Here is a 115,343-nt window from a genome sequence, read left to right as displayed (position 1 = left end):
GCGCCGTTTCGAATGAGCGCCCAGGAACGAAGTGCCCTGCATGCCGCCAACGAGAGAATATCGCTGGATACGCTGGCCGAAGGAGTGCGGTTCTACCGAACCTTGTTGGGCAAGCTTGGTTAGTGGAAACTCACATAGACTGAGGCGGTGCGCAGAACCGTCACTTCCCATTTGCTCTTCAGTACGCAACCACAAACCTCTTTTGTCTTAGCGATTGCGGTAGCTGATCGCGGCTATCGCTCGGTGCAGGAAGAAATCAGCATCGAGGGCGCAGGTTCTCAGCTGAGCTATCGGGAACTACCAGATCAGCACGGTGGTCGATTATTTGCCGCTGAGGTTACCGAGCCCACTGAGGTCCTGGTCAGCTACCGGGCTGTGGTGGAGGGCGTCGCCGCAGCCGAAGAAACCAGCGAAACCGACTTGATTCGCTATGTTCGACCAAGCCGTTATTGCGAATCAGACCGCTTGCTGCCCACCTCTTACGCCGAGTTTCCCGGCTTGCGAGGGCTCGCCTTGGTCGACGCGGTGCGGCTTTGGGTGGCGAGAGAACTGCGTTATGTCAGCGGATCATCGAGCCCCACCGATAGTGCCGTACAGGCGCTACTTGCACGACGCGGGGTCTGCCGGGACTTCGCTCACCTTGCGGTTTCCCTGCTCCGGGCCAAGGACGTGCCGGCCCGGCTTGCCGCTGTCTACGCGCCCGGGCTCACCCCGATGGACTTCCATGCGGTGGCCGAAGCTTGGGTGGACGGACAGTGGCTGGTTGTCGATGCCACCGGCTTAGCGCCACGTGAATCCATGCTGCGGATCTCGACCGGCCGGGATGCCGCTGACACCGCGTTTCTCTCTACGGTCGGTGGTTCGCTCACGCTCAAGGAAATTAAGGTAGGCGCGGTGATCGAGGGGGAACTGCCGCCGGAGGATGCCACCGCCTTAGTTAGCCTGCGTTAGGGCTTTGCTTGCTTAACTTTCATTGCTTAGGCTCAGCCGATCCAAGAATTTTTTGAAACAGCACGAGCTCAGTTCCGCCGTCCTCAGTCAGCCGATCAAATTCCGCGAATCCCGATCGGACCGCAACCGCGAGGGAGGCAAGATTTTCCGGTTCAACCTTAATGATCGCCGTTGTCGCACCGAGTCGGCCGGCGTAAGCGCAGGCGAGGCACACGGCCCTACTAGCTAGTCCCCGGCCCCGGAATCCGGGGTAGAGCCCATAACTGATGTTTACCGCGTGCTCAGGCAGCCCAGCTTGCTCGAACTGAATCTCCAGGGTGCCAGCTAATACGGAGTCCTCACGAATACCGAAAGCTAGTATTGGGCCGCCCCGTTCCCAGTGCTGGAGACTTCTTCGGATGAATGCCTCAACGGTGACCGAGGTACCCACCCCACCATTGAGCCAGCGCACCAACTCAGCATCCTCGCCCGCTAGATGGGCGGCCGCATCCTGCAAGCTGAGCGCCGAGAGCACTAGCTCACGATCTTGCAGGACGGCCGGTTCCACTGATTACTTCCGCTGTTTGGCGGTGGCTTTGAGCTTATTGCTGAGCCGGATCAGCTCACGCATTTCGGCTTCGGTCAAACTGGAGCTGAACAGGCAGTGGATATCGCGGGCGTGCTCACGTCCCACTGTCTTCTGTAACTCGAGGCCCTGTTTGGTGAGCCCAACTTCTACACCACGCCGATCATCCTCAGCCACTCTGCGCTGAATCAGGCCGCGGGCTTCCAAACGCTCCACCAGCCGGGAGATACTCGGCTGAGTCAGCAGGCTGTGTTTATTCAGCTCATTGAGCCTGACCCAGCCGGTGGGGCAATTGGAGAGTGTGTAGAGCACATCGTATTCACGCACGCTGAGCTTCTTGAACACTGGGTCGGTCTGCAATTGCCGCAGCACCGTAACCTGGGCTCGGAAGAAGGACTCCCAGCTCTGCACACTCAATTTCACGTCGTTCATGACTCCACTGTAACTTTCTGGGCCGCAGCTTTGCGTGCGGCGAAGGTTGGCCCATCGGGGACGTGAGCCGGTTTCTTAGCGGCAAATTCCTTGCGCAAGGTGGGAAGCACCTCAGAGCCGAACAGATCCAGCTGCTCGAGCACTGTTTTGAGCGGCAGGCCGGCATGGTCCACCAGGAACAACTGCCGCTGATAATCGCCGAAGAATTCCCGGAAGGTCAAGGTCTTCTCAATCATCTCCTGCGGGCTGCCGACCGTGAGCGGTGTCTGCGAGGTGAAATCCTCCATCGAGGGGCCATGGCCGTAGACCGGGGCATTATCGAAGTAGGGCCGGAACTCCTTGATTGCATCCTGCGAGTTCTTGCGGATGAAGAACTGTCCGCCCAGTCCGACAATTGCCTGATCAGCGGCGCCGTGTCCATAGTGTTCGTAACGCTCACGGTAGAGACCGATCAGCTGTTGGTAATGCTCTTTGGGCCAGAAGATGTTGTTCGCGAAGAACCCATCGCCGTGATAGGCGGCGATCTCCGCGACCTGAGGAGTGCGGATGGAGCCGTGCCAGACAAAGGGGGCGACGCCGTCGAGCGGTCGAGGGGTGGAGGTGAAGCCGTTCAGCGGGGTGCGGAATTTGCCCTGCCAATTCACTACCTCCTCGTCCCAGAGCTTGCGCAGCAGCGCGTAGTTTTCCACGGTTAGTTCGACGCTGTCCTGCATACTCTTGCCGAACCACGGATAGACCGGGGCAGTGTTGCCGCGACCTAGCACCAAATCAACCCGGCCGTCAGCCAGATGCTGCAGCATGGCAAAGTCTTCGGCGATTTTCACCGGGTCGTTAGTGGTGATCAATGTTGTTGTGGTGGAAAGGATGATGCGTTCAGTTTGCGCGGCGATATAGCCGAGCATCGTGGTGGGTGAGCTAGGCACGAACGGGTGGTTGTGATGTTCCCCAGTGGCAAAGACATCCAGCCCTACTTCTTCGGCGTGCTTAGCAATGGTGGTCATCGCCTTGATGCGTTCGAACTCGCTGGGGGTGGTGTTATCCGTGGGGTCTGTTGTAACGTCTCCCACAGTGAAGATGCCGATTTGCACGATTCGGTCCTCTTTCCGATAGCTAAAAATAAATACGTTTGCATCTATTATCCATGAGAACCGGACTCGCAGCGGTTGTATTCCCGCGGCCCAAGCTGGCGTTGGAAACGATGAGGGGATCGCAATGAAGATGCGGTTGGCAGGGAAAACGGGCTTGCTCGGGGGAGCGGGCGCGATCGTCGGTTTTTTGTTTTTGGTCGAGATGACTTCGGGCATCTTGCAGGGGTACTACACGCCCCTGCTCACCGATATTGCCCGGCACCTGGGCATCCATGATGCCGACGTGAACTGGTTTGAAGCAGCACAATTACTGGTCAGCGCGCTAGTTGTTCCAGCGCTAGCAAAGCTTGGCGATATGATTGGGCACCGCCGAATCCTGCTCATTTCCACTGCGCTGACCGCGCTGGCTTCCTGGGGTGTTGCGCTCGCACCGGATTTCTGGACCTTTTTGATTGCTTGGGCCTTCCAAGGGTTCTATGTGGTCTGGCTGCCCTTGGAGATCGCGCTGATCTATTCGCGCAGTCAGCGTAGTGAGGACCCAGCTGGATTGACCCGTCGGGCCGCCGGAATTCTGGTTGCCGGGCTTGAGCTAGGCGTTATCCTCGGTGCGCTCAGCAGTGGCATGCTGGGCGAGGTGTTGGCCGGCAAGTTGTGGCTGACACTGATGATTCCGGCGATCTGTGTAAGCCTATGCTTCGTGGTGATTTGGCGAGGCGTTCCGGAATCGCCGACGCGGGCTGGCGGTCGGCTCGATGGTAATGGTTTACTGCTGATTAGCTTCGCGCTCCTGCTGATCACCGCTGGTCTTACCTTTATGCGAATCAATGGCCCTGGCACCTGGTGGGCGTGGCTGGCGATCCTGCTGGGAATGGTTGTGTTGTATGTTTTCACTCGTTATGAACTGCACCAGGATGACCCGCTGGTCGATATTAGGCTGCTCCGTCAGCCCAGCATGTGGCCGGTGCAGCTAACCGCCTTCCTCTTTGGCGTTTCGGTACTGGGCGCTCAAGCTCCGTTATCAACGTTTGCCAGAACCAAGCCGGAGGAGGTGGGCTACGGTCTTGGCCTGGGTTCAGGACTGGTCTCGATACTTATCGGGGTCTATGTGCTCTCACTCTTGGTCGGAGCTTTGATCTTTCCTTTGGCCGTGCGTCGGAGCACGCCGCGGATCACCCTGATCGGAGCGGCGCTATTAGTAGGTCTTGGCTATCTGCTTTTCCTACCCTTGCATGCCACGCTATGGCAGCTGATGTTGAATATGTTGATCGCCGGCTTGGGTTCCGGTGCGCTGGTTGCGGCGTTGCCCTCGGCAGCAGCTGCGGCTGCCCCCTTGACTCAAACCGGGATGGCTACCGGGCTAACCAATGCCACCAAAACCCTCGGTGGCTCCTTCGCCTCCTGCGTTTTCGGCATTGCGCTAGCTAGCCAAGCCTTGCAGGCTGTTGAAGGTCAAAGCCAGACCGCAGGATCGTTGAGCGGTTATCTGCTGGTCTGGGCCGTGTGCGGCGTGACCGGAATTCTATCCGCAATTGTACTATTTTTTGTGCCAAAATTGGCGTTTAGCGGCACGATTCAACTTCATGAAAAAGTCTAGTGCGGACCGCTTTCTGCTGCGTATGATTGGCATCCTAAGAGAATAAAATCGCCTTGGGGGGAGGGCTTACCCTTGGAGGTCGTGCCATGTTTGCGGGAATTAAGCTTTTTATCCGTGATTTTAAGCCCAGTATCCTGATCGGCCTCACCGCGCTGCTGCTGTTGGCTTCGAACCTGCCGATCGTCATCAGCCAGGCCTCGGCCACCACTCTTCCACAAGGCGTCGGCTACCTGCAGGGAGCCCGTCAGGAGCAGATGCTCTGCCCAGGTGGCGCTCTGCAAGGCAAGCTCAAGGAAGCCATTATTGAGCCCTTCGCGGTCAAGGTGGCGCTGACCGGGGATTGCAACCTAGCTGATATGAAGGCGGCCAATCCTAATACCAAATTTTTGGCGTATCTGAATATTGCTGTGGCGCGTCCTAAAGACGAAAATCTAGGCGCCTGGAGTGATTTTCAAACTACCTGTGTCAGTACGCCAAAATATTCAACCGATCCGGAGAATAAGTATTTTATTGAGTCAAATTCTCAAAAGCTCAAAGATGTCGGGGCAATAGTCACCGTAGCCGGTAAAAACTACGTCAGATACCCTGACTTTGGTGGTCAACTGCTGGTTTCTAATATCGCTTCGACGGCCTTCCTCAGTGCCTGCCAAGCCAGGATCACCGCCATTCTCAACAATCCGTCCCAGCCAGGCGTCACCGGTGCACCGGCGGTGCGTTTCGACGGGGTGATGTTCGATGATGCCAATATGTCCCCGCAACACGGCATCGATCTGGAACAGGTAGGCAGTTATGGCCCTTGGACGAATAGCGCCCAATACGGCGACGATATGGTTCGAACCTTGGGAGTGCTTAGCAGGCAGACAAAGAGCTCGGCGGGGCGACCGGTGCAAATGTGGGTAAATCTGGGGGTCGATATTTTCAATTCGTTACGCCAGCAAGGCACCGCAATTAATGCCAGCGGGGCGAAGATCTACAGCGTGCAGAGTGAACGTGCCGTTAGCCTCGGTGCTTTGCGAATGCAGCCTGAGGTGGCAAGTTCTGCGCCGGTCATCGACGGCGTGCTACGCGAATTTACCACCCAGTGGGGCAATGGCGCCTGGTTGAATGATAATGAGATCACCGCACAAGCAGGCTTTTCGGCGCAATTCTCCAGAATGCAAGTCAGAGTGATTATGCATGACTACAACGTTGACTTGCGGAACGTGCCAAGCACTAGCTACAACCAAAGCAAGCAAGTTCCGGTGGCGCCTTGCCTCAAGAGCACTGACTACAACGCGGCAAACATCGCTGCGGCAGCGAAGAATCGACGCACCGCCGAGCAGCGGCTCAATTTGGGCTGGGCACTTCTTTCCAAGTCAGCGACAAGCAACCTGATCGAGGGAAGCCTGACCCAGGCCACCCCCAGTTGCCAACAGCAATATCCGACCACGGGTAGCCAAATGTACGAGTCGGTCACCACCGCGAGCGTCAATCTCAACGATTCGACATTCAACACTCTCAAGGACCTGCAACGCTCAAGTGTCTACGGTTCCGGTCCAATCACATCAGTGGCAGGTAGCCAGGTAAAAACCAGACTGCTCAATAATGGCTGGACGGTAGTGGTGAACACCGGCGCCAGCGCCGCAATTTACAGCTATAAAGGGCTGCTCTACTCGATCGCGGCCCGGGATGCCAGGGTGATGTTCTAGCTGCTTGCCCGCCGTCCTCGAACTTTCGGGATGGCGCCCGTGGTCCAATCTTGTGAGGCTTCGGAAACCACTGCGTGGTCCTGCTCCTTAGGTACTTGTTGCAAATCCTTCAGCAACTTGCGGCGTTCTCGTCGACCTTCCACGAGTCGATACAGCACGGGGACCAGGATTAGGGTCAGCACGGTCGAGGAGATCAAGCCGCCGATCACCACGATAGCGAGTGGTTGTGAAATGAATCCACCCCCGCCGGTCAGGCCAAGTGCCATCGGAGTGAGCGCAAAAATTGTCGCCAGCGCGGTCATCAGAATCGGCCGCAAGCGGTGACGCGCGCCGTACTCAATAGCGTCGGCAACCGAGAGCCCAGCCTTGGTCGGGGTATCTCGCCTTGACTGATTGATCAGATCAATCAGCACGATCGCATTGGTCACCACGATACCGACCAGCATCAACATACCAATCAGCGAGGGCAGACCTAGCGGGATACCGGTGATCAAGAGTAAGCCAATCGCACCGGTGGCGGCGAACGGAATAGAGACCAGGAGCAACAGTGGTTGAATCAGTGACTTGAAAGCGGCCACCATAATGACATAGACAATGGCGATGGCGGCAATCAGCGCCAGGCCGAGTTGGCCGAATGACTCTCGCTGCTGGGTACTGGCGCCGCCCAGGGTTGCGGTGGCACCTGCCGGCAGACTCAGGCTGTCAAGCTTCTTTTGCACCTCGGTGCTGAGCGCACCGAGATCGTTCCCGCTCGGAGTCAAGGAGACTTTAGCGCTGCGCTGTCCATTGGAAGAGGTGATCGATGAGGGGATATTCACCTGCTTGACGCTGGCGATAGTGGAGAGCGGAACCGAGCCGGAAGCGGTTGGCAACGGAGCTTGCCCGAGCGCTTCAATTGAACTGAACTGCGTGCCCTTACCAATCTGAACCTTGTAATCAGTGGTGTCGATCCGCACAGTACCACCCGGGATGGGGCTTACCGTCGCGGCCAGGATACCGGCCACCTGCTGCTCGTTGAGGCCTGCCGCGACAGCTTTAGCGCGGTCAATACTGATCTGTACCACCGGATTGGAAGCCGAGAGATTGCTGGTGATGTTGGTGCTGTTCGGAGTGTTCTGTAAGGCTGACAGCACGGCGTCATTAGCTTTTTGCAGATCGTCACTGCTACTGGCTTTGACGTTCACATCAACTGTGCTTGAGGTGCCCAGTCCGCCGCCGCTGGCGCTCAACCTAATCGTGCCGGCATCCTTGACACCATCGATGGCTTCTTGAACCTTGTCCTTCAGCTTGTCCTGGTTAACCTTTTCATCGGTCACCACCTGGAAATTTGCACTGGATGCGCCAGAGGACAGTAATGAGGAGAAGCCGCCGCTAGCATTGCCCACGGTCACCTGAATATCCTGCACACCCTCGACACCGCGCAGCGCATCCTCGACTTTTTGGGCGGCTTTAGAGGTGGTGTCCAGGCTGCTGCCTAGCGGCATGGTCTGGGTGATTGAGAGCGAGTTCTGCCCCGAATTGCCGAGCAGGTTCTGCGGAAGCAGTGGCGTCATCGCTAGGGTGCCGATCAGAATGACCAGACCTGCCGCCAAAGTCCAGACCGGGTGTTTCTGAGTGCCGTGCAGAATCGGCAGATAGCCGCGCTGCAACCAGCCTTTGCGTTCTTTCTCCTCGACCGCCGCGAGCATCTCCGGGGTGGGCTGTTTGGCGTCTTTGGGGGAGCGCAGGAACCAATAGGCGAGTACCGGCACGATCGTGAGTGATACCAACAAGGAAGCAATCAGGGCAATGGTGACGGTGAGCGCGAAGGGGCGGAAGAGCTCGCCAGCAATATCGCCGACAAAGGCAATCGGCGCAAAGACCGCGACCGTGGTGAGGGTGGAGGCGGTGACCGCGCCAGCAACTTCCTTGATCGCTGAGGTGATCGCGGTGAGTTTATCCTCGCCATAGCTGAGGTGTCGTTTGATGTTTTCGATCACCACAATCGAGTCATCGACCACCCGGCCAATCGCGATTGTCAAGGCACCTAGGGTCAGAATATTGAGCGAATAGTGAGTCGCCCACAACCCGATCAAGGTGACCAAAAGTGAAAGCGGAATCGAAATCGCGGTCACCAGCGTGGAACGCACCGAGAGCAAGAAGATCAAGATCACGATCACGGCGAAGCCCAGGCCGAGCAGGCCTTCGGTGCCGAGGTCTTCAATTGATTTCTCAATGAAAGGGGCCTGATCAAGGACCGTGGTGAAGGTGGCATTCGAACCGAGCTCTTCCTTGAGCTCGGGAAGCAACTTGTTGATGGCGTGTGAGACCGTGACGGTATCTGCATCCGGGGTCTTGGTTACCGAGAGCGCCAGAGTAGGTTTGCCATTTGTACGGGTGATCGAGGTGGTTTGGTCGTCCTGCAAGGAAACGGACGCTACCGATCCGATGGTCGGCGCGGACTGCCCCCCCTTGGCCCCGGCTAGAGGCAGAGCCTTGACCGCATCGAGCGAATCTACTGGACTGCCGATTTGCACCGAAAGGGACTTGCCCGAGTCGGTGATGGTACCGGCCGGCACCAGTGCGCCGTTGTTCTTGAGCGCATCGGCGATTGCGCTCACGGCAACACCGGAAGCGGCAAGTTTTGCAGGGTCTGGCTGGATCTCGATGTGCTGCCCATTGGCACCGGTCACATCGGCACCACGAACGCCATCGACCTTCAAGATCTTGGGCACCGCAATGCGCTGCAGATCTGAATTGAGTTCGGAGAGTGACTTGTCCGAGGCCACCGCGAGGTAGAGGATCGGGAAGTCACTAATATTGCCGGCCACGGCCTGGGGCTGAGTATCGTCGGGTAGTTGCGCGCGGGCATTAGCAATCGCGCGGTCTATCTGGTTCCGTGCCCGGTCGAGATTTGTGCCGTAGGGGAAGCTCAGATTAATTGTCGATACCCCGCTGCGCGAGGTAGAGGTGGAGGAACTGAGGTTCTCCACTGCGTTCAGCGCGGTCTCCAGTGGCCGACTGACTTGGGCGTCTATCACCTCAGCTGATGCTCCCGGCATCGAGGTGACCACGGTGATCTGCGGCAATTCGAGGGAAGGGATCAGCTCCTGCTTGAGCGAGCCCATCGAAATAACACCAAAGACGGCGACGAAGACCGTCACCAAGGCGATCAGCGCACGATTACGCAGGGACAGGGTGGCCAGACGAAACATCGGTCATCTCCGAGGTAGGCGGTAACTGGTGGAGTCAAGCAGGTGGTGGAACGCTAGCTCAGTTGCAAGGTCGCCGCAGTCTTGGCCATGGTCTCCGCCGCCAGATCCGGATTGTCATTGAGCTTGACGCCGAAGGTGGGGATCATTTCCTTGATTTTGTCTTGCCACTGAAGTTTGAATTCACGCGGGAAGCAGCGCTGCAAGAGTTCCAACATAATCGGCACCGCAGTGGAAGCTCCGGGAGAAGCGCCAAGTAGCGCTCCGATGGAACCATCAGAGGAGGTGATCACCTCGGTGCCGAATTGCAGGATGCCGCCTTGCTTGCGATCCTTCTTCATGATTTGCACACGCTGCCCGGCAGTAATTAGTTCCCAATCATTGCCATTGGCTTCGGGGAAGTACTCCTGCATGGTGGTGACCTTCGAAGAGCGGGATTTCAGCACTTCAGAAACCAGGTATTTGGTCAGCCCAAGGTTATGCAGACCGGCGGCGAGCATCGGGTAGATATTCGACGGCCGGATTGACAGTGGCAGGTCCCATAGCGAGCCTGCTTTGAGAAAGTTAGTTGAGAAGCCAGCATAAGGGCCGAAGAGTAGCGATTTCCGACCACCGACATACCGGGTATCCAGGTGCGGTACCGACATCGGCGGAGCGCCGACCGAGGCCTGACCGTAAACCTTGGCGCTGTGCTGAGCGGCAATTTCGTCGTTAGTGCAGCGGAAGAACTGCCCGGAGACCGGAAAGCCGCCGTAGCCTTTGCCCTCAGGAATGCCTGAGCGTTGCAGCAAGTGCAGGGCTCCGCCGCCGCTTCCGATGAAAACGAAGCGAGCTTTGATGCTGCTGGTCTCGCCCGAGCCCTTGTGCTTGAGTTTGAGCTCCCACTTGCGGTCGCTGCCGCGCTTCACATCGACGACGTCGGTGCTGTAGTTAATCTCACCGCCCTGGGCGCTGAGGAACTTCACTAGGTCTTTGGTGAGTGCGCCGAAGTCCACATCGGTGCCTTCGGCTGCTTGAGTGGCGGCCAGCCGACCATTGCCTTGACGTCCGTTGATGACTAGAGGTGCCCATTGTGCGATCTGATCGCGGTCCTCGGAGTACTCCATTGAGGAGAAAAGTGCGTGTGGCTTGAGCGCTTCGAACCGAGTCTTCAGATAATTCGAATGCTCCTCGCCCATCACGAAGGACATGTGCGGCACGGTGTTGATGAACCCTTTGGGCGAGCCGATATGTCCTTCGGTGACCAGATGGGACCAGAACTGCCGGGAGAGCTGGAATTGCTCATTAATACCGATCGCCTTATCCGGATTGACCGAACCGTCTTTTGCCGCCGGGGTGTAGTTCAATTCGCACAGTGCTGAGTGGCCCGTGCCGGCGTTGTTCCACGGCCCAGAGGACTCCAAGCCCAACTCGTCTAGCCGTTCAAACAAGGCAATCGACCAATTCGGCTCGATCTTGCTGATCATCGCGCCCAGGGTGGCGCTCATGATGCCGCCACCGATCAAGACGACGTCGGCTTCTTTGGTTTGTGAGATGAAGGTCACTGGTGTTTCTCCGGTAGCTGCTAACGATGCAAAGCGCCTTAGAAGCGTATCGCGCGCGAGGCAGGTTCCCTAAATTTGGACCAGGTGATTTGGCTCGCTCAGGAGTTCAGCGTGATCTTATTAAACACCTCGTTCAGCACTGGGCTGACCGGGTAACTGCTAACCCGAGAGGACAAGGCCAAAGCCGAGATCGGAAAGGCTATCGGGATCGCCGGGATAGTGCTGGCAATATCTGCGTTGATCGATTGATAGGCCTGGCTGCGCTCTGCGCCGTCGGGAAGCGTCTTAGCCCTTTCGATCTTCGAGATCAGCTGGCTGTCGGCGGGGCCAAATTCAGCATTGGGCGCACCGAACAACGGCCCGACGAAATTGTCGGGATCCGAGTACGAGCCGTTCAAGCCCAAAAGGTGGAGGGCATGATCGCCAGAGCTGCTGACTTTTTCCAGGTAGTTATCTGACCAGTCCACCGGTACTGGCTTGATGTTCAGCCCAATAGCCGTTAGCTCTGCGGCGATTTCGGCATAGATTTTTTCCGGCGTCGGGAGATACGGCCGGGTGACATTCAAGGGGTAGTAGAACTTTAACGGTGCACCCCGGTAGCTCGACTCTTTAATGAGTTTCCGAGCTTTCTCTCGATCGTAACCAGCACCCGGTACTTGATTGTTGAAACCACTGAGTTTGGGTGGAATGAACTGGTTGGTCGAGGTGCTGCCGTCGATGAAGAACTTCTTGACGAGAGCATCCTTATCAATGGCTATCGAGATAGCTTGGCGCACCTTGATATCGGCAAGCGCTGGAATTTGCTGATTGAGGCCGAGATAGAACACCGAGAACGGGTCCCGCTGCTGAACTTGCAGACCACGCTTCACCAGCGCGTCGAAGTTATCCGGCGTGACGAAGTCGTAACCATCAATTTTTCCGGTCAGCAGGGCCTGGCTCCTGGCTTGAGATTGCTGATAGGTGATGAACTTTATGGTGTTGATCTGACCCTTATCACCCCAGTAGTCGGGGTTTTGCTGCAAAGTGACCACACCGTCTTGCCAGCTGGTGAGTTGGTAGGGGCCGGTGCCCACCGGGTGTAGCGCAAATTTAGAGAGTTGATAGGAGTCCCGGCGCTGATCAAGCACATCGGCGGTTCCCGACTTCAGAGCGGCAGGCGACGCGATGCCGAAGGCTGCCTGGGTGAGCGCATCGAGGAATCCAGTGCGCACCAGGTTGAGCGAGACAGTGAGTTTGTACTCACTGTCCACTGTGCAACTCTTATAAACCGAATTCTTGGCGTCGTTAGCGAAGGTGCGGAACAGGTCTTTAAAGGCTGAGGGGATCGCGGCCGGATTCTTTTGCACCGGGTAGTTAAACCACCGATTGAAGTTCATACACACCGCGGCGGCGTTAAACGGCTGACCATCCTGGAATTTCACTTTTTCGCGCAGGGTGAATTCATAACCCAGACCATTGTTGATGGAGTTCCAACTGGTGGCAAGGGCTGGTGCGGGCTCTCCAGTGGTTGGATCGGCGGTTACCAGTCCTTCAAAAATCTGGCGACTGACCCGGTTCGAATCAACATCGGAGACCAGCGCCGGATCTAAACCCGCCGGATCAGCTGCGGTACCGAAAGAAAAGGTCTTCAGCTGCATGGTACTCGTGGTCGTTGGTGGCGGAGCCGGTTCATTGGTGCAGGCGGACAGCAGCAACGCCAAGAGGGCTGCGCAAATAGCGGAAGCCCTCGATCTTGCAGGCCTCAGTCGTCGTTGCACGCAAACTCCCATATCGCAGCTCAAGAAGATGAATTACCTTATTGTAATCAGCGAGACTATGAACCGCGAGCAGCGAAGAGCGGGCATCCCCCAAGCAGGACGCCCGCTCTTGACCTTAGTTAGCTGATGCGCTTCTACTTGGGCATCAACACCGAATCGATCAGGTAGACGGTGGCGTTAGCGGTCTTGACGCCGCCGCAGATTACCTTCGCGCTGCCATCCACGGTGAGGTTATCCCCGCTGCCCGCGACGGTCACGCTGCCACCTTCTACGGTCTTGTGGCTGCCGACGATCTGCTCCGGGCTGAGCTGACCGGGGATCACGTGATAAGTCAGAATCTTCGAAAGCGTTTTATCGTCAGTTTTCAGGCCGTTGATGGTCGCCGCCGGGATCTTCGCGAAGGCGTCATCGACCGGAGCAAAGACAGTGAACTCGCTGCCGTTCAGGGTGCTGACCAGATTGACCTTGGGATTCAGTTTTCCGGATACCGCCGCGACCAGGGTCTTCAGCAATGGGTTGTTCGACGCCGCCACTGCAACCGGGTCCGCTGCCATACCGCTCACCGAACCGGGCCCGCTCGGTACTTGGCTAGCGTAGGCTGAGCAACCCGGGCCGACCATGCCGCTAGCCGCCATCGAGGGAGTCTCGGTCGCCATCGACGGCGAGGACGATGAGCTACTCGGTGCCGCGCTGGAGCTACCGCTGGTGGAGGATCCACCACCGCAAGCGGAAAGCGTGAGAGTCGCGGCTGCTGCTACAGCGAACACGGCAATAGATGTGTGTTTTGCCAGTTTCATCGGAAAGCTCCTTCAAATATGTCCATCGGCCCTCTGGTCGATGTCTCACAGCAAGTTCGTTGACTCGGCTAGACCGGATGGGTCGAAGTGGCAGAAAATTTTTATTGGCCCCGATCACTGTGAATTTGCCTAATTCCTGGCGCGCATTTCTTTCCAGCTATCGGCAGGCCTGGGAGCTGGGTTAGCGTGGGACTATGAAGCGAGCTGGCCAAAGAACTCGGCGGAACCGCTCACTGCTCGTGTTTGGCACAGCAGTGGTGGTGCTGATGTTGGCGGCGTGCGTGAGCGATGCTACCGGCGATGTTGCTGGCACCCTAGCGCCGAGCGAGTTTGCCGCCAACGCGAGCAATGGACCAACCGTCGTGGTGATCGGGGATTCCATCAGCACCGGCTTTCAGACCTCGGCTGCGGACGCCTGGCCTACTCGCCTAGAACAAAAACTGGCTGCTGAAGGAACCCCGATCGTGTTGGTCAATGCGGCTGAAAACGGCGCGGGTTATCTGGTTGAAGGGGATGGCGGAAAGACTTTCGAGCAACAGGCGGCAACCCAGGTACCAAGTCAAACGCAGTTAGTGGTGGTCTACGGCTCGGAAAACGACCTGGGATCTGAGCTCGGAGATATCAGCTCTCAGGTGGCTAACACCGCAGCAACAGTGAAAGCTCACGCGCCGCAAGCTACCTTGCTTTTCGTCGGCCCGGCGTCCTACAGCCCCGAGGTCGATCCAGATTTACTGATGATTCGCGACCAAATAAAGAGCGGAGCGCAGAGCGCCGGCGCCAAGTTTGCTGACCCCATTGAGGATCATTGGATTATGGACGATAAATCCGAACTTATCGGCCCGGATGGTGACCATCCCACGGTGGCAGGTCATGTTTATCTTGAACAGAAATTCGAGGCTTTGATCAAGCCATTGTTGTAAGTGATTTCATGTTTTCCACCAGCAACGGAAGGTCGCTGTGAACCCGCTTGATCAGATTGAGACACCGGTCGTGCTGATCGACGAGAAGGTGCTCGACGCTAATATTGCCGGACTGGCGGCTTCGTCAGCGAGTCGCGGGATCAGCCTGCGACCGCATGTTAAGACACATAAGGTGGCGCAGATCGCGGCTAAACAGTTAGCCGCGGGCGCGAGTGGCATCACCGTGGCGACGGTCGGTGAAGCTGAGGTGTTTGCGGACCACGGTGTGGCTGATATTTTCATTGCCTATCCATTGTGGCCGGACGAACTTTTGCTGCGCAGGATCATTGCCCTCGGCGAGCGGATTCAGCTACGGATAGGTACGGATTCAGTTGAAGCCGTGAGCAAACTTGCGTCATTCAGTGCGGTGGGTGGCCGGGTGTCGATAGAGCTTGATAGCGGGCACCATCGAAGTGGTGCCTTGACCGGAGAAGTGCTGAGCATCGCTCGTGCTGGCCGCAGCGCCGGCGTGCTTATTGATGGTCTGTTCACTTTTCCCGGGCACAGCTATGCGCCGGGAGCCAGCGTCAGTGCCGCGGCAGGGGAGAGTGCGGCGCTCGGGCAAGCTGCGGCGCTGTTGGAGGCAGATGGGTTCACCGTGCGACACCTCAGCGGAGGCTCCACGCCAACAGCTCAGGAGACCACCATTGCGCAGGAAATCCGCTCCGGCGTCTATGTGTTCGGCGACGCCCAACAATGGGAGCTTGGCCGAGCCGAGCCCGCCGATATCTCCTTGACCGTGTTGGGCACCGTGGTGAGCAGGCACGATGGAGATCCGGCGCTACGTCGGGTGGTGGTCAACGCCGGGTCAAAAGTGCTCGGTAGCGACCGGCCGAACTGGGCCTCCGGGTTTGCGCGTCTGCTTGACCATCCAGCAGCTCGGGTGAGCGTGCTCTCGGAGCATCATGCCACCGTGCTTTTCCCACCGCAGACCCCGTTACCAGCCTTAGGGGAGCGGCTGCGCTTAGTGCCTAATCACGTCTGCCTGACGATGAATCTGGTCGACCGGGTCTTAGTGCGCAAAACGGACGGCACACTCACTGACTGGACCGTGGTTGCTCGGGGACGAAATAGCTAAGCTGGCCATCAGGACTGGCTAGCAGTGATCGAGCTGTCCAGGGCGGCTCGCTGTCCGGAGCTCGGATGCTCGTGCTGAACCTTCAGATGAAGCATTGAGCAGCCTGAGGCGAACATGGCGCTACTGATAACCAGAAATAGCGAGATCTTTTTCACAAACCACGAGGTTAGGGATCACAGATCACAAATCGGCCTCGCGAAGATCACGAACGCGTTGAGGCCTTTCGGCATTTCGATGTCAGCTATGCGAAGGCCGATGTCAGTGACATCGCGCAGAATACATTCTTCTGACGTTTCGGGGGGGGGGGGAGAGCTAATTGTGGCTAATAGTTTGGTGCGCGAGGCGGGACTTGAACCCGCACGTCCGAAGACACCAGAACCTAAATCTGGCGTGTATACCAATTTCACCACTCGCGCATCGGCCGCTTAGCGGGCCGAATACCTATCCTAGTCTAAACCGAGGTCCCGGCGCAGCTTGGCGACGTGCCCGGTGGCTCGAACGTTGTATTGCGCCACCTCGATGAGGCCTTTTTCGTCCACCACGAAGGTTGATCGAATGAGCCCTTGATAAGTCCGGCCATAGTTTTTCTTCTCACCCCAGGCCCGGTAGGCCTCAGCTACCCGGTGATCAGGGTCTGCCAGCAGCGGGAAATTAAGCGAGTCTTCAGCGGCGAACTTGGCGAGTGCTTTCGGCTCATCTGGCGAAATGCCGAGAACCTGGTAGCCAGCTGCGGCAAAAGTGTTGAGATTGTCTCGAAAATCGCAGGCTTGCTTGGCGCAGGCTGGAGTTGAAGCGGCCGGGTAGAAGTAGATCACCGTCTTGCGGCCCGCAAAGTCTTTCAAAGACACTTGCTGTTCGTTGGCATCGGACAGGGTAAAAAGTGGTGCGGGCTCACCAGCTACTAATCTGTTTTCAGGCATGTTTTGAGCATATCGCGATCGCTATCTCGGCCGCTCGACTCGTAGGCCCATGCCGTAACGTACTAACTCCTGAGTAGCGGACACCAGGTTTTCCAACGATTGCTGCTGAGGATCCCACCATTCGCTGGCCCAATTCATCGCGCCGAGGATTAGCATTTGGGTCGTCCGTAGATCGATGTCGGCACGCAACTCACCGGACCCCTGGGCCGCTTTCAGCAATTCATGCCAGATCTGCTGATAACGGGCTTCCTCGGCTAGCGATCGGGTCCTTAGTTGCTCGGGTACCTGCCCGACAATCCGGATTGCTGCGGTTGCGTAATGTGAGATGTGTAAGCCAAACCAGAGGTGCGATTCGACTGCGCACATAATCCGCTGCATCGCGGTAGTCTCTGCCGGGAGTTTTGCCAGCATGCTTTCCAGATTTGTCCGCACGCGGTAGGCGCCGACCCAGACTACTTCTTCAACCAAATCATCCCGAGATTCAAAGTAATAGTAAATCGCCGGTGCTTGCACCTCGGCAACAACGGCGACATCGCCCAGGCGCATTCCGGCGTAGCCTTTTTTGCTCAATACTTGGGCGGCCGCATGAAGTATCCGCTCGCGAGTGCGTTCGGATTTTGAGTTTGTTTCCTCGGACGGAGCGCTTCCGGCCGATACAGTCGTCATTATTCGACTATATCTACACTCCTTGGCACTCAAGTCGCGATAACCGCTGAGATTAGCTCACCCGTTATGCCGAAACTAGTTAGCTTTTGGATCGCTTTCCACAAAATGCGTCGTCAGTATCGGCCAGCCGGTGGCCGCTGAGCGCTCAAGTAGCCAATCCCGAGTCTCTCTGGCCTGTTTGGCTGATTCATCCCCGGCTTGGGATAACTCGGGATATCTCAGTTGCACGGGGTGATGAATGATATCGCCGGAGATCAACGCTCCGCTGCCGTCGGCGGCAGAAACTTCGACAGCGAGATGGCCGGCTGTGTGTCCCGGCGTCGGAATCACTCGTACCTCGGTGCTACCGTCCCGCAGCAGAATCTGGTCTTCGTCCACGATCTTAGCCAGGCCACTATCAAGCACGGGTTTGATGCTGTCGTCGAATAACCGAAGGAAATCTTCTTCGATCGCGCTCAGCTCGGATTTGTGCGTCAACGCGGTCAGCTCGGTCAGGCCGATCCGTCCAAAAAGATACTGAGCCTGAGGAAAAGTCGGCTGCCAATCACCTGTAACCAGCTGGGTATTGCCACCACAATGATCTGGATGAAGATGAGTTGAAATCACCAGGTCGATCTTCTCCGGCGAATAACCGGCGGCCCTGAGCGTGCCCGGAAAATCTGTCTCAAGCTGATGATGGGCCAGCAAGGCCGGACGCTCTTTTGCGCTGCCATTGCCAGGATCAACTAATAGCCGGGTGTCTGCCAGTTCGATCAGGTAACTGTGAATCGCCAGAATTAGCTCGCCGCTGTCCTGGTCGAACAGTGCAGGGTTCTTGATACTGGCCAACTGATCAGCACTGATGTCAGGGAAGAGTAGCTTGGCGGGAAAAGGCCAGTGCGCGATTTCCGTGATTCTGCTGATCAATGCATTGCCGACCCGAATTTGAGAATCCTGCAGGAAGATCGGTGTTCGTGGGGGAGTCATGCTCGAGGGGGACTGGCTTTCTGGCATAGCAGAATCTTTCTTTGAGGATCCTTCAGCGAGAGCTCATAGCGGTGGGAATGAGCACGTGCCTTGACATTCTCAGGACCGGAACCAAGACTCAAGGAATGAGTCCCGTTCATCGGAACACGTCGGAAATTAGTTCCCTCGGCAGAGCCACCGTGCTGCTCCGCGAGTTCCTCCGACCCGTTCCCTATATGACCGTCGAGCACCTGGTGAGAAGCACAGATCTGCCGAAAACCACAGTGCACCGGATGGTGGATGAAATGCTGCGACTCGGCTGGCTGAGCCGTGGCGAGTGCGGGCTCCAGCTAGGGACGGTGTTCTTCGAACTTGGCCAAATGGTGCCCGCCGAGCGCACCTTACGCGAGGCCGCGAAGCCTTCTATGCAAGACCTCCAGCAAGCCACCCAACAAAACGTCGGTCTTGCTGTGCTTGACGGTGCCGAGGTGGTCTATCTGGAAGCGCTGCCGGGGCGGGATGCACCGAGGCTGCCTCAGCGGGTTGGCGGTCGATGGCCAGCACATGCCAGTTGCTCGGGCAAGGCGATGTTGGCTTTCGCTGCTGAGCCGGTATTGCAGGCGGTGCAACAGGCTGGACTTCGACAATTGACGCCGAAAACCATCACTAGCATGGAGGGGCTGCTGGCTGAGCTGGCAAAGATCCGCCTCCGCGGGTTGGCCTTTGACCGCCAGGAGTCCTTTGAGACGGTGAACGGCATTGCCGCTCCCTTGCGGAATTCGGCGGGCCAGGTGATTGCCGCCCTGGCGATTTCAGGAAGGGCTGGCAGGATCAATTTGGAGCGTTGTGAGGCCGCGCTAGCTGCCTGCGCTTCGTCGATCAGCCGGACGATCGCAGCAGCGGTGCCAGGGAAGTTCGTTTAAGCAGCTGTGTTGATCTCCGGTGGGTGCCACGGTTTAGCGCGAGGCAGGCTCATTGACTGGTGGGGTCGTCTGCTCTCAGGTCAGACGACCCCACCTAGTAGCGATTGTTAGGAGATCTCTTGCAGCGTTGGGTAATCGGTGTAGCCTTGCTGTCCACCGCCGTAGAAGGTGCTTGCGTCGGCTTCGTTTAAGGCTGCGGAGCTTTGCAGCCGTTCCTGGAGGTCCGGATTGGCCAGGACAGGTTGACCTACCGATTCAATGTCTGCGAGTCCGGCTTGGATATCAGCACCGATCTGGCTGACCGGGCGGCCGGCTCGATTGAGAATCAGACGGCTGGGCCAATTCTCTCGGATCCAGCCCAGCAGTCCTTCGTCGCCGATGTGCAGCAAGTGCAGATACGCTAAGCCGAGCGGGGCGAGTTGCTGGACCAGGTACTGGTAGGTCTCACGATAGTTCTCACCCTCCACGGTGCCGCCAGCACCGTTGTTTGGCGAGAGCCGGATGCCGACCCGATCGGCCCCGATCTCCTCCACCGCGGCCCGGACAACCTCGAGCACGATCCGGGCTCTGGCTGCGATGTCTCCGCCATAGCCGTCAGCGCGGAGGTTGGTGTTGGGGGAGAGGAATTGGTGGAGCAAATAGCCATTGGCTGAATGAATTTCGATGCCATCGGCTCCTGCCGCAATTGCCGAACGGGCGGCAGTGCGGAACTCTTCTACGACGCCCGCAATTTCCTCGGTGGCGAGCTCGCGAGGGGTGGGGATGTCTTTGGCACCGTCAAGGGTATAAATATGCGTTTCTGGATTGACCGCTGAAGGCGCGACCGGAAGTGTGCCGCCCAGCGTATTGTCGGGGTGACTGATCCGGCCGGCGTGCATCACCTGGATGAAGAGGGCGCTGCCCTCAGCATGCACGGCATCCGCTACCTTCGCCCAGCCCTCAATCTGGGCCTGGTTGTAAATTCCGGGAGTTAACAGATATCCCTGGCCCTCAGCCGAAGGCTGGGTCCCTTCGGTGATAATGAGGCCCAGGCCGGAGCGTTGCCGGTAGTACTCAACGGTCAGCTCGGTTGGCACGCCTTCAACCGTGGTCCTATTGCGAGTCATTGGAGCCATTGCCAACCTATTCTTCAAGACGGTGTTTCCCAAGCTGATGGGATCCCAGAGATTGCTCATTTGATTGTCGCTCCTTTGTCAAAGTAAATGCGTTTGCATGCAGTTGAACCTCGACGACCCCGAGACTATTCCCGGCGTCCGAAAGACCTGCGATCATCGAGTAAATAACTTCGAGCAAAGCACTTGCCTTGGAGTGCACTCCAAGTTTTAGGCTGATTGCATGATTGAACAGAGAATATTAGGACGCACGGGCATTTCGGTGAGCAAGTTCGCACTGGGTACGATGCACCTGGGGACTTGGGGTAATCCGGACCACGAAGACGCTGCCAGACTTATCAATCGTGCTATCGACGCCGGTATCAATCTGATTGACACCGCCGATATGTATTCAAATGGAGAGTCAGAAGAGATCCTGGCTAAGGCGCTGCGTGGTCGACGCGATGATGTGGTGTTGGCCACCAAGGGGCATTTCCCGGTGGGCTACCCCGAGGTGAGAACCAATAGACATGGAAATTCAAGGCTCTGGATCACCAAGGCTGTCGAGGACAGCCTCCGCAGGCTCGGTACTGACTATATTGATCTTTATCAAATTCATCGGCCGGACCCGAACACGGATATTGATGAGACACTTTCGGTACTTTCAGATCTGGTCAGGGCCGGGAAGATCATGGCGATTGGTTCTTCAGGGTTTTCAGCCGAACAGTTGGTGGAAGCACGGTGGGTCGCTCAGCAACGCCATCACATCTACTTCAGTACTGAACAGTCCCCGTACTCTCTTTTCGTGCGGGGGATTGAGGGGCACCTACTGCCGACAGCGCAACGATATGGCTTGGGAGTTCTCACCTGGAGTCCGTTGAACAGCGGCTGGTTGACCGGGCGAATTCGTCAAGGGCAGACCATTGATAACCAGGGGTTCCGGCGGATGATCAGTCACAAATTCGACCTGTCATTGCCAGGCAACCAGCGCAAGCTCGACGCCGTTGAGAGCCTGATCGCGCTCGCCGACCAGGCTGGCAGTTCACTGACGCACTTAGCACTGGCCTTCGTCGCCAATCATCCGGTCGTCTCATCGGTCATCCTTGGCCCGAGAACGATTGAACAGCTCGATGACCAATTAGCGGCGGCTGATTTACAACTCTCGGCAGATGTGCTCGACGAGATCGATCGGATCGTCACTCCAGGCATTGATCTGAACCCGATCGACACTGATTATCAGCAGCCAGCATTGGCCGATGCAGCATTACGACGCCGCTGAGCCTGCTCTAAAAACGGGTTGGCACAGGGTGACGTTTTATTACTCTTAGCTCAAAACTCACTGGAGTTTAACCGAGGATTTCTTGTTTCTCGATAGATTCGGCGCGGCCTTGACTAAGGTATAACCGCATTCCATCCATCGAGAACGGATTTCGACAATGAAAGTTTTAGTAAAGAAAGCTACCGGAGCGATTGCTATTGCGGCACTTTCAATGGGGGTGTTGGGGGTGACCGCAGGTATTTCGTCGGCCGCGCCCGGCACGGCTCTCTCCTCCGTGGTGAGCTCCACTGAGGGGCTGCAGGCCTTCAAAGGGATTCAGCCCAAGGACTGGCTGGCTGATGTGGACACCGTACTGGACGGATCCCTCGACTATCTGCAGGAGCGCGTCGACAAGCAACAGGACGGCGAGAAACTAGCCATTGTTTTCGATATTGATGACACTAGCCTGGCGACAGATTTCGCTCAGGACCGTAGCAATATTCCCGCGATTGATGCCACCTTGGCACTGGCGAAAAAGGCTGACTCCCTCGGGGTGAGGGTCTTCTTCATTAGCAACCGGCTTTACCAAGGTGACCGCACCAGCAATTCGTCTACGAAGCAGGCACTAACTAACGCGGGGTATCCGGTTTTTGAAATTTATCATCAAACAGGCGACCATCGGATTCCGGTGCAGGAGTTCAAAACCGCAAGTCGAGCCGATATCGTGGACCGCGGTTATTCGATCATTGCGAATGTCGGTAACCGGCCAACTGACTTGGCCGGAGGCTATGCTGAGAAAACCTATAAGCTTCCCGATTACGATGGCACACTGCAGTAACCGCCGCTAACTCAAGGAGATGCCGCCGGGGGCTGCCGCCCCGGCGGCATCTCTATTTGGTGGCATTTTTGTTCGGCTGTTCGACAGCACGCTGGCCGAGGATCTTCGCCAAGGTTTCAACAGATCATGGCGGAGTAACCAGACTTCCTGAGCAAGGCTGAACTACGATTAACGCCGGGGCTGCCGCCCGGCCAAAAGTGGAGTGGTACAGAGCTGCGCAGGGAAAGACTTGGATGCCTTAGGAAGGCTTGGAAGGACAGAGATGGAATGGGAGGTTTGGCAGCCAACTCCTGGGTTGCCCGAGATCTATCTTGTCGACATTGACGGTACCGTGGCGCTGCTGGCTGGTCGTAACCCTTACGACGAACGGAAAGTCGGTAGCGATCGTTTGAATCAGCCAATCGCGGATATCCTCTTTGATTTGATGCGCAGCGGGCGTGAGCTGATCTTCGTCACTGGACGAACCGAGGGATGTGCGGTGGAGACCCGAGCCTGGTTGCAGGACCAAGGGTTTCAGTTCGTCGATGTTTTCCACCGAGCCAAGGCGGACGGCAGGGTCGATGCCACGGTCAAATATGAACTTTTCAACAGGCATATTCGTGGAAAATACAATGTCCGTGCGGTCTTCGACGACAGGCAGCAGGTTGTCGATATGTGGCGGGCGATTGGCTTACCAGTGCTGCAGGTAGCACCCGGGGACTTCTAGCGGATCACTTTTAGGCATCGTCATGCCGAGAAATTTCACGAAACGGGAATCGGATGTCTCGTCATAGGCGTTAACCCTTCCGTCATCAAAGTTAACGCAGTATGCTTTTTATTGGAACAATTGGTACGAAAAGATTTTGGGGGTAGTGTGCGAAGCATTGGTTTCGACAAAGTCGAGGTGCTCGACTCTGCAATGAAGGTGTTTTGGCGGCTGGGTTACGCGGATACTTCGATTGAAGATCTGACCAAGGCTACGGGACTGACCAGAAGTAGCCTGTACAACACCTTCATCAATAAGCGTGAGCTGTACCTAGCCGCGCTTAAGCGTTACGACGAATTGCAGTCAGATGTCTATTTGGAGCTGCAAACCTCCTCGGATCCGCGAGCTGCCTTGGCGGCGTTCCTGAGCGGAATCAAAGACGAAGAACTGAGTGATACCCAGGGATATGGCTGTATGGTTGCGAATGCCGCCTTGGAGATCGCGGGTCGAGATGAGTCCATCACCAAGCTGACCGCATTCAATCTAGAGATGTTGAAACACTCTCTAGCGGTACTTTTTCGTAACGCCCAGTTAAGGAATCTCGCCGTCGGCAGAGATTCGGAGACCGCCGCGATTACAGTAGTGACTTTAGTGCAAGGAATGCGAGTGATTGCCAAGGGGATGGGGTCGGAGGCGCGGGAGGCCTGGCTGCAGGCGGCGATAGATACCGCCCTCGCGCTGATTGATGAATGAACATTTTTTAACATTCATTACAGCCCTCTAGCCAAGGTGTTCTGGAACGATTATCCTCTTAACTGGACTGAACAGTACAGAAAGGTTAATGATGCAGGACACGGAAAACCCGAGGAAGATCGCAGTTCTCGGCACTGGTATTATCGGCGCTCCGATTGCCCGGAATTTACAGAAAGCGGGATACCAAGTTTCGGTGTGGAACCGCACCATAGCAAAGGCCGAAGGGCTTAAAGCTGACGGAATCACTGTTCATTCGGATCCTGCCGCGGCCGTTGAGGGAGCGGATTTTGTGCTGACCGTTCTGAAAGACGGGAATGCGGTGCTCGAGGCTTTGCAATCAGCCGAGGCGAAGCTCAAGGCCGAGGCGATTCTGGTGCAGATCAGCACCGTCGGACTGAAGGAAATAGCTCGCATTCAGGACTGGGCTGCTGAGCGAAAAATTGCCTTGGTGGATGCGCCGATTCTGGGCTCCAAGGCTCCGGCTGAAAATGCCCAATTGGTGGTGCTCGCGGCGGCGGAGGAATCACTGCACGACGCGGTCACACCGGTTTTCGAGGCGATAGCTAAAAAGACGCTCTGGGTGGGCGATCAACCAGGTGGGGCCAGCGCGTTGAAAGTCGTGGTGAACTCCTTCATTGGCGCGCTGACTCACGGCGTTGCCGAGGCAGCGAAATTAGCGGCAGCCCTCAACTTACCGCTTCAGCAACTTCAAGAGGCGATCAGTGGCGGACCGCTGGACTCACCATTTGTCAGCTCTAAGCTAGGCGCCATTGTGAATGACGACTTCGGCACCACCTTCAGCATTGATAATGCGCTCAAGGATGCTGGATTGGTCGAGGAAGCTGCTCAGCAGTCCGGAGCCTGGCTACCGGTGGCTGAAGCCAGCCAAGAACGTTACCGAGCGGCGAGCCAGTCCGGCTTGGGATCGCAAGACATGATTGCTAGCTACCTGGCCGAGCAGCTGTCACCGGCTAGTGGTATCTGATGCAGAACATTCGCGCCACTATCGGCTATGTGGTTCCCTCCACAAATACCACCGCCCAGCCTGAGATCGATGATTTGCGTCCACACAGGGTGACCAACCACATCTCGCGGATGACGATCAGAAACTCGTCAATGGTCAAGCAACCCGGCTTCGATCAAGTGCTCTCCGATATCCGAGCCTCGGCTACCCCTGCGATTGAATCGCTCAGTACCGCCAGCCCGGACATCATTGCGGTCGGAGTGTCCCCCGAAGGGTTCTGGGCGGGTAAGGAAAATCAGGACCGGGTGGTCGCTGAATTCGTGCAGGACGCGAAAGGCACTCCGGTACTCACCAGTGCAGATGCCTTCACCGCTGCCTTTAAAGCTCTGGATATCAGCCGAATTGCCGTGCTGACACCATACCTTGCGATTGGCGATACCACGGTTCAGCGTTACTTCGACGATATGGAGTACCAGGTGGTTGGCATCAGGGGGCTCGGCGCACAAACGCCTGCCTCGATTGGAGACATTAACTTCGATCAGCTCCGAGAGGCTACCTTGGCGGTCAATAGCGACGAGGTGCAAGCCATTGTGCAGGTCGGTACAAACATGCCGATGGCTCGTTTTGCTGCGGCGGCCGAAATCTTCCTCGGCAAGCCCGTGCTGTCTAATAACGTCGTGCTCTACTGGCACGCATTGCGGTCCCTAGGTATAAAGGACCAATTTTCATATTGGGGTTCACTTTTCGAAAAGCACTGATCGCTCATCCTGAGCGACCAGGTACTGAGCAATAATCACCATCCCCTTCTCACACTGGACGGCTTCCAATGTTGTGCTCTGAATTGACTCCTTCTTCGTCACCTCTTATTAATTCCTTTCTCAGCCGCCTCTCCGGGCAACCAAACGCGACCGCAGTGGTCACCGCATCATCGCAGTGGAGCTATCACGAGCTCGGACGCGCGGTCTCGGCGCTTCAGCTTGAACTGGCTGCGGCTGGCGCCCATACGGTGGGACTTTACGCCACACCTTCAGCTGAGCTGGTTGCCAGCGCTTGGGCGTGCCTGAGCAGCGGAGTACCCTACGTTCCGCTGGCTCCTACTTATCCCGATGAACGACTCAGGTACATGGTGGAGGACGCGGGGGTGGACGCCGTGCTGGTCCCCGAACAATTGGCCGATGAAGCCACCGCTATCCTGGGCGACCTAGGCTTGAGCATTCTCAGGGTGCCTGATTCGCATCAGCTTGCCGAAATTGCCGTTGACCGACCAGTGCAGAACCTGGCTGTTATCGACTCCTTGGCATATGTGCTTTACACCTCGGGTTCGACCGGTCATCCCAAAGGGGTGGAAGTCTCTCATCGGGCGCTGGCTCACCAAATGGCCTGGATCAACACCGAGTTGGAGCTGAACTCTCAGGCCAGAATTATTCATAAGACCCCGATCAGTTTCGATGCCGCGCAGTGGGAATTGCTAGCGAACGCCACCGGCGCGACGCTGGTCGCAGCGGGCGCCGAGGCATATCGTGATCCCTTCGAACTGCTGGCCACCATCAAGGAACATGGGGTAAGCCACCTGCAGGCCGTACCAACCTTGCTGCAGGCTTTGAGCGAAGATGAAGATTTCGCTCAAAGCGGGCTGAGTTACCTTTGCAGCGGGGGAGAGGCGCTACCGGTCAAGCTGGCGGCTACCTTGCAGAGCCAGCTACCGCAAGCTGCCATTGTCAACCTTTACGGCCCGACCGAAGCCACTATCAATGCCGCCTTCCATCGTTTTGACGCTGAGCGCGATACCGCGACAAAGAGTTCAACCGTAGCGATCGGCCAGCCGGTGCCAGGCTTGCGATTCGTCTTGCTTGATGAAAATGCTGGTCTCAGCGATCAGCTCACGGGGGAATTGGCCATCGCCGGGCCGCAGCTCGCCGAAGGGTACCGAAATCGACCAGAACAGACTGAGCAGCGCTTCGTTGAACTCGAGTTTGAAGGGGAGTCGGTGCGGTTTTACCGAACCGGTGACCTGGTCGGTCGGCGCGGCTCAGAATATTTCTTCAAAGGCCGCAATGACGACCAGGTGAAAGTTCGCGGGCATCGCATTGAACTGGGAGAGATCGCTGAAACTGTACGGCATCATGACTGGGTTCGGCACGCCGAAGTAATGGTGGCGAAGAACCCAGAAAGCGGTGATCCCCGTTTGGTTGCTTATGTGGAATTGAATCCGCATGAAGCTGCCCTGATGGACCAGGGTGTGCACGGCGATCATCACCAGTCCAAATCCAGTCGAGTGCAGGTCAAAGCCCAGCTTTCCGGGCTCGGCGTGAGAAAAGATTTCAACGATCCCGGGCTGGCTTTGCCGGTCAGTGTGAAAGCGGAGCAAGAACTCCGTCAACTGGCTTTTGCCAGAAAAACCTATCGGCATTACCAAGCGGAGCGAGCTGATCGGCAGCAGCTTCAGGCCCTTGCGGAACTGGTCCGGAAGCCGCGAGAACTGGTTGAAGAGTTCCCAGCAGGATGGAATCGGCAGACCCTGGGGTTCCTTTGCCGCTCGCTAACTCGTTTTGAAAGCGATACTCGGCTGTTGCCCAAATACGCCTACGCCTCTCCGGGGGCACTGTACGGCGTCCAGGTCTTCCTGGGGATTTCCGGACTCGAAGACATCGCTGATGGTACTTACTACCTCAACCCCTCCAGCGACCGCTTGCAACGCGTCGCAGACCATTACGGACCGCGCTCTGGAGTGGAAGTGATCTTAATCGGGCAGCGTTCGGTGATCACCTCCGTCTATAGTACGAATGTCGACGAGGTGCTCAACTTCGAGGCCGGTCATCTGCTCGGTTTATTGGACACCGTGGCACCGGCCACCGGGCACCGACTGACGGCTCGCGAAAACATTGCGGTTGATCTTGAGCAACTGCTGATCCCCGATCAGCAGGACTACATAGCAATTGGCAGCTGGTTCTTAACCAACACCGAACAGCTCGCTGATCGGCTGCTGGCGGTGGAAGTGAAGGTCGAGGTGCTGGGCGATGCTGAAGCTGAAAAGGGCGTCTATCAGCCCAGCGGAAATGGTCTGGTTCAGCTCACTGGCAGTCAGCTGATTCGGCGAAAAGATGTCATCGCGATTAACCAGAGCATTTACCAGCAAGCCAGTTTCGGGTTGATTCTGCATGCCGGACAAGAACCAGAGCACTATGTCTCATTGGGCCGTGCCCTGCAACGAGCGGAAATGAATAAGCTCAACCTTGGACTGATGTCCTCTGGTTACTCTTCGCTGAGCGGTAGGGATCTAGCCACCGCGCGGCGGATCAAAGCATTTATGCAGAACGATGCGATCTCTTCCTACTTCGCGGTCGGTGGGGTGATTTCTGATCATCAGATAGCTCATCAGGGCATGGATGAAGATGCCGTACATATGCGAGGGCCGGCCGAGATCATTGCCGCAGATATTGCCAATATGTTGCCGCACTACATGGTGCCGGACGCGATTCGGATCAGACGGGAACTGCCCAGGCTGCCCAACGGAAAGATCGACCGGAAGAAAATTGAAGCCGAAGAGAAGGAGCAGAGCGCTAGCTGGCAGGCTAGCGAATTCATCGCACCGAGATCGTCCGGTGAAGAGGAGATCGCCCAGATCTGGGCTGAATTACTCGGTCGTGAGCAGGTCTCGGTAGAAGAGTCATTCTTCTCGCTGGGAGGCAGTTCGCTGACCGCCGCTCAACTAGTCCAGGCGTTCAAGAAGCGGCTGGGGTTCAGCATGCCGATCCAGAACGTGTTTGAGGATGACACAGTGGCCAAGCAGGCTGCCGCCCGGGCTAAGCATGGCGCCCAGGCTAAGAGCGCCAGGGTTGTTTCATTGGCTCCCAGCTCGGGGCAGCGTGTTCACCTCTGGCCCGGCCTGGGTGGCTACCCGATGAACCTTCGTCGGCTGGCCTTGCTACTGGCCGAAAAAGGCTTTGACTGCTTCGGCGTTCAGGCAACAGGGCTTAATGAGGGCGAACTTGTCGATACCTCGATTCAGCAGATGGCGGCCCAGGACATTGCCGAGATAAAACGTCGACAGCATGAAGGCCCCTACACCCTGATTGGCTACTCCTTCGGGGCGCGGGTCGCCTTTGAAGTGGCTTATCAGCTTGAGCAAGCCGGTGATCGGGTGGCTGCCCTGATATTGCTGGCTCCCGGCCAGCCTGATACTGGCGCGGTGGCGTTGAATCCGGAGGCCGAAGGACCCTACCAAGACGCCCGATTTATCCGCTTGCTGTACTCGGTGTTCTTCTCTCGCGCCGATGGAGAGGAAGTGGAAGAGGTGGTGGCAAATACCACCGATAAGCACAGTTTCCTCGCCGCGATCAGCGCTTCGCTGACCCTTGATCATGAACTGGCTTACCGAATCATCGATCTGGTCGAAAAGTCCTACTCCTTCGAGTACACCTTCAAAGAACTCTCCGAACGCAAGGTCGAAGTGCCGGTGACCTTGTTCAGGGCGGTTGAAGACGACGATTCGTTCTTAGAAGGACTGGTCACCGAAGTGAAGCTCAAGAGTAAGAAACTTCACGATAACCACTATCAGATCCTGCAAGAACCCTATGTCCAAGCCACTGCCGACTCAGTACTCCAAGAACTGAGCGGCCAGCCAGCAGAGTCTCCCACCAAGAAAGCAAAGAGTATGCCGCATATCACCGTGCAACATTTTCCCACCGCGTTCTCTCAAGATAGCCGGAAGGAATTCATCGACAAGCTCACCATCCTGATTGAGGAAACCTTCACCGTAGAGAGCGGCGCGGTGTCAATCACCATGGAATCGGTGGAGCAAAGCCGGTGGATGTTAGAGGTTTATGGACCAAATATTCAGGCAGCCAAGGGCGACTTGGTGAAACAGCCGGAATACGGTCCCTTGGCCCATCAGCCGGAGGGGGCAAAATAATGACCACCACGGTTACGCGCGCGGCAACCTTTCCGCTACTGGGCCTTCTATCGTTCACGGTCAGTGGCTTCCTGACCATTATGACCGAGAATATGCCCTCCGGTTTGTTGCCGGAGATCAGCAGGGATCTCGGTGTTTCTGAAGGTCTGGCCGGGCAATTACTGACACTTTATGCACTTGGCTCGGTGCTGGCGGCAATTCCGGTGGTGACAGCAACACGTCGCTGGGACCGTCGCCCGCTACTCTTAGGCACCATTGCCGCGCTCTTCATTTTCAACTCAATTACGGCTTTCTCAGGCAGCTACCTACTGACCATGGGAGCCCGATTTATCGCTGGTATGGCCGCAGGGGTGATCTGGGGTGTGCTGGCAGGCTACGCCCGACGCATGGTGCCGGTTGAGCAACAGGGCAAGGCGATGGCGGTCGTCGGCGTTGGTCAGCCGATCGCGCTATGTCTTGGGGTGCCGATTGGTGCCTGGCTCGGCAGTTTCCTCGACTGGCGAGGCGTGTTCTGGGTGATGTCAGGCATTGCCGCATTGCTATTCATCTGGATATTGGCGGTGGTTCCTAATGTGCCCGGTCAGCAAGGGGAGGGGCAGCGCTCGGTGCTCCAGGTGCTCCGGATTCCTGGTCTGGTTCCAGTGCTCAGCGTGATCTTTTTGTGGATCTTGGCTCATAACGTGCTCTATACCTACATCGCGCCCTTTGCAGAAGCAACCGGAATCGGAGCCAAAAATACCGGAATACTTCTCGCCGTCTTCGGCATCTCATCGGTGATCGGGGTTTGGCTGGTGGGTTGGAAAGTGGACGCCGCGCTGCGTCTGCTGTCAATTATTTCGCTGGCGGGCTTCACAGTGGCGGCACTCGTGCTGGCCTTCGCGGTGCACTCCGCGCCAGTGGCTTTTATTAGCATCGCTCTGTGGGGACTGACCTTCGGTGGTGCCCCCACTATTTTGCAGACCGCTACGGCCGATATTGGCGGTGCCGACGCGGATGTGGCGTTGTCAATGTTGGTTACCGTCTTTAATCTTGCGGTTGCCGGTGGCGGCTTGCTCGGTGGTCTACTGCTTGAACCGCTCGGTGTGCTCAGCTTCCCGTGGATATTGACGGGTCTGGCCATTCTCGCCCTGCTCGTCGTGCTCGCGAGTAAGAAGGGCTTCCGGCCGGGGCATCGGAATCAGCACACCGCAGTGATCGAGGTGCCAGTTGACGTCGGCTAGCTAGTTATTTCGGGTGGGGTGGGTCAGCTGTGTCAAGGCTGGCCCACCCTAGCTGTTTAACTTCTCTCGTAGGAAGCTGAGAGGCCGGTTCTGGGGCCCCCGCCGAGCCGAGGACTGGGTGGTTCGTTTGCAGGTGACCGGATAATTATTCGACTCACAAATTCGCGTCTTAAACAAAAGGTCCTCACCGCCTGCAGGCGGTGAGGACCTTCTTCTGTGCACCCCCCGGGACTCGAACCCGGAACCCATTGATTAAGAGTCAATTGCTCTGCCAGTTGAGCTAGAGGTGCAACTACTTTGCGCTTCTTTCATCACCTTCAGGAAGATAAATCTGCGATTCGCGACGACATGTAATGCTACATGGTTTTGTGGTGACTGTGAAATTGAGTGGTGAGCATCACGGCGCGCCGGGAACTGCTAGGTGGAACCTGCCCGGATATATGCTCATTCCGGCATGCTCAGAACCCTTGATGACTAATGCTCGTCATGAACGCGCCTTGGTTCGCTCGTCGCCGGGCGCAGTCTTAGACTCTGCTTATGAGCGTGGAAACAGCCAAGACAGAATCCAAAACAGATCAGCCAGATATCAAGCCCCGCAGCCGCGTCGTCACCGACGGCATCGCTGCTGCCCCGGCACGAGGGATGCTTCGCGCCGTTGGCTTCGGGGATGAAGACTTTGCGAAACCTCAAATTGGCGTGGCCAGCTCCTGGAACGAAATTACCCCCTGCAACCTCTCGCTCAACCGACTCGCTCAGGGCGCCAAAGAGGGCGTGCACTCCGGCGGCGGTTTCCCGATGCAGTTCGGTACTATTTCGGTCTCCGATGGCATCTCGATGGGGCACGAAGGCATGCACTTCTCTCTGGTCTCGCGGGAAGTTATTGCCGACTCAGTAGAGACGGTGATGATGGCGGAGCGGATCGACGGCTCCGTGCTGCTCGCGGGTTGCGATAAGTCGCTCCCGGGCATGTTGATGGCCGCGGCTCGGCTCGACCTGGCCAGTGTTTTCCTTTACGCCGGCTCGATTATGCCCGGCTGGGTAAAGCTTGAGGACGGCACTGAGAAGGACGTCACCTTGATCGACGCCTTTGAAGCGGTTGGCGCTTGTGCTGCCGGAAAGATGTCGCTGGGCGACTTGGACCGGATTGAACGCGCGATCTGTCCGGGCGAAGGCGCCTGCGGCGGCATGTACACCGCGAACACGATGGCAGCAATTGGCGAAGCGCTTGGCATGTCCTTGCCCGGCTCAGCCGCACCGCCCAGCGCCGACCGACGTCGCGATTCCTATGCGCACAAGTCCGGCGAAGCGGTAGTGAACCTGCTGCGACTCGGCATCACCGCCCGCGACATTATGACCAAAAAGGCTTTCGAGAACGCCATCGCGGTCACGATGGCTTTTGGTGGCTCCACCAACGCGGTGCTTCACCTGCTAGCAATTGCTCGCGAGGCTGAGGTTGATTTACAGCTTGAAGACTTCAACCGGATCGGCGACAAGATCCCGCACCTGGGTGATTTGAAACCCTTCGGACGGTACGTGATGAACGATGTCGATCGGGTGGGCGGCGTGCCGGTGATCATGAAAGCGCTGCTCGACGCTGGCTTACTGCACGGGGATGCGCTCACCGTGACCGGTAAGACGCTGGCCGAGAACCTGGCCGAGATCAACCCGCCGGACCTAGACGGCAAGATTTTGCGGGCGCTGGATAACCCGATCCATAAGACCGGCGGTTTGAGCGTGCTGAAGGGCTCGCTGGCTCCCGACGGTGCGGTGGTGAAAACTGCCGGCTTCGACGCCGAGGTCTTTGAAGGACCGGCGCGCGTCTTCGAACGTGAGCAGGGTGCCCTGGAGGCGCTCAAAGCGGGGGAGATCCAAGCGGGCGACGTGGTGGTAATCCGCTATGAGGGGCCAAAGGGTGGTCCCGGGATGCGCGAAATGCTCGCCATTACCGGCGCGATCAAGGGTGCCGGTCTGGGCAAGGACGTTTTGCTTTTGACCGATGGACGTTTTTCTGGGGGAACCACCGGTCTGTGCATCGGGCACGTTGCCCCGGAAGCGGTCGACGGCGGACCTATCGCGTTCGTCCAGGACGGTGACCGGATTCGGGTGGATATTCCGAATAAGAGCTTTGACCTGCTGGTTGACCAGGCCGAACTGGATGCCCGCAAGGAGGGCTGGCAGCCGCTGCCAGCGAAGTTCAGCAAGGGTGTGCTGGCCAAGTACGCCAAGCTGGTGCATTCGGCTTCCGAAGGCGCGGTCTGCGGCTAAACGCTTAAACAGCAGCACTAGATTGAGGCGGCAAAGTGGTGCGGAGATACTCCAGCACCACTTTGCCAGCTAAAAGTAGTGCCGCTGTTTAAGGAGCGGCCCAGGCCGCCGGAGTTCCCGGGGAGTGCTGGGGCATAAATGGGTGGCTCGAGGGTGATCTTGCAAGGTGACTCGAGGGTGATCTTGCTGAGGTGAAATCGGTGAACGTCCACTAACTGGACCCTCTGTCCATATAATGAGACGGAGGGGTGTCCAGTTGACACCTTTCTGGGGAGACGGAAAACTACAGGTATGCAGATCGGAATTCTTGTAGTCCTTACCAAGCGCGTGACGGCTTAGCCCACAAGGCCCACCGTCCCGACTGGTAACAGTCCGAGCTGCATAGCACGCGCAAACCCCTCGCAGAGCCCACCGGCTTGAGGGGTTTTTTCATTTTCATAGATTGTAGACGGAGCACCCTCCACCTGATGCGACACCGGATCACCGCCAAGCCAGCGGCGGTGAAAACGAAAGAAGAGTCTCATGAGTAAAAGCACGACCACCGGTCCGGCGGCGAAAGCCAGTCCGGCACTGATGGCCAATACGCACCAACCGGCGAAGTCAGGCGGTGCCACTGTCGCTGCCACTGTCAGCGAGAAGGCGGCAGTTACCAAGCTCAGCCCGGTCGCGTCCTCCTTGGTACAAGGGCCGAATAGGGTCATTGCTCCGGTTCAGATGATTGGCTCGCAGGCCATCGTGCGCTCCCTTGAGGAACTCGGCGTCGACGATATCTTCGGCCTGCCTGGCGGCGCTATCCTGCCGACTTACGATCCGTTAATGGCCTCGGAAATGAACCACGTACTGGTGCGTCATGAGCAGGGTGCCGGGCATGCCGCCGAAGGCTATGCCATGGTGACCGGCCGAGTCGGCGTCTGTATTGCAACGTCGGGTCCCGGTGCCACCAATTTGGTCACCGCCATTATGGATGCCCATATGGACTCGGTGCCCTTGGTTGCGATCACCGGTCAGGTGGCTTCTGGAGTGATCGGCACCGACGCCTTCCAGGAAGCTGACATTGTCGGTATCACCATGCCGATCACTAAGCACTCCTACTTAGTCACTGATCCCAATGACATTCCCCGGGTGCTGGCGGAAGCTTTTCACTTAGCATCCACCGGGCGCCCTGGTCCCGTGCTGGTGGATATCGCTAAGGATGCCCAGCAAGGGCCGATGACTTTCTCCTGGCCGCCCACCATTGACCTGCCTGGCTATCACCCGGTGTTCCGCGGCCACTCAAAGCAGTTGCGTGAAGCCGCCCGACTGATCGCCTCGTCGAAGAAGCCCGTGCTCTATGTTGGCGGCGGTGTGATCAAGGGGCACGCCTCCGCTGAACTGCTGGACCTGGCTGAGCTCACCAACGCACCCGTGGTCACCACGCTGATGGCTCGCGGTGCTTTCCCTGATTCGCATCAACAGCATGTCGGGATGCCGGGCATGCACGGGGCGGTGTCGGCAGTCACGGCGCTACAGCAGGCCGATCTGCTGATTACTCTAGGTGCTCGTTTCGATGACCGGGTGACCGGGATTCTGGCCAGCTTTGCTCCCGGCGCGAAGGTCATTCACGCAGACATCGATCCGGCCGAGATTTCCAAGAATCGCACCGCCGATGTGCCGATTGTCGGCTCTGTGAAGGAGATCATTCCTGATCTCTCCGAGGCGGTGCGCGCTGAGTTTGCCGAGGCCGGCAGCCCCGACCTCACCGAGTGGTGGGCCTTCCTGAATAACCTGCGGGAAACCTACCCGCTGGGCTGGACCGAACCCGACGATGGCCTGACCTCTCCGCAGAAGGTGATCCAGCGAATTGGCGCACTGACCGGGCCCGAGGGAGTCTACGTTGCTGGCGTTGGTCAGCATCAAATGTGGGCTGCCCAGTTCATTAACTACGAGCGTCCGCATTCCTGGCTGAACTCCGGTGGCGCTGGCACCATGGGCTATTCGGTGCCAGCCGCAATGGGTGCCAAGGTCGGCAACCCTGACCGAGTGGTCTGGGCGATTGACGGCGATGGTTGCTTCCAGATGACCAATCAGGAACTCGCTACCTGCCGGATCAATAACATCCCGATCAAGGTCGCGGTGATCAATAACTCTTCACTCGGCATGGTGCGGCAATGGCAGACCCTGTTCTATGAGGGCCGCTATTCCAATACCGATCTGAATACGGGTCACGCCACTATTCGAGTACCCGATTTCGTCAAACTGGCCGAAGCTTATGACTGTGTTGGCTTGCGTTGCGAACGCGAAGAAGATATCGACGCCACCATTCAGAAAGCTCTGGAGATCAATGATCGGCCGGTGGTGATTGACTTCGTAGTCAGCCCGAACTCGATGGTCTGGCCGATGGTGCCTTCCGGAGTCAGCAACGATCAGATTCAGGTTGCTCGCAATCTGACCCCGCAGTGGGAAGAGGAGGACTAAACATGTCGCGCCATACCCTTTCCGTTTTGGTTGAAGACAAGCCCGGCGTGCTGACCAGGGTTTCCAGCCTGTTCGCCCGCCGCGCCTTCAACATCAACTCGCTCGCCGTCGGCCCCACCGAGGTCACCGGGGTCTCCCGGATCACCGTGGTGGTGGAAGCCGAAGGAGATTTGATCGAACAGGTCACCAAACAACTGAACAAACTAGTCAATGTGATCAAAATCGTTGAACTGGTTTCGGATTCCTCCGTGCAACGCGACCACATCCTGGTCAAAGTACGCGCGGATGCGGCAACCCGGCTGCAGGTCACCCAAGCTGCAGATTTGTTCCGCGCCGCGGTAGTGGATGTATCCCAGGATTCACTTATTATCGAGGCCACCGGCCACCCCGAAAAGCTCACAGCACTGCTCAATGTGCTGGAGCCCTTCGGCGTCCGGGAAATCGTGCAATCCGGCACGCTGGCGATTGGTCGAGGCGCTCGTTCGATGAGCGAACGCGCCCTCCGCAGCGCCTAACCCCGTAATCTGAGAAATATCAACGACATTCTTTTGATGTCTATACCAAGGAGTATCTAACGTGACTGAGTTGTTCTATGACGACGACGCCGATCTGTCCATCATCCAGGGTCGCACCGTCGCCGTCATCGGCTACGGAAGCCAAGGCCACGCCCACGCGCTCAGCTTGCGCGATTCCGGCGTGGACGTGCGAGTCGGCCTGGCCGAGGGATCAAAGTCCCGGGCAAAGGCCGAAGCCGAAGGTCTGCGGGTACTCAATGTGGCTGAGGCAGTAGCCGAGGCTGATCTGATTATGGTGCTCACCCCGGATCAGGTGCAGCGACACGTTTACGCGGAGTCGATTGAAGCCAATCTGCAGGCCGGAGACGCGCTGTTCTTCGGACATGGCTTCAATATCCGTTATGGCTACATCAAACCTCCGGCCGACGTCGATGTCGCTCTGGTCGCGCCCAAGGGTCCGGGGCACATTGTGCGCCGCGAGTTCGAAGCTGGCCGTGGCGTGCCGGATCTGATTGCGGTCGAGCAGGACCCCTCAGGCAACGCTAGGGCGTTGGCGCTTTCCTACGCCAAGGCCATTGGTGGCACCCGTGCCGGCGTGATTGAGACCACCTTTACCGAGGAGACCGAAACCGATCTCTTTGGCGAGCAGGCGGTGCTCTGTGGTGGTGCTTCGCAGCTCATCCAGTACGGTTTCGAAACCCTGACCGAAGCGGGTTACAAGCCCGAGGTCGCCTACTTCGAGGTGCTGCACGAGCTCAAGCTGATCGTCGACCTAATGGTCGAGGGCGGCATCGCCAAGCAGCGTTGGAGCGTCTCCGACACCGCCGAATACGGTGACTACGTTTCCGGGCCGCGGGTGATCGATCCGCACGTCAAGGAAAACATGAAGGCAGTGCTCAAAGACATCCAGGACGGCACCTTCGCGAAGCGTTTCATCGACGATCAGGATGCCGGTGCCCCCGAGTTCAAGGCGCTGCGGCTCAAGGGCGAACAACACCCGATCGAGACCACCGGTCGCGAGCTGCGCAAGCTGTTCTCCTGGATCAAGAACGAGGACGACTACACCGAAGGCTCGGTAGCCCGCTGACGAGTGGGACGCTCCCACAGTGTCGACTACGTCGCCACGGTGGGGCCCTCGCGTCCCACTCTGTTCGCGAACCGCCCCTTCCGGTGAATTCGTGGGTGGTTCTCGGATTCGCCTGTAAAAACACGCGAATCCGCGAGGCACCCCGAACTCGCGAAGAAGTGAATGTACGACGGCGATGAGGCCGAGCTCACGTAATAGTGTGGGCTCGGCCTTCGCTGTATCAATAGACTGCTGATATCCCGACCGACTGATCCCGAGGAATCCCCGTGACTGCTAAGCCCGTAGTGTTGCTCGCCGAAGAACTTTCCCCCGCGACCGTCGAAGCCCTCGGCCCGGATTTTGAGATCCGTCAGACCGACGGTGCGGACCGTGCGCAATTGCTTTCCGCGATTACCGACGTCGACGCTATTCTGGTGCGCTCCGCCACCCAGGTCGATGCTGAAGCCATCGCTGCCGCTAAGAAGCTCAGGGTGATCGCCCGGGCCGGCGTCGGCCTCGACAATGTCGACATCAAAGCCGCCACTCAGGCTGGGGTGATGGTGGTCAATGCACCGACCTCTAATATCGTTTCCGCTGCCGAACTCACGGTGGGGCACATCCTGAGCTTGGCTCGGCATATCCCGGCGGCCAGCTCGGCGCTCAAAGCGGGGGAGTGGAAACGCTCCAAATACACCGGCACCGAGCTGTATGAGAAGAAGATCGGCATTATCGGCCTGGGCCGGATCGGTGCCCTGATTGCTGCCCGATTGCAAGCCTTTGAGACCCAGATTCTGGCTTACGATCCCTATGTCACCAGTGCCCGGGCAGCTCAGCTCGGCGTGCAGCTAGTCACCCTCGACGAGTTGCTCGAACAGTCGGACTTCATCACCATCCACATGCCAAAGACGCCAGAGACCGTGGGGATGATTGGACCCGAGGCCTTCAAGAAGATGAAGAACAGCGCCTATGTGGTGAACGTGGCGCGTGGCGGTCTGATCGACGAATCTGCGCTCTATGATGCGCTGCAAACAGGCGAGATCGCGGGCGCGGGCATCGACGTTTTCGTGAAAGAACCGTCCACTGATCTGCCCTTCTTCGGCCTGGATAATGTCGTTGTCACCCCCCACCTGGGAGCTTCCACCGATGAAGCTCAGGAGAAGGCGGGTGTTTCGGTGGCGAAATCCGTGCGTCTGGCCTTAGCAGGCGAGTTGGTGCCGGACGCCGTGAACGTGGCGGGTGGCGTGATCGATAAAGACGTCCGTCCGGGCATCCCACTGATCGAAAAGCTCGGTCGAGTCTTTACCGCCCTGACCCATGCTTCGGTAACCCAGATCGACGTCGAGGTGGCCGGTGAAATCGCTGTTAAGGACGTCAAGGCGCTCGAATTGGCGGCGCTCAAGGGCGTTTTCACCGATGTGGTGAGCGAACAAGTCTCCTATGTGAACGCTCCGGTACTGGCCGAGCAGCGTGGCATCAACGTGAGGCTGATCACCACCGAAGAAGCCACCGATTACCGCAATGTGCTGACCCTGCGCGGCGCTCTTTCGGACGGTTCGCAAATCTCGGTTTCCGGCACGCTGACCGGGCCCAAGCAAATCGAGAAACTGGTCGGCGTGAATGGTTACGACGTCGAAATCCCGATCAGCGATCATTTGATCGTGCTGATCTACCAGGACCGCCCCGGTGTGGTCGGCACGGTCGGTGGCATTCTTGCTGAGAACGGTATCAACATCGCCGGGATGCAGGTGTCCCGGGCCGCTGACGCCAATTCAACGAGTTCGATTAGTTCGACGGGATCTGCTGCGGGCCGTCAGGTGCTCTGCCTGCTCACCGTGGATAGCGCGGTTCCGCAAGCTGTGCTTGACACCGTGCGGGCCTCGATTGAGGCCAGTACCGCACGCGAGGTTGACCTGGAAGGGTAGGTAGACAGTCCCAGCTCTCTAACTGCCCGGTGTACCGCCAGAAGATAGCGGTCCGCCGGGCAGTTGTTTGTTTTGGTGGATTTTTGCCATCCCGCGGCTAAGACATAATAGTTCGACCGTGAGCGAATCATTCCGGTTGCAGACTTGACTGAGAAGCAATCAGCAAGGAGAGCTAATGCACCCCACCGGGCCCACGCCGCAAGGACAATCAAGTCCAATAGACACGTCAAATCTGACAAATACCGCAGCTACGGCGCGGCAAAATTGGTTCGCGTTGATTGCGCTCTCGCTGGCCTTTGCGCTGATTCAGTTGGACGCCTCTATTGTCACCATTGCGCTGAGCGCCATCCGGCATGATCTGGGTGGGGATGTGAGTGCGATGCAGTGGGTGGTTGATGGTTACACAGTGCCCTTTGCCGCCTTTATGCTGACCGCTGGCTCCTTGGGCGACCGAATCGGACACCGAAAACTTTGCCTGAGCGGCATAGTGCTCTTCACCCTAGCCTCGGTGCTTTGCGCACTTGCTCCGCAACTCGGTTGGCTGATCGCCGGCAGAGTGTTCCAGGGCCTCGGGGCAGCGGTGTTGCTACCTTCGTCGCTGGCCCTAGTAAGTCGGCTCTTTCCGGAGCCAGCCGCACGAGCCAGGGCCCTGGGCGTCTGGGGTGGGGTGGCGAGCGTGGGATTCGCGGCCGGCCCGCTGCTCGGCGGACTGCTGCTGAGTAGCTTCTCTTGGCAGTCGATTTTCTGGCTGAATATCCCGATTGCGCTGCTGATTGGGCTGGTTATTCGCTTGCTCGCGGCAGAGTCACCGGCACAGCAACGCCCCTTAGATCTGTTAGGTGCATTATTGGGCGTGCTGATGCTGGCGGCGCTGACTGCAGGCATCATCGAAACCAGCCACGGCGACTTGCTTTACTATTTGCTCCCGCTACTTGTCGCGGTCGTACTGGGGTATTTCTTCATCCAACGCGAGCGACGCCCAGCAGCGATGTTGCCACTGAAGATCTTTTCGTCTGCAACGTTTAGTTGGGCTATTGGCGTCGGCTTCTTATTCAACTTCTGTATTTACGGCACTCTGCTTTGTGCCACTTTGGTCTTACAGAGCGTGCTCGGGCTAACCGGGATAGCTAGCGGTTTGGCTGTTTTCCCGCTCGCCGTGGTGGTCTGTTTCGGGGCTCCGGCTAGCGGCTTCCTGGCCGCTCGCTTCGGCCCGCGGATCCCGATGCTCTTAGGTTTCTGTTCCGGAATTATCGGCGCTCTCATCGTGTTGCTGGCCGGACTGAACGGATCGATTCCGCTCCTTATGGTCGGCATGGGTGTGCTGGGATTGTGTTCCTTGGCGATGCCCGCGATGACTTCGGTGGCGCTCTACTCGGCTCCCCACCAGCACCGTGGTTTGGCCAGCGGGGTGTTGAACACTTCCCGTCAGATGGGCGGCGCCATCGGTATTGCGGTGCTGGGTGCCGTGCTAGGCAGCCGTCCGGACAGTACGGCGATTCTGGTGCCGCTAATGATCATTGTTGCGGGTTGTTATCTGCTCGCAGTGGTGGGCACCTGGTTCGCCACCGCCGCGCGGCCCAGCACCTTCCGGCCCGGCTTGGCTGGACCGGAAGGACCGGATCATCACGGTGCCGCCAGTGTGGTCGCGGAGCTAAAGTGAGGACATGACGGTGCGAGGAGAAGTCAATCTGTCCCGGGTCGGCGAGCTTTTCGCCGATCGAGCGCGCAGCCGTATCTTGATGGCGCTGCACTCCGGTAAGGAGCTGCCCGCCAGCACTCTGGCCAGCGAAGCTGGGATCAGCCGTTCCACAGCGAGCAGCCACCTGCGCAAGCTGCATGAAGGCGGCATGATTGCGGTCACCGAGTACGGCAGGAACCGCTACTACCGGCTGGCCAGTGCGCAGGTCGCCGAGGTAATAGAAAAGCTCTCTGAGCTCGCCTCTGAGGAACCAATCCGTTCGCTGCGAGAAGGAACTAAGGCCGCGCAATTGAGTTTGGCTCGTACTTGCTATGACCATCTCGCTGGCAGGTTGGGGGTTTCGGTGATGCAAAGCATGCTGCGTCAGGAGCTGCTCTGTGGAGGGGATGGTACCTATCATCGGCTGAAAAGCCAGGCGGATCGACCGGCTAGTGCGGGACGGGATCATGATTACCGGCTGACTCCGGCCGGGGATGATTTTATCGGTAGCTTAGGGGTCAAACTGGTGCCGGGCAACCGGCCACTGATTCGCTATTGCATCGACTGGACCGAGCAAAATCATCACCTGGCCGGAAAGCTCGGGCGCGGCTTGTTTGAGTGCTTCCTGGAGCAGGGCTGGGTGGCCCAGCGGCAGAGCAGTCGGGCACTCAAAATAACGCCACGGGGGAGTGAAGCGCTGCTGCAGCACTTCGGCATTGACCTGCTTGCTTAGCTGAGTCAGCGATCGGTCAACGTCGTAACGATTTCTTAAGCCGCCGGGCTGACGGTATTTTCAAGGGGTGACTGTGTCTACTACGTCTTCTGATAAACCTCCGTTCTACCTCACCACGGCGATTACCTACCCCAATGGTGTGCCGCATATTGGCCATGCCTATGAGTACATTTCCGCCGACGCCTTGGCTCGTTTCAAGCGCCTGGATGGTTTCGACGTTTTTTATATGACCGGCACTGACGAGCACGGCCTGAAAGTTCAGCAGACCGCCGAAAAAGAAGGGATTAGCCCAAAGCAACTCGTCGACCGAAACTCTGCTGCGATCCGGGAGGTGCATCACCTGGTGAACAGCAGCTTTGACCGCTTCATTCGCACCACCGACGCTGATCATAAGGTCGCCGCTCAGGAGCTATGGCGTCGGATGGAAGCCAATGGCGATATCTACCTGGATAAATACGCTGGCTGGTACTCGGTACGGGATGAGGCCTTCTACAACGACGACGAGACCGAGCTGCGCGAAGACGGTCTGCGCTACTCCAAGGAGACCGATACCGAGGTCACCTGGACCGAGGAAGAATCCTATTTTTTCCGGCTCTCGCAGTATCAGGAGAAGCTGCTCGAGCTCTATCAGAGCCAGCCTGAGTTCGCCGCGCCGCGCTACCGCTTCAATGAAGTGATCAGCTTCGTGAAATCGGGACTGCAAGATCTCTCGATCAGTCGCACTTCCTTCGACTGGGGCATTCCGGTGCCCGGCAACGACAAGCACGTAATGTACGTCTGGGTGGACGCGCTGACTAACTACCTGACCGGCGCAGGCTTCCCAGACACCGACTCAGCGCAGTGGCGGTTCTGGCCCGCCGATGTGCACATTATTGGCAAAGATATCTCCCGGTTCCATGCAGTGTTCTGGCCAGCCTTCCTGATGAGCGCCGGGATCGAATTGCCGAAACGGGTAATGATCCACGGCTTCCTGTTCAATAACGGCGTTAAGATGTCCAAGTCGATTGGCAATGTGGTGGCTCCCGCTGACTGGGTAGCCAGTTACGGCCGTGACGCGGTGCGCTTCTTCATGCTCCGTGAGTTTTCCTACGGTCAGGATGGCAACTACAGCCATGACGCCATCGTTGGCCGGATGAACTCCGATCTGGCCAATAATCTCGGAAACCTGGCACAGCGTTCACTGTCGATGGTGGCAAAAAACTGCGAGGCACAGGTTCCGCAGCCGGGCGAACTCACTGAGGCGGATCAAGCTATTCTGGCTCAGGCGCGCGCCTTGCTTGAAACTAACCGGGCGGCCTATCAGGTACAGGAGTTCCACCGTGCGCTGGAGGCAATTTGGACGGTGCTGGGGGAGACCAACGCCTACTTTGCCGAGCAAGCTCCCTGGGTGCTGCGTAAAACCGATCCTGCCCGGATGGCCACCGTGCTCTACGTCACGCTCGAGGTGCTCCGGATCGTTGCGCTACTGATTCAGCCGGTGATGCCGGAGTCGGCGGCGAAGCTCTTGGACGTGCTGGGAGTTTCAGCGCAGCACGGGGCGAGGGACTTCAGTGCGATTGACTCAGCGCTGCAGCCCGGCACCGCCTTGCCCGCCCCGCAGCCGATTTTCCCACGCTACGAGGAACCTACCGGGAGCTGAATTTTTCGGACTTCATAGACTCGCGATGAGTGGAGATGACTGAGGGCGGATATCTCGGGCCGGTCTGGCCCAGGATATCCGCCCTCAGTTTTGCTGTGCTTAATCGGTGGCTAAGCCTTCAACCGGCGAGAGTCGAGCGGCCCGTCGGGCTGGGATCACCGAAGCGGCCAGACCAGCTACCGCTGCGATCAACACAATCACCAGCAGCTGCAACCAAGGGATGTTCGGCATCACGGCAGTGAGACTGCCCAGGCCGGACTGCGCACCGAGCCAGCCGTACAAGCTGCCCAGCACCACGCCGATCAGGGCAGCGACTCCGGCGACCAGCACGGCTTCCAGGGCAAGCATGCCGCGTAGGGCTCGTTTGGTCAGTCCGAGCGCTCGAAGCAGCGCGTTCTCCCGGGTTCGTTCGAGGACCGAGAGCGAAAGGGTATTCGCGACGCCGATCAACGCAATCAGGATCGCTATGGCGAGCAACCCGGTGACCACCATTAGTAGGATGTCGATCACCTGATTAAAGGAGGCCTTGATCAATGCGCCGCCGGCTACTTGATAGTCCTGAACGCCGAGGGCTTTGGCAATTTTGCCCTGTAGTTCAAGCAGCTGACCGTTGTCCTGTCCCGGGGCCAGCTTGATCCAGACCTGCTGTTCCGCTCCGTCCGGCGCCGAGACAGTCTCCAAGTTGACCATCACCGGTAAATAGTCGACGGTGGCTTGGGCAATGGGCAGCTCTTTCGCGGCACTACCCTTGGCAAGCATCGGCAGCGAAGTGGCTTTGGTGCCCTTAGGCATCAGCAGTTGGCCCGGTTGCACTCGGTTCTGCGGGGTACTCAGCAGCAGATTCGCATCTGCTGTCGAGATACCGTAGACCGGAGTGCCGGCCGAGTTGCCAGCCAATTCGCCAACTTTGGGAACGCCGACGGTTTGAGTTACGCCTGGCAGGTTCTTCACCGCGTTGAGCTGTTGCGGCGTATATTTACCATCGTTGACTAAAACGTCGACCGGATAGCGGTCTTCGAGGGTGGAGTCGAAAGCGCTCCGCGCGGTAGCCGCGCCGGTGACCATCATGGAGACTAAGGTGACACCGATTAGCAAAGCTGCTGCCGTCGCTGTGGTCCGTCCGGGGTTTCGCACCGCATTCAGGGCTGCCAGTTTGCCTGGCACTCCGGCCGGGGCAGCGAGTTTGCCGACTCCGGAAACCAGCCGTGGTACAAAGAGGTTGGCGCACAGTAGCAAACCGATGAAACTGGCGGCACCGCCGGGTACCGCGATCATTAGATTCGCGGAAACCGCTCCGGCGGCCAAGGCAAGGCCACCAATCACGATGAGCAAGCCGCCGATCACCAGCCGGAGCCGACCGCTTCGATTGCTCAGCGTGGCGTCCTCGGCGGGGCGCATCGCGGCGAGCGGAGCGACTGCGGTGGCTGCCCGGGCCGGGACTAGTGCGGCCACCAGGGTGAGTAGTACACCGATGATCAATCCGACGGTGGGTGCGAGCCAATTCGCCTCGAAGGTGGCGAATTCGTAGCCGGGGACGGTGCTCAGCACTGCGACCAGTGCGGCCATCCCGCCAATTGCTAGGGCAATGCCGACGAGCGAGGAAATCACTCCGACCACGAGGGCTTCAAGTAATACTGAATTGCGGATTTGGCTGCGGTTTGCCCCCACGCAACGCAGTAGCGCCAGCTCCTTGGTCCGCTGAGCCACCAAGACCGCAAAGGTATTGGCGACCACTAGCGCGGCAACTATCAGTGCGATTGCGGCGAAAGCCAACAGCACAATGGTGAGCACATCCTGGCCGCCGGTCATTTGCTTCATCACCGCGGTGGTCTGCTCGTCGGAATTTAGCACTGTGTACTCGGTCAGGCCGGTTGATTGGAGCGCCTTTTCGATCGCGGTCTTGCTGCTCTGGCTGAGCGGGGAGTCAAGCTTCAGCTGGATGGTATCGAAGGATAAGGGCAAGGTGGCCAGCGGTGTCACGGTCTGTGAACTGGCCAGCATTTGAGCCATGCCTGAGGCTTTAGGGTCATTACTCGGCTTGATCAAAGCGGTCACGGTGGCCTGAGCCTGCTCGCCTTTGGCATTGCTCAATGTCACTGTCGAGCCGACATTGAGTTGTTGACGCTCGGCCGATTGCTGATCGATTGCCACTTGGTTCGGAGCACTGGGCAGGTTGCCCTTGATCAGCGATCCGGATTGCAGTGCGGCGCTCGGCGCGGTGTTTTGGAGTTGCGCGTTGAAGCTGCCCTCCTTTGCGCTGACCTGGATTTGAGCCGAAAGCTGAGCGTAGCTCTCTTTGACCCCGGAGACCTTTTTCACGGCCTCGAAATTCGCCGAGCTGAGCGGTTTAGTGTAATCAGTGCTCGAAATAACGGCATCAGCTTTGTTGAAAGACTGACCAATGCTGGCTTTCAGGGTGGCTTGAGTGGAGCTGCCAACCAGGAGCGTGGCGACCAGGAAACCAACCGCGAGCATCACTGCAAGGCCGATGGCAATGAATCGTCTGGCATGGGTTTTGACTTGGGCGAGAGCGACTTGCAGCATTTCAGGCCCCCAACTGGGCCAGCGCTGCGAGCACGGTCTGTGGCGTGGGGTTGCTGAGTTCGCCCGCCAACTGGCCGTCGCTAAGCAGTACCACCCGATCTGCATAAGAAGCTGCGATCGGATCGTGAGTTACCATAATGATGCTCTGGCCCATCTCTTGAGAGGAGCGACGCAGCATGCCAAGGACTTCAGCCCCGACCCGGGAATCTAGGTTGCCGGTGGGCTCGTCGGCGAAAATCACCTCCGGGCGAGTCAGCAGCGCTCGGGCCACCGCAACACGTTGCTGCTGTCCGCCGGAGAGCTGATGCGGTCGGTGCCCGAGCCGATCAGTGAGGCCGAGAGTTGAGGTGACGAAGCCGAACCACTCCGGATCTACTTTGCCATTAGCCAGTGCCACCGGCAGGGTGATGTTTTGCTCAGCGGTCAGGGTGGGGACCAGATTGAAGGCTTGGAAAATGAAACCGATCCGATCGCGACGTAGCGCGGTGAGCTGAGAATCGTTGAGCTTGGTGATGTCGGTTCCACCCAGCATAATGTTTCCCGAATCGACCGTGTCGAGTCCGGCCAGGCAGTGCATCAGGGTAGATTTTCCGCTACCGGAGGGACCCATAATGGCGGTGAACCGGCCGGCATCGAAATCAATATCGACATTGCGCAGCGCGGCCACCGTGGTCTCGCCGCGGCCGTAGTTCTTCTGCAAGCCGCGCGCCGAGACGGCGGTGCCTTGCTGGCCGTTTCCCGGCCCGGACAGATGATCAGTCAAAGTGGTCATATCTCCAAGCTACGGGGCGCTCACGGCTATCGAATCGGGCTAGGGAATGATTATCAGTATCTTCGTGATGGAAGAACTCCGACCCAGGTATGAGGGCGCTCACCAAACCGGGGGAGCCTGAGATGGTTCGTGAGTGGTTCAGCTCACCGAAACGGAGCCGGTTTCGTAGGCGATCACCACTATCTGGACGCGGTCCCGGGCGCCGAGCTTGCTCAGAATATGTCCCACATGGGTCTTCACGGTCGCTTCCGAAAGGAAAAGCGAGGAAGCGATTTCCGGGTTCGAGTAGCCTTGGGCAATCAGCAAGAATACTTCGTGCTCTCGGGTGGTCAGCGAGTTCACCGCTTCCTGGTGCACATCGTTCGCCGGGCTTGGGGCGCTCAACATCGGGGCAACGTGGTCGAGCAAACGCCTGGTGGTGGAGGGTGCGATCACTGCGTCCCCGCGGTAAACCGTGCGGATCGCTTCAAGAAGTTCTTCGGGCGGCGCGTCTTTGAGCAGGAAGCCGCTGGCGCCAGCTTGAATTGCCGCCAGGGCGTACTCGTCGAGATCGAAGGTGGTCAGTACCACGATCTTGAGCCCGGCCAGCCGCGAGCCCGGGGTGGCTTGGCGGACTCGTTCCATTAATTTGCGGGTGGTTTCGATGCCGTCCATGCCTGGCATCCGGACATCCATCAGCACCACATCGGGCACGGTGGCGGCTAGCGCGCCCAAGGCCTCACGACCATCACCAGCCTGAACCACGACCTCAAGGTCCGGTTGGGAGTTGATGAGCATGGTGAATCCTGATCGAACCAGTTGCTGGTCGTCGACCAGGGCCACCTTGATCACGGCCTCGGGTGAGTTCTCGGTTACCTCGGTCATCTGATCCTCTGATTTCAATGTGCGGCGATTTCGATAGCTGGTCAGGCTTCGGTGTAGGGGATGAAGGCGTCTACCTGGAAGCCACCACCGGTTTGCGGTTTGGCGTCCAGGGTTCCATCGTAAAGCCTGACCCGCTCGCTCATCCCACGTAAGCCGTTGCCGCCGCCACCGCTCGGCGGGTCAGCAGCGGCACCGCGGCCATCATCGAGCACCACGATCTGCAGTCCGCGGGATTGCCAGAGCAAGCTGACGCGACTATGCGCTTTGGGGCCGGCATGTTTGAGCACATTAGTGAGTGCCTCTTGAATCACTCGGTAAGCGGTCAGCTCGGCACCGGCTGGTAACTGACGCCGCGGTTGTCCTTCGGTGACGAACTCCGTGGTGAGGCCCGCAGAGCGGAAACCCAGTAATAGTTCATCCAGGTCGGCTAGGCCGGGTAGCGGTCGAGTTGAAGCCTCTTCGTCGCCACGCAGCACACCGAGCAGCCGACGCATTTCGCGTAATGAATTCCGTCCGGTGTCGGCGATGGTTTGTAAGGTGCTGGTAGCAATCTTCGGATCTTGCTCCGCGGCATAGCGGCCGCCGTCGGCTTGGGTGATGATTACCGAGAGCGAATGCGCGACGATATCGTGCATTTCTCGGGCGATATGCGCGCGTTCGTCATTGGCGGCCAGTGCGCGTTCCTGTTGTTGCTCAATCTCCAAGCGTTGTGCCCGATCCTCCAGCGCCTGTTCACGAAGCCTGCGGGTTCGGGTCAGGTCGCCGAAGGTCCAGGAGAAGAGCACAAGGAACCAGACCAGCATCACCAGAATCACGGCATAGGGCAGGCTGGCCACGCTGAAGGTCGATTCGTCTAAGCCAAGATAGAGATAGTAGCGAGTGACCAGCAGGATGCCGCCGATGAGCGCAAGCCCTAAGCCACTTAGGCTCGCCCAACGTGGCCCGAAAGCGGCTAGGGCGTACACCACCAAGATCACCGCTAGGTCGGCTGGCATCGGAGTGACTGCGAATGCCCATTGCAAGATCGCGGTGGCGGCGATAATGCTGCCCGCGAGTACCGGTCGGGTGCGTCGCCAGGCAAGCGGCGCGATGAGCAGGGTGGCGAAGACCACCGTGACTCCCATTTCGGTGCTCGGAAAAAAGGCCAGTCCGAGCCACAGCAGGCAGGCAACGGTAAGGTCCACCACAAAGCGATGTGTGCGGAACCACTCGTAGATCCGGTGCATGACCATAGTCTGACTTTACGGCCATCCCAAGGCGTCAAGCATCCTGCCAAGGGTTGATATCCCCATCTTTCAGCCCTCGAGTGTCGAGATCTGGGGCCTAAACAGCGATTTTAAGCCCCAGATCTCGACACTCGACGAGGGCGGCTGGGCTGGTGCAGTGGGTCGAGGATGATTAGTCTCAATAAATGAGACGGTTTGTCCAGTATCTGGATGCTTCTTTAGGCTGGAAGCATGAGTTCCTCAATTGATGTGGCAGTCATTCCCGGCGACGGCATTGGGCCGGAGGTGGTGGCCGAGGCGGTCAAGGTGCTGCAAAAAGTTGCCGATGATGCCGGGCTCGGCGTGAGCCTGACCGAGTACACGCTGGGCGCCGAGCACTGGTTGACAACGGGAGAGACGCTTCCGGATGAAACCCTTGCGGCCCTGCGGCAGCACGACGCCATCCTTTTCGGCGCGGTCGGTGCTGCCCCGGGCGACACCAGGATCCCCTCCGGACTGATTGAGCGAGAACTGCTGCTCAAACTGCGTTTCAGCCTTGATCACTATGTGAACCTGAGGCCATCGAAGCTCTATCCTGGTGTGCCGAGCCCCTTGGCTGCACCGGGCGTGGTTGATTTTGTCGTGGTCCGAGAAGGCACCGAAGGTCCCTATGTTGGCAACGGTGGTGCGCTGCGCACCGGAACAGATCAAGAGATCGCCACCGAGGTTTCGGTCAATACCGCCTTCGGCGTTCAGCGGGTGGTGAAAGACGCCTTCCGGCGCGCCGCACAAACTGAGCGGAAGAAGCTCAGCTATGTCCACAAACACAATGTCTTGGTGCACGCCGGTCACCTCTGGAAGCGAACGGTTGAGGCGGTAGCCGCCGACTTCCCGGAAGTGACAGTCGATTACCTGCACGTTGACGCTGCTACCATCTTCCTGGTCACCGATCCGGCTCGGTTCGACATCATCGTCACCGATAATCTGTTCGGCGATATTCTGACTGATCTAGCGGCAGCAATCACGGGCGGCATCGGCTTGGCTGCTTCTGGGAATATTAATATGGACCGCAGTGCGCCCAGCATGTTTGAGCCGGTGCACGGCTCGGCGCCGGATATTGCGGGCCAGCAGAAAGCAGATCCCACCGCTGCCGTGCTTTCGGCGGCACTCTTGCTGGACCATCTAGGTCACCCGGAATTAGCTGCCCGGATCGGGCGAGCCGTTGAGCAGGATATCGCTGGCCGCAGTGAGCTCGGCCCGCGCACCACCTCGCAAATCGGTGAGGCAATTATTGCCGCTTTGAGCTAGGGCCACAGATAGACCGGTGGCCATCGATGTACCTCCCTTAAGCGAGGTACAGTTAACGCACCATAACCGAGTTCAGTTATTGAAATACCGCACCTTTGGAGGACGACGATGACTCAAGTGTCGAGTGAATTGGCTTTCGCGCAGCGATTGTCAGAAACCCCGAAGAGCGCGGCCGAACGGGAAGCGATTCTGGCTAATCCCGGTTTTGGCGACCACTTTACCGATCACACCGCCGTCGTCGACTATAAGGTGGACGCCCAGGGTGAGGGTGGTTGGTTTGATGCCCGGATTGAGCCCTATGGTCCGATCGCGCTGGATCCGGCCGCTTGCGTCCTGCATTATGGCCAGGAGATTTTTGAAGGTTTGAAGGCTTACCGGCACGCCGATGGTTCGGTTTGGACTTTCCGTCCGGAAGCCAATGCTGCCCGGCTGAACCGTTCGGCGCAGCGCCTAGCGCTGCCACAATTGCCCGAGCAGACCTTCTTGGACGCCATCACGTCTTTGGTGCAGGCAGATCAGCAATGGGTTCCCTCAGGCGATGGCGAGAGCCTCTACCTGCGTCCCTTCATGATCGCCACCGAAGCGTTCTTAGGAGTTCGGGCTGCCCGCGAAGTGTCTTTCAGGGTGATTGCTTCGCCAGCCGGAAACTACTTCGGCGGCGAACTCAAGCCGGTCTCAATCTGGATTTCCCGCAGCTATGCTCGGGCTGGTCGCGGTGGCACCGGTGCGGCCAAGTGCGGCGGCAATTATGCGGCCTCCTTGCTGCCACAGCTTGAGGCGGAAGCCCATGGGTGTAAGCAGGTGCTGTTCCTGGACCAAGAGAATGACAATGCCATTGAAGAGCTCGGCGGAATGAACGTGTTCTTCGTTTTCAAGGACGGTTCCCTGGTTACTCCTGCGCTCTCCGGCAGCATCCTGGAAGGTGTCACCCGCTCGTCGGTGCTGCAATTAGGACGTGACCGTGGGCTGAACGTGCAGGAGCGGAAGATCACGCTCGACGAATGGCGCTCGGGCGTCGCCTCCGGCGAAATCACCGAGATCTTTGCCTGTGGTACCGCTGCGGTGATCACTCCGATCGGTCTGCTGAAGGATGAGAACGAGGAAATCGGATCTGCGGAGGCGCAAGCTGGCGAGGTGACGATGAGTATCCGGGAGGAATTGCTGGGGATCCAGACCGGCACCGTGCCGGATAAGCACGGCTGGTTGCGCCGCTTAGTCTAAAACAAGGCCGAACCACTTAGTTGCCGGTGGCGAACTCAAAGAGTTCGCCACCGGCTTTTTCGTCTCACCGGAGAGGCCGCGGCGGGGTGCTGGCGGCTTGAGTCGCCGCGCTGACCGAAGCCGTGAAATAGTTGGACTATGCGTATAGCCCGATTTGTCCTGGACGCCGAACCTCTTTACGGCGTGGTTGATGAAGCCGCCGAAACCGTGCACGTAATTAAAGGCGACCCGTTCTTCAACGGCGTCGAGCCCACTGGGCAAAGCCATGCTTTGGAGGATGTGCGGCTGCTCGCGCCGATTATTCCACGCTCCAAGGTGATTGGCATCGGTCGTAATTACGCTGATCACGCCAAGGAACTGGGCAATGAGGTACCGACCAGCCCGCTGATGTTCCTGAAGCCGAACACTTCGGTATTAGGTCCCGGTGACCCGATCAGCCTGCCCGAATTCTCCGAGGAGGTCTCCTATGAGGCCGAGCTCTGCGTGGTGATCGGACGGATCTGCAAGGATGTGCCTGAGGAGCGGGTGGACGAAGTGATCTTCGGCTACACCTGCGGCAATGACTTGACCGCGCGGGACGTACAGCGCACTGATAATCAATGGGCCAGGGCTAAGGGCTTCGATGGTTCGGCCCCGCTGGGTCCGTGGATTGAGACCGAACTCGACGTGGAGGACCTTTCGGTGCAGGGCCGACTGAACGGCGATGTGGTGCAGGACGGTCGGACCAGCCAGATGATTTTCGGCGTCCGGCAATTGGTTTCTTATGTTTCGCAGGCCTTTACCTTGCTACCGGGCGACGTCATTATGACCGGCACGCCGGCCGGTGTCGGACTGCTCAGCGAGGGCGATCGCTTTGAGGTGGAGATCGAAGGCATTGGCACTCTTTCCAATCCGATCGCTCGCCGCTAGCGGCAGAGCAGTTCTAGGGATGCCAGGAGCACCCGGAATTTTGCGGCGAGAGCCAAACTAACCGCAACAACAGCACCGTTTTCAGGCCACAATGTGGTGCTGAGACACCCCTGCATCACATTGCACACGGCAAAGTAGTGCGGGTTCAATTGTGAGATCTCGTTTAAGATGGATGCATCATGACTATTCCTGAAGTTGATTCCAGCACCCCTGTCCGAGTGCGGTTTTGCCCCTCGCCGACCGGTACCCCACACGTTGGCCTGATTCGCACCGCGCTGTTCAACTGGGCTTACGCTCGACACACCGGCGGCAAGCTGATTTTCCGGGTCGAGGACACCGACGCGGCCCGCGATAGCGAGGAAAGCTACCACCAGCTGCTCGACGGGCTGCGCTGGCTAGGTATTGACTGGGACGAGGGCGTGGAGACCGGTGGGCCGCACGAACCTTACCGACAGTCCCAGCGCGGTGAAATCTACCAGGACGTGATCGCGAAACTGCGCGACGGCGGCTTCATCTACGAGTCCTACTCGACGCCGGAGGAGATTGAAGCACGTCATAGGGCAGCCGGACGTGATCCCAAACTGGGGTATGACGGTTTCGACCGGGAGCTCAGCGAGGAGCAGATCGCGGCTTTCAAGGCCGAGGGCCGTCAGCCAGCATTGCGACTGCGGATGCCGGACGAAGACTTGACCTTCAATGACCTGGTGCGCGGCGAGATAACCTTCAAGGCGGGTTCGGTTCCCGACTTCGCTGTAGTGCGTCCGAACGGTGCGCCGCTATACACCTTGGTGAACCCGGTGGATGACGCGTTAATGGGCATCACTCATGTGTTGCGTGGTGAAGATTTACTTTCTTCGACACCGCGACAGATCGCGCTTTACCGAGCGCTTTACGCTGTCGGCGTGGCCAAGTACCAGCCGCTCTTCGGCCATCTGCCCTATGTGATGGGGCAGGGCAATAAAAAGCTCTCCAAGCGCGACCCGGAGTCGAGCCTGTTCCTGTTGCGGGACTGGGGCTACATCAAGGAGGGATTGCTGAACTACTTGGCGCTGTTGGGCTGGTCGTTGAGCGCCGACGAGGATATTTTCAGCGTTGATCAGTTGGTTGCCGCCTTCGATGTGCACGATGTGCTGGGCAACCCGGCTCGCTTCGACCTGAAGAAGGCCGAGGCAATCAACGGCACCCACATTCGGATGCTCTCAGCTGAGGATTTCCGTTCGCGCTTAGTGCCTTATTTGCAGAACGCGGGTTTGTTGACAGAGCGCCTGACTGAGCGTCAGGAAGCGACTCTCAACGAGGCTGCCCCGCTGATTCAGGAGCGCGTCCAGCTGCTGGGCGAAGCGCCGGAGATGCTGCGCTTCCTGTTCGTCGCGGACGATGATGTTGCGCCCACCGAGGACGCTCTCAAAGGGTTGCCGGAAAACCTGGATGAAGTACTCGGGGCGGCGATTGCTGCCCTTGAACCGCTGGAGGAATGGTCCGCGGAGTCGATCCAGGGGGCGTTGCGCGCAGCGTTAGTCGAGGAGCTGGGAGTGAAGCCCCGGCTGGCCTTCGGCCCGGTGCGCACCGCCATCTCCGGCCGCCGCATCTCTCCACCGCTCTTTGAATCAATGGTGATTTTGGGCAAGGACTCTTCGCTGGCACGGTTGCGCGGCTTTTCAGCGAGCTGAAAACGTGGTGAATGCTGGGTTTGAGGGGCAGATTCGGGCTGTACTGTTCGATATCGATGACACTCTGGTCGACCTGCGTACCGCAATGGAAATTGCGGTACGTAGTGTCAGCGCCGAATACTTGCCAGCGCTCTCAGAGCAAGGCTGGGCCGAACTGCATCGTGAGTTCCGTGAGGATCCAGGTGGCCACTATGACGCCTTCCTGCGCGGCGAACTAGGGTTTGTCGAACAGCGGATTGCCAGGGCGCAAAAAGCTTTCAGCTTGGCCGGGGGAGCGCTACCGGAGCACAGGGTGACGCAATGGAATGCCGACTACGAGCGGGAAGCTCAACGGAACTGGCTGGCTTATTCGGATGTGGCTGAAGCTCTGGACGCCCTCGACGCGGCCGGTGTGGTTTACGGAGCGGTCAGCAATAATGTTGAGGCGTACCAGCGCCGCAAGCTCGATTTGGCTGGCCTGGACAGGATTTCGGTGCTGATCGGCACGGATACCGTTGGTGTACCCAAACCTGAGCCAGAAATTTTCCTGGAGGGCGTTCGGCAACTGGGTTTCCGGGCCGAGCAGACGCTGTACGTCGGCGACAATCTGCTGGTGGATGCCGTTGGAGCCAGCGCGGCGGGCCTGCCAGCACTCTGGCTCAATCGGGACGGGAAGTCCGGCAGTTTGCCCGACGGCGGTAGCTGGCAGGGGCCGCAAGTTGCTGATTTGGGCGGATTGCTCAGCTTGCTCTAATTTCTGCTTCTCTAGCTGGAAACGCACTGAGGGTGCTGGACCGTCTCAACGGTCCAGCACCCTCAGTGCGTTTAGCAGGTTTTAGTGCTTAGGAGATCACACCTCGCCGTCGCAAGATGATGGAGAGAATGCAGCCGATCAGAATGATCGCGCAAACGATGATGCCGATAATGCCTACCGGGCCCATGGGGCTGATCATGGTTGATTCGCTTTGCAGCTGTTTTGCGCCGTTATCAAGTTTGGTGCTACCGGCGATCATGCCCTCTTCGGGGACCGGATTGGTCATGCCGTCTTGCATCTTGGCCATGCCATCCTTGAGTAACTGGGTTCCGAGAACCAGGCCAGGGGCTTTCGGATCATCGCTATTGACCTTCTGAGTCAAGGTACCAACGCCTGTCACCAACTTTTGTCCGCCAGCTTTGAGCTGATTGGTGCCATCGAGTAACTTATTCGAGCCGGCGAGCAGACCGTTGTTCGGATCAGGGTTCGTGAGTCCTTGAAGTAGCTGCAGGGCTCCGTTAGCTAGCTTCGTGGAACCTGGTGCGAGGCCATCCTGGCTTGGGTCGGCCGGGTCGTGGTACATGCCGTTGAGCAGTTGATTGGTGCCATCGGCAAGTTGCTGAGTCCCCTCGGCCAGACCATAAGGAGATTCATTCAAGGGGTCCTTGTACATGCCCTGTAACGCTTGGTCGATGCCGGATGACAGTTCCTTCGAGCCGTTAAGAAGGTTCTTTTGGCCGCCATTTGCTCCATTGATGCCGCTCTTGAGTTGAGCAACTCCGTCGACGAGGCTTGGTTTTGCTTTGGTTCCGGGGCCGACGATACCGGCTTTGAGCTGCGCGAAGCCAGGCTGTAGTGCGGGAGAGCCGTCGGGACGCGGGCCAATGACACCTGACTTTAGTTTGGTAATTCCTTCAACCAGGCTTGGTTTTGCTTTGGTTCCGGGGCCGACAATGCCGGCTTTGAGCTGCGCGAAGCCAGGCTGCAATGCGGGGGAGCCGTCGGGACGCGGGCCAATCACACCCGATTTTAGCTTCGCAACGCCTTCGACCAAGCTAGGTTCACTTGCTGTGCCCGGACCAATGACACCGGCTTTGAGTTGGTTGATGCCGTTGACGAGGTTCGGTTTGGTAGGTGAATCTGGTCCTTGCGTTCCCTGAACTAGCGCTTGGGTTCCTTGATCTGCGAGAGTGGCGCCGTCATAGAGTTGTTTGATCTGGTCCTTCACCAAAGCGAGCGTCGCTACCAAACCCAGGGGGGAGTTAGCTGTGTCGTACAACTTCTTGATGCCTTCTTGAAGTTGCGCCATTCCGCATGCCTGGGTGTAATCGGCATTTCCCGGACTATGCACGCCTGCAAGGTAATTGATCCCATCAACAAGAGTTGAGTTTGGATCGACCGACGTCACATGGAGAGTCTCGCACGTGTCTCCTAGCTTGGTCTTGATAGGTAAGACCCCAGCTGCTGCCTGCTTAACGCCGGGCACAAGCTTGCCGTTCACTCCCTGGTCAAGCTGCTGAATCCCGGGGACTAATTCTTTGTTGATTCCGTCGCTGATCTTGTTCAAGCCAGGAACTAGATCGCCGTTCACTCCCTGGTCAAGCTGCTGAATCCCGGGGACTAATTCTTTGTTGATTCCGTCGCTGATCTTGTTCAAGCCAGGAACTAAGTCCTGGTTAACACCCGTGCTCAACTGATCAATCCCGGGGGACAGCTTGCCACTGACAGCGCCTGATAGTTCCTTTCCGCCGTCGCTTAGCTGAACGAGGCCTGGGGTCAGGATTTTATTGACCCGGTTGGAAATGATTCGGGCGCCATCTTGCAACTGAATCGCGCCGGGCAATCCCACGTTGTTGATGCCGCTAGCCAACTTGCTGGCCCCGTCGCTAATTTGCTGTGCACCGGGTACAACTTGAGTGCCAATAGCGGTATTGAGCTTTGAAGCGCCCGCCTGTAACTGATTTGAGCCGTCCGAAATCTGCGAAGCGCCGTCGGCGAGGTTGTTCTCCTCTTTTCCGGTCTTGCTAGGGGTCACAGCCTGGGAGAGCTGCTGCGCGCCAGCCGCGAGCTTATCGGTTCCATCTTTGGCTTGCTGGACGCCGGGCGCGAGCTCGTTCACCACCTTACTTCTGAGCAGCTTCGTGCCATCCGCCAACTGATTGCCGCCATCCGCGACCTTGAGTGTGACGACCGCGAAAAGCACGAGCAATAGCAGGACCAGAAGCCCCAGTATTGCGATCACGATATTGTGCCGACGTGGATTCGGTGTGGGTCTAGCGACTCTGCTAGTTGACACGAGTTTTTCCCATCAGAAGAACGAATTTTGACTGTGATGTAGCTAACACTCTCTGCTACTAATGAGTAACCTACCGCAGATTCACATCCTGCTGTCAAGAGCGGCGCGATAATTTCGAGTGATATTTCGACGTTTTTGGGCCTCGTTCGCGGTTCGCTCTGGAGTCCTTAAAAACCGGAAAACATGCAGTCAAGGGATGCTGGTTTGGAGCGTCAGCGATTCTCGGGTAAAGTTATATCCCGGCGCTTGAGCCATTCGGGGAGTCTTTTGGTGAACCGAAGATGTCAGGCAAGAGCCATTGGGATATGGTGTAATTGGCAACACAACGGTTTCTGGTACCGTCATTCTAGGTTCGAGTCCTGGTATCCCAGCGCTGTCAGCGGTTGCTGAAAGCAAGCACGGCCCCATCGTATAGCGGCCTAGTACGTCGCCCTCTCACGGCGGTAACACGGGTTCAAATCCCGTTGGGGTCACAGTGGAAGGCCCCTGATCTGCGGAAACGCAGATCAGGGGCCTTTTTCTATGCCGCTATTAGCACCTCCGGGGCCGCCTGCTTCTTCTGTGTTAAGGGTCACAAAAGTTGGCGAGTCGTTGTAAAAGTGCTTCGATAAAAATATGACCAATGAGCAAAAGACGCCTCTTGCCCTGAAGCTGGCCGGGACAGCACTTAGCCTGACAATCGTCTACTTCATCGGCGAGTTGATCACCGCCGCGGCGTGGAGCAAAGCGCCCTATGACTGGAACAACAACTACATTAGCGACCTAGGTGTGCCCGAGTGCCTCACCCTGGACCGGATCGTCTGTTCGCCCGCTCATGGCGTGATGAACACCGCTTTTATCAGTGTCGGGGTGCTCACCCTGCTGGCCTTACTGTTGCTGATTCGGCTGCTTGCCGGTTGGCGTCGAATCCTACTCGCCGTCCCCACCGCGCTCTTCGGTATTGGCATCATTATTGTCGGCAGCTTCCCAGGCTCAACGGCAGAAGCAATTGGTGGGGAGGCCCGGATGATGATGCACGGGATCGGTGCCTTACTGGCGATTGGCGTGGGAAACCTGATGCTGCTCGCGGCCGCCATAGTGTTCTGGCGAAGCTTCCGCGGTTATGCAGTTAGCTCGCTCGTGCTCGCGGTGATCGGGCTATCCGCTATAGCCGGCACTAAATTGGGCGGCTTCGGGCTCGGTGTTGGCGGCATTGAGCGGCTGGCGGTCTATCCGGTGCTACTTTGGCTCATTCTCAGTGGCGTTCTGATCCTGAGCAGTGCCGGATCGTTGCTCAGGCTGACAGCGCAGCGCCAGCATCCCTGATCTTGATCAGGGTGCGCAGATTCCGCGTTGTGGTAGTGGATTTATAACTTGCCTTCGCGGTGAGCTTGCTTATCGCCGATTCCAGCGTGCCACCTACTGGCGCCAGCCAGGCGACCGCTTCGGGCCCGAGTTCCACCATTTCCTCTGATAACTTGGCGGCTTCATCGAGCAATCGTTTAATCGCTGCGGGATCGGAGGCCAGCGTGACGTAGCTGTGTTGGTCGGTGGAGTCCGCAGGATAGGGGCAGCTTGCGATTAGCTCGGAAATCCGGGTTATCGTCAGCACCACGACCCAGGCTTGATAGCCAAATCGTGCGGCCAGAGCTTCCTCGACTTGCGATTTCAACTGGCTCGCCGATAGCTCAGTGCTCAGCACCACATTGCCGCTGGCCAATAAGGTTTTGACCTGCTGGACCGGTAGCTCGGCTAGGCAAGTTTTGAGCTCGGCCATCTTAATATTGATGCCGCCGACGTTGACGCCGCGCAATAGCACCACGAAGTGTTCCATGCCACGAGCCTACTTCCTGGTGAGGACAGTGGGAACCGATCAGCAGCGTACTTTGCTGCAGCCGGCGAGGGTAGGCAGAGGGGCAAGCCTGAACGCTATTGGTTGCTCTTCTTCAGTGCTTCGGTCAGATTCTTCGCCGCTGCCCCGACGACCTCTGCGTGCAGTCTGCCGGGCTGCCTGGTGAGCCGTTCTATCGGTCCGGAGATGGAAACTGCGGCGATCACCCGCCCGGACGGGCCACGCACCGGGGCGGAGACCGAAGCCACCCCCATCTCACGTTCGCCGAGGCTCTGCGCCCAGCCCCGGCGTCGTACACCGGCGAGGACGGTCGGCGTGAAGCGAGCATTCTGCAAGCCATCCAACAGCCGTTCGTGATCCTCCCAGGCCAGCAGCACTTGTGCCGCCGAGCCTGCTTTCATGCTGAGCTTGGTGCCAACCGGGATGGTGTCGCGTAATCCGATCGGCCGCTCGGCCGAGGCGACGCAGACTCGCCAGTCTCCTTGCCTGCGGAAGATTTGCGCGGATTCGCCGGTGCTGTCCCGTAACTGAAGCAACACCGGACCGGCCGCGGCGATGAGTCGGTCCTCGCCCGCAGCCGAGGCAAGTTCGACCAGCCTGCTGCCGAGTACGAAGCGGCCATGAATGTCGCGACTAACCAGTCGATGATGCACCAGGGCCTGAGCCAGCCGATGCACGGTGGGCCGGGCAAGCCCGGTGGCGGTGACGAGTTGGGCCAGGGTGGTCGGCCCGGCCTCTAAGGCATCGAGTACCTGAGCAGCCTTATCAATGACGCCGACTCCACTTGAAGTGTCCATAAGGTGATACTAGCGTCTCATTATTTGAGATGCACATCGAATCGCTGGCGCCTCCAGAGACGCGCTGTCAGAGTAGATGGTAGGCAATCACCGCCTTCAGTACAGGAGTCGATCGTGAGTAACAGCGTTCCCAAAACTTTGGCCGAGAAGGTCTGGGCCGACCATCTGGTGCGAAAAGGTCAGGACAATGAGCCTGATCTGCTATTCATCGACCTTCATTTGCTCCACGAAGTCACTTCGCCGCAAGCCTTCGAGGGCTTGCGCCTGGCGGGTCGCGGTCTACGCCGAGTCGATTTGACCATCGCCACTGAAGACCACAACACTCCAACGCTTGATATCGACAAGCCGATTGCCGATCCAACTAGCCGAACTCAGATTGAGACACTGCGGAAAAACTGTCAGGAATTCGGTGTCAGGCTGCACTCGCTGGGCGACGCAGAACAAGGCATTGTGCACATTGTCGGTCCGCAGCTGGGGCTGACCCAGCCCGGTATGACGGTGGTCTGCGGCGACTCTCATACCTCAACTCATGGCGCTTTTGGGGCACTGGCTTTTGGCATTGGCACCTCCGAAGTCGAACACGTAATGGCGACCCAGACCTTGCCGCTTAAGCCCTTTAAGACAATGGCGATCAATGTCGAGGGCACGCTTCGACCCGGGGTGAGTTCGAAGGACATTATCTTGGCGGTAATCGCCAAAATTGGTACCGGTGGCGGCCAAGGTTATGTACTGGAATATCGCGGTTCAGCGATTCGAAACTTGTCAATGGACGCCAGAATGACAATTTGCAATATGTCGATCGAGGCTGGCGCCAGGGCCGGGATGATCGCCCCAGATGATGTCACCTTTGACTATCTCAAGGGTCGCCCGCACGCTCCACAGGGCGAGGAATGGGATGCAGCCGTACAGTACTGGCGTTCCCTGCATACCGAGCAAGATGCGGTCTTTGACGCTGAAGTGGAGTTGAACGCCGATGAGCTTGAGCCTTTCGTCACCTGGGGGACCAACCCAGGACAGGGTGTTCCGCTCAATGATCGAGTGCCCGGCCCTGAGGACTTCGCCGACGAGAACGCCAAAGCCGCTTGCGAGCGTGCCCTGAACTACATGGGCTTGCAGGCGGGGACCGCGATGAAGGAGATCCGGGTTGATACCGTGTTCCTGGGTTCCTGCACCAATTCCAGAATTGAAGATTTACGGGCTGCGGCTCAGGTGATCCAGGGCAGGCAGAAGGATCCGGCGGTGCGCATGCTGGTCGTTCCCGGTTCGGCTCGGGTACGGCTGGAAGCGGAGGCCGAGGGCCTGGACCAGGTGTTCAAAAACTTCGGTGCCGAGTGGCGCTTTGCCGGTTGTTCAATGTGTCTGGGCATGAATCCTGATCAGCTGCAACCGGGGGAGCGGTGCGCCTCGACGTCGAACCGAAACTTCGAGGGACGGCAGGGCAAAGGGGGCCGAACTCACTTGGTCTCACCGGTAGTCGCCGCCGCCACTGCGGTGCGCGGCACACTCAGCTCACCCTCTGATTTGGCCCCGGTCGATTTAGCCCCGGTCACCGGGGCAGTCAACGCTGCGTAACGAAGGAAAAGACGATGGAAAAGTTCAGCACACACACCGGCGTTGGGGTGCCGTTACGCGAATCTGACGTAGACACCGACCAGATCATTCCGGCGGTCTACCTGAAACGGATCACCAAAACCGGTTTTGACGACGCGCTTTTCGCCTCCTGGCGTAAGAATGAAGACTTCATCCTCAACCAGGAGCCCTTCAAGCACGGCTCGGTACTGGTGGCAGGGCCTGATTTCGGCACCGGCTCCTCCCGCGAACATGCGGTGTGGGCCTTACGCGACTACGGTTTCAAGGCGGTATTGTCCTCGCGGTTCGGCGATATCTTCCGAGGTAACTCAGGCAAGCAAGGTTTGCTCACCGCCCAGCTGGATCAAGCCGATATCGAACTGATCTGGAAGGTGTTGGAGAACGCGCCCGGCACCGAGATCACCGTCGATCTGGAGAGTCGAACAGTGAGCTGCGGATCGGTGGTGGCCCGATTCAGCATTGATGATTACATTCGTTGGCGGCTCCTGGAAGGACTCGACGATATTGCGCTGACCATGGTTCACGAGCAGGAGATCACCGATTACGAGGCGAAGCGGCCAAGCTTCAAGCCAACCACCTTGCCAGCCCGAGTGGAGTCCACTCTGAGCTAGTATTCTCGCTGAACACGCTGCACGAACGGCGATTTCCAGCTTTAGTCGCGTCAAGAAACTATGCTTGGTTGCTGGAGTATGAGAAATCTAGACATAGTGTTGTCAGCGAGTAAGTTGGTGTAATGAGCAGCGTTTTAACGGTTCGTGGTGGGGTGCCCTTAGCTGGGCGGATCTCGGTGCGGGGGGCAAAAAACCTGGTGCCTAAGGCTATGGTCGCCGCGCTGCTGGGTAATTCTCCCTCAGTGCTACGGAACGTTCCGGAAATCAAAGACGTCGAGGTGGTCACCTCGCTTTTGCAACTACACGGCGTTTCGGTAGTCAAGGACGCCGACACCGGTGATCTGACCCTCGATCCGCAGCACGCCACGACGGCTTCGAGCAGCGAAATCGACGCGCACGCTGGTGATTCCAGGATTCCGATCCTGCTCTGCGGCCCACTGATCCACGCCATTGGGGAGGCTTTTATCCCCGACCTTGGCGGTTGCAAAATTGGCGACCGGCCGATCGATTTCCATCTGAATGTGCTCCGGCAGTTCGGCGCCGTAGTGGAAAAACGTCCGGGCGGGATTCATATCTCGGCGCCCAGAGGCTTGCAAGGAGCGAAAATCTCGCTGCCCTACCCTAGCGTCGGAGCGACCGAGCAGGTGCTGCTGTCAGCTACTCGAGCCGAGGGAATCACCGAACTCATTGGCGCCGCCGTTGAACCGGAGATCATTGATTTGATCGCGGTACTGCAGAAGATGGGCGCAATTATTAATGTGCAATCCGAGCGGACTATTCGGATTGAAGGGGTCAAGAGCCTGGGCGGTTACGTCCACCGGGCGCTGCCCGATCGTAATGAAGCAGCCTCCTGGGCTTCGGCAGCGCTGGTCACTCGGGGTGACATTTTCGTTCAGGGCGCGGCGCAACGCGACATGATGACTTTTATCAATACTTTCCGCAAGATCGGTGGCGGGATGGACATTGAGGAAGACGGTATTCGGTTCTATCATCCGGGCGGCAAGCTGAGCCCGTTAGTACTGGAAACTGACGTGCACCCCGGATTCATGACAGATTGGCAGCAACCACTAGTAGTGGCCCTCAGCCAAGCTGACGGGGTCTCCATCGTGCACGAAACCGTCTATGAGAATCGTTTCGGCTTCACCGAGGCGCTCAGCCGGATGGGCGCGAACATCCAAGTGCATCGGGAATGCTTGGGCAGCACGCCCTGCCGCTTCGGGCAGCGTAACTTTAGACACTCCGCGGTGATCTCAGGGCCGGCACCGCTGCGTGGTACCGAAATTGATGTGCCCGATCTGCGCGGTGGTTTCAGTCACCTGATCGCAGCGTTGGCGGCCACCGGGACTTCAAGGGTGACCGGCATAGATGTGATTAACCGTGGCTATGAACGTTTCACCGACAAACTGGCCGCACTCGGTGCCGACGTCGACCTGAGCACGAGTTCAGGAGTCTGAGCATGCAGGAAAAACTTCCCTTCGGAATGCGGGTGATGTTCCATATTCTGGCAGACACTCTGCGCCCGGCAATGAACCTCATGATGGGCAAGCAATGGATTGATCTGGAGAAGCTTCCGAAGGATTCCGGCTTCATTGTCTGCCCGAACCACTGCACTGAGATTGACCCGGTGCTGGTCGGCCACATGCTCTACAGCAATGGCTATCCGCCGCACTTCCTCACTAAGGCATCGCTTTTCAAGGTGCCGGTGGTGGGTAAGGTGTTGGCTGGTTCCTTGCAAATCCCGGTTGATCGGGCTGGCCCTACCGCTCGCCGTTCTCTCGAAGTCGCCCAGCAAGTGCTTGATAAAAACGGTGCCATCGTGATCTACCCCGAGGGGACCCTGACCCGTGATCCGGACTTGTGGCCGATGAAGGGACACACCGGCGCGGCTCGACTTGCCCTGCAAACCGGTGCCCCGGTAATTCCGGTGGCGCATTGGGGAGCGCAGGAGGTCTTCCCGCGATATGCCAAGATGGTCAAACTGTTTCCACGCAAGAAGGTGCGGATGATCGTTGGTGACCCGGTAGATCTTGACGAGTTCAGAGGCCGGCCTATCGATAAATTTCTGCTTGACGCTGCCACCGAAAAAATACTGGATCAGATCACCATCCTGCTCGCGGGTCTGCGCAATGAGGTTCCGCCGAAAGAGCGTTGGGACCCGAGCCAACACAACCAAACCGTCCGAGGACGTCAGATCGACAAGGATCCCGAGGTTGGCTCATGAGTGATCAGCAGCCGCTCGCGGTACTTGGTGCGGGCAGCTGGGGGACGACTTTCGCCAAGATTCTCGCTGATGCCAATCCCGGTCGCACCGTGAAGCTGTGGGGCAGACGCCAGCAGATTGTCGATCAGATCAACGCTTCGCACCGGAACCAGGACTACCTGCCGGACATTGAACTGCCAACTAATATTGTCGCTAGCTCAGACGTCGCCGAGGTGTTGCGTGAGGCCAGCCTGGTTACCCTGGCGGTGCCAGCCCAGTCGCTTCGAGCTCAGCTCGCGCACTGGCGTGGGCTGCTCGCTCCCGGGGCTATTGTGGTGTCCCTGATGAAGGGACTTGAGCTAGACACCGATGCCAGAATGAGCGAAGTCATTGCTGAAGAACTTGGCCTCGCCGCCAATCGGATTGTGGTGGTCTCCGGGCCGAACCTGGCTATGGAGATCGCCCGGCGCGAACCAACCGCCTCCGTGGTGGCTTGTGTAGATGAAGCGGTGGCTGGCCAAGTCGCCGCGCTGTGCACCCCGAGTTACTTCCGCCCCTACACCAATACCGATGTGGTGGGTGTCGAAATCGGTGGCATCGTGAAGAACGTGATCGCCCTTGCGGTCGGCATTTGCGAAGGCAAGCAAATGGGCGATAACACCAAGGCCTCGGTGATTACTCGGGGTTTGGCAGAAACCACCAGACTGGCGCTTGCGCTGGGCGGTGAGGCGGATACTATGGCAGGATTGGCCGGCCTAGGCGACTTAGTTGCCACCTGCTCCTCGCCGCTGAGCCGCAATCACAGCGCCGGGCGGTTGCTCGGTGAGGGGCTCAGCCTGGCTGAAGTCAATGCTCGGATGACGCAGACCGCCGAAGGTATTAAATCTGGGCGTGCGGTACATGAGCTAGCGAAGAAACTCGGCGTCGATATGCCGATCACCTCCGCAGTGGTTGCCGTGTTAGAAGGAAAACTTGACGTAGACGGCCTCGGCCCATTGCTTTTAGCCCGTGAACTTAAATCAGAAGGAGCGTCCGGATGAGCGGCGACACTCGAAAACCGCGAATCGCCGTATTGTTTGGCGGTCGCTCCAGTGAGCATGCGGTGAGTTGCGTCACGGCGATGAGCGTGCTGAGCGTCATTGACCCCACGAAATACGACGTGGTGCCGATCGGCATTAGCAAGGCCGGGCAGTGGGTCTTGGCCGGGCAAGAAACACAGCAATGGCGGATTGAGGCCGGGAGTCTGCCGGAGGTCAACCCAGACGCGCAAGCCATCACGCTGTCCAGAACAGTTACCGGCGCCGAATTGGTGAGTAATGAGCCTGGCCGGGTGCCGGAACTGCTCGGTGAAGTTGATGTGGTGTTTCCGCTGCTCCACGGTCCTTTCGGTGAAGATGGCACCATCCAGGGCCTGTTGGAGCTTGCCGATACCCGGTATGTGGGTGCGGGGGTGACCGCCTCAGCCGTCGGGATGGATAAAGAATTCATGAAGATCGTGCTGGCTGCGGCCGGCCTTAACGTCCACCCCTACCGGGTGATCCGTGATCGAGACTGGCAGCAGTCCCGCACCGAGGTGCTCCGTAAAGTGGCCGAATTGGGCTGGCCGGTGTTCGTCAAACCCGCCCGCGCGGGTTCTTCCATCGGTATCAGCAAAGTTGACGGCCCGGAGCAGCTTGAAGCCGCCATTGAAGCGGCCCGCGAATACGATCCGAAAGTGATGGTGGAAGCCGCTGTCAGGGGTCGTGAAATTGAAATCGGGGTGCTGCAAGGCAAGGACGGAGCGGGGCCTCGAACTTCGTTCCCGGGCGAAGTGATTGCCTCGGCAGAGCACAGCTTCTATGACTTTGAAGCGAAGTATCTTGCCGATTCCGGTACTGAGGTGAGTTGTCCGGCTGAATTGCCGGAACCGGTCATTGAACAGCTCCGAGATGCCGCGGTAAAGGCTTTCGACGCCATCGAGGCCGAGGGACTCTCCCGGGTGGATTTCTTCTACACCCCGGAAGGTGAACTGGTGATCAACGAAATTAACACCATGCCGGGCTTTACCCCGCAGTCTATGTTCCCGCAGATGTGGGCGGCTAGCGGGATGAGTTATCCAGAGCTGGTCGAGGAACTCATTCAGCTTGCCCTGCAGCGCAAGACCGGATTGCGCTAGCGTTCGCCTGCTGCCCCTTACCTCGCAAGCTCGGCAGGGGACCCCTGCAGGCTCTCTTAGGTTCGGAGTGGGGCCCTCGGATGCGGGGCCCGTTCGCCTGCTGCCCCTTACCTCGTGAGCTCGGTGGTGACTGACGAACTACTTTGCTGAAGGGCTCGCCGAGGGTTTGGGCACATCGGCTAGGCTGAGGCATTTGTAGCTCTGCGGGATTTTGCCCACCGCCGCAGCCAGCTCAGGTAATACGGTGCTTGAGGCGACATTTTTCTGGTTGAACAAGATTTCGGTAGCCGGAATTCGGCCGTAGGTGGTCAGCGTCCAGGTGTCGCCGTCTTGCTTCATGAGCCAGTCCACCCCATTGACCCCAACACACTGATCGGTGGAGGTCCTCGGCGGCGGCGTCACCCCGCAACGCAGGATTAGCACTGAGGGATTACCCCAAGCCGCGGTGGCCTGGGAGCTTGTCTCACGAAGCGGAGCGTCGGCAACTTTATCAGGCAGCGCAATCATCATCGGTGCGCACGCCGGATTTGCCGAATCCTTCGCCGCAGAAACCTCAACCGCAGGGGTGCAAGAAGAGAGGGTAATAGCCGCGATGGGCAGTAAAGCAAGTGATAAGGCAAGAGTGCGAGGACGGCGCTGCATGCTTTCCAGCTTAGTCGAGGCCAACCATCACGAACGGTCGCTACCAGTTTGCTGGCTAAGAGCGAACTGGCTCGGATTCGGGAACCGGACTGTCGGTCATCCGGGTTACGGTTGTTAGATGGGTGGGATAGCGAATCAGGCTGCGGAACAGACCGTCGGTCAGCTGAGTGAGACCGAGCTGCTCAAACTCATCCTGCCGCGCTTGCGAGGTAACGCGACCGCATTGCTCGGTCCCGGCGACGACGCCGCAATTCTGGCGGCCCCTGATGGTCGGACCGTAGTCTCCATCGACACCCAGGTGCAAGATCAGGACTTTCGGCTGGAATGGAACAATGGCTACGCCTCGACCGGCTTTGACGTGGGCTGGAAATCAGCGGCGCAAAACCTCAGTGATATCAACGCGATGGGAGCGGTGCCTACCGGTCTGGTGCTGAGCCTGACCATGCCGCCGCAGACTCCGGTGAGTTGGGTGCTGGATCTGGCCGATGGGTTGAGCGCCGCAATCTCCGAGCTAGGCGCCGATCGCTGCGTAGTGGCTGGTGGCGACCTTTCGGCCGGGGCAGAGTTGGTCATCACAGCCGCTGTGCTGGGCGACCTGGAGGGCCGGGAGGCAGTCCGTCGCGGCGGTGGTGCTCCGGGCGATCAGCTCGCCGTGGCTGGCGTCTTAGGCAGGGCAGCAGCGGGTTGGGCCTTATTGGAGGGCTCCCAGCCGGTTTCCTCACTCGATGCTGAAATGCTCGCTTTGATCGACTACTTCCGTTGCCCCAGGCCGCCGTTGTCGGCAGGTCCGATGGCGGCCCAATGCGGAGCCACCGCAATGCTCGACATCTCCGATGGTTTGGTGCGAGACGCTACCCGGTTGGCGAAGGCGAGTGGAGTGCAGATTGACCTCGACCCGGCTGCGCTGGGTGCCTTTGTGGAGGAACTTCAACCGGCAGCGCATTTTTTAAAGCAAGACCCCTTGGCTTGGGTACTCGGTGGAGGAGAAGACCACGGATTGTTATGCACATTTGCTGCCGATACCGTGTTGCCCGCTGGCTTCACCGCGATAGGCTCGGTACGCTCGAAGGCAGAAACCACAATAGCTGGGATTACTGATTGGGTGACTGTTGCAGGGCAGCGCAGCAGCACGGTCGGATGGGATCATTTTGCAGATTAAGATCGCTGCCAACGCTGCGGCAATTCGGCGTTGGTTAGCAAGAAGTGAAGAGACCCTTGGTAATCACAGCGACCGATTGAACGCGATCAATATCTTCCCAGTAGCCGATGGAGACACTGGGACAAATCTCTACCTCACCGTCCGGGCGGCGAACCGTGCAGCCCAGGAGTGCCAAAGCTCCGACCTTGGGGTTTTACTGAGCGTCGCCGCCCAAGCTGCAATGGAGGAGGCCCGCGGTAATTCCGGGACCTTGCTTGCGGTGCTGCTCGCGGCGATGGCTGAGCCGCTGCAAGGCGCGAACCGGTTGAGCGCGCCGTTATTGGCTTCCGCTTTGCGACGTGCTCAGATCAGATCGTGGTCGGCGCTCAGCGACCCGATTCAAGGCACCATGCTCTCGGTTCTGGAATCTGCCGCTGAGGGTGCCGCCACCGTCGACGACGCGCTGAGCGGCGACGATAGTAATCGGGCTTTGGCGATGGCGCTCGACGGTGCAGTGGAGGCCGCGCTGGCGGCAGTGGTGAAAACCGAATATCAGCTGAGCGAGCTTGAGCGGGCCCAGGTCGTCGACGCAGGCGGGGTGGGACTGCTGCTGGTGCTCGATAGCTTGCGCGCTGTCATTCTGCATCAGGATCTACAGGAAGATTTGCTTGATGGACTGGCCGGTTACGATGTGCATAAACCTCATATCCACGAGGAAATGCCGGTCGTCGATGGGGTAGAGGTGATGTGCACAATCAACCTTTCACCTTTGGATGCCGCCAGCCTCAGAATGAAACTGGATGAGCTGGGTAACTCGGTAATTATGAGCCCCATGGTGCAATTAGAAGCACCGGATTTCTATCGTTGGCGAGTGCATGTGCACGCCGACGCTCCGGAACAGACCCTGAGCGCGATTCGGGCGCTAGGGGAGCCAAGTAATGTCACCGTCTCTGACCTGCGAGCCGCGACCCATGACCACCCGGACAGCTGAGGGTGCGCTGCCGCTGGAGCGTCTATTGGGCAAGGCCTCCGCGACTGCCCTGGAGAAGTATCTAGGTCTGCGCACGGTGGCGGAACTGCTCAACTATTTTCCGCGGCGGTACCTAAACCGTGGCGAACTGACGCCGATTAGCGGTCTACCTTTCGACGAAGACGTTACATTGATTGCGCGGGTGCTGAGTGTGAGTAACCGCAGAATGCGGCAGCGTAAGGGCAGCATCACCGATGTGGTGATTAGCGACGACACCAGTGCGGGGACCGGTACGCTCAAAATCAGCTTTTTCAACGGTTGGCGGGCTGAAAAGGAACTTCGCCCCGGTGCTCGCGCAATGTTCTCCGGTAAGGTCGGGTTCTTTAACCGAGCCCTGACCTTGACCAATCCCGACTACGTTCTGCTGGACGACGAGGGGACCGCTGAATCAGTGGCCTTGGCGCCGATCCCGGTCTATCCGGCGGTGGCCAAACTGCCCAGCTGGAAGATCGGTAACGCCATCTCAGCGCTGCTTGACGCGGTTCAACTCGATGCGCTGAGCGATCCCTTGCCAGCCGAGATTCTGAGTCGAGAAAAGTTCTTAGCGCTTGATCAGGCCTATTTGATGATTCATCGGCCCGCCAATACCGAGCAATGGCAGCGGGCGCGTGATCGGTTTCGCTACCAGGAAGCGTTGCTGCTGCAAACCGCGCTGGCCAGGCGTCGGGCTCAGACCAAAGCGCAACACGCGGTGGCGCGTCCCGGGCTGAGCGATGGTCTGCTGGCGGCCTTCGACGCCGCACTGCCGTTCACGCTCACTGACGGACAACGCGCGGTCGGTGAACAGATTTCTGCGGAACTCGCGGCCGGGGCTGGGGATTCTGCTGCTTCCTCCGAAGGCCCAATGCACCGCTTATTACAAGGCGAAGTTGGTTCCGGCAAGACCCTGGTGGCGCTGCGAGCCATGCTTCAAGTCATCGATTCGGGCGGTCAAGCGGCGCTGCTCGCTCCCACCGAAGTGCTCGCCGCGCAACACTACCAGTCAATCCGGAAGACCCTCGGCCCGCTCGCCGAAGCCGGTATGCTCGGCGGTGATGAGCAGGGAACCCAGCTGGCCCTATTGACCGGAACAATGAATACCGCTGCGAAGAAGGCCTCATTATTGGCTGCCGCCTCAGGTCAGGCAGGCATTGTGATCGGTACCCATGCGCTGCTTTCCGACCAGGTACAGTTCTTCGACCTGGGCTTGATCGTTGTGGATGAACAGCACCGCTTTGGCGTTGAACAGCGTGACGCGCTGCGCCTCAAAGCAGCCCATCCGCCGCATCTTCTGGTGATGACGGCGACTCCTATCCCGCGAACTGTCGCCATGACTGTCTTCGGTGATCTGGAGACCTCGGTGCTCAAAGAGTTGCCAGCTGGCCGGGCCCCGATCTCCAGTTTTGTTGTTGGTCTGGCTGAGAATCCAGGATGGTCCCGACGGATTTGGCAACGCAGCCGAGAGGAAATCGACGCCGGACACCAGGTCTATGTGGTTTGCCCCAGGATCGGCGAGCAAGAAGGCAGCGAGGCCGCCAGCGGCGATGAACCCGAGGATTCAGCGGGGGAGTCGCGAGAACTGACCTCGGTTATCGAGATGGTTGAGCAACTTCGCCGTGAACCGAGCCTAGTAGGCTGCCGGATCGAGGCTCTGCACGGCAAGTTAGATCCGGCCGAGAAGAGCCGCGTGATGGCCGACTTCGCCGCGGGTTTGGTGCATGTTCTGGTCTCCACCACGGTGATCGAGGTTGGCGTGGATGTGCCGAACGCCACCTTGATGGTGATCATGGATGCCGATCGCTTCGGGATTTCCCAACTGCATCAGCTGCGTGGCCGGGTCGGGCGTGGTGGCTTGCCGGGAACCGCGCTGCTGGTCACCGAGCTGGAGCCAGAGCACCCCAGTCGCCGCCGAATCGACGCTGTCGCCGCTACCACTGACGGTTTTGCGCTGTCCCAGGAAGATCTCAAGCTGCGGCGGGAGGGCGACATTTTAGGCGCCAGCCAATCGGGCGGTCGGAGCGCCTTACGCTTGCTCCGGGTACTCGATCATGAAGAGCTCATTGAGCAAGCCCGGGCAGATGCCAGCGCGCTCATCGCGGCTGACCCGACTCTGAGTGCACACCCCGATCTTGAGGAGGCCATTGAAGCTTCACTCAATCCGGAGAAGGAGGCCTTCCTTGAACGAGGTTAGCCCGGCAACGGGCGCGGCGCAGCACCGGAACGGACAACAATCCCACCGCTTCAACAGCCTGGTCGAGGGAGCGTGAGACTCGGATGAGCAGGATCATTGCCGGTATCGCGGGCGGACACTCTCTACACTCAGTCCCCGGTAGTGCCACCAGACCCACCACGGATAGGGTCAAAGAAGCACTCTTTTCCCGGCTCGAGGCGATGGATGTGATCAAGCGCTCGAGGGTGCTTGATCTCTATGCAGGCTCCGGTGCCCTAGGCATTGAAAGCGCCAGTCGAGGGGCTAGCTTCGTCGCGCTGGTGGAAAGCGATGCCCGGGCGGCAGCAGTGGCCAAACAAAATGCTCAGCTCGTCAATCGGCTTAGCTCAAAGTCCGCCAGCAAGCTCCACCGCGAAGCTAACCGGGAGGCTGGCGCTGAAGCCTCCGTCTCGGTGCACCGGGCGAAGGTGGAAAGCTTCCTGCAGAAAGTGGTGGACCCCTGGGATCTGGTGTTCCTCGATCCGCCTTATCCACTGACCGAGCCAGAGCTCGCCGCAGTACTGAAACAGTTAGCTCCACAATTGGCAGAAGCCGCCGTGGTGGTGGTGGAACGTTCTTCGCGGAGCCCGGAACCCAGCTGGCCGGAGGGTCTGATACGGTTTTCCGAACGCAGCTATGGGGAAACCGTGCTGTGGTTCGCGGAGCCAGCAGAGCGCGGTGAGGAAGCGCCGACAGCCACCGAATGAATGCTTGCCAACAGAATTAGTTGCACCAGCTGAAGCAGCTGACTCAACTGGCTCAACTGAACCAGTTGAGTCAGCTGAACTCGTCGAGCTCGACGCCTTCGACCACTCGACAGGGATGCGGACCAGCGGCGAGCAGCCCCTCAGTCCAGGACACCGGCCAGCTCTCCCTCTTGCTGGCGGCCAGAATGAGATTGCCAGGATATCGAGAGCTGAACATGCTGCTCTCACCGGTCAGAATCGTCGCCGGCAGCAGCGATCGCAATGCCCGGGATTGGCTGCGCACCAGAGTGAGCCCAGGCTCGTCGCCAATATTTATCAGCAACATACCTTCAGGCGCCAGCAAAGCGGCAGCCTCCCGGTAAAAATCTCGGTGAGCAATATGCTCGGGAGCCGCCGGACCGGAAAAAATATCCAGCACGATGGCATCGAAGGGGCCGTCTGCTGCGAGCTCTGGGAGAGCCCAGCGTGCATCACCGATCAAGGTGCGTAATTTACTGCCGTCCGGCATTGGCAACTGCTCGAGAACAAAATCGAGCAGTTCACGTTCTAACTCGACCGCGAACTGCTCTGAACCGGGCCGGGAGACCGCTAGGTAGCGGGCCAGAGTCAAGGCCCCGGCACCCAGATGTAGCACCTTAATGGGCTCTCCAGCAGGACGGAAGAGGTCAAGTAAATTGGCGATCCGGCGTAGGTATTCGTAGAAAATATTGCCCGGATCGGCGAGATTAACTTGAGACTGATCCGCACCGCCAACACTCAGCACGAAGGCGCCGGGAACAAATTCGTCGGCCCGGATCTCGGCGTGCTGACCGAGTCCCTTAAGCATCTTTTTCAGAGCCGCTCCCCAAGAGTGGCGAGCCGCTCGGCAGCTTCGCGGAGCACCTCCACCCGCTTGCAAAAAGCGAATCGCAGTAGGCTGCGATGCCGCCGCGCCCCGGCCGGGTGGCAGAACACCGAAACCGGGATCGCCGCCACTCCGATCAACTCAGGTAATTTACGTGCGAGTTCCGCCGCATCCTGAACCCCCAGCGGAGCGACATCGGCGTTGATGAAGTAGCTGCCTTGCGGCAAATAAACGCTCAGCCCGGCGGCGGTCAGTCCGGCCGTCAAAACATCGCGTTTGCGCGCCAGATCGGTGGCGATCTCCGCATAGAAGTCGTCGCCCTGATCCAGCCCCCAGGCTACCGCCGCTTGGAAAGGAGTCCCGGAAGAGTAAGTCAGAAATTGCTTCACGGTGCGAATCGCGGCGATCAGATCGGCCGGTCCGCTGGCCCAGCCGATTTTCCAGCCAGTGAAGGAAAAAGTCTTGCCGGCCGAGGAAATGCTAATGGTGCGTTCAAACGCGCCGGGCATGGCCGCGATCGGTAGATGCGGCACCCCGAAGGTGAGATGCTCGTAGACCTCATCCGAGACAATCAACGCGTCATGGCGCTCGGCTAGCTCGACGATCCGCTCCAAGACCTCGCGGCCAAAGACAGCACCGGAGGGGTTGTGCGGATTATTCAGCACAACGATCCGAGTGCGCTCTGAAAATGCATTTTCCAGCTGTTCGAGATCGGGCTGAAAATGCGGCGCCTCGAGCGGCACGGTGATGTGCTGTGCGCCCGAGAGCGCAATGATGGCACCGTAAGAGTCATAAAACGGCTCGAAGCTGAGCACCTCATCGCCCGGTCCAGCAAAAGCCATAATGCTCGCGGCGATGGCTTCGGTGGCACCGGTAGTAACGAGAACCTCGCGTTCCGGGTCGAGGCTGAGGCCGTAAAAACGTTGCTGGTGGCGAGCGATGGCTTCACGCAGGCTGACGATGCCCTTCCCCGGCGCATACTGATTGGCGCCATCCCGGATCGCCTCAATCACCTTGTCCTTGATCAGCTGCGGCCCATCTTGATCAGGGAAGCCCTGGCCCAGATTAATAGCCCCGGTCTGGCTGGCCAAGCTGGTGATTTCCTCAAAGATCGTCACGCCTAAGTGGCCGTCGGGGGAGAGCAGATTTGCTCCTTCAGCGGTGCGTTGCCAGGGGATCGTCATACCGCCAGCCTATCCACTTCGGCGCGGCTTCGGTCGGAGCCGTGGCAACTGGCTTGGAATTACCGCAACATGGCGGCATAAAACGGCTAGCCAGCCGAGTGAACCGATAGATTGGAGATATGCGCCGCGTTGTCTGCCCCGGATCCTTTGACCCGCTTCATAACGGCCACCTTGAGGTGATCGCCCGTGCCGCAAGCCTCTTTGACGAGGTCATTGTTGCGGTATCGACGAATTATTCGAAGAAATACTTGTTCAGCTTGGAACAGCGCTTAGAGATGGCTCAAGAATCGTTGGCGGCGTTGCGGGGCATCGTGATCGAGCCGATGGGGCAAGGTCTGCTAGCCGAGTACTGCCATCAACGCGGTGCGAGCGCCATTGTTAAGGGTTTGCGCTCCTCCTCAGATTTTGACTACGAAGTCCCGATGGCGACCATGAATCGGCAATTGAGCGGTGTAGAAACCGTCTTTCTGGCCGCGGAATCCCGCTACCTGCATCTGTCCTCGACCATGATTAAAGAGGTTTCCGGATTAGGCGGTGACGTCTCAGATTATGTGCCGCGCGGCGTGCAGCGCCGATTGGCGGAACTGAGAACACAGTGATGAAACGCCGATAACCGGCGCAGTTTGAGGCTGGCGGGCCTTTCACGCTAAGATAATACGTCGGTCATATGTTTTTCTTCGGGAGTTCTCATTAACGCGAGCGGGCGGTCACATCCGGGTTCGGCTCTGGTTATTGCGGTCAAGGATCTTGCTCGCAATCCAGGCAGTACTCACACCCTGGTGGAGTCAGTGGCAGCGCCGAGTGATCTCGGAGTGGCTTTGATCGGTGTTCAGCAAGGCTCAAGCATTGAGCTGGAACTGAACCTTGAGGCCGTACACGAAGGAATCTTTGTTTCGGGAACTGCTGGTGTCCACGTGGTGGGCGAGTGCAGCCGATGCCTAGATCCCCTTGCGTATGACCTCGACGTGGATATTCAGGAAATGTTTTTCTTTGAAGGTCTCGCCCCGGTGCGAGCCGCCAAAGAAGACGAGAATGAAACCATGGACGACGAGCAGCGTTTGGTTGAGCACGATACTATCGATCTCGAACCTTTGCTGCGGGATGTGGTGGTCACTGCACTACCCTTCCAACCGGTGTGCCGGGAGGACTGCCCAGGTTTGTGTTCCGAGTGCGGAATTCGACTGGCCGATAATCCGGGTCATCATCACGAGGTTTTGGACCCTCGTTGGGCCGCTCTGAGCGGTTTGACAGAGAACCAAGAAAACTAGTTTTAGCCGTAACTGCGTTCCGAGCAAAATCAGGGGCGCGAAGAGAGAAAAGAGTTAGCCGTGGCTGTTCCCAAGCGGAAGATGTCCCGTGCCAATACGCGCGCCCGCCGTGCCCAGTGGAAGGCCACCGCGCCCAACCTGGTGAAGACCATCGAGAACGGTCGAGTCAGCTACTCGCTGCCGCACCAGGCCAAGGTTGTCACCGACTCGGCTGGCACCGCGCTGTTCCTGGAATACAAGGGCCGCAAGGTCGCTGACGTCTAAGCATCGTTGTCGTTTCGACAATGATCTAGGCTGATATGCCTTCGTCCCGCAGCGTAGCACCGGATAATCAAGAGCTTCTGAAGCGTCTCGGCGTCGTCATCGACGCCGAGACGCTTCGTCTTGCCCTGACACACCGTTCCTACGCCTATGAGCATGGCGGCTTGCCAACTAACGAACGCCTGGAGTTCCTCGGCGATTCGGTGCTGGGTTTCTCGGTCACCGATGCCCTATTCCGTGACAATCCGGAATTGGCCGAAGGAGAGTTAGCCAAGCGGCGCTCTGCGGTAGTGAGCACCCGAGCATTGGCCACCATTGCCCGGGACCTTGGCGTGGGAGAGTTCATTCTGCTTGGCCAGGGCGAACTGCTCACTAACGGGAAAAACAAGTCGTCGATTCTCGCTGACACGATGGAAGCGCTGATCGGCGCGACTTATATCTGCCAGGGTATTGAGACCGCACGCAAACTGGTGTTGCGGCTGGTCGGCGACTTGCTTCAGGACGCCGCTGCACTCGGCGCGGCCACCGACTGGAAAACCAGCATCCAGGAATATGCGGCGAGTCACCAGCTGGGCCAGGTGCGTTACGAAGTGATCGGTGATGGCCCAGATCATGCCCGAATCTACCGAGCCACTCTGCTGATGGGCGCGCTGCGTTACTCCAGCGGTGAAGGTAACTCTAAGAAAGAAGCCGAGCAAAACGCTGCGGCGAGCAGCTGGCATGACCTACACAGCACCGAGAGCTAATGCCTGAGCTCCCCGAGGTCGAAGTTGTCAGACGAGGACTGCAACGCTGGCTCGTTGGTCGCCGGATTGAAGAAGTCCAGGTTCTTGATCCGCGCTCGATCCGCCGCCACGCACTCGGAGCCGAAGATTTTCGCGGACAACTGCTCGGCACCCGGGTCGAATCGGTGGTGCGGCGTGGAAAATTCCTCTGGATGCCGCTCAATGATCCGGAACTGCCAGCCCCCGCCGTGCCAGTGGCGCTGATGGCCCACCTGGGCATGAGCGGCCAGTTGGTTTTGCAAGATGCCGGCCAGGCAGACGAGAAGCATTTGCGGGTTAGGCTGCGGCTGAGCGGGGAAGAGCCCAGCGAGTTGAGATTCATTGATCAACGTATTTTTGGCGGCCTTTTCGTCACCACCTTGGTACCGACCCCGGACGGCCTGCCCGGCGGGCAGAGCGGTGAGAGCGATGCCGGCGGCGACGCGACTACCGCCTCCTTGATCGCCGCCGAAGCGGCCCATATTGCCCGCGACCCGCTCGACCCCGCTTTCTCGTTGCCTGCTTTTAGACAGGCGCTCAAACGTCGCAAGACCGGGCTGAAGAGGGCTCTGCTTGACCAGTCGCTGATTTCCGGGATCGGCAATATCTACGCAGATGAGGCGCTCTGGGCCAGCAAACTGCACTACGCGCGGGCGACCGAGAATCTTCGTACCGCCGAGGTCGAACTACTGGTCGAGAACGTGAAAGCGGTGATGCTGGCCGCCCTCGCTGCGGGCGGCACCAGCTTCGACTCGCTCTACGTCAACGTCAACGGGGCATCGGGGTACTTCGAACGTTCACTGAACGCTTACGGGCGAGAAGGCGAGCCGTGCCGCCGCTGCGAACAGCTTGGCCTGGCCACCCTGATCCGGCGCGACACCTTCATGAATCGCTCCTCATATTTCTGCCCGCGCTGCCAGCCAACCCCGCGAAACGGACATTGGTGAACTAAAGAATTCCCCAAGCTGCGCCAAAGTAGTCGCCGTCAAATGACGGTGTTTTCGCCGGAATACCAGTAGATTATTGGCATGTCATCTTCAGTGGATCAAGCAGCCAGAGACGGGATTTAGGTGCATCTGAAAAGCCTCACGCTCAGAGGCTTCAAATCCTTTGCCTCGGCGACCACTTTTGACTTCGAACCGGGCGTAACAGCGGTGGTCGGGCCGAACGGGTCCGGTAAGTCAAACGTGGTGGACGCGCTCGCCTGGGTGATGGGGGAGCAGGGCGCGAAAACACTGCGTGGCGGCAAGATGGAAGACGTGATTTTCGCCGGTACCGCGGGGCGGCCGCCACTGGGGCGGGCCCAGGTGTCGCTGACCATTGACAACGCCGACGGCGCGCTGCCCATCGACTACAGCGAAGTGACGATCTCGAGAACGCTTTTCCGCACCGGCGGCAGCGAATACGCGATCAACGGCGCCACCGCCCGCTTGCTGGACATTCAGGAACTGCTTTCAGATTCCGGCCTGGGCCGCGAAATGCATGTCATCGTTGGACAGGGCCAACTCGACAAGGTGCTGCATGCCACTCCGGAGGACCGGCGCGGCTTCATCGAGGAGGCCGCCGGTATCCTGAAACACCGGCGGCGCAAGGAAAAGACCTTACGCAAGCTGGAAGCTATGCAAGCCAACCTGACCAGGCTCAGCGATCTGACCAGCGAAATCAGGCGACAGCTGACGCCGTTGGGAAAACAAGCCGAAGTGGCTCGCCGGGCGCAGAGTGTGCAGTTCGAGGTGCGGGACGCTAGGGCGCGCCTGCTGGCCGACGATCTAGTCACTTTGCAGAGCACCCTGGAACAGGAAGTCGCCGACGAAACAGCTTTAAAGGCCCGTCGCGCGGAAGTCGAATCGGCTTTACAGCTCGGCCGGGAACGGCAAGCCGAACTTGAGCAACTCGCGGCGCAAGCCACCCCCTTGCTCAACGCCGCCCGGGACACCTGGTACCAACTCTCCTCCCAGCGTGAGCGGCTACGTTCGCTCGGAAACCTGGCGGCGGAACGTCGCAGGCTTTTGGGCAGTAGCGATACGGTGCAAGAGAATGGTCGGGATCCGGAACAGCTCGAACAGCAGGCGGCCAGGGTCCGCGAAGAGGAAGCCGCACTGCAAGCCGATTTGCAGCAGCGACGGGCCGGTCTTGAAACAGCTCTTGAGGCGCGTAGTTCTGCCGAGGAAGCCGCTAAAGCCGAGGAGCAGCGGTTGACCAGCATTCTGCGGGCCGCCGCCGACCGTCGTGAAGGTCTGGCCAGACTTGCCGGGCAGGTGGCTGCCGCCCGCTCCAGGGTGGAAGCCGCCGAAGCTGAGCTTGGTCGATTGCATGAGGCGCAGGCATCTGCCGAGCAGCGCAGGACAGCAGCTCAGCAAGAATTCACCGCATTGGAGTCCCAAATCGCCGGCGTCGAAGAAGGCGAAGAGTCCCTCGATTCCGACTATGAGGAGGCCAATGACGCGCTGAGCGAGATCGTTGCGAAAATCGACGAGCTGAAGGCTAAACAACAGGCGGCGGAGCGAGAACGCGAATCGATGATGGCGCGCCGGGACGCGTTACGGGTTGGCTTGCAACGCAAGGATGGTAGCGAACTGCTGCTGGCCGCGGGGCAGCAGGGCGTGCTGAAAAGTGTTTCCGCGATGATGGTGGTCCGCGCAGGCTACGAAACTGCCATAGCCGCCGCCCTCGGCTCGCTAGCCGACGCGGTGGCTGTCGCTGATCTTGAGGCGGCGGCGCAAGCGTTGGAATGGGCGAAGCGAGAAGACGCCGGCCGAGTGGAATTGGTGTTACCGGGCCCGCCGAGAAAATCTTCCAAACCCGGAAATGCGGCAACCGTTGCGGCCAAGGTGACGGGGGCAGTCGCCGCCCTGGAATTGATCACCGCAGAGCCCGGCATCGATGGCGCGCTACAACTGGCACTGGCCGAGGTCGTCGTCGTAGACAGCCTCGAACAAGCGCAGCAGGTGATTTCGCAGGACGCCAGCTTGACCGCTGTCACCGCGGCCGGCGATATCTTCAGTGCCCTGGTGGTGCGCGGCGGCTCGGCCTCGGCACCTTCACAACTTGAATTACTCGCCGCAGTAGAAGAAGCCGAGAGGCGGATCGGCGAATTGACCGGCCAGCTTGAGAGCAGCGGTTTTGAACTTGCCGGAGCCCAGGCACAGCGTGAGGACGCCCAGCTAGCCACCGACGCAGCGCTTGACAAGCTGCACGAATCAGATGCCCGGATGGCCTCTGTCGCTGAGCGGTTAGGGCATTTGGCTACCACTTTGCGCTCGGCGGTGGCTGAGAGCGAACGGAGTTCTAGCTCGATCGAACGCGCCAAGGAAAGCATTACTCGCGAGCAAACCGCCCTTGAGCAGGTTGCCGAGCGGCTGGCTGCCGCCCAGCAGACCCCTGAAGACGAAGAGCCGTCCACCGAGTTGCGAGATGAGTTAGCCGCGCAGGCCATTGCCGCGCGGGCTGCCGAAATGGATGCCCGGCTCGGTCTGCGCAGCGCCGAAGAGCAGCTGAACAGTACAGCTAATCGGGCGGCTTCCTTGGAACGAGCTGCCAGAACTGAGCGGCAGGCTCGGGCGCAGGCCGCCGAGCGGGCGAAGCTACGACAATTCCAGGCCCGGAAAGCCGCGGCGGTGGCTCAGGCCATTGCCTTGGTACTCGAACATGCCGATGTATCGGTTGACCTGGCCGGTCGAGCGCGGGACGCCGCCGAGGAACGACGCACGCAACGTGAAGCCGAGTTGACCGCGGTGCGCAGTCAAAACGATGTGCACGCGGCTGAGCTCGCCGAGCTGACCGACTCGGTACACCGCGACGAGCTGGCCAGGGCACAGCAGCGGCTTCGCATTGAAGCCCTTGAGAACAGGGCCATTGAGGAGCTTGGACTCACTGCCGAGCACTTGGTGACCGAGTACGGCCCGGATACCTTAGTGCCCTTAGGGCCGGGTGAGGTGACCGATAAATGGGCTGCGCTCCGGGTTCCGGTCGACGAGGACGGGCAAGCCATTCGCGAGGGCATTGCCTTTATCCGGGCGGATCAGGAAAAACGACTGAAACGTGCCGAGCGTGATTTGGCGGCCCTCGGCAAGGTGAATCCGCTGGCTCTCGAAGAGTTCGCTGCGCTCGAGGAACGTCACCAGTTCCTGGCCAGCCAACTCGAGGATCTCAAGTCGAGCCGGAAAGACCTCCTAGACATTATCCGTGAAGTCGACGAGAGGGTTGAGCAGGTCTTTACCGCTGCCTACGCTGATACTGCCGCGCAATTCGAGCGGGTCTTTGGCCGGCTATTCCCCGGCGGTGAAGGACGCCTGGTGCTCACCGAGCCGGAGGATATGCTGACCACCGGCATCGAGGTCGAGGCGCGTCCAGCAGGAAAGAAAATCAAACGACTTTCGCTGCTCTCCGGTGGTGAGCGCTCGTTGACTGCGGTTGCCCTTCTAGTGGCGATCTTTAAGGCTAGGCCCTCTCCGTTTTACGTGATGGACGAGGTGGAGGCTGCCCTGGACGATACCAACTTGGGGCGTTTGATCACCATCTTCGAAGAACTTCAGGAATCGAGCCAGCTGATCGTGATCACTCACCAGAAGCGCACCATGGAGGTGGCCGATGCGCTTTACGGCGTGACCATGCGCGGTGACGGCGTCTCCACGGTGATCAGCCAGCGGCTCAACGCCGAAGCCTAATTGCGGCGTTTGAGGCAAGTTAAAAGACTAGGTAAAAGGCTAGGTAATGAGGGACAACTGAGGGGCGCTCACCTTTCGGTGAACGCCCCTCAACTGTCCCTAGACGCTTAGCTGTTCTTTCGCCGACTGAACAGGAGCGTTGCACTGCCCAGAAGCAGGGCACCCGCGCTGATTGTCAGCAGCATAGCCAGCCCGGCAACACCGGTATTGGGCAATTGACCGCCACCGGGTTGTCCACCATTATTGTTCGGCAGATTGTTCGGCAGCTGCCCGGACGGCTTGACCACCGGAGGCTTGGCCACCAGCCGCAGCGTGGTGGCAGTCTTGGTGTTTGAGATCGAGCCGAGCACCGAGAGTTGAACCTGGCCGAGCGGGTAATTGGCCGGGATGCTAAGCGCTTGCTCGAAGGAACCATCGGGGCCAACCAGCACGTCCTTGATCACCACCGGACCAACCCCGCCCTTGGCCGGCAAGGTGATGGTGATCTTCTCCCCGGCTGCGAATCCGTGGCCGGAAACGGTGGTCGTGCTGCCGGGTACCAGGGTGCTGGGATCGGCTGTCACAGTGGGGGTCCACGTTCCCTTTGTCACCTCAATGGTGGCGCTGGCGCTGCGTTCGCTGTCCGCACCCACCCCGGTAAGTACCACCCCGGTTGCGATCGGATGGTTCTGCGGCACCGTCATGGTGGTGCTGAACTGACCCGCGCTATCGGTGGTGACCTTGACGCTCACTGCGGCGGCCGGAGCAGCCGCTGGCAAGGTTATCGTCGCCAGTTCATTGGCAGCGTAGTTGGCGCCTGTCAAGGTGAGCTGAGTGCCTTGTGGTACTTGGCTCGGGCTAGCGGTGAGCGTCGCCGGACCACCCGGTAGCACGGTGATCGGCGCAGTAGCCGGAGTGTCCGAAATCGGTCCAGCAACACTCACCGTAGCCGCTCCTTGCGGATAGTTCGCCGGCACCGGAAGGGTGGCGGTGAAGGTTCCGTCGGGGGCCACCAGGACGTCGCTAACTGTCACCGCGGGAGCGTTGCCAGCAGCCGGTAGTGTCACCGTCACTTTCTCGCCAGCGGCGAATCCGCTGCCGGTTACCGTGGTGTTGCTACCTTGAGGCACCTCGGACGGCGTGGCCGTGATCGAAGTCTCCCAGCTGCCCTTGGTGATATCGACAGTGGTTGTCGCCTGGTGATCCGGGCCGTTGCCGCTGAGCAGTACGTCGTTGGCCACCGGGTGGTTCTTCGGCACTGGCAGGGTGACGGTGAATTGCCCGGCGCTATCTGCCGTCACCGTGACGCTGCTGGCCGCTGCCGGAGCGGCTGCCGGGATGCTGACCACGACTTGCTCACCCGGTCCGTAATTGGTGCCGGTGACCACGGTGGAGCCGCCCTGCGGCACTGAACCCGGATTGGCGCTCAGCGTCGCGGCACCGCCCGGAACCACATTGAGGTCAACCGTTGCCGGAGTATCCGAGATCGTGCCCAGCACGCTGACAGTGCTGGTACCTTGCGGGTAATTCGCCGGTACTGGCAAGCTGGCGCTGAAGGTGCCATCGGGTGCTACCACGACATCGCTGACCGTGACCGGTCCGACGCCGTCCTTGGCCGGCAGCGTGATTGTCACCTTCTCGCCAGCCGCGAAGCCGGTGCCGCTAATGGTGGTTGAGCTACCTTGCGGCACGTCGCTCGGGTTTGCGCTGACCGCCGGGTTCCAATCACCCTTGGTGACGCCGATGGTGGTGGCGGTGTTCGCACCCTGATCGCCGACCGCATTGACCGGGAACGAAGCACCTACCGGATGGTTCATTGGCACGGTGAGCGGGACGGTGAAGTTACCCGCCGAATCAGCGGTAGCGGTCACCGTGACCGCGCTCGCCGGATCAGCTGCTGGCAAGGTCAGCGTGACATTCTCGCCAGCGGCAAAATTGGTTCCGCTGATCTGAGTAGTACCGCCCTGCGGCACACTCGGCGGGGCGGCGCTAATGCTTGGCGAACCAGCCGGCAGAACGGTCAACTGCACCGTTGCGGGGGTATTCGAGATCGGTCCAACCGCGCTGACCGTGACGGCCCCGAGCGGGTAATTCGCTGGGATGGTTAGCGGGGTGCTGAAGCTGCCATCCGGAGCCACCAGTACATTCGGCACTACCACCGGCCCGACGCCGCCCGCCGCGGGGAGTGTCACCGTGACACTCTCACCCGCTGCGAAGCCGGTGCCATCAATGGTGGTGGGAATGCCCTGCGGCACGTTGCTCGGGGTAGCTGCGAGCGCGGTGTTCCAGCTGCCCTGAGTGACGGCGATGCTGCTTGCCGCAGTGCTAGCTTGATCACCGACGGCCGTCACCGGGAAGGTCGGGCCGACCGGATGGTTCTGCGGCACGTTCAGCACTGCGGTGAACTGTCCTGCGCTATTTGCGGTAGCGGTGACGGTGACCGCCGCGGCCGGTGCCGCCGCTGGGAAGGTCAAGGTGACTACCTCGCCAGCCTTGAAATTTGCACCAGCGATCTGGGTGCTGCCGCCCTGAGGCACCGATGCCGGAATCGGCGTGATGCTCGGCGGGCCAGCCGCTACCACGGTGGCGGCTGCGGTGGCCGGAGTCCCGGAGACCGTGCCAACTGCGCTGAGCGTAGTGCCACCTAAGGGATAACTTGCCGGCACCGTCAGGTCAACGGGGACTAAAGTACCGTCCGGGTTGACCGTCGTGGTGACGCTAATCGGTCCTACGCCGTCCTTTTCCGGCAGGGTTACCGTAACGCTTTCACCGGCGGCGAAACCGCTGCCTGTTACGGAAGTGGCCGAGCCTTGCGGAACCGTGCTTGGCGCCAGTGAAATGCTCGGCGTCCAGGTTCCCAGGGTGACATCGATGGGGGTGGTGGCCTGATGATCAGGGCCATTACCGCTCACTAGGACACCGCTGGCCACCGGGTGGTTCATTGGCACCGTCAGGGTGACGCTGAACTGCCCGGCGCTGTCTGCGGTCACCGGGACGCTAACCGCAGCAGCCGGAGCTGCGGCCGGAAGAGAAACGATGACTGCTTCACCCGCGCCGTATCCGGTGCCGGTGATGGTGGTGGCAGTACCTTGCGGCACCTGAACCGGATTGGCTGCAATAGCCGCCGGGCCGGCCGCCACCACGTCAACAGTTGCGCTGGCCGCGGTATTGGAGATCGGTCCTAGCGCTGAGACATCAACCGATCCCAGCGGGTAGTTGGCCGGCACGATCAGCGATGTGCTGAAGCTGCCATCCGGTGCTACCAGCACGTTCGGTACGGTGACGGGTCCGACCCCGTCCTTAGCTGGCAGCGTCACGTTGACCGTCTCACCGGCGGCGAAGCCGGTGCCGCTGACAGTCAGCTCGCCGCTCTGGGCAACCGGATTTGGTGTCGCGGTGATTGCCGTGTTCCAGCTTCCCTGGCTGACACCGATCGTGGTGTTCGCGGTGGATGACTGGTCACCCGCTGCATTGAGCGGGAAGGAAGCGCCGACCGGGTGGTTCATTGGCACGGTCAGCGGGACGGTGAAGTTACCGGCCGAATCAGCGGTGGCATTCACGGTAACCGCAGCAGCGGGGGAAGCCGCGGGAAGGGTAATTGTCACGTTCTCGCCGGCTTTGAAATTTGTACCGCTGAGTTGGGTCGTTCCGCCCTGTGGCACAGTAGCGGGAACTGCCGTGATGCTGGCCGGCCCGGCTGCCACGACATTCAGTGTGGTGGCAGCAGCAGTATCCGAAATCGGACCGAGAGCGGAGACATCTACCGCGCCCAGTGGGTAGTTGCTCGGGATGGTCAGCGGGGTGCTGAAGGTTCCATCGGGAGCGACCAGCACATTCGTTGCGGTGACCGGGCCAACTCCGTCCTTGGCGGGCAGCGTGACTGTCACACTTTCACCCGGCGCGAAGCCGCTGCCACTGATCGTAGTGGTGCCGGTCTGCGCAATAGTGGCCGGGGTCACCGTCAGGGTTGTGGTCCAGCTGCCCTTGGCGACCGCGATAGCGGTGGACGCAGTTGATGACTGGTCGCCTGTCGCGTTCACCGGGAAACTAGCGCCGATCGGATGATTGCTCGGCACCGTGAGCGGGACGGTGAAGTTACCCGCTGAGTCAGCGGTGGCGTTGACCGTCACCGCGCCCGCCGGGCTTGCCGCAGGTAGGGTAACCACCACGTTCTCACCGGCAGCGAAGTTCGTTCCGGAGATCTGCGTGGTGGCACCCTGTGCTACCGAGGCGGGGTTCGCGCTGAGCGCTGGAGCACCTGCGGGCACGATGGTGACAGCTGTGCTAGCCGGAGTATTCGAAACAGCCCCCACCGCGTCGATGTTCACTGCGCCGAGCGGATACGTTGCCGGGACCGTGAGCGGGGTACTAAAGGTACCGTCAGGGGCGACCGTTACGCCGCTGACCACCACTGGTCCGACGCCGTCTTTGGCGGGCAGCGTGACCGTCACGCTCTCGCCCGGGGCGAAGCCGGTACCGGCGATTACCGGGGAGCTACCTTGCGGAACGCTGCTCGGAGTGGCGGTGATTGCGGTGTTGTAAGCCGGCCCCGAGATGGTGACCGTTGCGGTAGCCGGAGTCTGCGAGACATTCCCCTCGGCTGTGATGGTGGTCGGGCCAACCGGGCAGCTCGCGCTGAGTGTCACTGGAGTGCTGAAACCACCGCTCGGATCGGCCGTTATGGTGACCGGCGGGGTCACGCAGGGGCCGCTGATGGTCACTGTTTCGCCAGGTTCGTAGCCGGTGCCGGTGACCGTTGTAGTGCCGCCTTGCGGTAGCGAGGTCGGGTCGGCGGTCAACGAGGTGGTGTAAACATGCTTAATCACTGTCAGTTGCACAGTCGGATCAGCCGTCACATTGCTGTCCGTCGGGTGGGCCGAGACTGTCACCGCACCCAGCGGGTAATTAGCCGGAATGGGCAGCGGCACCGGGCCAAGGTTGCCGCTCGCATCGGTGGTGGCATTGACCACCACAGCGGGGATACCTGGTGCGGCAGGCAAGGTGATGGTGACCGCGTCGCCCGGCGCGAAGCCGGTGCCGGAGATCTGGCTACTCGCGCCCTGTTCCACTGTGCTGGGGTTAGCGCTGAGCGTTGGTGTCAGCACCGGGGCCAGCGTGCCATGCACGGTTGAGGAGGCAAAATCTATCGCGGCCAGATTCAGGATGCCGATTTCCAGGGCACGCACCGTGAAGCTACCGGCACCCAGATCGCCGACCGCTGGCTGTACGTTCACTCGCACCGGTACTAGCTGATTGAGCGCGGTCAGGATCGGCGCCACCAGCGCCGCCGCACCGTTGATCAGAGGCTGTACGACGGTGGTCTGAATATTGTTCACGGTGTTGAGCAAGGTGGTGACTGCCGGCCGCAGCAATGGCTTGAGCAGGGTGTTCAGCAGGCCGAGGTTCAGACCGGCTACGCTACCGGAGACGATCACCGAGGTATTGTCCTGGATTTGTGCCAATGAAGCATCGATCGTGACGTTGCCGAGCGGTGCGCCCAGGCTGCTGATCGCCAAAGAACCGGTCACCCGGGTGGAATTCACTGCATTGGTGAGCCTTTGCACAGTGCCTTGGATGATATCGGTGAGAGTGGAGGTGATGCCGGTGGCAATGGCGGCTGCAATCGGACCGGTGAATAACTGAGAATTCGGCGGCAGATTATTAATGTTCAAACCGTTGGCGGTGAGGATTTTGGTGAGATCCAAAATAACCGCCCCGGTGGCCAAGTTGATCGACACACCATTATCAACATTGCCGTTCAGGAATCCGCTCGGCAGTACCGCAGAGAGGTCCGGTAAGACCGCGCTGACCGAACCTTGGGCTCGTAAGGCCACCACATTGAGGTCGATGTTAATCGCGCTTAGCGAGTTGGCCAGGGTTTGTAGAGCCTGCGAAGTCGGGGTAACCACTTGATCTCGCAGCGTGGTGTAAACCCCGCCGATGGCAGGAGAAGTAAGTTGCACCTTGAGGTCAGAGACCAGATACTGACTGCTTGGCGCACCACCGGCTAGCTGCTGGGCCTGCGAGGCCAGAGCACCGACATCAACTCGTGCGGTAGAGAGAATCGACTTCAGCGCGGGCACCGTGTCAAGGACCGGGCCAAGATCCAGATGGGCGTCCGCCGGGGGAGTGCCGGGCGCTCCGACCGAAATTGCACCCTGGTCACTGACCGCCCCGGAGGCGGCAACCGCGTCGCCGTTATTTGCCGCTTTTGAGTATTGCGCGGCTGGTCCCACCGCGAGCAGCGGGTTGGCCCCACCCAGCAGATTGAGCGCCCCGCCCAGACTCAGGTTGAGTCCGAGAGCTGAAACACTCAGCTGATTATTAGGCCCCAGTGGGTGCGCCCCGTTCGGGTTATCCGCGAGCGAACCGTTGAGTGCCGCGATGGTATCGAGATTTACTCCCAATACTTGGCCGCCAAAAAACTTCCCCAAAGCTTGGGAAACCGTTGGCCCGGCCGCCTGCGCTGGCGTAATTGGCAGCGCTATTAGCGCAGCTGCCGCAATTCCAGCGACCAGACGTCCCGCCCAAGCTTTCCTACTGACTCTCAATCCCCCCGGATTTCGCATGATCCCTACCGTCGCTTCCTCATTGGTGCGCTATTGAATTGGTCTATTACACAGATTGTCACCAGCTTCCCCGGAGGGTGCTAGCCGGGTAGATAGAGTTGTATAGCCGAGTAGACATATTTAGCTCGACTGGCTAACCGATAGTCTTAACTCATTAAGAGTTGGTAACCATCTAGTCACTATCGGAAGCTAGCCAGTAGGCTGGTAATAGCTGTTCAACGTCTTTGGGGGCCAACGAATAGGAGCGGTCTTGGGCCTTCAGTCAACTCCTCGCCCGGTAGTCTCACTGACCGGGCAGGAAATTGGATCAGAGATGCCTGCATCAGAAGGTGGACCGATTAAGGTCCACATTGCGGGCGGAAATTTCCTGACCAGACTTGGTTTAGGACAGCTGTTCGCCACCGCGGGTTTTATTGAAGTGAGCGGAATTAGCCGGACTGAGGTCGAGGCAATTCGTAGAATTCAGAACGAACACCCCCAGGTCGCGGTCATCGACACCGAAATAGGCATCGATGTTTGCCTCAATATTTTGCAGGCGATTAAAACCGCTGATACCGATACCCGGGTGGTTGTGCTGGCATCTTTTGAATTACTGCATACCCTGGATACCTTCGTGGAGGCTGGCGCCAGTAGCTTCCTCGATAAGCGTTCCATGCTTGAGGATGTGCCCTCAATCATCCGAGTGGTCAACGCTGGCGGAGTGGTCTTTTCTTCGGCACCACGAATGGGCCGGAGTAACTCAGCTCAGCGGTCGGGGACGCCGCGTTCCGAACGATTCCTTGCCCTCAACACTCGGGACCGCAGAATAGTGCACGCCATAGCGAATGGCCTCACCAATGCTCAGATCGGGAACCTGCTGCACATTAGTGAGGCCACCGTGAAAGCACATCTGGCCCAAATCATGCGCAGCGTAGGAATCGACAATCGGGTGCAACTGGCAGTGGCCGCCGATAATGCTGGTCTTTTTGACCTCCCCGATACCTCGGAGGACGGGCGGACATAGACTCCGATGTTGGGCTAGCTGATCGAGGCTCGGCGCTGGCTATGAGAAGCTAGAGAAGTGAATGATACTTGGCTTTTGATTCTCTACATCGTTGTCGCCTTGGCCGTTATCGGCTCAGTGGTGATGGTGTTCCTGAAAACCTCGCGGAACCGTACTAAGTACACCGAAACCAGGGACGCCAACGATCCAGCTCCTGGTGGCACCCTGCTGGAGGAGCCAGGAGCGGCTGCGGTCGGCACGGTTGAGACGCCGACTGTCAGTGAAGAACTGCCGGCGACCACGCTGCCCAGCCTTGAACGTCCTGAGCCGCCCGCCGGGCGTTTGCAGCGGCTGCGCGCCAGGTTAGCGAAATCCAATAACTCGCTGGGCAAGGGCTTGTTGGCCTTGCTCTCGAGCGACAAGATTGACGAATCCGTCTGGGAAGAGATCGAGGAAACCCTGTTACTGGCGGATATTGGCACCGAGCCGACCATGCAGCTGGTCGACACCTTGCGGGAGCGCGTCAAGGTAATGGGTTCTCGGCAACCCGAAGAGGTGCGCGCCATGCTGCGCGAGGAACTCATCGCCTTGGTGGACCCGGCGATGGATCGTTCTCTGGCGGTGCAGCGCCATGGCGAACAACCGGCCATTGTGATGGTGGTGGGCGTGAATGGCGTGGGCAAGACCACGACGGTAGGTAAGCTCGCCAGGGTGCTGGTGGCCGAAGACAAAGACGTGCTGCTGGGTGCTGCTGATACTTTCCGTGCGGCGGCGGCTGAACAGCTGGCTACCTGGGGGGCGCGAGTCGGAGTGCCGACGGTGAAGTCTGACCTTGATGGCGCGGACCCGGCCTCGGTGGCCTTCGAGGCGGTCAAAGCCGGTATCGAGCAGGAAGTCGACGTGGTAATGATCGATACCGCCGGACGTTTGCAGAATAAGGTCGGCCTGATGGACGAGCTTGGCAAGGTCAAGCGGGTGATCGAGAAGCAGGGCCAGGTAGATGAGGTGCTTTTGGTACTAGACGCCACCACCGGGCAGAACGGGCTGAATCAAGCCAAAGTGTTCAGCGAGGTGGTTGATATTACCGGCATTGTGCTGACCAAGCTCGACGGGACCGCCAAGGGCGGCATTGTGGTGGCGATTCAGAAGTCCATGGGTGTGCCGGTCAAGCTAGTTGGCCTCGGTGAGGGAGCGGATGATCTGGCCCCCTTCGACGCCGAGCAGTTCGTTGACGCCATCCTGAACTAGGCCAGGCCACGGAGAACCCCAAAAAACGCACCGGGACTGCTGACCCACTTCTTTGGGTCAGCGGTCCCTCGCCGTTTGCGATAGTAAGCGGTTCTTACTGACCCACTCGTCCGTCAATACACTCGCGCAGCAGATCGGCGTGCCCACAGTGCCGGGCATACTCCTCGACTCGATGCACATACAATTCACGGACGGCAATCTTCTCCTCACCCACTCGTTCAGCTAAGTCGGGATGCAAGGCTAAGGCGGCATCGGTGGCCGCCTGCTCACGCGCCAGGTCAGCATAGGCAGCATGCACTTGGGCCTGTTCTCCAACAGCCTCGTCAAAATCGGCGTCCCGCTTGCCATACAGTTTCGGCAACGGATCTTCATCGCCAATCCAGTTATGCCAGTCACGTTCCACTTCGGCGAGGTGCCGCAGCAGGCCGAGTAAAGACATTGTCGACGGCGGCACCGAACGCTGGGCAAGCTGCTCTGGGGTCAACCCTTCACACTTCATCAGCAGCGTCATCCGATAGCTCGTGGTGTAGTCGAGCAGAGTAGCCAGTTCACCGTCCGGGCTCGGTCCCTCGCTATTGCGTGGATCTTTCTCCGGGTCAGTCCACATATCGGGGTAGACGGTTGCTTCGGTCCAGCGTGTTGGTTGCTCTGTCATGCCTTTCATCCTCACCTATCGCTGAACTTCTCGCCAGTGCTGGCATCTGCTGGGACGGGGGCTGAAACATTATGGAAACCTCCAGGTGACACAGCATTTACCTGCCGGGAATTCTTGTAACAACGTCGAAATCCAGAACCTTTCCGCTTGAAACAAGCCCCAGCCAGAATCTCACTACGAGTAGATTGCAGTGCTGTGCTGGCCATCGGCGAGGCGCAGTCCGCGATCACTGACGCACTAGATGAGGAAGTGGGGCACTGTATTCATGAACGCAGGTGATACCGCTTGGGTACTGGTCTCTGCGGCGCTTGTGCTGCTGATGACCCCGGGACTGGCTTTTTTCTATGGGGGCATGACGCGCGCTAAAGGCGTGCTGAACATGATGATGATGAGTTTTGGTGCGATCGCTTTGGTGACCGTGCTGTGGGTTCTCTTTGGTTATTCAATGGCCTTCGGGACCGATATTGGCGGAGGGTTGCTCGGCAACCCCTTTGAAAAACTGGGGTTGAACGGGGTGCTCGGCACCGGTGACAGTGCGACTCTGGTCGGCACCATTCCGGAAATCGCGTTTGTTGGTTTCCAGGCGGTGTTCGCGATTATTACCGTGGCGCTGATTTCCGGAGCGATCGCGGACCGGGCAAAATTCGGTGCCTGGATGCTTTTCGCCGGTATTTGGGTGGTGCTGGTGTACTTCCCGGTCGCGCACTGGGTTTTCGACTTCAATAAGGACGCCGAGGGCAACAATATTGGCGGTTGGATAGGCCAAGGTTTGGGCGTGATTGACTTCGCCGGTGGTACTGCAGTGCATATCAATGCCGGTGCGGCCGCGCTTGCGCTGGCTCTGGTCTTGGGCAAGCGCCTTGGCTTCGGCAAGGATCCTAGTCACCGGCCACATAATCTGCCCTTCGTCATGCTGGGCGCCGGCCTGCTCTGGTTCGGCTGGTTTGGCTTCAACGCTGGCTCGGCGCTGGCGGCTAATGCCACCGCGGGCCTGGCTTGGATCAACACCCTGGCTGCGCCGGCTGCGGCAACTCTGGGTTGGTTGATCGTGGAAAAAATTCGGGATGGGCACGCGACGTCGCTGGGGGCGGCTTCGGGTGCGGTGGCCGGTTTGGTCGCCATTACTCCGGCTGCCGCCGCTCTGACGCCAGGCTGGGCGATCGTGCTCGGTATCCTGGCGGGGGCTGTCTGTGCTCTGGCGGTTGGCCTGAAGTACAAGCTTGGTTACGATGACTCACTCGACGTCGTCGGAGTACACCTCGTCGGTGGCTTGATCGGTACCTTGTTCATTGGCTTGGCTGCGAATGAGGGCTCTCCGGCAGGTGTGAACGGCTTGTTCTATGGCGGTGGCTTCGAGTTGCTGGGCAAGCAAGCCCTCGGCTCCTTCGCGGTGCTGATTTACTCCTTTGTGGTGGCCTTCATCGTTGGTTGGATTATTAATAAGACGATGGGCTTCCGGATCACCGAAGAGCACGAGGTCAATGGCATCGACATCTCGGTACACGCCGAAACGGCTTATGAGTTCGGCGGCCGAGTAGGCAGTGCTTTCCATCCCTTGGATGAAGCACTCCGGGCCCGGCATGTTGAGGCGCCTATCGAGACCCAGATTAAGGTGGAGTCATGAAGCTGATAACCGCGATCATTCGACCGGAAAAGTTTGACGAGGTACGTGGTGCCTTGGAGAGCTACGGCGTCCAGGGTCTCACCGTCAGCGCTGCCAATGGTTATGGCCGGCAGCGTGGCCACACCGAGGTCTATCGGGGGGCCGAATACGTTGTCGATCTTTTACCGAAAATCCGGATCGAGGTCTTAGCGACCAACGATCAGGTGGACGATATTGTCGATGTGCTGATTTCTAGTTCCAATACCGGTCGCGCGGGGGACGGCAAGGTTTGGACGGTCAACGTCGATGAAGCGGTCCGAGTGCGGACCGGCGAGCGGGGCAACGCCGCGGTTTAGCTTCCGAGGGCAGCTGATCGACGTCGTCGAGTGTGCAGATCTACATCTTCTGAACCGGTTTTAAGGTGTAGATCTGCACACTCGATGAGGTTAAGCGTCGTGGCTGGTGGTCCAACTTTCCGGACCGTTCGAACCGGCGGGGTAGGTCTCCAACGGAACCTTGTTCGCCTTCCACGCTTTGAGCGTCGGCTCCACAATCTGCCAGCACATTTCGGCGGTATCAGCGCGCACCGAGAGCAGCGGATCGCCGCTCAGCACGCCGTCGAGCACTTCACCGTAGGGCAGTAGCGGGTCCCCGGAAAGATCAGCTTCCAGCTTGACTCGGTTCAGAGTGAACAAATCCCCGGGGCCATTAATGTCTAGGTCTAGTTGCAGGGTGTCCGGGCCGAAACCAATGTGCAGTCTGGTGGGGGAGTCAACGCCGCGGAACCCGGTGGGCAGGTGCGGCACCTGCTTATAGGTGATCACGGCCTCCTTGCGGGCTTTGCCAAGGGCCTTGCCGGAACGCAGGATGAAGGGCACCCCAGCCCAGCGCCAGTTCTTGATCTGCACCTCGACTTCGGCCAGTGTCTCGGTGTTGTTCTTCGGGTCGACGCCCTCTTCCTTTTCGTAGTCCGGCACTGAGCGCCGACCGATCTTCCCGGCGGCATACTGGGCGCGACGGGTCGATTTCTTGAAATTGGAGTCGATGCTGCTGGCTCGCAGTACCGAGGCAATACCGTCACGAACGTCCTGTTGGCCCAGCGTAGCCGGAGCCTCCATCGCGATGATGGCCATAATCTGCAGCAAGTGGCTCTGAATCATATCGCGCAGCGCACCGGCGTGGTCGTAGTAGCGAGCGCGGTTTTCCAAGGTGAGGTCTTCGTCGAAAATGATCTCAACTTTTTCAATGTGATCGGCATTCCACAAAGGTTCCAGCAGGCGGTTCGCGAAGCGCAGGCCCAAGATATTGAAAACCGTGGATTTGCCAAGGAAATGATCTACTCGGTGAATATGATCTTCCGGCACGAGCGCTGCCAGCGTTTCATTGAGCGAGTGAGCGGATTCAGCAGAAGAGCCGAAGGGCTTCTCCATTACCAGTCTGGTCTCGGCCGGAAGGTCGGCTGCGGTGAGTTGTTCGCAGGCTAGTTGGCTGACCGCCGGCGGCAGCGCGAAATAGACGGCAACCGGGCCCTCGAGCTGAGCCAGTAGGTCAGCTAGTTGATCTTTCGCGGTGACGTCTGCCTGGCGGTAACTGGTCCCGGCTTTAACCTTCTTGAGCGCGGCCTTGCCTGCCGCTGTCGCGCTCTTAGCCGCCTCGCTGAAGACCGACTCGACCCGCTCCAACCACTGTGCGTCGGTCCAGGCATCATTTCCAGCACCGACCAGGGTGAGATCCTTAGCCCGGCCGGCGGCAATCAACCGGGCGACGCCGGGCAGCAGCAGTCTGCCGGTCAGATCACCAGAAGCTCCGAGGATGAGTAGTGTTTTAACTGTCTTGACTGTTTTCACGTTTTTCTTAGACTCGGTCACCTGATCAGCATGCCATCAAAAGCTGCGTTATGGGGCAATACCGCACCGGGAGTAGCCGTCTTTTTACAGCTGGTAGGACTACTGTTTGAGTAATGAACGACACCCCGCTACGGCCAAGTAATCAGTCATCGGATGCTGTTTCCAGTCTGGATCGAGAGGCCAGCGCTCTGAGCCTCCGGTTTGTGGAGCTAGACGACGCAGCCGAATTAGCCGAGAGCTACCGTCGAAATCAGCAACACTTGAAGCCGTGGGAGCCTCGCCGTCCGGACGAGTTTTTCACCGAAGTCGGCCAGCGCGCCGCCGCGCAGCTCAAGCTCGAGGAACTGGAGCGTGGTGGCGCGCTGCCGTGGTTGATCATTGAAGACGGACACATCATTGGCACCATGACGGTGAGCGGGATTGTGCGCGGGCCTTTCTTGAGCGGCAATTTAGGATACTGGGTAGATCAGTCCCGGCAAGGCGCCGGGGTTGCCAGCCGGGCGGTGGCGGAGGTTTGCCGGTTGGTCAGTGAGGAGCACGGCTTGCATCGGCTGCAAGCCAGTACCCTGCTGGACAACGAGGGCTCACAGCGGGTGTTGAAACGCAACGGTTTTGAGCAGATCGGGATGGCTCCCGACTACCTGAAAATTGATGGGCGCTGGCAGGATAACTTGCTCTTCCAACGAATTTTCCCGGACCCCGGGGAGTAGCCAGTTATGCTGGCGGCAAGATCGACCGTTCAGCCCCGCTGACCTTGCTATTCTTATTAGTTGATGCTCCACCCGCTCCAGACTTCTTTCGAAAGATGATCACAGGTGTTTAACTCTCTCTCCGACCGGCTTTCCGCAACCTTCAAGAACCTGCGTGGCAAGGGCCGGCTCTCCGAGGCCGACGTCGATGCCACAGTTCGGGAGATCCGTCGCGCCCTGCTTGACGCCGATGTTGCGGTGCCGGTGGTTCGTGAATTCACTGCCAAGGTTAGGGAGCGGGCGCTCGGCGCTGAGGTCAATGCTGCGCTGAATCCGGCGCAGCAGATCGTCAAGATTGTCAATGAGGAACTCGTCGAGATCTTGGGCGGTCAAACTCGGCGGATCCGGCTGGCGAAGAACCCGCCGACGGTGATTATGCTGGCCGGTCTGCAGGGTGCCGGTAAGACCACGCTGGCGGGCAAGCTCTCCAAATGGCTCAAGGGTCAGGGACATTCGCCGCTGCTGGTAGCCGCTGATCTGCAGCGCCCCAACGCAGTCAAGCAGTTGCAGGTCAACGGTGAGCGTGCTGGCGTGCCGGTCTTCGCGCCACACCCAGGTGTTTCCTCTGAATTCGAGGCTGCCACTGGCGACCCGGTCGCCGTCGCGCAGGCTGGTCTGGCCGAGGCACGCAGCAAACTGCACGATGTGGTGATTGTTGACACCGCCGGGCGCTTGGGCGTTGACGCCGAGCTGATGCAGCAGGCTGCGAATATTCGTGCCGCTATTTCGCCCGACGAAGTGCTCTTCGTGATCGACGCAATGATCGGTCAGGACGCGGTTGCCACCGCTCAAGCTTTCGATCAGGGTGTTAACTTCACCGGCATTGTGCTCTCCAAGCTCGACGGCGATGCACGCGGTGGTGCCGCATTGTCAGTGGCCACGGTCACCGGCAAACCAGTGATGTTCGCTTCGACCGGTGAAGCGCTGGATGACTTCGAGGTCTTCCACCCGGATCGGATGGCGTCTCGAATCCTCGACATGGGCGATGTGCTCACTCTGATTGAGCAGGCCCAGCAGGCTTGGGATAAGGACGAAGCGGCCCGGATGGCGAAGAAATTCGCCGATCAGGAAGACTTCACCCTCGATGACTTTCTGGCTCAGATGAATCAGATCCGCAATATGGGGTCGATGAAGAAAATGCTGATGATGATGCCTGGTGCCGCCGGTATGCGTCAGCAACTCGAGCAGTTCGATGAACGCGAAATCGACCGGGTCGAGGCAATTGTTCGTTCCATGACGCCGCATGAGCGGGTGGCTCCGAAGATCATCAATGGCTCCCGCCGGGCACGTATTGCCCGCGGTTCAGGGGTGCATGTTTCCGAAGTGAACGGGCTGCTGGAACGCTTCGGTCAGGCCCAGAAGATGATGAAGAAGATGGCCGCCGGCGGTGGTATGCCCGGTGTCCCCGGGATGACCGGCCCAGGCGGCGGTAGCGCGCGCAAGGCGGCTAAGAATTCGCCCAAAAAGAAGGCTCGCTCGGGTAACCCGGCAAAGGCGGCTCAGCAGCTGCGGGAGGCAGAAGAGCGACGTGCCAATCGGAGCAGCGCGCCCAGCGGTGCGTCCTTCGGTGCGCAGACCGAGGATTTCGATCCTTCGGCACTGAATTTACCCAAGGGCTTCGATAAGTTCCTCGGTAAATAACCGCAAGCTCCCTGCCGAGTGTCGAGATCTGGGGCGTAAAGCGCGATTTTAAACCCCAGATCTCGACACTCGACGGTGTGAGTGGAGGGCGCGCGGCTTACTTTTGGAGCCGCGTTAGCTGATGCATAGTCTCTTTCGTGGCCGGGTAGAGGGCGCTAAAAGCTTGATAGAGCTCGGCGTAGATTTCTTGATGCTCGGGGTTAGGCCGCACGGTGTGCGAGATTTCTGCCCAGTCTGTTCCGACTTCCACGCTGCCAGTGCCGATTGCCGCCATCAGCGCATCACCGTAGCTCGCACCAATTGTCTCCGCGGGGACTTCCTGCGGATAGCCGGTCACATCCGAGACGATCTGCGTCCAGAGCGCTGATTGGGTGCCACCACCGACGGCGACCAAGCGTTGCGGACGCTCCGCACTTTGGGCGAGGAAATCCATGATTTGCCGGGCACCGAAGGCGATCCCTTCGTAGCCTGCCCGGAACAGGTGGCCGCGTTGATGGGCCGTGGTCAGGCCGATGATGGTGCCCCGCGCTTCGGCGTCGAAGATCGGGGTGCGTTCACCGGCAAAGTAAGGCAGCAACAGTAAGCCATTCGAGCCGGCCGGAATTGCAGAGGCCTCGGTGATCAGCTTTTCGAAGCTCGGATTGCCGAAAAGTTGCCGCAGCCAGGAGGTCAGAGTGCCGCTGGTTGAGGTGCCCGCCGCTAGGCTGAGGGTCTCTCGATCCACCCCGGTGGTGGTCCACAACTTTTCATGCGCTTGGTAGCCCGCCAGCATTTGCACCACGAAAAGCGTCGAACCGTACATCAGCATGGTGTCGCCGGGCTGCCGCACTCCCGCGCTAAACGCCTCGGCCCAGGCATCCACGGTGCCTGCCACCACAGGTGTTCCTGCCGGAATGCCGGTCAGTGCAGCGGCCTTGGCAGTCACCTTGCCGACGATCTCAGTTGGCCAGACCAGCCGCGGCCGCGGAATGTCACCGGCGATTGTCGCCCAGTTCTCGGGAATCCAGTCATTGCTGTGCAGATCGTAGAGCGGGTCGGACTGGCTAGCGGTGTGGTGATCTTGAATGTATTCGCCGGTGAGTTTGGCGACGATAAAGGAATTCAGGCTGAAAATGTGTCGGGTGGCCGCGAAAACCTCGGGCTGGTGATGGGCCAACCAGCGGATCTTGGGCCCAACAGACTGGGTGGACAGCTGTTTACCGCAGCGCTCGAAAATGCTCTGCGCGCCGATTTCTTGATTCAATTCGCCGATTTCCTGGCCGGCTCTGCTGTCGACGCCGTACAAAATTGCCGGTCTCAGTGGTCGGAAGGCTTCGTCAGTGACCACCAGACATGGGCCCATTCCACTCACGCAGACTCCCTCCAACGGCTCCGTAGATCGAGCGAGAAGCGCTTTGCTGAGTTGCTGGATCTCGGCCCACCAGACCAGTTCGGCGTCGAACTCGTACCAACCCGGCTGAGGTGTGCTCACGGTGTGCTCAACTGTTTCCCGGTCGAGAATGCGTCCGTCTCTACTGACTAACACGCCTTTGGAGCTGCCGGTGCCGATATCGATACCGAGAAACATCAGAAACCACCTTTGGTCAGTGCGTGAAGAACGGGTGAGCGCGGGCTCAAAAACTAAGAGTAATCGTTTTCTCTTACCGAGGACAAGGGCGTCATTTTGACTCTAGCCAATTCTTGACTCGGCGCAGATCAGCTCAGGTCCAGCTCAGGTATAGCTCTGAACCAGCCCTGATTCAGAGCTGGTTTAGCTTCCGTCCAGCCCCGGCTAGGCTCGTCAGTATGGAGTTCACTATTCGCCCAGCTCGTCCGGATGATTTTCAATCGTTGCCCGATATTGAACGTGCTGCCGATGAACTACTGGAGATGCCCGGCCTGCCAGCGGCAAGCAGCCCTGAGGAATATCAAGCCTCATTACAGACTTTGGTGGCCGAAGCTGATGGCAGAATCTTCGGCCTAGCCAGGATCGAGGAGATCGATGGCGAGGCGCACCTGGAGCAGCTCTCGGTGTTGCCGCCGGCGGCTGGGCAAGGGCTTGGGCGTTTTCTGCTGGAGACGGCAAAGGCTTGGGCTGCGCGTGCAGGCTATCAAGAGATGACTTTATGCACTTTTCGAGATGTTTCGTTCAACGCCCCGTTTTACTCAACCGCGGGTTTCGTGACGCTGGAGGACTTCTCGGCTGGGCTGGCGGCGCTACGCCAGCGTGAGACTGAGCTTGGCCTGGATGCACTAGGTGCCCGCGTGGTGATGGTGGCAGCGCTGTAACCCAAGCCAAGCTCAATCTCGGCTGCCTCAGTTCTGAGGAGCACCGATCGGATCTTTTTCCCGTGGCTGATAGATTTCCGCCCCAGCGGCGATAAACTCGGCCGATTTCGCCCTCAAGCCGGCCTGCATCTCCTCGATTGAGGCAACCAGAGTCGCCTGCTCGGTAGCTCCACCGAACTCGGCGCGAATATCTTGGGAGATCCGCATTGAGCAGAACTTCGGCCCGCACATCGAACAGAAGTGAGCGGTTTTCGCTGGCTCGGCGGGCAGCGTCTCATCGTGAAACGCCTCGGCGGTCGCCGGATCCAGCGAGAGCGAGAATTGATCCTTCCAGCGGAATTCGAAGCGTGCCTTGGACAGAGCGTCATCTCGTAAGTGCGCCCCGGGGTGTCCCTTAGCCAGATCGGCGGCGTGGGCAGCGATCTTGTAGGTGACCACGCCGGTCTTCACATCGTCTTTATTCGGCAAGCCAAGGTGCTCTTTGGGCGTCACGTAGCAAAGCATGGCGGTGCCGTAGCGGGCAATCTCGGTAGCCCCAATCGCCGAGGTCACGTGGTCATACCCCGGGGCAATGTCAGTGACCAAAGGTCCCAGAGTGTAGAACGGCGCACCCTTGCAAAGCTCTTGCTGCCGTTCCACATTCTCTCTTACCAGGTGGAAGGGGATGTGGCCGGGGCCTTCCACCATCACCTGGACATCGAATTCCCAGGCTCTCGCGGTCAATTCCGCCAAGGTATCCAGCTCGGCGAACTGGGCGGCATCGTTCGCATCGGCGGTGGCGCCTGGACGCAAGCCATCGCCCAGCGAGAAAGCGACGTCGTACTGGGCGAAGATCTCACAGAGTTCGTCAAAGTGGGTGTAGAGGAAGTTCTCCTGATGATGAGCCAGGCACCAGCCCGCCATAATTGAGCCGCCACGGGAGACAATGCCGGTGACCCGGTTCGCGGTCAGCGGCACGTAACGCAACAAAACCCCGGCATGGATGGTCATATAGTCCACGCCCTGCTCGCACTGCTCGATCACGGTGTCCCGAAAAATTTCCCAACTCAGCGCGGAGGCATCTCCGTTGACCTTTTCCAAGGCCTGGTAAATCGGTACGGTTCCGATCGGCACCGGAGAGTTGCGGATAATCCACTCTCGGGTGGTGTGAATATCGTCGCCGGTGGAAAGATCCATCACGGTATCGGCCCCCCAGCGGGTGGCCCACTGCATTTTGTCGACCTCCTCGGCAATTGACGAGGTCACCGCCGAGTTGCCGATATTGGCGTTGATCTTGACCAAGAAGGCCTTGCCAATAATCATTGGTTCGGATTCCGGGTGGTTGATGTTGTTCGGGATAATGGCCCGGCCGGCGGCAACTTCGGAACGGACCAGTTCGACATCGCAATCCTCACGTAGCGCGACGAAACGCATCTCCTGGGTGATCACTCCAGCCTTCGCGTAGTGCATCTGGGTGATCCGCCGACCGTAAACTGCGCGCCGGGGTTCCGGTTTGGCTCCTTGCCATTCGGCCGAGGCCGCCCCGCGCCGCACCGCCGAGCGGCCATCGTCGGAAAGCTCGCGGCCTCGACCCTGATAAGTTTCGACGTCACCACGCCCGGAGACCCAGTCGGCGCGCAGTGGTGGTAGGCCGCGGATCGGATCGCTGCCCGGGCCAGCGGTTCGATAGGTCACGAAGTCTGGATTCGCCCCTTCGGGTGAATCGTCCAAGGCGATTCTGGTGACCGGTACCCGTAATTCGCCCTCCTCCAGGTGATCCAAGGTATGGGAGGGGTGATTTTGGGCAGTGTGATGCTCGGATAGATCTGCAGACATAGCAGTACTTCCTACTTCCTTCGCCGGAATGACCCGGACAGGTTCGAACGGTCGCAGGCGGAACAGCCCGATCTCAGCCCTTTGCCAAGGGCACCCGTGTGGATAGCAAGAGGCTAGCAGATAAACCTTGGGGAAGGTGTGGGACGCGGAGTGGTCAGGAATAAATTGAAGCTTCAACTAATTGAATCGAGTATGACTACTGATCAAGACCTGCTCTCGGCCGGACTGGCCATGCAAACCGTCACCCTTAAGGTGCAGAATCTGGCTGCAATGACCGACTATTACCAGCGGGCATTGGGCTTGCAAGTCCTCAACGAGGGTGCCCAAGGGGTGGAGCTCGGTCGGGGGAGCACCTCACTGGTCAAGCTCAGCGACGCGCATGATCTTCAGTTGCCCGGTAGGGGAGAAGCCGGGCTATTCCACACTGCGCTGCTTTTTGAGGATCGGGCAGCACTGGCAGCGACGCTAGCTAGCGCCGCCCAGTTCGATCCAAGCCTTTTTGTGGGCAGCGCAGATCATCTGGTGAGTGAGGCTTTCTACTTCAATGACCCAGAAGGTAACGGTATTGAGCTGTACTTTGACCGTCCCCGGGACACCTGGAACTGGGATGGCGATACCGTGCAGATGGCGAGTAATCCACTCAGTCCGCAACATTTTCTGAGTGAGAATTTGAGTGAGGCAGCGGTGCAAGGCCAAGGGGAGGCCGCTGCCGCCGTCGGGCACGTCCATCTGCAAGTTGGCGACGTTGCGAGAGCAGAAGATTTCTATGTGCACACGATGGGCTTCGAAAGGACAGCCGGCTGGCATGACCAAGCGCTCTTCGTCTCCGCTGGCCGCTATCACCACCATATGGCCATGAACGTCTGGAACTCTCGGGGAGCCGGGCCGCGGAAGGACACTCTTGGCCTGGCCGAGGTACGGATCTCATTGCCGACCGCCGATGATTTGGGCGCCCTTGAGCAGAGGTTGAAAGACCACGGCGTTGCCACCGCTAACACGGGAGTCGAATTGCGTTTTGAAGACCCCTGGCTGAACCGGATCCGGGTTACTCTGGACACAGTCGCTTAGAGTCGAAAGAAGGCCGGGATGTCCACAAATCAACTTTTCATCGCAGATCACCGACAGGCCAGTAATTATGCCAGATCTCAAGGGGCACAGCCTGCTGAACTCATTGACTTTGGCGACGTGACAGATCTGGAGCTTGAGATTCTCGCGGAGTTGGCGGCGAAGAAAGTACATGCCACCGGAGTTAAACCCGAACTCGGCATGGTCGACGTTGATCTGGATCAGTTATTAGTGGTTCCCGATGCGGTTACCGAGGTCTTCGCCGAACTGCTCAACTTGGAAGACCCAGAAGGCCTCGACGAGTTGATCACCGAATGGGCGGACTCCGAGGAGTTTGAAGAACCCCGACAGACCGCCGATCGACTGGTCAAGCAAGTGGCCAGTTTTGCCGCCAAAATTGCTGCAGCGGATGAGGACTCCAGGTTGGCTTTGTACTTCCTGAATGCCTAAACCGAGCGCAAACCGGAAAGTAGCGCGGCGGGTTCGCCTGAAGATCAAGGATCTGGCATAATAATCAGGTACTCGATCCGCACGGCCCCTCTCTCCGTGCGCGCATTGTGTCCTTTCAGAATCCTTTGGAATCGGCCCGCCCCACGGGAGCGTGATCAAGGATTCGACCCGTTTCAGAAACAGGAGTGACCACAAAAGTGGCCGTAAAGATTCGCCTTAAGCGCTTCGGTAAGATGCGCGCACCGTATTACCGCATTGTTGTCGCCGACTCACGCACCAAGCGTGATGGCCGTGCGATCGAAGAAATCGGTAAGTACCACCCCACCGAAGAGCCCTCGTTCATCGAGGTCGACTCGGAGCGGGCTCAGTACTGGCTTTCAGTGGGTGCTCAGCCCACCGAGCAGGTTGCCGCGATCCTCAAGATCACCGGTGACTGGCAGAAGTTCAAGGGACTCACCGGCCAGGAAGGCCGCTTGAAGACCAAGACCGCTAAAGAAGCTTTCGTAGCACCGGAGAAGTCTTCGGTGATCGTGAAGGAAGCTATCACCTCGAAGAAGAAGGCTGAAGAGGCTCCGGCCGAAGAAGCCGCTGAGGCTCCGGCAGAGACCACCGAGGCTGAGTAAATTGTTGGCTGAGGCTCTGGAGCATCTAGTTCGCGGCATCGTGGATAGCCCCGATGACGTGCAGGTCGCGCTGCGGAATAACCGTCGCGGCGAGACCCTAGAAGTCCGGGTTCATCCAGAGGATTTGGGTCGGGTGATTGGCCGTCAAGGCCGCACCGCGCGAGCTCTGCGGACTGTGATCGGTGCCCTCGCCGGTGGCGATCAGGTCCGGGTGGACGTCGTCGATACTGACCGGCGTCGCTAGGTTCGGAAACCCGAGCCGCGTGAGTCATTGCGCAGCATCGGTGGTTTCTGAGCAACACGCTAAGATTGTGGCTCCGGCATTAGCCGGAGCCCTCTCTTTTTAAGAACCTCATCGTTGAGTTGAGAGTCGCTGAACTTAGATCAGGAGAAGTATGCAGGTTCAAGTAGCCCGGATCGGTAAACCACATGGGATACGCGGCGAGGTGACGGTGGAACTGTTTACCGATGCACCGGAGGAGCGGTTTGTCCGCGGGGTCATTTTCAACACTCAGGAACACGGCGAATTGACAGTCAACCAGGCTCGCTGGAACAAGGACACCTTGCTGCTCGGCTTTGCCGAGGTGCCTGATCGAAATCGAGCCGAGGAACTGCGCGGTACCAAACTCTTCATCGAAACCGCAGACGTTGAGGATGAGACCGAAGAGGGGTGGTACGAACACGAGCTGGTGGGGCTCGAGGTTCGGCTGGCCGGCCGCAAAATCGGCGTGGTGAGCGCGTTGCGGGTGATGCCGGTGCAAGACCTGCTTGTGGTGACCACCGATGACGGTGAGGAAGTGCTGGTTCCTTTCGTCGATGAAATAGTGCCGGAGGTGGACCCTGAGCAAGGTTTCGTGCTGGTCACCCCACCAGATGGTTTATTCGAGTTAAATCGGGAGTCTCAGGACGGGGCGGCTGACTAAATGCGCCTTGATGTGATCAGCATTTTTCCTGAGTATTTAGCGCCGTTGGAACTCAGCCTGATCGGCAAGGCACGACAGGACGGTTTGCTAAACCTGAGCGTGCATGATCTACGTGACTTCACCACGGACCGTCATCGAACCGTCGACGACACTCCTTACGGTGGCGGTGCCGGAATGGTGATGAAGCCAGAACCCTGGGCGCTGGCCCTTGAATCCTTGCTGAGTGAGGGTGCTCGCCCCACCCTCATTGTTCCCTCGCCCGCCGGTCAGGTGTTCAGTCAGTCAATTGCCGAAGAACTGGCGACTGAGCAGCAACTCGTTTTCGCCTGCGGCCGTTATGAGGGCATTGACGAACGAGTGATTGAATGGGCCGCTCAGCATTTTGAGGTTCGGCCAATGAGCTTAGGCGACTACGTGCTCAATGGCGGTGAGGTTGCCGTGCTAGCCATGGTCGAGGCGGTGGCTAGATTGCTGCCGGGGGTGATCGGTAACCCGGAATCACTCATCGAAGAGTCGCATCAGGATGGGCTCCTTGAGTACCCGGTTTACACCAAACCTTCGCAATGGCGGGGGAGCGAGATTCCCGAGGTGCTGCTGAGCGGGAACCATGCCAAGATCGCCAGATTCCGGCGCGATGAGCAGCTACGGCGAACCGTGCAACGTCGACCAGATCTGGTTGCACTGCTCGATGTTGAACGCCTGAACCGCGCCGATCTGCAGATCCTGAGAGAGTTTGGTTATCAACTGCTGGACGGCAAGTTGCACCAGCTCGGCTGATTAGTCCGCTGAGGCGAAAATATGGCAGAATGGGTAGCTGTGCTCGTCGAACTTTTCCTGCCACAGGGGGAACTGGTTCATCCAACGAGCGCGTCGGCCCAGCGAACCCGCTTTCGGGCCGAAAAATACACTTCGACAGCGTGGCGTTCCCGGCCTTGGGGAGCCAGACTGTCGCGATAAAAGTGAATGACCTGTGGCGTTCACCAGGAGTTGCAGCATGCACATCCTTGACAGCGTTGACGCAGCTAGCCTGCGTAGCGATGTTCCCGAATTCCGTTCGGGTGACACGCTGAAGGTTCACGTCAACATCATCGAAGGCAACCGTTCTCGTGTTCAGGTGTTCCAGGGCTTCGTGCTCGGCCGCCAGGGCAAGGGCATCGGCGAAACCTTCACCGTTCGCAAAGTCTCCTTCGGCGTCGGCGTTGAGCGTACCTTCCCGGTGCACTCTCCGATCATCGAGAAGATCGAACTCGTCACCCGCGGTGACGTCCGTCGCGCCAAGCTGTACTACATGCGTGAACTGCGCGGTAAGGCAGCCAAGATCAAAGAGAAGCGCGACAACGTCGCCAGCAAGTAAGAGATACCTAGGTATCTTGTGAGTGGTGTCGCAAAGCGTCAATCCAGGCGACTGGGTTGGCGCTTTGTTTTGCTCATTGTGCTGGTCATTGTGCTGGTCAGTTCGTTGATCAGGGCGTTTTGGCTTGAGGTGTACTACATCCCCTCTGAATCGATGAACCCACAATTTCTCAGCGGGGAACGGGTTGCGGTATCGCGGACCGATTATGGTTTCGGTCCGATTCACCGTGGCGATCTGGTGGTCTTCGACGGACGAGGCTCCTTCGATCCGCTTGATTCCGGCCGTGGGGCAGTGCTTGATGCTTTGCATGGTTTGGGCCAGTTCATCGGTGTGGTCGGCAGCGACACGGTCTATGTCAAGCGAGTGATCGGGATTGCCGGGGATCGAGTGAAATGCTGCTCGGTCGAGGGGAAGATCACCGTCAATGGGGAGTCATTGAACGAACCGTATCTCTTTCCCGGCGACGCACCGAGTGCCACCTCCTTCGATGTCGTGGTGCCAGCAGGTAAGTTGTGGCTGATGGGTGATCATCGATCCATTTCGGCTGATTCCCGATCTTTGCTCGGGGCACCCGGGGGTGGCTTGATCTCACTCAATAAGGTCATTGGCCGTCCGATTCAGATACTCTGGCCCTTAGATAAATTTGGTAACGTACCTCGGGTTCCAATCGGTCCTGATGCACAGAAAGGCGCACAGTAATGTCGCAACCGACATGTGAACCGAACGAGGATCCCCAGGGCGGGCAGCCGCACGGGCGAAGGCGCGCGGAGGTTCCGGCAAACGAGGAGACCGCGAAGCAGGTAGTCCAAGACCTCAGCCCTGCCCGTAAGGGCGAGTCAGTTGAGGCTGGCTCCGTTGTGGCCGAAACCATTGATGCTGGGGCGAATCAGGCTGAGGCGGATGCCGGGGCCGAGGAATCTGCGAACCCGTCCAAGCAACCAAAAAAGGCAAAGAAGCCTAGCGGCCCGTTATCATGGCTGAAGGAAATAGCCATCGTGATCGTGATTGCGCTAGTTCTTTCCTTCTTGCTGAAAACCTTCCTCTTCCGCGCCTTTGTGATCCCCTCGGAGTCGATGCAAAACACCTTGCAGGTTGAGGACCGGATTTTTATTAATGAACTGGTGCCTCGCCCCTTTGCGCTGCAACGCGGTGATGTGGTGGTGTTCAAAGATACCCAGGGCTGGCTGGCTGGCGATCAATCCATCACTCAGGCTAAGGCCACTAACTGGTTCCAAGATGTTTTGGTTTTCATCGGCCTGATGCCAGACGAGTCGCAGCAGCACTTGGTGAAGCGAGTGATCGGGATGGCCGGCGATCATGTGATTTGCTGTGATGCGCAGGGCCGGATCACCGTTAATGGACAGCCTCTCGACGAGCCATATTTGTTCCCCGGCTCGGAGAATGCTGCTGGTCTGAATGCGACTTTCGATGTCGTCGTTCCGGCCGGCAAAATCTGGGTGATGGGCGACAACCGAAATAACTCAGCGGACTCCCGTTTTCACCAGAACCTGGCAAGCCAGGGCTTCATCGACCTGAACGATGTCGAAGGCACCGCCACCGTTATTGCCTGGCCGCTGAACCGTTGGTCCTTCATCGGCAATTATCCGGACACCTTCCGTAATGTGCCGGCACCCTCATCGACTCCGGTGAGCAGCCCGACGCCGACGCATTCGGGGAAGTAACGTTGGCGAGGCTTTCGCCAACTCTCGCTACCGAACGATCGCTAATGGAATCGGGATTCCGGTTCGTGGCGGGTGCCGACGAGGTTGGCCGCGGCGCGCTAGCCGGGCCAGTGACCGTGGGGATGGTGGTGGTCGATGCCTCTGCGCAGAAACCGCTAGCGGGGGTGAAGGACTCTAAGCTCCTCAGTGTGGCTGAGCGGGAAAGACTGGTTCCGCTGATTAAGGAGTGGAGCTTGGCACACGCGGTAGGCCATGCCTCCGCCGCAGAAATTGACGCTATTGGCATTATGGCCGCTCTGCAACTTGCCGGCACTCGCGCCTGGGAGCAAATGCAAGAGTCACCGATCCGAGCCGAAGTTGTGCTGCTCGATGGTAATCACGATTGGCTCTCCGCGAAAGGGCAGCTGAGTATCTTCGACCAGCCGCTGCCAGCCGGCGCTGGCGTCCAGGTGCCGGTGCAGACCATGATCAAAGCAGATCTGCAGTGCTTGAGCGTGGCAGCAGCGAGTGTGCTGGCTAAGGTGGAACGCGACGCTATTTTGGTGGAGCTCGATGGACAACACGCCGAGTTCGGCTGGAAGGTCAATAAGGGTTACGCCACTGCGGCCCATCGAGCCGCTATTGATCAGTTCGGACCGAGTCAATGGCATCGCAAGAGCTGGAAGTTGAGCTCCGGTGCGAGCTCACGTTTGACCGGTGCGATGGGTAAGGCATGATGGTTGAATGAGCGCTGAAGACCTAGAGAACTATGAAACCGATATGGAGTTGCAGCTCTACCGCGAGTACCGCGATGTGGTCGGCTTGTTTAGCTACGTGGTGGAGACCGAGCGGCGCTTTTATTTGGCGAATCATGTCGACCTGCAGGCACGATCGGCCGACGGCGAGGTTTACTTTGACCTCACCCTTCAGGATGCCTGGGTTTGGGATGTTTATCGCTCAGCACGTTTTGTGAAGAACGTGCGGGTGATTACCTTCAAAGATGTGAACGTCGAAGAATTGGCGAAGAGCGATGATTTGGAATTGCCTAAGGAAACCGACCTAGGCAACTGAGGTCCTTCTTCCCGGCTGATTTCCGAAACTCGGAGAATTCTTCTCGCGTTTTCCTCACATAGCCCAGTGAGTTCGCCCAATCGCCAGCAAAGTCCCCGACTCCTCGCCAGACTGGGGTGGTGGGCACTAAACAGCAACTTGGCAGAGTCGGTGAGGAACTTGCCGCCGACTTCCTCGCGCGGCGCGGTTTTGAGGTGGTTGACCTCAACTGGAGGTGCCCTCAAGGCGAGATAGATCTGGTTGCGTTTGACGGCGAAATTCTGGTTGTCATTGAGGTGAAAACCAGGCGATCTTTGAGCTATGGGCATCCATTTGAGGCAATTTCTGAGGCCAAGCTACGTCGTCTGAGAACCTTAGCTGTTCTTTGGGCCCGGCACCACGGCTATTTGAGCTGCCGGATTCGCCTTGACGCGGTTGCCGTCTTGGCTCCTCGCGGTGCCGAGGCCAGTATTGAGCATCTCCGAGGCATCGGGTGAACGGGCTGGGCAGAACACTCTCAATTGCTCTGGTAGGTCTCAACGGCTACCTAGTGGAGGTGGAGGCCGATATTGGCCAGACCTTACCCGCCTTTCAACTGCTCGGGCTGCCAGATGCCTCACTCGTTGAGGCGAAGGAGAGAATCCGTTCCGCCGCGCAGAATGCCGGGTTACCACTAAGCCGCCGCAAGATCACCGTAAATCTGCTCCCGGCCTCACTGCCGAAACATGGCAGTTCCTTCGACTTAGCCATCGCCATGGCCGCCCTGCAAGCTGCCGCTGATGTGCATGATCCAGGCCACACCGTGTTCTTGGCTGAACTCGGTCTCGATGGCAGGCTTCGTCCGATACGAGGAGTACTACCTGCCGTACTTTTTGCCGTACAAGCTGGCTATCCGGTTGTTGTGGTCGCGCCGGCGAACGCTGCCGAAGCGCGCTTTGTCCCGGGAGCTGAGGTCAGTACCTTTACCTCGCTGGCGCAGGTCGCTCTGGCTTACGGGGCTAAATCAGCTGAGCTCAATCTCAATCTCGAGACTATCGCGGTGACAGAACCCCGGGCTGCGCCGGTGGCAGTGTCAGGCGATCTCAATGAAGTGGCAGGCCAACACGAGGCCAAGGCGGCGCTCGAGGTAGCCGCCGCGGGTGGCCATCATTTGTTATTAGTTGGACCACCAGGAGCGGGCAAGACCATGCTCGCTGAGCGATTGACCGGATTGCTTCCCGACCTGAGCGATGCCGAAGCGATGGAGGTTACAGCCGTGCATTCGCTCGACGGCCTAAACGGCAATCGGCAGCAGTTGATTCGTCGGCCGCCTTTTGAAAGCCCGCATCACACAGCAAGTACGGTATCGATTATTGGTGGCGGAAATGGTCTGCCTAGGCCCGGTGCGGCGTCTCGGGCGCATCGCGGGGTGCTTTTCTTAGACGAAGCTCCTGAGTATGATCGCCGGGTGCTCGACGCCTTGAGGCAGCCGCTAGAGAGCGGACGTCTGGTGATTCATCGAGCGGCTGGGGTGGCCGATTATCCGGCGCGATTCCAGCTCGTACTCGCTGCGAACCCTTGTCCCTGCGGGAAGTCAGTGGGGAGAAGTCTCGACTGCAGTTGTACCCCCACTGCGCGGCGACGATACTTTCACAGGCTTTCCGGACCGCTACTCGACCGGGTCGATGTGCAGCTGACGGTTGATCGACTCTCGTCATCCCAGCTGGCTGACAGTGCACAGTCAGAGTCCACGAAGGTGGTTGCTCAACGGGTTGCCCGGGCACGAGACAGGGCGCGTCATCGGCTTGGAACATATGGCTATTCGCTCAACTCGGAGGCACCCGGACAGTTGCTACGTGGTGCGCTGCAGTTGCCGCCGAGCACCATCCGAGTCCTGGCATTGGCACTTGAACGCGGGCGGCTCACCGCGAGAGGTTATGACCGGGTGTTGCGACTGGCCTGGACGCTGGCCGATCTAGCAGAACTGGACGAGCCAGGAGCTGAGCAGATCGGCAGAGCCTTGGCGATGCGCACTCAGGGGCTGAGCGAAAGGTGACGGCCGGGATTGCTGCGGAAGAAGCTAATGGCCAGGTGATGCCAGGATCTGGGACTTATCTGGCTCGGGCGGCTCTTAGCCGGGTAATGGAGCCTTCAGATCTACCCGGCCTGGCATTGATTCGAGTGCTTGGTCCTTGGCGCACCATGAGGATTATCGCCGACTACGAGAAACTTGATCCGAAGTCTGAGGAACGAGTTGCTTATTACCTGCAGGAGCAGGCGAGTAAGCAGTGGAGCGGCATTACAGAATGCCTAGCACGTTGGCGGCCTCGGCTGCCGAATCTCTCACCTAGACGAGACCTGCGGTTCATCGCCTCACAGGGCGGCGGCTTATTGATACCCGAGGCTTCGAACTGGCCGACCGCGCTGCGGGACCTGGGACTAAGAGAGCCGATTGCCTTGTGGTATCTGGGCAAGGCCAATGGTCCCGGCTTGTCCTGGCCGCCGCTTCGTGATGTTGTAGCCCTGGTGGGCGCGCGAGACGCGACTGCGTATGGTGAGGCGGTGACTAGTGAGCTCTCTGATGAACTCGTCGCCCGGGGGAAAAGTGTGATTTCAGGCGGGGCTTACGGAATCGACGCGATAGCTCACCGAAGCGCGCTAAAGGCCTCCAGCGAGCTGACTTTACCCACCATTGCGGTGATGGCAGGTGGGCTCGATCGCTTTTATCCCTCCGGTAATCAAGAACTGCTGATGGAGATTACGCGGCGCTGCGTTGTACTGGCTGAAGTGCCGCCGGGTGCCCGACCAACCAGGTATCGATTTCTGCAGCGTAATCGATTGATTGCCGCCCTAGCCGCAGTCACCGTGGTGGTAGAGGCGCGCTGGCGTTCCGGAGCGCTGAGCACTGCTCATCATGCCCTGGACTTGGGACGTGAAGTCGCCGCAGTTCCCGGATCAGTGTATTCCGCCAACTCAGCGGGGTGCCATCGATTATTGCGTGAGGGTGCCGCCTGCGTGACCCAAGCAGCTGAGGTACTTGAGCTAATGTCTCCGCTTGGTGATATCGATACTCAACGGCCCTCAATGACCTCGGAAACCGACGGTCTTCCGGTGCAGGATCTGCTCTTATTGGATGCGTTACCGCTGCATCACACCACGAGCGCAGATAAATTGTGTGCGCTAGCGGGGCTTCCCCTCACTAGCGTTCAGGCTGGACTCGGCCGATTAGAGGCCTTGGGACTAGCCCAGCGCCGCAATGCCGGCTGGAGCCGGGATCACCCGCGGGGTTGATTAGATCTGCGCCCTCGACACGGCGATGCTGCTTGCTTGCGGGGCCTCCTGGCGGCACAGTGGAGGAGTGCCGGAGAATGAACTGCCAGAGTCTTTCGCCGAGGTCCTTGTGGGCTTCGAGCGATATCTGCTGGCCGAACGTGCTCGTTCGGAGCACACCGTGCGCGGGTATCTTTCCGATCTGATCTCGCTGATGTATTTCGCCATTGCCGATGGTGCACGGTCATTGCAGGAGATCGATCTTTCAATCCTCCGGCAGTGGCTGGGGGAGCAGAGCTCAGCCGGGCTAGCACGATCCACCTTGGCTCGTCGAGCGGCATCGGCACGCACCCTCATGGCCTGGGCGCTACGTGAGGGTCTGATTGAGCAGAATCCCACCGTGCGGCTGAAAGCACCAAAACAACAAAAAACTTTGCCCGGAGTGCTGCATCAGGCGCAGATGCAACGGCTGATCGCCGAGTTCGAGCTGCGTGCGGCCGAGGGCAGCGCACCGGAACTGCGGAACCAAGCGATGATCGAGTTGCTTTACGCCGCTGGACTGCGAGTGGGCGAGCTCGCCGCCCTCGATATCGACGATGTGGATTTTGACCGCCGGACGGTTCGCGTGCTGGGTAAAGGGAATAAGGAACGTACAGTGCCTTTCGGGCTGCCGGCAAGCAAAGCGCTCAACCGATGGCTGCGGGAAGGCCGTGCTCAGTTGTATCAGCCAATGAGCGGAGCAGCTCTATTTCTCGGCGCCCGCGGCGGGCGCATTGACCAACGGCAGGTGCGCGCCGTGGTCGCCGAAGGTCTCGCTGCTTTAGGCGATACAGCGGCGACCAGCCCACATGCGCTACGGCACAGCACTGCAACGCATTTGCTCGACGGCGGAGCAGATTTGCGGGCGGTGCAAGAAATTCTGGGTCATTCATCGCTGGCCACCACTCAGATTTACACTCATGTCTCAGTCGACAGATTGCGGGCAAGCTACCGTCAGGCTCATCCGCGCGCCTGATTCAACCGGCTCGCCCTTTAGCCCACTCGATGAAAGTTTCACTCACGAAATTCCACTGAGGTAATTAGCGTCTGGCGTTCTGTCGCCGAATACGGCACAATAAATTTAGAACAAATAGCGGCAACCATCCGTTAGCACGCAGGTCGTTGGGGAAGACGTACCTACAGCTATGGAGGATGGAATGTCTGTTGTAATGGCACGTGGAGTGCTTTTCGTGCACTCCGCCCCTACTGCGTTGTGCCCGCACGTAGAGTGGGCCATCGGATCGGTGCTCGATGCACGCACCGATCTTGAGTGGACCGCTCAGCCTGCTGCGCCCGGAATGTTTAGGGCAGAACTGTCCTGGACCGGGCCGCAAGGCACCGGGTCTCTGCTGGCCTCAGCGCTCCGCGGCTGGGCTCACTTGCGCTACGAGGTAACAGAGGAGCCGAGCTCCGGTGTGGATGGCGGACGCTGGTCACATACCCCTGAACTGGGCATCTTCCATGCAGTCACCGATGTGCACGGCAATATCATGGTCTCCGAAGACCGGATTCGCTACGCCTACGAAGCGGGAGCGGGGGATCCTGCCCGGGTCTACCATGAACTCTCAATAGCACTCGGCGAAGCCTGGGATGAGGAATTGGAAGCTTTCCGGCACGCCGCCGAGGGTGCGCCGGTGCGTTGGCTGCATCAGGTTGGCTAGTTCCTCGAGGTCGAAAGACCTAGATTAGCGGCAGTGGCTCTGACGCAGATAATTGAGAAGAACAAACGGCTGTGGGTCGGTAGGAAATCCTCCTACCGACCCACAGCCGTTTGAGTTCACCGCGGGAATGCCTACGGTGAACTCGCCGTCTTAGTAGTTACGCACCACGATCACCGCGTTGTGCCCACCAAAGCCGAATGAGTTGCTGAGCGCGACAATATCGCCCTTCGGCAAATCGCGGGCTGTGGTGACCACGTCGAGCGGGATTTCCGGGTCCTGGTTCTCCAAGTTAATGGTGGCCGGTGCCTTGCGATCAACCACTGCCATCGTGGTCAGCACAGCCTCTACAGCACCGGAAGCGCCGAGCAGGTGGCCCATCTGCGACTTAGTAGCGGACACCGCCACATTGTCCACGTGATTGCCCAGTGCGGCCTTCAGAGCGGTGTACTCCGGCTTATCGCCGACCGGGGTGGAAGTGGCGTGCGCATTGACGTGCACCACGTCTTCGGCCTGCGCCCGGGCATCAAAGAGTGCAGCCTTGAGGGCTCGGGTCGCACCCAGGCCTTCCGGGTCAGGGGCGGTGATGTGGTAGGCATCGGCGGTCACCGAGGTGCCGGCCAGCTCACCGTAGATGCGCGCGCCGCGAGCGAGGGCGTGCTCTTCTGCTTCAAGCACCAGAGCACCGGCACCTTCACCCATCACGAAGCCATCGCGATTGAGGTCGTAGGGGCGGGAAGCGTGCTCAGGGTCATCGTTGCGCCGGGAGAGCGCCTGCATGGAGGAGAAGGAGGCGAGCGTCATCGGGTGAATTGCTGCTTCGGTGCCACCGGCCATCACGACGTCGACCTTGCCTGAACGAATCAGTTCAAGCCCTTGGTGGAGTGCCTCAGTGCCGGAAGCACAGGCCGAAACCGGGGTATGCGCCCCGCCACGAGCGCCGAGGTCTAAGCTGACGGCCGCAGCTGCGCCATTGGGCATCAGCATCGGTACCGTCATCGGCAGTACCCGTCGGGGGCCACGGTCACGCAGGGTGTCCCAGGCATCGAGCAGGGTCCAGACGCCGCCAATACCAGTGGCGAAGGCAACAGCAAAGCGATCGTGATCAACATCTTCAATCGCGGCATCTTGCCACGCCTCGCGGGCGGCGATCACGGCGAACTGACTGGATGGATCCAGCCGCTTGGCTTCGACCCTGGTCAGTACCTGATCCGCCGGGTTGGATACCCTGGCGGCAAAAGTTACCGGCAGCTCGTACTTCTCGACCCAGTCATCAGTGAGGGTGTGCGCTCCGGAGACGCCGATCAACGCGTTCTTCCAGGTTGTGGGGACATCGCCACCGATCGGGGTGGTCGCGCCCAGTCCTGTGATGACAACTTTGCGGGACATGTTTTCTCTCTCTTAAAGGTATGAAATAACGATTAGCGGCGGCGTTCAGCACACCATTAACCGGACCGAGCTAGCCCCTGTCTCAGCGCAGCACCTTCGCTGCTATGACGGCAGGTGCTGCACTGCAACAGCGCTGTTTCGGGGTATTAGCTCTGGGCGTTAGCGATGTAGCTAACGGCGTCGCCAACGGTCTTGAGGTTCTTGACCTCTTCGTCCGGAATGCGTACATCGAACTTCTCTTCGGCGTTGACCACGATGGTCATCATCGAGATGGAGTCAATGTCAAGATCGTCGGTGAAGGACTTGTCCAGCTCCACAGCCTCGGGAGCCAAGCCGGTCTCCTCGTTCACGATCTCGGCCAAACCGGCCAGGATTTCTTCGTTGCTAGCCATTCTTGGCTCCCTTTCTACGGTGTTCGCTCAGCAGAATTTGTCCTGAGCAGTGTCGATCAAACCACGGATGTGGCCTGAATCGCGAACTTTCACTGCGTTTTGCGCGGAAAGCTCGCTAAAACTATGAATTTATGGCAAAACTACTACCTGGGCGCCGAATACCAGACCCGCACCGAAACCGATTTGTAGCGACAGTCCGCCGCTGAGCTCAGGGTTTTCTTGAAGCAGCCTGACAGTGGCCAGCGGGATCGATGCGGCGGAGGTGTTGCCGGTGTCTTCGATATCGCGGCCAACCACCACGTGGTCGGGCAGCTTCAGTTCCTTCACCAGAGAATCAATAATTCGCATATTGGCCTGGTGGGGCACAAAAGCAGCAAGATCATCAGCGGTGACGCCAGCGGCCTCCAGCGCCTGCTTGGCCACTTTGGCCATCTCCCAGACCGCCCAGCGGAAAACTGTTTGGCCGTCCTGACGTAGCGTCGGCCAAAGGTTCATGCCAGCAGAAGCCAGCGCTTCGTCCGGGCCGGTGTCGGTGCGTGCTGCGAGCGAGAAATCTCGAACCTCAAGCAGCGAATGGGTCATCCCGATAGCGTCCCACTTGCTACCGTCGGAGCCCCAGATGGTCGGCCCGATGCCAGCGCTTTCGGAAGGGCCAATAACGGCCGCACCGGCACCATCACCGAGCAGGAAGGAAATGGTGCGTTCGTGGTTGTCGATCACGTCGGAGAGCTTCTCAACACCGACCACCAAGACGTAGTCAGCGGTGCCGGAGCGAACTAGCGCATCGGCCTGACCTATGCCATAGCAATAACCAGCGCAGGCCGCCGAGATATCAAAAGCCGGGGCCGGAGTCGCGCCGAGCCGATCGGCCAGCAGCGATGCCGCCGAGGGGGTTGCGAACTGGTGTGTCACGGTGGAAACGATGACCGCGCCCAGCTGAGAGGCCTCAATGCCAGCTTGAGCCATTGCCTCGCGAGCGGCCGCCTCAGCCATTTCGACCACGCCGATTTCCTTCGGTGCGCGACGGCGGGTGACAATGCCGGTGCGCTGCCGAATCCACTCATCGGAGGAATCGATCCACTGGCAAACGTCATCATTGGTGACGACCAGTTCGGAGCGGTAGGAGCCGAGGCCTAGGATGCGGCTGTGCTCCCGGAGAGCAGATTGTTTGAGACTGGGGGTGGACATTATTTCCCTTCCGCTGGCGCTGCCGAGGCGGCGCTTGCGATCAGTTCACGGGCTGCTTCAAGATCGGCGGGTGTTTTTACCGCGACACTGCTCACGCCCGGCATTGCTCGCTTGGCTAGTCCCACCAGGGTCCCGGCGGGAGCCAATTCGATAACGGCGGAGACGCCGCGGCTCAGCATGGTCTCCATGCAAAGATCCCAGCGCACCGGACGAGAGACCTGCGCAATCAAGCTCTCTAGCCCGGCGGCACCGGAGGAGACCTCGGCCCCGTCGTAGTTGGAAAGCAAGGTGACTGCGGGATCGCTAGGATTCAGCGTTGGTTTGAGGGACTCCAGTGCTGTCACCGCGGAAGCCATATGCTCGGTATGGAATGCACCGGCTACCTTCAGTGGGATGACTCTGGCTTTGGCAGGCGGGTTCTCTGCGAACGCGGCGAGCTGCTCAAGGGTGCCAGCG

General features: G+C 59.0%; 98 protein-coding genes, 4 tRNA genes and 1 riboswitch (2 of these 103 only partly in view). Of the genes, 70 read left to right on the top strand and 32 right to left on the bottom strand.

The window, feature by feature from the left end:
- Positions 1 to 123 carry the final stretch of a M20/M25/M40 family metallo-hydrolase gene (locus UM93_RS06680; RefSeq protein WP_157874113.1) on the top strand. Its footprint begins 1,242 nt before the window's first position, so the window shows 123 of its 1,365 coding nt (coding positions 1,243–1,365); the start codon falls outside the window, past its left edge; it ends in the stop codon at positions 121 to 123.
- Between the two features lie 24 nt (positions 124 to 147).
- A complete protein-coding gene (locus UM93_RS06675) occupies positions 148 to 951 on the top strand; it encodes a transglutaminase-like domain-containing protein (protein ID WP_045074539.1) in 804 nt (267 codons plus the stop codon).
- 19 nt (positions 952 to 970) lie between these two features.
- On the opposite strand, the gene UM93_RS06670 is transcribed toward UM93_RS06675, so the two are convergent.
- Genes UM93_RS06670 through UM93_RS06660 form a run of 3 tightly spaced genes read right to left on the bottom strand, consistent with a single transcriptional unit; the run spans position 971 to position 3,036 of the window.
- A complete protein-coding gene (locus UM93_RS06670) occupies positions 971 to 1,498 on the bottom strand; it encodes a GNAT family N-acetyltransferase (protein WP_052663661.1) in 528 nt (175 codons plus the stop codon).
- Positions 1,499 to 1,501: 3 nt separating this feature from the next.
- Positions 1,502 to 1,948, bottom strand: a complete 447-nt coding sequence (locus UM93_RS06665) for a MarR family winged helix-turn-helix transcriptional regulator (RefSeq protein ID WP_045074538.1) — start codon at positions 1,946 to 1,948, stop codon at positions 1,502 to 1,504.
- A complete protein-coding gene (locus UM93_RS06660; protein WP_045074536.1) occupies positions 1,945 to 3,036 on the bottom strand; it encodes an LLM class flavin-dependent oxidoreductase in 1,092 nt (363 codons plus the stop codon). Before UM93_RS06660 ends, UM93_RS06665 begins: the two co-directional genes overlap by 4 nt.
- A gap of 124 nt (positions 3,037 to 3,160) precedes the next feature.
- Between UM93_RS06660 and UM93_RS06655 the strand changes: the two genes are divergently transcribed.
- Positions 3,161 to 4,630 carry an MFS transporter gene (locus UM93_RS06655; RefSeq protein WP_045074535.1) on the top strand — a complete coding sequence of 490 codons (1,470 nt, stop codon included), beginning with the start codon at positions 3,161 to 3,163 and terminating at the stop codon, positions 4,628 to 4,630.
- Between the two features lie 86 nt (positions 4,631 to 4,716).
- The gene (locus tag UM93_RS06650) at positions 4,717 to 6,318 is read left to right on the top strand and encodes a hypothetical protein (protein ID WP_045074533.1); all 1,602 of its coding nucleotides are present in this window, start codon (positions 4,717 to 4,719) and stop codon (positions 6,316 to 6,318) included.
- Here UM93_RS06650 and UM93_RS06645 read toward each other — a convergent pair.
- The 4 genes from UM93_RS06645 to UM93_RS06630 form a co-directional block, all read right to left on the bottom strand.
- Entirely contained in the window at positions 6,315 to 9,512 is a 3,198-nt protein-coding gene (locus UM93_RS06645) for an efflux RND transporter permease subunit (protein ID WP_045074532.1), read from the bottom strand. The genes UM93_RS06650 and UM93_RS06645 overlap by 4 nt on opposite strands.
- A 53-nt stretch (positions 9,513 to 9,565) precedes the next feature.
- The gene (locus UM93_RS06640; protein WP_045074530.1) at positions 9,566 to 11,053 is read right to left on the bottom strand and encodes a malate:quinone oxidoreductase; all 1,488 of its coding nucleotides are present in this window, start codon (positions 11,051 to 11,053) and stop codon (positions 9,566 to 9,568) included.
- A gap of 98 nt (positions 11,054 to 11,151) precedes the next feature.
- Positions 11,152 to 12,690: an ABC transporter substrate-binding protein gene (locus UM93_RS06635; protein ID WP_234399393.1), complete on the bottom strand. Its 1,539-nt coding sequence runs from the start codon at positions 12,688 to 12,690 to the stop codon at positions 11,152 to 11,154.
- Between the two features lie 254 nt (positions 12,691 to 12,944).
- Positions 12,945 to 13,607, bottom strand: a complete 663-nt coding sequence (locus UM93_RS06630) for a fasciclin domain-containing protein (protein WP_045074528.1) — start codon at positions 13,605 to 13,607, stop codon at positions 12,945 to 12,947.
- A gap of 194 nt (positions 13,608 to 13,801) precedes the next feature.
- Here UM93_RS06630 and UM93_RS06625 point away from each other — a divergent pair, with 194 nt between their 5' ends.
- Positions 13,802 to 14,527: an SGNH/GDSL hydrolase family protein gene (locus UM93_RS06625; RefSeq protein ID WP_082057043.1), complete on the top strand. Its 726-nt coding sequence runs from the start codon at positions 13,802 to 13,804 to the stop codon at positions 14,525 to 14,527.
- A 37-nt stretch (positions 14,528 to 14,564) separates the two neighbouring features.
- On the top strand, positions 14,565 to 15,644 hold the full coding sequence (locus UM93_RS06620; protein WP_045074526.1) for an alanine racemase: 1,080 nt from the start codon (positions 14,565 to 14,567) through the stop codon (positions 15,642 to 15,644).
- 331 nt (positions 15,645 to 15,975) lie between these two features.
- On the opposite strand, the gene UM93_RS06615 is transcribed toward UM93_RS06620, so the two are convergent.
- The 4 genes from UM93_RS06615 to UM93_RS06600 form a co-directional block, all read right to left on the bottom strand.
- Positions 15,976 to 16,060 (bottom strand) — tRNA-Leu (locus UM93_RS06615).
- Between the two features lie 30 nt (positions 16,061 to 16,090).
- Positions 16,091 to 16,564: a thioredoxin-dependent thiol peroxidase gene (gene bcp, locus UM93_RS06610; protein WP_045074524.1), complete on the bottom strand. Its 474-nt coding sequence runs from the start codon at positions 16,562 to 16,564 to the stop codon at positions 16,091 to 16,093.
- Positions 16,565 to 16,585: 21 nt separating this feature from the next.
- Positions 16,586 to 17,230: a TetR/AcrR family transcriptional regulator gene (locus tag UM93_RS06605; protein WP_045074523.1), complete on the bottom strand. Its 645-nt coding sequence runs from the start codon at positions 17,228 to 17,230 to the stop codon at positions 16,586 to 16,588.
- A gap of 75 nt (positions 17,231 to 17,305) precedes the next feature.
- Entirely contained in the window at positions 17,306 to 18,223 is a 918-nt protein-coding gene (locus UM93_RS06600) for an MBL fold metallo-hydrolase (protein ID WP_082057042.1), read from the bottom strand.
- Positions 18,224 to 18,321: 98 nt separating this feature from the next.
- Here UM93_RS06600 and UM93_RS06595 point away from each other — a divergent pair, with 98 nt between their 5' ends.
- Positions 18,322 to 19,098, top strand: coding sequence for an IclR family transcriptional regulator (locus tag UM93_RS06595; RefSeq protein ID WP_052663659.1), 777 nt, complete (start codon positions 18,322 to 18,324; stop codon positions 19,096 to 19,098).
- A 107-nt stretch (positions 19,099 to 19,205) separates the two neighbouring features.
- On the opposite strand, the gene UM93_RS06590 is transcribed toward UM93_RS06595, so the two are convergent.
- Positions 19,206 to 20,273 (bottom strand): alkene reductase, encoded by a 1,068-nt coding sequence (locus UM93_RS06590; RefSeq protein WP_045074520.1) that lies wholly within the window; start codon positions 20,271 to 20,273, stop codon positions 19,206 to 19,208.
- 160 nt (positions 20,274 to 20,433) lie between these two features.
- On the opposite strand from UM93_RS06590, the gene UM93_RS06585 reads away from it, so the two are divergent.
- The 8 genes from UM93_RS06585 to UM93_RS06550 all read left to right on the top strand — a co-directional run bounded on the left by UM93_RS06585 (position 20,434) and on the right by UM93_RS06550 (position 30,819).
- Positions 20,434 to 21,468, top strand: a complete 1,035-nt coding sequence (locus UM93_RS06585; protein WP_199921816.1) for an aldo/keto reductase — start codon at positions 20,434 to 20,436, stop codon at positions 21,466 to 21,468.
- Positions 21,469 to 21,625: 157 nt separating this feature from the next.
- Positions 21,626 to 22,285 (top strand): HAD family acid phosphatase, encoded by a 660-nt coding sequence (locus tag UM93_RS06580; RefSeq protein ID WP_045074518.1) that lies wholly within the window; start codon positions 21,626 to 21,628, stop codon positions 22,283 to 22,285.
- Positions 22,286 to 22,547: 262 nt separating this feature from the next.
- Complete coding sequence (locus UM93_RS06575; protein ID WP_052663658.1) at positions 22,548 to 22,991, top strand: phosphatase domain-containing protein; 444 nt, start codon at positions 22,548 to 22,550, stop codon at positions 22,989 to 22,991.
- 147 nt (positions 22,992 to 23,138) lie between these two features.
- A complete protein-coding gene (locus UM93_RS06570) occupies positions 23,139 to 23,723 on the top strand; it encodes a TetR/AcrR family transcriptional regulator (RefSeq protein WP_045074516.1) in 585 nt (194 codons plus the stop codon).
- Positions 23,724 to 23,811: 88 nt separating this feature from the next.
- Complete coding sequence (locus UM93_RS06565) at positions 23,812 to 24,708, top strand: NAD(P)-dependent oxidoreductase (protein WP_052663657.1); 897 nt, start codon at positions 23,812 to 23,814, stop codon at positions 24,706 to 24,708.
- Positions 24,708 to 25,445 carry a maleate cis-trans isomerase family protein gene (locus tag UM93_RS06560; RefSeq protein ID WP_045074513.1) on the top strand — a complete coding sequence of 246 codons (738 nt, stop codon included), beginning with the start codon at positions 24,708 to 24,710 and terminating at the stop codon, positions 25,443 to 25,445. Before UM93_RS06565 ends, UM93_RS06560 begins: the two co-directional genes overlap by 1 nt.
- A 68-nt stretch (positions 25,446 to 25,513) precedes the next feature.
- Positions 25,514 to 29,599 carry an amino acid adenylation domain-containing protein gene (locus tag UM93_RS06555; RefSeq protein WP_045074510.1) on the top strand — a complete coding sequence of 1,362 codons (4,086 nt, stop codon included), beginning with the start codon at positions 25,514 to 25,516 and terminating at the stop codon, positions 29,597 to 29,599.
- Positions 29,599 to 30,819 (top strand): MFS transporter, encoded by a 1,221-nt coding sequence (locus UM93_RS06550; protein ID WP_045074508.1) that lies wholly within the window; start codon positions 29,599 to 29,601, stop codon positions 30,817 to 30,819. Before UM93_RS06555 ends, UM93_RS06550 begins: the two co-directional genes overlap by 1 nt.
- Before the next feature lie 217 nt (positions 30,820 to 31,036).
- Here the strand turns inward: UM93_RS06550 and UM93_RS06545 are convergent.
- Positions 31,037 to 31,109 (bottom strand) — tRNA-Lys (locus UM93_RS06545).
- A 247-nt stretch (positions 31,110 to 31,356) separates the two neighbouring features.
- On the opposite strand from UM93_RS06545, the gene ilvD reads away from it, so the two are divergent.
- The 8 genes from ilvD to metG all read left to right on the top strand — a co-directional run bounded on the left by ilvD (position 31,357) and on the right by metG (position 43,091).
- Positions 31,357 to 33,084 carry a dihydroxy-acid dehydratase gene (ilvD, locus tag UM93_RS06540; RefSeq protein ID WP_045074505.1) on the top strand — a complete coding sequence of 576 codons (1,728 nt, stop codon included), beginning with the start codon at positions 31,357 to 31,359 and terminating at the stop codon, positions 33,082 to 33,084.
- Between the two features lie 522 nt (positions 33,085 to 33,606).
- Positions 33,607 to 35,538, top strand: a complete 1,932-nt coding sequence (locus UM93_RS06535; protein WP_045074503.1) for an acetolactate synthase large subunit — start codon at positions 33,607 to 33,609, stop codon at positions 35,536 to 35,538.
- Positions 35,539 to 35,540: 2 nt separating this feature from the next.
- Positions 35,541 to 36,053: an acetolactate synthase small subunit gene (gene ilvN / locus UM93_RS06530; RefSeq protein WP_045074501.1), complete on the top strand. Its 513-nt coding sequence runs from the start codon at positions 35,541 to 35,543 to the stop codon at positions 36,051 to 36,053.
- A gap of 61 nt (positions 36,054 to 36,114) precedes the next feature.
- Positions 36,115 to 37,140 carry a ketol-acid reductoisomerase gene (ilvC, locus tag UM93_RS06525; RefSeq protein WP_045074499.1) on the top strand — a complete coding sequence of 342 codons (1,026 nt, stop codon included), beginning with the start codon at positions 36,115 to 36,117 and terminating at the stop codon, positions 37,138 to 37,140.
- Between the two features lie 266 nt (positions 37,141 to 37,406).
- Positions 37,407 to 39,041, top strand: a complete 1,635-nt coding sequence (gene serA, locus UM93_RS06520) for a phosphoglycerate dehydrogenase (RefSeq protein ID WP_045074497.1) — start codon at positions 37,407 to 37,409, stop codon at positions 39,039 to 39,041.
- Between the two features lie 175 nt (positions 39,042 to 39,216).
- Positions 39,217 to 40,701 (top strand): MFS transporter, encoded by a 1,485-nt coding sequence (locus tag UM93_RS06515; protein ID WP_157874112.1) that lies wholly within the window; start codon positions 39,217 to 39,219, stop codon positions 40,699 to 40,701.
- A 4-nt stretch (positions 40,702 to 40,705) separates the two neighbouring features.
- Positions 40,706 to 41,452, top strand: coding sequence for an ArsR/SmtB family transcription factor (locus UM93_RS06510; RefSeq protein WP_045074495.1), 747 nt, complete (start codon positions 40,706 to 40,708; stop codon positions 41,450 to 41,452).
- 73 nt (positions 41,453 to 41,525) lie between these two features.
- Positions 41,526 to 43,091 (top strand): methionine--tRNA ligase, encoded by a 1,566-nt coding sequence (metG, locus tag UM93_RS06505; RefSeq protein WP_045074493.1) that lies wholly within the window; start codon positions 41,526 to 41,528, stop codon positions 43,089 to 43,091.
- 99 nt (positions 43,092 to 43,190) lie between these two features.
- Here metG and UM93_RS06500 read toward each other — a convergent pair whose 3' ends face one another.
- The 4 genes from UM93_RS06500 to UM93_RS06485 all read right to left on the bottom strand — a co-directional run bounded on the left by UM93_RS06500 (position 43,191) and on the right by UM93_RS06485 (position 48,497).
- Positions 43,191 to 45,635, bottom strand: coding sequence for an ABC transporter permease (locus UM93_RS06500; protein ID WP_045074492.1), 2,445 nt, complete (start codon positions 45,633 to 45,635; stop codon positions 43,191 to 43,193).
- Between the two features lies 1 nt (position 45,636).
- Positions 45,637 to 46,407: an ABC transporter ATP-binding protein gene (locus UM93_RS06495; protein WP_045074490.1), complete on the bottom strand. Its 771-nt coding sequence runs from the start codon at positions 46,405 to 46,407 to the stop codon at positions 45,637 to 45,639.
- Between the two features lie 138 nt (positions 46,408 to 46,545).
- Positions 46,546 to 47,271 carry a response regulator gene (locus UM93_RS06490; RefSeq protein WP_199921814.1) on the bottom strand — a complete coding sequence of 242 codons (726 nt, stop codon included), beginning with the start codon at positions 47,269 to 47,271 and terminating at the stop codon, positions 46,546 to 46,548.
- Positions 47,272 to 47,312: 41 nt separating this feature from the next.
- Positions 47,313 to 48,497 (bottom strand): sensor histidine kinase, encoded by a 1,185-nt coding sequence (locus tag UM93_RS06485; RefSeq protein WP_082057252.1) that lies wholly within the window; start codon positions 48,495 to 48,497, stop codon positions 47,313 to 47,315.
- A gap of 231 nt (positions 48,498 to 48,728) precedes the next feature.
- Between UM93_RS06485 and UM93_RS06480 the strand changes: the two genes are divergently transcribed.
- The 5 genes from UM93_RS06480 to UM93_RS06460 all read left to right on the top strand — a co-directional run bounded on the left by UM93_RS06480 (position 48,729) and on the right by UM93_RS06460 (position 54,317).
- Complete coding sequence (locus tag UM93_RS06480; protein WP_045074486.1) at positions 48,729 to 49,784, top strand: 3-isopropylmalate dehydrogenase; 1,056 nt, start codon at positions 48,729 to 48,731, stop codon at positions 49,782 to 49,784.
- A gap of 108 nt (positions 49,785 to 49,892) precedes the next feature.
- Positions 49,893 to 51,005: a branched-chain amino acid aminotransferase gene (locus UM93_RS06475; RefSeq protein ID WP_045074483.1), complete on the top strand. Its 1,113-nt coding sequence runs from the start codon at positions 49,893 to 49,895 to the stop codon at positions 51,003 to 51,005.
- Between the two features lie 138 nt (positions 51,006 to 51,143).
- Complete coding sequence (locus tag UM93_RS06470; RefSeq protein WP_045074481.1) at positions 51,144 to 51,914, top strand: fumarylacetoacetate hydrolase family protein; 771 nt, start codon at positions 51,144 to 51,146, stop codon at positions 51,912 to 51,914.
- Between the two features lie 179 nt (positions 51,915 to 52,093).
- Entirely contained in the window at positions 52,094 to 53,584 is a 1,491-nt protein-coding gene (gene gltX / locus UM93_RS06465; protein WP_045074479.1) for a glutamate--tRNA ligase, read from the top strand.
- A 4-nt stretch (positions 53,585 to 53,588) separates the two neighbouring features.
- Complete coding sequence (locus UM93_RS06460; RefSeq protein WP_045074476.1) at positions 53,589 to 54,317, top strand: HAD family hydrolase; 729 nt, start codon at positions 53,589 to 53,591, stop codon at positions 54,315 to 54,317.
- Positions 54,318 to 54,405: 88 nt separating this feature from the next.
- On the opposite strand, the gene UM93_RS06455 is transcribed toward UM93_RS06460, so the two are convergent.
- Positions 54,406 to 56,613, bottom strand: a complete 2,208-nt coding sequence (locus UM93_RS06455; RefSeq protein ID WP_082057039.1) for a hypothetical protein — start codon at positions 56,611 to 56,613, stop codon at positions 54,406 to 54,408.
- A gap of 299 nt (positions 56,614 to 56,912) precedes the next feature.
- Between UM93_RS06455 and UM93_RS06450 the strand changes: the two genes are divergently transcribed.
- From UM93_RS06450 to UM93_RS06440, 3 genes are all read left to right on the top strand, one after another.
- Positions 56,913 to 56,984 (top strand) — tRNA-Gln (locus tag UM93_RS06450).
- Positions 56,985 to 57,013: 29 nt separating this feature from the next.
- Positions 57,014 to 57,086, top strand: a tRNA-Glu gene (locus UM93_RS06445).
- 142 nt (positions 57,087 to 57,228) lie between these two features.
- Positions 57,229 to 57,918 (top strand): DUF998 domain-containing protein, encoded by a 690-nt coding sequence (locus tag UM93_RS06440; RefSeq protein WP_045074472.1) that lies wholly within the window; start codon positions 57,229 to 57,231, stop codon positions 57,916 to 57,918.
- Here UM93_RS06440 and UM93_RS06435 read toward each other — a convergent pair.
- Together UM93_RS06435 and UM93_RS06430 are read right to left on the bottom strand one after the other, a co-directional pair.
- Positions 57,887 to 58,426, bottom strand: a complete 540-nt coding sequence (locus tag UM93_RS06435) for a DUF1697 domain-containing protein (protein ID WP_045074469.1) — start codon at positions 58,424 to 58,426, stop codon at positions 57,887 to 57,889. The genes UM93_RS06440 and UM93_RS06435 overlap by 32 nt on opposite strands.
- 95 nt (positions 58,427 to 58,521) lie before the next feature.
- Entirely contained in the window at positions 58,522 to 59,241 is a 720-nt protein-coding gene (locus UM93_RS06430) for an IclR family transcriptional regulator (protein WP_045074467.1), read from the bottom strand.
- A gap of 114 nt (positions 59,242 to 59,355) precedes the next feature.
- On the opposite strand from UM93_RS06430, the gene leuC reads away from it, so the two are divergent.
- The 6 genes from leuC to UM93_RS06400 all read left to right on the top strand — a co-directional run bounded on the left by leuC (position 59,356) and on the right by UM93_RS06400 (position 65,797).
- On the top strand, positions 59,356 to 60,813 hold the full coding sequence (gene leuC / locus UM93_RS06425; protein ID WP_045074466.1) for a 3-isopropylmalate dehydratase large subunit: 1,458 nt from the start codon (positions 59,356 to 59,358) through the stop codon (positions 60,811 to 60,813).
- A gap of 14 nt (positions 60,814 to 60,827) precedes the next feature.
- On the top strand, positions 60,828 to 61,442 hold the full coding sequence (gene leuD, locus UM93_RS06420; protein ID WP_045074464.1) for a 3-isopropylmalate dehydratase small subunit: 615 nt from the start codon (positions 60,828 to 60,830) through the stop codon (positions 61,440 to 61,442).
- 122 nt (positions 61,443 to 61,564) lie between these two features.
- Positions 61,565 to 62,896, top strand: coding sequence for a UDP-N-acetylglucosamine 1-carboxyvinyltransferase (murA, locus tag UM93_RS06415; protein ID WP_045074462.1), 1,332 nt, complete (start codon positions 61,565 to 61,567; stop codon positions 62,894 to 62,896).
- A 2-nt stretch (positions 62,897 to 62,898) separates the two neighbouring features.
- Entirely contained in the window at positions 62,899 to 63,663 is a 765-nt protein-coding gene (locus UM93_RS06410; RefSeq protein ID WP_045074459.1) for a lysophospholipid acyltransferase family protein, read from the top strand.
- Positions 63,660 to 64,682, top strand: coding sequence for an NAD(P)H-dependent glycerol-3-phosphate dehydrogenase (locus UM93_RS06405; protein ID WP_045074457.1), 1,023 nt, complete (start codon positions 63,660 to 63,662; stop codon positions 64,680 to 64,682). The genes UM93_RS06410 and UM93_RS06405 overlap by 4 nt, the downstream gene beginning before the upstream one ends.
- Complete coding sequence (locus UM93_RS06400; RefSeq protein ID WP_045074456.1) at positions 64,679 to 65,797, top strand: D-alanine--D-alanine ligase family protein; 1,119 nt, start codon at positions 64,679 to 64,681, stop codon at positions 65,795 to 65,797. Before UM93_RS06405 ends, UM93_RS06400 begins: the two co-directional genes overlap by 4 nt.
- A gap of 138 nt (positions 65,798 to 65,935) precedes the next feature.
- Here UM93_RS06400 and UM93_RS06395 read toward each other — a convergent pair whose 3' ends face one another.
- Complete coding sequence (locus UM93_RS06395) at positions 65,936 to 66,439, bottom strand: DUF3515 domain-containing protein (protein WP_045074454.1); 504 nt, start codon at positions 66,437 to 66,439, stop codon at positions 65,936 to 65,938.
- Positions 66,440 to 66,557: 118 nt separating this feature from the next.
- On the opposite strand from UM93_RS06395, the gene UM93_RS06390 reads away from it, so the two are divergent.
- The 4 genes from UM93_RS06390 to rsmD all read left to right on the top strand — a co-directional run bounded on the left by UM93_RS06390 (position 66,558) and on the right by rsmD (position 71,502).
- Positions 66,558 to 67,598: a thiamine-phosphate kinase gene (locus UM93_RS06390; RefSeq protein ID WP_045074452.1), complete on the top strand. Its 1,041-nt coding sequence runs from the start codon at positions 66,558 to 66,560 to the stop codon at positions 67,596 to 67,598.
- The gene (locus UM93_RS06385; protein WP_234399392.1) at positions 67,588 to 68,568 is read left to right on the top strand and encodes a DAK2 domain-containing protein; all 981 of its coding nucleotides are present in this window, start codon (positions 67,588 to 67,590) and stop codon (positions 68,566 to 68,568) included. Before UM93_RS06390 ends, UM93_RS06385 begins: the two co-directional genes overlap by 11 nt.
- Positions 68,549 to 70,777 carry an ATP-dependent DNA helicase RecG gene (locus UM93_RS06380; protein ID WP_045074450.1) on the top strand — a complete coding sequence of 743 codons (2,229 nt, stop codon included), beginning with the start codon at positions 68,549 to 68,551 and terminating at the stop codon, positions 70,775 to 70,777. Before UM93_RS06385 ends, UM93_RS06380 begins: the two co-directional genes overlap by 20 nt.
- An 83-nt stretch (positions 70,778 to 70,860) precedes the next feature.
- A complete protein-coding gene (rsmD, locus tag UM93_RS06375; RefSeq protein WP_045074448.1) occupies positions 70,861 to 71,502 on the top strand; it encodes a 16S rRNA (guanine(966)-N(2))-methyltransferase RsmD in 642 nt (213 codons plus the stop codon).
- 70 nt (positions 71,503 to 71,572) lie between these two features.
- Here rsmD and UM93_RS06370 read toward each other — a convergent pair whose 3' ends face one another.
- Both UM93_RS06370 and UM93_RS06365 read right to left on the bottom strand, forming a co-directional pair.
- Positions 71,573 to 72,328, bottom strand: a complete 756-nt coding sequence (locus UM93_RS06370) for a spermidine synthase (protein WP_045074446.1) — start codon at positions 72,326 to 72,328, stop codon at positions 71,573 to 71,575.
- Between the two features lie 5 nt (positions 72,329 to 72,333).
- Positions 72,334 to 73,530 (bottom strand): aminotransferase class I/II-fold pyridoxal phosphate-dependent enzyme, encoded by a 1,197-nt coding sequence (locus tag UM93_RS06365; RefSeq protein WP_045074444.1) that lies wholly within the window; start codon positions 73,528 to 73,530, stop codon positions 72,334 to 72,336.
- A 119-nt stretch (positions 73,531 to 73,649) separates the two neighbouring features.
- On the opposite strand from UM93_RS06365, the gene coaD reads away from it, so the two are divergent.
- The 6 genes from coaD to smc all read left to right on the top strand — a co-directional run bounded on the left by coaD (position 73,650) and on the right by smc (position 80,490).
- The gene (gene coaD / locus UM93_RS06360; protein ID WP_045074443.1) at positions 73,650 to 74,129 is read left to right on the top strand and encodes a pantetheine-phosphate adenylyltransferase; all 480 of its coding nucleotides are present in this window, start codon (positions 73,650 to 73,652) and stop codon (positions 74,127 to 74,129) included.
- 126 nt (positions 74,130 to 74,255) lie between these two features.
- Positions 74,256 to 74,798 carry a YceD family protein gene (locus UM93_RS06355; protein WP_045074441.1) on the top strand — a complete coding sequence of 181 codons (543 nt, stop codon included), beginning with the start codon at positions 74,256 to 74,258 and terminating at the stop codon, positions 74,796 to 74,798.
- Between the two features lie 60 nt (positions 74,799 to 74,858).
- Positions 74,859 to 75,062 carry a 50S ribosomal protein L32 gene (gene rpmF / locus UM93_RS06350; RefSeq protein ID WP_045074439.1) on the top strand — a complete coding sequence of 68 codons (204 nt, stop codon included), beginning with the start codon at positions 74,859 to 74,861 and terminating at the stop codon, positions 75,060 to 75,062.
- A gap of 35 nt (positions 75,063 to 75,097) precedes the next feature.
- Complete coding sequence (rnc, locus tag UM93_RS06345; RefSeq protein ID WP_045074438.1) at positions 75,098 to 75,805, top strand: ribonuclease III; 708 nt, start codon at positions 75,098 to 75,100, stop codon at positions 75,803 to 75,805.
- Positions 75,805 to 76,770, top strand: coding sequence for a bifunctional DNA-formamidopyrimidine glycosylase/DNA-(apurinic or apyrimidinic site) lyase (gene mutM / locus UM93_RS06340; RefSeq protein WP_045074436.1), 966 nt, complete (start codon positions 75,805 to 75,807; stop codon positions 76,768 to 76,770). Before rnc ends, mutM begins: the two co-directional genes overlap by 1 nt.
- Positions 76,771 to 76,893: 123 nt before the next feature.
- Positions 76,894 to 80,490, top strand: a complete 3,597-nt coding sequence (smc, locus tag UM93_RS06335; protein WP_045074434.1) for a chromosome segregation protein SMC — start codon at positions 76,894 to 76,896, stop codon at positions 80,488 to 80,490.
- A 107-nt stretch (positions 80,491 to 80,597) separates the two neighbouring features.
- On the opposite strand, the gene UM93_RS06330 is transcribed toward smc, so the two are convergent.
- Complete coding sequence (locus tag UM93_RS06330; RefSeq protein WP_045074433.1) at positions 80,598 to 87,038, bottom strand: choice-of-anchor G family protein; 6,441 nt, start codon at positions 87,036 to 87,038, stop codon at positions 80,598 to 80,600.
- A 313-nt stretch (positions 87,039 to 87,351) separates the two neighbouring features.
- On the opposite strand from UM93_RS06330, the gene UM93_RS06325 reads away from it, so the two are divergent.
- Together UM93_RS06325 and ftsY are read left to right on the top strand one after the other, a co-directional pair.
- Positions 87,352 to 88,041 carry a response regulator transcription factor gene (locus UM93_RS06325; RefSeq protein ID WP_045074431.1) on the top strand — a complete coding sequence of 230 codons (690 nt, stop codon included), beginning with the start codon at positions 87,352 to 87,354 and terminating at the stop codon, positions 88,039 to 88,041.
- Between the two features lie 57 nt (positions 88,042 to 88,098).
- Positions 88,099 to 89,268: a signal recognition particle-docking protein FtsY gene (ftsY, locus tag UM93_RS06320; RefSeq protein WP_045074429.1), complete on the top strand. Its 1,170-nt coding sequence runs from the start codon at positions 88,099 to 88,101 to the stop codon at positions 89,266 to 89,268.
- 94 nt (positions 89,269 to 89,362) lie between these two features.
- Here ftsY and UM93_RS06315 read toward each other — a convergent pair whose 3' ends face one another.
- Positions 89,363 to 89,923 (bottom strand): DinB family protein, encoded by a 561-nt coding sequence (locus UM93_RS06315; RefSeq protein ID WP_082057038.1) that lies wholly within the window; start codon positions 89,921 to 89,923, stop codon positions 89,363 to 89,365.
- Between the two features lie 265 nt (positions 89,924 to 90,188).
- Between UM93_RS06315 and UM93_RS06310 the strand changes: the two genes are divergently transcribed.
- Positions 90,189 to 91,547 carry an ammonium transporter gene (locus UM93_RS06310; RefSeq protein WP_082057037.1) on the top strand — a complete coding sequence of 453 codons (1,359 nt, stop codon included), beginning with the start codon at positions 90,189 to 90,191 and terminating at the stop codon, positions 91,545 to 91,547.
- Positions 91,544 to 91,882: a P-II family nitrogen regulator gene (locus tag UM93_RS06305; RefSeq protein WP_045074425.1), complete on the top strand. Its 339-nt coding sequence runs from the start codon at positions 91,544 to 91,546 to the stop codon at positions 91,880 to 91,882. Before UM93_RS06310 ends, UM93_RS06305 begins: the two co-directional genes overlap by 4 nt.
- A gap of 90 nt (positions 91,883 to 91,972) precedes the next feature.
- On the opposite strand, the gene UM93_RS06300 is transcribed toward UM93_RS06305, so the two are convergent.
- Positions 91,973 to 93,394, bottom strand: a complete 1,422-nt coding sequence (locus tag UM93_RS06300; protein ID WP_082057036.1) for a glucose-6-phosphate dehydrogenase — start codon at positions 93,392 to 93,394, stop codon at positions 91,973 to 91,975.
- A 92-nt stretch (positions 93,395 to 93,486) separates the two neighbouring features.
- Here UM93_RS06300 and UM93_RS06295 point away from each other — a divergent pair, with 92 nt between their 5' ends.
- Positions 93,487 to 94,083, top strand: a complete 597-nt coding sequence (locus tag UM93_RS06295) for a GNAT family N-acetyltransferase (protein WP_082057035.1) — start codon at positions 93,487 to 93,489, stop codon at positions 94,081 to 94,083.
- 105 nt (positions 94,084 to 94,188) lie between these two features.
- Positions 94,189 to 95,763, top strand: a complete 1,575-nt coding sequence (gene ffh / locus UM93_RS06290) for a signal recognition particle protein (RefSeq protein ID WP_045074422.1) — start codon at positions 94,189 to 94,191, stop codon at positions 95,761 to 95,763.
- A gap of 97 nt (positions 95,764 to 95,860) precedes the next feature.
- Here ffh and UM93_RS06285 read toward each other — a convergent pair whose 3' ends face one another.
- The gene (locus tag UM93_RS06285) at positions 95,861 to 97,330 is read right to left on the bottom strand and encodes an FGGY-family carbohydrate kinase (RefSeq protein WP_045074420.1); all 1,470 of its coding nucleotides are present in this window, start codon (positions 97,328 to 97,330) and stop codon (positions 95,861 to 95,863) included.
- A 218-nt stretch (positions 97,331 to 97,548) separates the two neighbouring features.
- On the opposite strand from UM93_RS06285, the gene UM93_RS06280 reads away from it, so the two are divergent.
- Positions 97,549 to 98,031 (top strand): GNAT family N-acetyltransferase, encoded by a 483-nt coding sequence (locus UM93_RS06280; protein WP_045074419.1) that lies wholly within the window; start codon positions 97,549 to 97,551, stop codon positions 98,029 to 98,031.
- 27 nt (positions 98,032 to 98,058) lie between these two features.
- Here UM93_RS06280 and thiC read toward each other — a convergent pair whose 3' ends face one another.
- On the bottom strand, positions 98,059 to 99,846 hold the full coding sequence (thiC, locus tag UM93_RS06275; protein WP_045074417.1) for a phosphomethylpyrimidine synthase ThiC: 1,788 nt from the start codon (positions 99,844 to 99,846) through the stop codon (positions 98,059 to 98,061).
- A riboswitch (TPP riboswitch) is annotated at positions 99,845 to 99,954 on the bottom strand. (Overlaps the previous gene by 2 nt.)
- An 84-nt stretch (positions 99,955 to 100,038) precedes the next feature.
- Between thiC and UM93_RS06270 the strand changes: the two genes are divergently transcribed.
- The 16 genes from UM93_RS06270 (at position 100,039) to UM93_RS06195 (ending at position 111,921) form a co-directional block, all read left to right on the top strand.
- A complete protein-coding gene (locus tag UM93_RS06270; RefSeq protein ID WP_045074416.1) occupies positions 100,039 to 100,914 on the top strand; it encodes a VOC family protein in 876 nt (291 codons plus the stop codon).
- Between the two features lie 18 nt (positions 100,915 to 100,932).
- On the top strand, positions 100,933 to 101,361 hold the full coding sequence (locus UM93_RS06265) for a hypothetical protein (RefSeq protein WP_052663656.1): 429 nt from the start codon (positions 100,933 to 100,935) through the stop codon (positions 101,359 to 101,361).
- A gap of 197 nt (positions 101,362 to 101,558) precedes the next feature.
- On the top strand, positions 101,559 to 101,984 hold the full coding sequence (gene rpsP, locus UM93_RS06260; RefSeq protein ID WP_045076986.1) for a 30S ribosomal protein S16: 426 nt from the start codon (positions 101,559 to 101,561) through the stop codon (positions 101,982 to 101,984).
- Position 101,985: 1 nt separating this feature from the next.
- Complete coding sequence (locus tag UM93_RS06255; RefSeq protein WP_045074414.1) at positions 101,986 to 102,228, top strand: RNA-binding protein; 243 nt, start codon at positions 101,986 to 101,988, stop codon at positions 102,226 to 102,228.
- Between the two features lie 151 nt (positions 102,229 to 102,379).
- Positions 102,380 to 102,907 carry a ribosome maturation factor RimM gene (gene rimM, locus UM93_RS06250; RefSeq protein ID WP_045074412.1) on the top strand — a complete coding sequence of 176 codons (528 nt, stop codon included), beginning with the start codon at positions 102,380 to 102,382 and terminating at the stop codon, positions 102,905 to 102,907.
- Complete coding sequence (gene trmD / locus UM93_RS06245; protein ID WP_045074411.1) at positions 102,908 to 103,684, top strand: tRNA (guanosine(37)-N1)-methyltransferase TrmD; 777 nt, start codon at positions 102,908 to 102,910, stop codon at positions 103,682 to 103,684.
- A gap of 217 nt (positions 103,685 to 103,901) precedes the next feature.
- Entirely contained in the window at positions 103,902 to 104,261 is a 360-nt protein-coding gene (gene rplS, locus UM93_RS06240; RefSeq protein WP_045074409.1) for a 50S ribosomal protein L19, read from the top strand.
- Positions 104,262 to 104,279: 18 nt separating this feature from the next.
- Positions 104,280 to 104,960, top strand: a complete 681-nt coding sequence (lepB, locus tag UM93_RS06235; protein ID WP_045074407.1) for a signal peptidase I — start codon at positions 104,280 to 104,282, stop codon at positions 104,958 to 104,960.
- Complete coding sequence (gene lepB, locus UM93_RS06230) at positions 104,960 to 105,943, top strand: signal peptidase I (RefSeq protein WP_045074405.1); 984 nt, start codon at positions 104,960 to 104,962, stop codon at positions 105,941 to 105,943. The genes lepB (UM93_RS06235) and lepB (UM93_RS06230) overlap by 1 nt, the downstream gene beginning before the upstream one ends.
- Positions 105,944 to 105,987: 44 nt before the next feature.
- Complete coding sequence (locus UM93_RS06225; RefSeq protein ID WP_045074403.1) at positions 105,988 to 106,659, top strand: ribonuclease HII; 672 nt, start codon at positions 105,988 to 105,990, stop codon at positions 106,657 to 106,659.
- A gap of 7 nt (positions 106,660 to 106,666) precedes the next feature.
- On the top strand, positions 106,667 to 106,993 hold the full coding sequence (locus UM93_RS06220) for a DUF2469 domain-containing protein (protein WP_045074402.1): 327 nt from the start codon (positions 106,667 to 106,669) through the stop codon (positions 106,991 to 106,993).
- A 119-nt stretch (positions 106,994 to 107,112) separates the two neighbouring features.
- Positions 107,113 to 107,469, top strand: a complete 357-nt coding sequence (locus UM93_RS06215) for a YraN family protein (protein ID WP_082057251.1) — start codon at positions 107,113 to 107,115, stop codon at positions 107,467 to 107,469.
- The gene (locus tag UM93_RS06210; protein ID WP_045074399.1) at positions 107,466 to 109,007 is read left to right on the top strand and encodes a YifB family Mg chelatase-like AAA ATPase; all 1,542 of its coding nucleotides are present in this window, start codon (positions 107,466 to 107,468) and stop codon (positions 109,005 to 109,007) included. The genes UM93_RS06215 and UM93_RS06210 overlap by 4 nt, the downstream gene beginning before the upstream one ends.
- Positions 109,004 to 110,242: a DNA-processing protein DprA gene (gene dprA, locus UM93_RS06205; RefSeq protein ID WP_324606747.1), complete on the top strand. Its 1,239-nt coding sequence runs from the start codon at positions 109,004 to 109,006 to the stop codon at positions 110,240 to 110,242. Before UM93_RS06210 ends, dprA begins: the two co-directional genes overlap by 4 nt.
- Positions 110,243 to 110,309: 67 nt before the next feature.
- Positions 110,310 to 111,236, top strand: a complete 927-nt coding sequence (locus tag UM93_RS06200) for a tyrosine recombinase XerC (protein ID WP_045074397.1) — start codon at positions 110,310 to 110,312, stop codon at positions 111,234 to 111,236.
- A 181-nt stretch (positions 111,237 to 111,417) separates the two neighbouring features.
- Positions 111,418 to 111,921 carry a DUF3145 domain-containing protein gene (locus tag UM93_RS06195; protein WP_045074396.1) on the top strand — a complete coding sequence of 168 codons (504 nt, stop codon included), beginning with the start codon at positions 111,418 to 111,420 and terminating at the stop codon, positions 111,919 to 111,921.
- A 150-nt stretch (positions 111,922 to 112,071) separates the two neighbouring features.
- On the opposite strand, the gene fabF is transcribed toward UM93_RS06195, so the two are convergent.
- The 4 genes from fabF to UM93_RS06175 all read right to left on the bottom strand — a co-directional run.
- Positions 112,072 to 113,307 (bottom strand): beta-ketoacyl-ACP synthase II, encoded by a 1,236-nt coding sequence (gene fabF, locus UM93_RS06190; protein WP_045074394.1) that lies wholly within the window; start codon positions 113,305 to 113,307, stop codon positions 112,072 to 112,074.
- A gap of 146 nt (positions 113,308 to 113,453) precedes the next feature.
- A complete protein-coding gene (locus tag UM93_RS06185) occupies positions 113,454 to 113,699 on the bottom strand; it encodes an acyl carrier protein (protein ID WP_045074393.1) in 246 nt (81 codons plus the stop codon).
- 129 nt (positions 113,700 to 113,828) lie between these two features.
- The gene (locus UM93_RS06180; protein ID WP_045074392.1) at positions 113,829 to 114,887 is read right to left on the bottom strand and encodes a beta-ketoacyl-ACP synthase III; all 1,059 of its coding nucleotides are present in this window, start codon (positions 114,885 to 114,887) and stop codon (positions 113,829 to 113,831) included.
- Positions 114,887 to 115,343, bottom strand: partial view of an ACP S-malonyltransferase gene (locus UM93_RS06175; RefSeq protein WP_045074390.1) — the 3' end only. It continues 497 nt past the right edge of the window; 457 of the gene's 954 nt are visible here — the last part of the coding sequence; its start codon lies beyond the right edge, outside the window; the stop codon is at positions 114,887 to 114,889. Before UM93_RS06175 ends, UM93_RS06180 begins: the two co-directional genes overlap by 1 nt.

The organism is Psychromicrobium lacuslunae (genome assembly GCF_000950575.1).
GTDB classification, from domain to species: domain Bacteria; phylum Actinomycetota; class Actinomycetes; order Actinomycetales; family Micrococcaceae; genus Renibacterium; species Renibacterium lacuslunae.
The sequence above is the reverse complement of the archived record's forward strand: the minus strand, read 5'-3'. Positions and strand labels throughout refer to the sequence as shown.

Bases quoted from the DNA above. Each gene is read 5' to 3' on its own strand.
- UM93_RS06665 (WP_045074538.1), bottom strand. From the start codon at position 1,948: ATGAACGACGTGAAATTGAGTGTGCAGAGCTGGGAGTCCTTCTTCCGA.
- UM93_RS06655 (WP_045074535.1), top strand. From the start codon at position 3,161: ATGAAGATGCGGTTGGCAGGGAAAACGGGCTTGCTCGGGGGAGCGGGC.
- UM93_RS06650 (WP_045074533.1), top strand. From the start codon at position 4,717: ATGTTTGCGGGAATTAAGCTTTTTATCCGTGATTTTAAGCCCAGTATC.
- UM93_RS06645 (WP_045074532.1), bottom strand. From the start codon at position 9,512: ATGTTTCGTCTGGCCACCCTGTCCCTGCGTAATCGTGCGCTGATCGCC.
- UM93_RS06635 (WP_234399393.1), bottom strand. From the start codon at position 12,690: ATGCAGCTGAAGACCTTTTCTTTCGGTACCGCAGCTGATCCGGCGGGT.
- UM93_RS06630 (WP_045074528.1), bottom strand. From the start codon at position 13,607: ATGAAACTGGCAAAACACACATCTATTGCCGTGTTCGCTGTAGCAGCA.
- UM93_RS06625 (WP_082057043.1), top strand. From the start codon at position 13,802: ATGAAGCGAGCTGGCCAAAGAACTCGGCGGAACCGCTCACTGCTCGTG.
- bcp (WP_045074524.1), bottom strand. From the start codon at position 16,564: ATGCCTGAAAACAGATTAGTAGCTGGTGAGCCCGCACCACTTTTTACC.
- UM93_RS06605 (WP_045074523.1), bottom strand. From the start codon at position 17,230: ATGACGACTGTATCGGCCGGAAGCGCTCCGTCCGAGGAAACAAACTCA.
- UM93_RS06600 (WP_082057042.1), bottom strand. From the start codon at position 18,223: ATGCCAGAAAGCCAGTCCCCCTCGAGCATGACTCCCCCACGAACACCG.
- UM93_RS06595 (WP_052663659.1), top strand. From the start codon at position 18,322: ATGAGTCCCGTTCATCGGAACACGTCGGAAATTAGTTCCCTCGGCAGA.
- UM93_RS06590 (WP_045074520.1), bottom strand. From the start codon at position 20,273: ATGAGCAATCTCTGGGATCCCATCAGCTTGGGAAACACCGTCTTGAAG.
- UM93_RS06585 (WP_199921816.1), top strand. From the start codon at position 20,434: ATGATTGAACAGAGAATATTAGGACGCACGGGCATTTCGGTGAGCAAG.
- UM93_RS06580 (WP_045074518.1), top strand. From the start codon at position 21,626: ATGAAAGTTTTAGTAAAGAAAGCTACCGGAGCGATTGCTATTGCGGCA.
- UM93_RS06575 (WP_052663658.1), top strand. From the start codon at position 22,548: ATGGAATGGGAGGTTTGGCAGCCAACTCCTGGGTTGCCCGAGATCTAT.
- UM93_RS06565 (WP_052663657.1), top strand. From the start codon at position 23,812: ATGATGCAGGACACGGAAAACCCGAGGAAGATCGCAGTTCTCGGCACT.
- UM93_RS06560 (WP_045074513.1), top strand. From the start codon at position 24,708: ATGCAGAACATTCGCGCCACTATCGGCTATGTGGTTCCCTCCACAAAT.
- UM93_RS06555 (WP_045074510.1), top strand. From the start codon at position 25,514: ATGTTGTGCTCTGAATTGACTCCTTCTTCGTCACCTCTTATTAATTCC.
- UM93_RS06550 (WP_045074508.1), top strand. From the start codon at position 29,599: ATGACCACCACGGTTACGCGCGCGGCAACCTTTCCGCTACTGGGCCTT.
- ilvD (WP_045074505.1), top strand. From the start codon at position 31,357: ATGAGCGTGGAAACAGCCAAGACAGAATCCAAAACAGATCAGCCAGAT.
- UM93_RS06535 (WP_045074503.1), top strand. From the start codon at position 33,607: ATGAGTAAAAGCACGACCACCGGTCCGGCGGCGAAAGCCAGTCCGGCA.
- ilvN (WP_045074501.1), top strand. From the start codon at position 35,541: ATGTCGCGCCATACCCTTTCCGTTTTGGTTGAAGACAAGCCCGGCGTG.
- UM93_RS06515 (WP_157874112.1), top strand. From the start codon at position 39,217: ATGCACCCCACCGGGCCCACGCCGCAAGGACAATCAAGTCCAATAGAC.
- UM93_RS06510 (WP_045074495.1), top strand. From the start codon at position 40,706: ATGACGGTGCGAGGAGAAGTCAATCTGTCCCGGGTCGGCGAGCTTTTC.
- UM93_RS06500 (WP_045074492.1), bottom strand. From the start codon at position 45,635: ATGCTGCAAGTCGCTCTCGCCCAAGTCAAAACCCATGCCAGACGATTC.
- UM93_RS06495 (WP_045074490.1), bottom strand. From the start codon at position 46,407: ATGACCACTTTGACTGATCATCTGTCCGGGCCGGGAAACGGCCAGCAA.
- UM93_RS06490 (WP_199921814.1), bottom strand. From the start codon at position 47,271: ATGACCGAGGTAACCGAGAACTCACCCGAGGCCGTGATCAAGGTGGCC.
- UM93_RS06485 (WP_082057252.1), bottom strand. From the start codon at position 48,497: ATGCACCGGATCTACGAGTGGTTCCGCACACATCGCTTTGTGGTGGAC.
- UM93_RS06480 (WP_045074486.1), top strand. From the start codon at position 48,729: ATGAGTTCCTCAATTGATGTGGCAGTCATTCCCGGCGACGGCATTGGG.
- UM93_RS06475 (WP_045074483.1), top strand. From the start codon at position 49,893: ATGACTCAAGTGTCGAGTGAATTGGCTTTCGCGCAGCGATTGTCAGAA.
- UM93_RS06470 (WP_045074481.1), top strand. From the start codon at position 51,144: ATGCGTATAGCCCGATTTGTCCTGGACGCCGAACCTCTTTACGGCGTG.
- gltX (WP_045074479.1), top strand. From the start codon at position 52,094: ATGACTATTCCTGAAGTTGATTCCAGCACCCCTGTCCGAGTGCGGTTT.
- UM93_RS06440 (WP_045074472.1), top strand. From the start codon at position 57,229: ATGACCAATGAGCAAAAGACGCCTCTTGCCCTGAAGCTGGCCGGGACA.
- UM93_RS06435 (WP_045074469.1), bottom strand. From the start codon at position 58,426: ATGGAACACTTCGTGGTGCTATTGCGCGGCGTCAACGTCGGCGGCATC.
- UM93_RS06430 (WP_045074467.1), bottom strand. From the start codon at position 59,241: ATGGACACTTCAAGTGGAGTCGGCGTCATTGATAAGGCTGCTCAGGTA.
- leuD (WP_045074464.1), top strand. From the start codon at position 60,828: ATGGAAAAGTTCAGCACACACACCGGCGTTGGGGTGCCGTTACGCGAA.
- murA (WP_045074462.1), top strand. From the start codon at position 61,565: ATGAGCAGCGTTTTAACGGTTCGTGGTGGGGTGCCCTTAGCTGGGCGG.
- UM93_RS06410 (WP_045074459.1), top strand. From the start codon at position 62,899: ATGCAGGAAAAACTTCCCTTCGGAATGCGGGTGATGTTCCATATTCTG.
- UM93_RS06405 (WP_045074457.1), top strand. From the start codon at position 63,660: ATGAGTGATCAGCAGCCGCTCGCGGTACTTGGTGCGGGCAGCTGGGGG.
- UM93_RS06400 (WP_045074456.1), top strand. From the start codon at position 64,679: ATGAGCGGCGACACTCGAAAACCGCGAATCGCCGTATTGTTTGGCGGT.
- UM93_RS06395 (WP_045074454.1), bottom strand. From the start codon at position 66,439: ATGCAGCGCCGTCCTCGCACTCTTGCCTTATCACTTGCTTTACTGCCC.
- UM93_RS06390 (WP_045074452.1), top strand. From the start codon at position 66,558: ATGGGTGGGATAGCGAATCAGGCTGCGGAACAGACCGTCGGTCAGCTG.
- UM93_RS06380 (WP_045074450.1), top strand. From the start codon at position 68,549: ATGACCACCCGGACAGCTGAGGGTGCGCTGCCGCTGGAGCGTCTATTG.
- rsmD (WP_045074448.1), top strand. From the start codon at position 70,861: ATGAGCAGGATCATTGCCGGTATCGCGGGCGGACACTCTCTACACTCA.
- UM93_RS06370 (WP_045074446.1), bottom strand. From the start codon at position 72,328: ATGCTTAAGGGACTCGGTCAGCACGCCGAGATCCGGGCCGACGAATTT.
- UM93_RS06365 (WP_045074444.1), bottom strand. From the start codon at position 73,530: ATGACGATCCCCTGGCAACGCACCGCTGAAGGAGCAAATCTGCTCTCC.
- coaD (WP_045074443.1), top strand. From the start codon at position 73,650: ATGCGCCGCGTTGTCTGCCCCGGATCCTTTGACCCGCTTCATAACGGC.
- rnc (WP_045074438.1), top strand. From the start codon at position 75,098: ATGCCTTCGTCCCGCAGCGTAGCACCGGATAATCAAGAGCTTCTGAAG.
- mutM (WP_045074436.1), top strand. From the start codon at position 75,805: ATGCCTGAGCTCCCCGAGGTCGAAGTTGTCAGACGAGGACTGCAACGC.
- UM93_RS06330 (WP_045074433.1), bottom strand. From the start codon at position 87,038: ATGCGAAATCCGGGGGGATTGAGAGTCAGTAGGAAAGCTTGGGCGGGA.
- UM93_RS06325 (WP_045074431.1), top strand. From the start codon at position 87,352: ATGCCTGCATCAGAAGGTGGACCGATTAAGGTCCACATTGCGGGCGGA.
- UM93_RS06315 (WP_082057038.1), bottom strand. From the start codon at position 89,923: ATGACAGAGCAACCAACACGCTGGACCGAAGCAACCGTCTACCCCGAT.
- UM93_RS06310 (WP_082057037.1), top strand. From the start codon at position 90,189: ATGAACGCAGGTGATACCGCTTGGGTACTGGTCTCTGCGGCGCTTGTG.
- UM93_RS06305 (WP_045074425.1), top strand. From the start codon at position 91,544: ATGAAGCTGATAACCGCGATCATTCGACCGGAAAAGTTTGACGAGGTA.
- UM93_RS06295 (WP_082057035.1), top strand. From the start codon at position 93,487: ATGAACGACACCCCGCTACGGCCAAGTAATCAGTCATCGGATGCTGTT.
- UM93_RS06285 (WP_045074420.1), bottom strand. From the start codon at position 97,330: ATGTTTCTCGGTATCGATATCGGCACCGGCAGCTCCAAAGGCGTGTTA.
- UM93_RS06280 (WP_045074419.1), top strand. From the start codon at position 97,549: ATGGAGTTCACTATTCGCCCAGCTCGTCCGGATGATTTTCAATCGTTG.
- thiC (WP_045074417.1), bottom strand. From the start codon at position 99,846: ATGTCTGCAGATCTATCCGAGCATCACACTGCCCAAAATCACCCCTCC.
- UM93_RS06270 (WP_045074416.1), top strand. From the start codon at position 100,039: ATGACTACTGATCAAGACCTGCTCTCGGCCGGACTGGCCATGCAAACC.
- UM93_RS06265 (WP_052663656.1), top strand. From the start codon at position 100,933: ATGTCCACAAATCAACTTTTCATCGCAGATCACCGACAGGCCAGTAAT.
- rimM (WP_045074412.1), top strand. From the start codon at position 102,380: ATGCAGGTTCAAGTAGCCCGGATCGGTAAACCACATGGGATACGCGGC.
- trmD (WP_045074411.1), top strand. From the start codon at position 102,908: ATGCGCCTTGATGTGATCAGCATTTTTCCTGAGTATTTAGCGCCGTTG.
- rplS (WP_045074409.1), top strand. From the start codon at position 103,902: ATGCACATCCTTGACAGCGTTGACGCAGCTAGCCTGCGTAGCGATGTT.
- lepB (WP_045074405.1), top strand. From the start codon at position 104,960: ATGTCGCAACCGACATGTGAACCGAACGAGGATCCCCAGGGCGGGCAG.
- UM93_RS06225 (WP_045074403.1), top strand. From the start codon at position 105,988: ATGGAATCGGGATTCCGGTTCGTGGCGGGTGCCGACGAGGTTGGCCGC.
- UM93_RS06220 (WP_045074402.1), top strand. From the start codon at position 106,667: ATGAGCGCTGAAGACCTAGAGAACTATGAAACCGATATGGAGTTGCAG.
- UM93_RS06195 (WP_045074396.1), top strand. From the start codon at position 111,418: ATGTCTGTTGTAATGGCACGTGGAGTGCTTTTCGTGCACTCCGCCCCT.
- fabF (WP_045074394.1), bottom strand. From the start codon at position 113,307: ATGTCCCGCAAAGTTGTCATCACAGGACTGGGCGCGACCACCCCGATC.
- UM93_RS06185 (WP_045074393.1), bottom strand. From the start codon at position 113,699: ATGGCTAGCAACGAAGAAATCCTGGCCGGTTTGGCCGAGATCGTGAAC.
- UM93_RS06180 (WP_045074392.1), bottom strand. From the start codon at position 114,887: ATGTCCACCCCCAGTCTCAAACAATCTGCTCTCCGGGAGCACAGCCGC.